This window comes from Pseudomonas sp. BE134 (assembly GCF_031456105.1).
Lineage (GTDB): Bacteria > Pseudomonadota > Gammaproteobacteria > Pseudomonadales > Pseudomonadaceae > Aquipseudomonas.
In genome coordinates, this window is record NZ_JAVDUA010000011.1 from 1 (window position 1) to 115,343 (window position 115,343).

A 115,343-nucleotide genomic window follows, 5' to 3' on the forward strand; every position below is an offset into this window, starting at 1 on the left:
ATCAATCACGCGAACGAGGTGATCCTCAGGGATTAAATCCTCCAGCGAAACCGGAAAAAGGCTGGTCTGATCGCGCGCTTGACCTTGGATGTAAGCCATAACAAAGAAAATGCCCCGTATCTTTCGATTACGGGGCATTTTCTTAAACCGCGATGCAGATTGCTAGGTTTTCACACAGTCTGTTTATGTGGGCTTTTTTTTTGGGCGACGACTCAGGGTTACGCCAGTTTCTGGCTGACTCGATGATCGGCAAAAAACGTTTTCCCCTTGCCGATACGGTCAGACGCCTTGGGCATGTTCGCCGCCATGTCCTGCCCCTCGACATACCAGTAGCAGTGACTCACTGCCCGGGTGATGCCGACGTAAGCCAAGCGCAGGATTTCGTCTTTTTGTGCGCTGTCGTACGGCTCGCTGTCGCCGGCCTTGCCGAGTCCCGCCATACGGTAAACCTGGTTCTTGTAGGGGGAACTGGTCAAATGCTGACAATCGCCGAGCAAAAACACTGCGTCAGCCTGCAAGCCTTTGGCGCTGTGGTAGGTCAGCTGTTTGAGACGTCGCGCTTCAAAAGGCAAGCTAGAATCTACATTAACTACAGCTTGAATATGCTGTTCAATCAATAGCTTATCGCTACTTTTTCGATACAGCATCAAGATTGAATCACCCTTTCGGTAATGCTCCATCAAGCGTTGGGCCATGCCCTGATCGTCTCGATCCAGAACGTTGACCGGCAACAACGCTTTAGGCTCGCCGCAGGCTTTGGCTTTCTTGCCCGCGATAGCCGGCGCTGCCCGGACGATATGCTCGGCGGCGTCGATAATGTGCTGATGACTGCGATAATTGTCACTGAGCATGACTTTGGTGGTGCTCGGCGACGGGAACTCCTTGTTGAAGTCCATGAAATACGTCGGCGAACTGCCGCGCCAGCCGTAAATGGACTGCCAGTCATCCCCCACGCAAAGCAAAGACGAGCGTTGCGCCCCCCGACCGACATGCATGGCGGGGCCTCGGCTGCGGATTTCGGCCAGACTGGCACGAATCCAGGAAACGATCTGTGGCGATACGTCCTGGAATTCGTCGATCATCAGGTGCGACAGTGGCCGCAGCAGTTCGTCGCTGAGTAGCTTCAAATTTTCCGGAGAATGCTCGCTGAACAAGGCGAACATCCGGTTGTAGGTCATCACCGGCGGTTTTTGATCCAGCAGATGATCTTCCAGCGCTCGCCAGAACAGGCTCAAGGCTTCGAAGAAGAACCTGTCAGGGTCGTCCTTGGCGAAAATCATCTGGCCAACGGCGTTCGGAACATCCAGCCCCAGATTTTCAATAAACCCGGCCGCCGCGACAAAACAGTCCAACAACGGTGCAGAAGCGAGCTCGCCTTTGACCTTGTAATCAAAACCCGGCCCCGCGCTGGCATCGCCTGCCAAAGAGGCCACAACGCGCCTCGATGATTCATAACTATCAAGCCATATCAATGGCTTACGACAGAAAGCTTGAAACAGGGTGCGTTTAACCGCCCACTCCGCCCGAACGGTCAGCTTGGCATTCGGGCGGCAGACTTGCGGGTTCTCCCGAGGATCGAAACCCAGTACGACCCACGCATCCAGGCTCGGGATGTAGCCGTGGCAACGGAACGTCGAGCCATTGATATCGAAAGATTGACGATTGGGTTCAATGCCTTTGATCGGCCAGGCGCCCGCGCGAAACCACAGATCTTCAATGGCGTCACAGAGCTCTTCGTCGCGCTTGGCCGCCAGTTCGGTCACGGCCACGCGTTTTTGCACATCGGGATGGTCGCGCTCCAGCTCCTTGAGCTGCAAGGCGTGGCGGGACAAAGGCTTGATCAACTCGCGAAAGCGCTCATCGCGAATATGAAGCTGGTGATAGCAGGCGTTGAGCTGCTGTCGCTGAGCGTCATTGATACGCAGGTCGAACGGATTGCTGTCGACCTCTTCCTCGCCAGTTTGCAGGCGGTTGCTGAGGTTTTCGAAGGCTTGCAGTCGTTCGAACCCTGGCAGGCTGCGAACCATTGGCAGAATGCGCGAGTGAAAGGTGCGCACCAGATCACGCGCTTCTTTTAAGCTAAGCGCCCGGCCCCACACCCCAAACAGCTCGATCAGTTTATTGATGAAGTCTTTGCGCGACTCGCGGGTAAAGGTCACCACCGTCATCGAGCTCAACTCGAAGCCCAAATAGTGGGTCAGCAATAGAATACGCAACACCAGTGTGGTCGATTTGCCGGCGCCCGCCCCGGCAATCACCGACGTCGAGGGTGTGTCACTGAAAATCATCTTCCACTGCGCAACGCTCGGCTGGGCATGGGGTGGCAACAGTCTGGCGACATCGGTCTTCATGCGCTTCTTCAGTTCAGCGCTCAGTGGCAGTCGCCAATCGTCAAACAGATTGTCATCAACGTTGGGTGGCCGATGCTCGGTGGAGCGCGAATCGCGGATCAACAGGACCTGCCGACCTTCTTCCAGCCCCTCAAGTTTTCCTTCCTTGAAGCCGTAATCAAACCCCGCGCTGTGACCGCTGCGAAAGCCGTCAGCCTGCCCGTGCAACCAGGAAGCGCGATGTTGCGCACGCAGGCGGGTCAAGCCATGACCGAAGAATCGGGCGGCGAGACGCTTGAGCAACGGCATCTCGGCCAGAGGACGAAGTTCAGGAGGAAGATCGGGGGTGTGTTGCGGCACGCGGGCTGACTCCAGGGTGTGAGGCTGTTGAGGGCTATGGTGTCTGCATTTGCCCTTGAGTTCTAGTGAAATGCTTTTAGGTCATTGGCTTATGCGATGAAGTGAAGGTTGGGCGAGAGAATTACGGGGTATTTCACATCAACTAATTCGATTGTAATGCGGCATTTTTTACGCTTTTTATCGATGCGTAGCTAATAGATGATGCTCGCCATTAACCCCCTTTCAGGAGATGACCATGCTCGAACTCAGACCCTTCAGCTCCCTGGGCGGCGCCCATCACGGCTGGTTGGATGCCCATCATCACTTTTCGTTCGCCGAGTACCATGATCCCAAGCGCATGAACTGGGGCAACCTGCGAGTGTGGAACGATGACGTGATTGCCTCCGGCACCGGGTTCCCAAAACACCCGCACCGGGACATGGAGATCATTACTTATGTGCGTGAAGGCGCGATTACTCACGAAGACAACCTGGGTAACAAGGGCCGCACCGAAGCCGGCGACGTTCAGGTCATGAGCGCTGGTACGGGCATCGCCCACAGCGAATACAACCTGGAAGCGACGCCGACCAAGATCTTCCAGATCTGGATTATCCCGAACGAATCCGGCCTGGCGCCGTCCTGGGGCGCCAAGCCGTTCCCGAAAGGTGAACGTGAAGGCTTCGTGACCTTGGCCAGTGGCAAATCCGGCGATGATCAGAGCCTGCGAATCCGTGCCGATGCACGCTTGGTGGCAGCGAACCTGAAGGCCGGTGAATCTGCTGAGTATCGCCTCGACAGTGGTCGCCGAGCTTACCTGGTTCCCGCCACTGGGGCGATTGAAGTCAATGGCTTACGTGCGCAAGCTCGAGACGGTGTTGCGGTGGCCGATGAGCAGCTGTTGCGGGTGACGGCTATTGAGGACAGCGAAATCGTCCTGGTTGACCTGGCTTGATTCGATAAACGCCAGGCAAAAAAAAGGGGCGACCGTGATGATCGCCCCTTTTTGCCGTCTGGATTACTTGGCTGCGATTGCGCCATCCACCAGCGTTTGAGCCTCTGCCACCAACTGCTTGAGGTGGTCATCACTCACAAAGCTTTCGGCGTAAATCTTGTAGATGTCTTCTGTGCCCGACGGACGTGCCGCGAACCAGCCATTTTCGGTCATGACTTTCAGGCCGCCAATGGCCTGATCGTTGCCTGGCGCATGACTGAGGATGCTCTGGATCGCTTCGCCCGCCAGTTGGGTCGAGGTGACCTGATCCGGTGACAGTTTGCTCAGCAAGGCTTTCTGTTCCGGGTTGGCCTTGGCATCCACGCGTACCGAGAACGGCTCGCCGAGTTCGTCAGTCAACGCGCGATAGGCCTGACTTGGATCGCGACCGGTGCGAGCAGTCATTTCGGCGGCCAGCAATGCCGGGATCAATCCATCCTTGTCGGTGCACCAGACGCTGCCGTCCTTGCGCAGGAACGAGGCGCCAGCACTTTCTTCACCGCCAAAGCCCAGCGAGCCGTCGAACAAACCGTCAGCGAACCATTTGAAACCGACCGGCACTTCATACAAACGGCGGCCCAGACGCTTGGCCACGCGATCAATCAAGCCGCTGCTGACCACGGTTTTGCCCACGGCAGCATCGGCGCGCCACTGAGGGCGGTTCTGGAACAGGTAGTCGATGGATACCGCGAGGTAATTGTTAGGCGCCAGCAAACCACCGGACGGCGTAACGATGCCATGGCGGTCGTGATCCGGGTCGCAGGCAAAGGCCACGTCAAAGCGTTCCTTCAGACCGATCAGGCCTTGCATCGCGTGGGTGGACGATGGGTCCATGCGAATCTGACCATCCCAGTCGACGGTCATGAAGCGGAACGTCGGGTCGACCTGTTTGTTGACTACGTCGAGGTCCAGACGGTAGTGCTCGGCAATCGCCGACCAGTAGCGCACCCCTGCTCCGCCCAGCGGATCAACGCCCAGACGCAGCTTGGCATCCCGGATGGCGTCGAAATCGATCACGTTGATCAGATCGGCGACGTAGGTGTTCAGGTAATCGTGACGATGGGTTGTGCTGGCTTTCAGCGCCTGCTCGTAGCTGATGCGTTTGACGCCAGCGAGTCTGGCTGCCAGCAGCTCGTTAGCCTTGGCTTCGATCCACTTGGTGATATGAGTATCGGCCGGGCCACCGTTGGTAGGGTTGTATTTGTAGCCCCCGCTTTGCGGCGGGTTGTGTGACGGCGTAATGACGATACCGTCCGCCAGTCCGGAAGTACGGCCACGGTTGTAGCAAAGAATCGCGTGAGAGATGGCCGGGGTCGGTGTGTATTCATCACCTTCGGCAATCATCACGGTGACGCCGTTGGCGGCCAATACTTCCAGGGCACTGGCACCCGCTGGCGTGGACAGTGCGTGGGTGTCGATCCCGACGAATAACGGGCCGTCGATGCCCTGGGCCTCGCGGTACAGGCAAATCGCCTGACTGATTGCCAGAACGTGCCATTCGTTGAAACTCAGGTCGAACGAACTGCCTCGGTGCCCGGAGGTGCCAAAGGCTACACGTTGGGTAGAGATGGCGGCGTCAGGCTGGCCAGTGTAGTAAGCCGTTACCAGTCGCGGGATGTCGACCAGCAATTCTGCCGGTGCCGTTTTGCCCGCAAAGGAACTGAGTGTCATGCAAAACCTCTGGAATAGACGGGTCAGGAATTGGAACGCAGTTTACTGGCAGTTTAACCGCAACGCGATGGGATCGATTCAAGATGATTCAGCATGTTTGACGGCCTCGCTCAATCGGTGGCCTCCAGACGCAGGGCATCCCCCAGCAGGCCCAGTGAAACGGCGAGGTCATGCTCACCGCCAAAGGTATGGCTCAGCCGCAAGTGTTGCCCATGCAGACCACGCAAACTAAACAATTCCCCCGGCGCCACCACTACCTGCTGCTTGAGCAGACGGTGGAACACGCCTCGCACATCCACTCGCCGCAACGAGCGTACCCAGATTGTTGAGCCGCCCAGGGGGTCGACGAAGTGCAAGGCGTCTGCCAGTCGCTCCTCCAGCAATTGGGTCATTTGCACTTTGCGCTCTTTGAGCAGCCGGCGCAGCATCAGCAAGTGCTGATCGATTCGTCCATTGTTGTACAGACGCGCGATGGCCTTCTGGCGGATCGGCGATAACCGGAACGATCTCAGCAGAAAGTGCCGCTGCAGTTCGCCTCGCAGTTGCCGCGACAGCAGATAACCATAAGGTGCTTCGGGCCCGATGACCTTCTCGAACGTGGAGAACACGATCAATCGCTCAGGGTCCAGCCAATCGCGAAACCGTGGCCGACCCGGTTCAAATTCGAGTTCTGCGTAACAATCATTCTCCAACACCCAACTGCCGTGCCGCTCCAGCAACTGCGCAGTCGATTGTCGATTGCTGTCGCAGGCCATACTGCCGCGTGGCATGTTCAGGCCGGACGACAACATCACCAGCCTCACCGGTTCGGTTTCCAGCAGCGTCTGCAAATGCTCAAGGTCGATACCGCCATCGGCTTGCAATGACAATTCGATGACCTGCACGTCGGCGTCCTGAAACAATCGCAGGATCGCCCAGTCGCAAGGCGACTCCACCACGACCGTGGAGTCTTTGAGGTGAAGCGCCGCGATCAATATTTCCAGGACGCCCCGCAGATCAGCACCGATGTAGACATCGTCGGCGTGCCAGCAGCGTGCCGGAGAAGAGGTATATCGTGCCGCCAGGGCCGCACGCAGTTCCCGCTCGCCACAGGGCTGAGAGGCCGGTTGCGGCTGGCGTGGATACTGGCGCAACAATTCTCTTTCAAGCAGCAACAGCGGGCTGTCCAACGGTTGCAGCAGTGCCGGTTCATCGGCGCTCAGAACCAGCATTCCCGGGCGTCTGGCATTGACATAGAGAGTCTCCAGCAGGTCATTGCCGCTGCACGCAGGCCGAATGAACGACACGGGCAGCGCGTAATAACCGGATTTGGCCACCGAATAGACCCGCCCTTCCTTTTCCAACAGCGAATACGCGTACTGAATGGTCGAGATCGATACACTCAGGCGTTCCGCCAACTGCCGTAACGAAGGAAGCCGCACACGCGTGTCGCTGACCGGCTCGCTGATCAAATGAGTCAGGTAGCGGTACACCGCCTGATAGGCGAAGTCGGTTTCTCGCGGTCCTTTCATGAGCAATGGTCGAGCATACAGAGCTCGTCCCGCTGGCGCTGAGTGCGTGCTATCAAGCCCGGCACTTTCAACGTCCCGTTGACCGTTCGCCCGTCATGGCATTAATCGCCATCACTTCTGCCTGGAGAAGCGTGTCCCCTGGTTCGGCGCTGACTACCGGCCCCATGCGATAAAGCGTACCGATCAGGCTGACGGGCAGCCCGCTGACGTCGACCATCCATTGCAGTACCTGCTCGGGCGCAGGCTTGCCCTGCATGGCCCGATGCAGTTCGGGCAACGCCACGAGCATGCCGGGATGACACTGGCGTAGAAAACGTTCAAGCGAGGCGCCGTTCTCGACAAAGGGCGCAAACAGTAAACACACCAGTTGAGCTTCGTTCAGGCCGAGGTTTCTTTGCGCCTCGACCGCCGCCAGTTCGCGCTGATCCGACAGGGCTGCCGGGTTGCCGTACGTCTGCAGTGCCTGGTCGCACACATGCTCTGAAAGTTGCTTGCGCTGCATCATGACCAATAGCCGCTGCAAATAATCGCTGATGCCGGCCTCGTACGTATGTCCCTGCACGAAGCAGGCTTGCAGCCCACGCAGGTGTGCGCAAATCGAAAGGCTGACGTATTCGTTATCACCAACCTGAGACGTCAGCCCGTCAGGTTGATACTTCAGAAACTCGGTCAGCAACGGCCAGCGCTCTTCCAGGTTGCTGACCAGCATGTCGTGAATGTCGATGAATGTCGCGCGGCGACACGCCTCAAAACTTTCTGCGGGGCGCCACACGGGCTGCTCATGCCCGGAATAAAACTCGCGATAGCAATCGCTGCCCAGCTCATCAAGCCGCGTGAACAGTTGCTCATAGCCGGATTCAGGTTGCTCCGGCATCGGGAAGCCGGCCTTTTCCGCAGCACGGTTCAATCCCTCCATAAACTGCTGTTGCTGGCGCGGTGAGTCGCTACTGACCAAGGCATCGACGCCCCGCTCCCAGCGGGCGATCTGGCCGTAGAACTCGCCCGTTGCCAGGTAGCCGTCATCCCACAGATCCAGGGGGCCGTTCCAGGTGCGGCGGTGACCGATCATCAACAGATTGAGGCGATTTGACTCGCGGCCGGCTTCAGAGACTCCAACCCCGTGATTGAACGGCAAGACTTCGCGGTTATCGACCATCAACACTTCAACCCGAGGATCATCATAAAGAAACAACGCACTGCAGCTGCGATGGATGTTTTCAAGGGCCGTCGAGGCTGTGCCGTTCAAGCGCAAGGTCGCCACCCGCAGCTGGAACGTCGCGGGTGCCCGGCCGGCTATGCTCAATTGCGCGGCGCGCAGCAGTGCAAGGGTGTAACAGCTGTCACGTGTCCCGGTCTGGATTGTCAGCACCTTGAACTCGCCAATACGTTCCATGCCACCCGCAGCAACCACCACGCGCTGAATCAACAGCTGCAATGCAGTGCGTTCGGCCCGTGAGAAGAAACTCAGCAATCGCTGCAGTACTTGCTGATAAACATAGTTCATTGCCTGATCATGGGTATTGGTCATCATTGTTTACCTGTTACTCATAGGTTCGATATCACGCAAACAACGCTTTGCATTGCGCAATCGGTTGCCCGTCATGATTAGAGTGCCGTGCTTGATATCAAATGCTAACACTTAGTTTTTAGTCATTATTTGAAACGATTAGAACTGGCAGACAAACCGCCAGGCGGCCGCAGGCCTCCAGGCCCGACAGAGCGGGCGCCTGGCGATGATGCGGGAGTTCCTAGGAAATATCCGACAGCGTCCCACAGAGAAGTAGCACGACAAATAAAGAAAGAAGTCACCCTAAGTTTTTCGGCAACTGTTCGACGACACTCTAATTGTTGAGTTTGTATTGCCGGGGCGCATTGAAAAGTATCTGCCCGATACCTGGCCATAGCTCATTCCTTGAGATGAAAGTAATCATTCAATTATCGGGGCTTATAGGGTGATTAGAAGATACAGATTGAGGGCAAAAACCAGTTCAGTTGCTGAACGGCCCCATCATGGGTTGACGGGACGCCTCATAATTTTGGAGGGAGAATAAAAACGTGTGGCGGGGGAACTTGCTCCCTCGCCACATTTTTCGGGGACGTGTTACGCAGGCTCGACCTTAAGGGCGACCCGCTCGCGGCATGGGCATTCGTCCATGTAGCGGTGTGCTTCGACAAACTCGGAAAACGGGAAGACCCGAGTCTTGAGCGGCAGTAGCACGTGGTCAGCGGTCAACTGGTTGATGTCACGCAATGCGCGCTGCAGTGCGGCCTGGTCCTGAGTGATGCCCAGCTCCGGCTTGCCCGTGAAGTTGCCGATACAGTGCACAAAGAACTGAATGTTCTTCTGGAACGCTGCACAGGCCGGGAACGGCGTCTGGTTACCGCCTTGCAGGCCGTATAACACCAGGCTGCCACGCGGCGCGAGCGCATCGCCCAGCAGCGACATCTGCGGACCACCCAACCCGTCGAACACCACATCCACACCGCGGTTGTCCGTGATTTTGTTAATCCGCATGAGCAGATCTTCATCTTCGGTGACGATGACTTTCTCGGCACCCAGCGTTAACAGGTATTCACGCTCTTGCGCCGTTTTGGTGGCGGCAATCACTCGAACGCCCAAGGCTTTGCCCAGTTGTACGAACGAAGGTCCGGCACAATGGCTGGCGTCGGTCACCAGGACAAATTGCCCCGGTTTGACGCGAGCCAGATCGACGAGCGCGAAGTAGGCAATCAGCAACGGTGTGTAATGCACGGCCGCTTCGATCGGACTCAGCACCTGCGGATAAAGGGTCAGTGACGAGCGCGGCAAAACAATTTGCTCGCCGTACACCGGATAGTCGTTCGGGCTTTGGGCCGGAAAGCTGGCGACCTTGTCACCGACTGCCAGGTCATCGACGCCCTCGCCGAGCGCCGTCACTACACCGGCCATTTCCTGACCAATACCGGCAGGCAGGCGAGCGTGAGACGGGGCCAGGTTCTGGCGCCAAAGTGTGTCGTACCAGCTGATGCCAATCGCCTCGACGCGCACCTGCACTTCGCCTGGAGCAGGAAGTACTGCCGCATGCTCTTCGCATTTGAGCACCTCGGCCGGACCAAACTTGTGAAAACGGATCGTGCGGGACATCGCAAACCTCGTCAAAGTAACCTCTAATGCCCTGAACTCTATCTGGGCTTTGTACCCAAGACTATCAGTGGCTATTAATAGTCGACATGCCTGTCATTGATTCCGCAGCACCGGCGACATTGTCAAAATGTCGTGAAAATCGAAGCGGTCCTTCAGGAAAAACTGAATTACACGGTGCAGAGTAGCAGCCTTTCCCCGTAAGATTCATGCCGGCCATTGTTCTTATATGGCCGCTCTCGTCAAGCTTGATGACTCTGCCAGGGACTCCAGATGAATCGTAATGACCTGCGTCGTGTCGACCTGAACCTGTTGATCGTTTTCGAAACATTGATGCACGAACGCAGCGTAACCCGCGCTGCAGAGAAACTGTTTCTCGGCCAGCCAGCCATCAGTGCGGCGCTCTCGCGCCTGCGCGGGCTGTTCGATGATCCGCTGTTCGTGCGCACCGGTCGCAGCATGGAGCCGTCTGCACGGGCGATAGAAATCTTCGCCCTGCTCTCCCCCGCGCTGGACTCGATTTCCACGGCCGTCAGCCGTGCGGCAGAGTTTGATCCGGCCACCAGCACCGCGGTGTTCCGCATTGGCCTGTCGGACGATGTCGAGTTCGCCCTGCTGCCGATGCTGCTCAAACGCCTGCGCGCCGAATCGCCTGGGATCGTGCTGGTGGTGCGTCGGGCCAACTACATTCTGATGCCGAGCCTGCTGGCTTCGGGCGAGATTTCCATCGGCGTCAGCTACACCGCCGATCTGCCGGCCAACGCCAAACGCAAGGTGCTGCGCCGCAGTATGCCGAAACTGTTGCGAGCCGACACCGTGCCCGGGCCATTGAGCCTGGATGACTTCTGTGCCCGGCCGCATGCGCTGGTGTCGTTCGCGGGTGACCTTAGCGGCTTTATCGATGACGAACTGGAAAAGCTCGGGCGCAAACGCCATGTCGTGCTCGCGGTACCGCAGTTCAACGGGCTGAGCACGCTGCTGAGCGGCACCGATATTGTGGCGACGGTGCCTGACTATACGGCCGATGCACTGACGGCGGCCGGTGGTGTCCGTGCTGAAGATCCGCCGCTGCCGGTGCGCAGTTTTGAATTGCACATGGCCTGGCGTGGGTCGCAGGATAATGATCCGGGAGAACGCTGGCTGCGTTCCCGGATACAGATGTTTTTTGGGGATCCGGACAGCCTTTAAAAAACCAACCGGACTACCGCGTCGACTGCGATTGCGTCACCGTCAAAGGCACAGCGGTAAACACCGTGGTATCCGTGAACTTTTCCACGTCGACGCGATGGGGAAAGATCTTCTTTTCCACGAACAGGTCATCGACTTGCTGCAAGGCCTGGACATCCCGTGGCTCGACCGGCAACAGCGATTCGTCGCCCCAGCTGCGCAGTCGTGTCGAGACGTCCAGCGGCACATCGTTGACCTTGGCGAAGACCCGCGCGTACTCCTCGGGGTTCTGCCGAGCCCATTCGAAGGCCTTGGCAAAGCGTTGCAACACGTCACTGAGTGCTTTGCGCTTAAGCGGGTCGGCGAGGACTTCATCAGAGGCGGTAATAAAGGTCAGTCCGGTATTGATGCCCTCCCCGGTGATCAACACCCGAGCGCCTTGCTGTTCTGCAAACGCCTGGTAGATACCAAAGGTGGCCCAGGCTTCGATTTTCCCGGCGCTGAATGCAGACAAGGCGTCGGTGGGCAAAACGAACCCGATGTTGACGTCCTTCTCATCAACCCCGGCATTGGCCAGTGCGCGAATCAACAGGTATTGGGAAATGCTGCCTCGGGCCGACGACACCACGACATTTCGACCTTTCAGATCCGCCACCTTAGTGATGGTCGAATCGGCTGGCACCAGGATCGCAATGCTCCTTGATTGACTGCGCCGTACCGCGACGATACGCAACGGCGTGCCCCCGGTAGCAGCGGCAAGGACCGGCGTATCACCGGCGGGCCCCAAATCGACGGCACCGGCGCGCAAAGCTTCAAACAACGGCGCGGCACCCTGGAAGTTCGCCCACTCGACCTTATAGTCGATGCCCTCCAGCGCATTCGCCGCCTCCACTACAGTGCGCAAGCCTTTGGCCTGATCACCCAGCACCAGCGTCACACCGGACAAGTCTGAACGGGTAGCGGAAGTCGTTTTGCTTTCGACCGACTCACCGCAACCGCCGAGCAGCAACGCGGCCGCCGATAACAACACAACTGCAGATTTCCTTACGCATATCGACATGGTGGAATCTCCCTGTATCAAAAAAAAACTGGAATTTGCATCAACCATGGGCGAAACGCCGGGCGGTACTGGTGGGTGCCTGCCGCTCGGCGACAGCAGCTGATTCCACTTCCACACCCAGCAAAGTCAGCAAACGCGCACGGATGGCCTGGAAACCGGATTGTCCGGTGTCGCGAGCCCGGGGCAGATCGATAGACACCTGTTCGGCGATCTTGCCGTTGGCCAGCACGATGACCCGATCGGCCAGCAGGATCGCTTCATCCACGTCATGGGTGACCAGCAACACCGCAGGGGTGTGTTTGCGCCACAATTCGATGATTAGCCGATGCATGCGAATCCGGGTCAGCGCGTCGAGTGCGGCAAACGGTTCATCGAGCAACAACAGCTTGGGTTCGCGCACCAGACCACGTGCCAGTGCCACACGTTGTGCTTCGCCGCCGGAAAGCGTGGCCGGGTAAGCGTCCAGCCGATGGGCCAGCCCCACTTCAGTCAGTGCCTGCACGGCGCGAGCTTTGGCGTCGGGGATGTGCAGCCCGAGAATCACGTTTTTCCAAGCACGTTTCCAGGGCATCAAACGAGGTTCCTGAAACACCGCCGCCCGCGCCTTTGGCACCAGTAACTGACCGCTGTCGATACTGTCGAGGCCGGCCAGGCTACGCAGCAAGGTGGTCTTGCCCGAGCCGCTGGCCCCCAATAACGCGACGAACTCACCCGGTGCGATGTCCAGGTCCAGACCATCAATGACCCGTTGCTCGCCGAACTGGCGCACCACATTGCGCAGTTGTACCGGTGCTGCCGAATGGGCAGATTTCGACGGGTCCAAAAGATCGATGCTCGACATATCAGTTCCTCACGAAAGTTGGGCGCCAGGCCAGGGCAAAACGCTCCAGCGTGCGGATCAGTCCGTCGATCAACAGGCCGAGGACGCTGTAGATAAGCAGGCAGATCACGATGACGTCAGTGCGCATGAAGTCCCGCGCGTCGCTGGCCAGAAAACCGATGCCGGCGGTGGTGTTGATTTGCTCGACGAACACCAGCGCCAGCCAGGAAATTCCCAGGGAGTAGCGCAAGCCGACAAAAAACGAGGGCAACGAGCCCGGCAGGATCACGTGCCAGATCAGTTCGCGACGACTCAGTCCAAGGGTGTTGGCGGCCTCGATCAACTTGGGGTCGATGCTGCGAATGCCGGCGAACAGATTCATGTACACCGGGAAGGTTGTACCAACGACGATCAGCGCAATCTTGGTAAATTCGCCAATGCCGAACCAGAGAATGAACAACGGCACCAGAGCCAGCGACGGGATGGTGCGCAACATCTGCAGCGGTGAATCGAGGACCACCTCGCCGCGCTTGGACAGGCCGCTGATCAGCGCAGCCACCACGCCGAGACTGACACCGATACTCAAACCCACCAGCGCCCGTTGCAGCGATACCAGCAAGTGTTTGCCCAGTTCCCCGGAAGCGATCATGGCCCAAAGCGTGCCGCCGATTTGCGAGGGCGCCGCGATGACCCGTTGTGGGATCAGACCCCATTGCGACGCCAATTCCCATAACAGCAGCAATCCGATGGGGCTGAGTAAACGCAGCAAGACTTCAGGTGTCTGCCAGTTGCGCAGCCAGTGCGGCAACAGCCTTGACGCACCCTGCAGCTCACCGCGATGGCGAACAGCCTTGTTGACGGAAAACGAGCCATTGGTGCTCTGTGTATCGAAGGTCTTTTCAGTCATCAGGCTTCCTTCCTCAAAAAACATGGCCAGAGGTGCCATGCGTCAGCTTCGGTTTTCATGCTATTCGCATAAAAAACCTCAGTGAAATTCTTTTTAGGAATAACCTAATATGCTTATAAATCAGATATAAAGTTCAGCTGATAAATTATTTGCATAATAAACACCTGCATCCCTGCCCCGCTGCGGCCTGCATGACTGACACCGATTAAAATGCACTTAACTGATATTGAAAAACAATCATCATTCTTTAAATTAATAATTAACTTAGAACCAAACGGCATTTCACAGCCGCGCCCTGCTACGCCTATTTTGCATTCCACAGACCGACCCCAACGCCAGGTGGAGGCTTGAATCACGCCTATTCAACGAAAAGGAGCTCCCATGAGTATTGAATTCATCGGCTACATCGGCGGTCACCATTCTTCGGAAATCCACCCTCGCAGCGGGCCTGTGCTGCAGCCCGACTACGTGGAAAAAGTGGCACGCGCCCATGAGGAAGCCGGATTTGACCGCGCCCTGGTTGCCTTCCATTCCAACAGCCCTGACAGCACCCTGATTGCCTCGCACGCTGCCAGCGTGACCAAAAGCCTCAAGTTCCTGATCGCCCATCGGCCCGGTTTTGTCGCGCCGACCCTGGCCGCGCGACAGTTCACTACCCTCGACGTATTCAATGGCGGACGCACCGCCGTGCACATCATTACCGGCGGCGATGATCGCGAACTGCGCGCCGACGGCAGCTACATCGGCAAGGACGAGCGCTATGCCCGCACGGACGAATACCTTCATGTGCTGCGCCAGGAATGGACCAGCGAAAAGCCTTTCGACTACGCAGGGCAGTATTACCAAGTGGAGGGTGCGCATTCGCTGGTGAAGTCGGCGCAACTGCCGCACATTCCACTGTATTTCGGTGGTTCTTCGACAGTGGCCATCGAAGTGGCGGGCAAGCATGCGGACGTGTACGCGTTGTGGGGTGAAACCTATGAACAAGTTCGCGAGGTGGTAAAGCAAGTACGCGCCGAGGCTGCCAGACATGGCCGCAGCATTCGCTTCAGTTTGTCATTGCGGCCGATTCTGGCGGACACCGAAGCCCTGGCATGGGAACGTGCCGAGCACATCCTGCAGCAAGCCACCGCGCTGGCCGAGCAAAACGGTTTTGTACGCAGGGAACCTCCGAACGAAGGCTCTCGCCGCCTGCTCGCCGCTGCCGCCCAGGGCTCACGTCTGGACAAGCGCCTGTGGACCGGCATCGCCGGCCTGCTGGGTGCACAAGGCAATTCAACCTCTCTGGTCGGCACTCCGGAACAAGTAGCCGAAGCGCTGCTTGATTACTACGACCTGGGCATCACCACTTTCCTGATCCGCGGCTTCGACCCGCTCGACGACGCCATCGACTACGGCAAGCGCCTGATCCCCCTGACCCGCAAACTGGTGGCCGAACGGGAGCGGCAAGCATCGGAAAAAGTTGCCTAGACACCGACATTCCAATGTGAGCGAGCCTGCTCACGATTGCGACAGCACATTCAAAAGAGATGTTGACTAACACACCGCAATCGCGAGCAGGCTCGCTCCCACATTTTGATCAGTGACAACCACACAATTCATGCCCAACACATAACCCTGTGGGAGCGAGCCTGCTCGCGATTACAACAGCACACTCAGCAAATAAGTTGGCTGGCAAACCGCAATCACGAGCAGGCTCGCTCCCACACTTTGATCGGTGGCAGCGGATTAATTCTTGTAATCGGTGTCACTGCGCTCCAACTGCCGAATCAGCGCGTTCCAGTGCCGCGCAACGCCCGGTCCGTCACCGCTTTTGAATACCTCAGCCTGTTTCTCGACCTTGGCCACCACCTCGGCTGGCGGGAAGATCAACTCGACATTGCCAGCGGCTTGCGCGGCAATCTGAATAGTGCAGGCCCGCTCCAGCACGTGCAGTTGCTGGAACGCATGTTCAACACTGATGCCAGCAGTGAGCAAGCCGTGGTTGCGCAGTATGAGCACGCTCTTGTCGCCCAGATCCTCCACCAGTCGCTCGCGCTCGTCGAGGTCCAGCGCCACCCCTTCGTAACCGTGATAAGCCACCCGCCCGGAAAAACCGATGGCATGCTGGGAAATCGGCAACAAGCCGTTGCGCTGAGCCGATACCGCGATGCCGTCGCGCGTATGGGTATGCAGCACCGCTTGCAGGTCAGGACGCGCAGCGTGGATCGCACTGTGGATCACGTAACCGGCCGGGTTGATACCCAGCCCTGTTGGGTCGTCGACGATGGTGCCATCAATGTCGACCTTGACCAGGCTGGAAGCGCTGATTTCGTCAAACAGCAGTCCGAAGGCATTGATCAGGAAATGCTCTTCTGGCCCCGGTACCCGCGCGGAAAAATGCGTGTAGATGTGGTCCGTCCACTTGAACAGGGCAGCCAGCCGATAGGCCGCGGCCAGTTTTACACGCACCTCCCATTCTTCGGGGCTGACACGCTGACGAACATTTTTCGAGAAGCTGGATAACGGACTGACGCTGCTCATGGCAAAACTTCCTGGATGGTCTTAAGGACTCCAGCAAGCCTATGGGATGGCAAAAAATAATAAAAAGCACATTTTAATCTAAGCTAATTATTATTATTTTTTATGATAACAACGCTTTCCCGCCTCACGCCGCGCTCTTGATCTTCTGCAGCGATGCAGCAACCAGATTGCCAAAGGTATCCACCGGTCCTTGGAGGTTGCCGAGAAAGTGCGGATAGATCAGCCACAGGTCCATCACCGGTTTGAAATCTTTCAGCGGCATGACCGCCAACTGATCGAAATGAGCGCTGCGCTCCAGCAACGGACGCGGCACCAATCCGAGCCCCTGACCATCGGCCACCAGGCCCAGTTGTAACTCGGTGCCGAAGGTTTCCAGATTGACCCTCAGGGCCAGGCCCTGGTCCGACAGGGTTCGCTGCAACCCGGCGCGGAACCCGCAACCATCGGGATTGAGAATCCAGCCATTCTGATAAACATCAGCCAGTTTGCACGGACGCTTGGGCAACTGGGTCTTGGCGCACACCACTACCAACTCCACCTTGCCGATCGACTCGCCGACAACGTTGTCCGGAAAAACCTTCCCCGCCGGGAACAATGCAGCTGCCGCGTCCAGCTCTCCGCGCTCGATCTTGCCGACCAATTGACTGCCCCAGCCCGTGGCCACCTGCGCGCGCAGTTCGGGGTACTCGATGCGCAGATGCTTGAGTGCGTCGAGCAACACCACATCGCCGATGGTTTGCGGAACGCCCAGGCGCAACAGCCCGGTGGGCGGCGCATCGGTAGCCACCAGTTCGCGCAGCGCATCCATCTCCCGCAGGATCACCCGGCACTGTTCGTACACCCGCGTGCCGATCAAGGTGGGCTTGAGCGGCTTGGTATTGCGGTCGAACAACTCCACGCCCAAGGCCTGCTCAAAGTTCTGCACGCGCCGCGTGATGGCCGGTTGGGTCAACTGGAGCGACTCGGCGGCATGGCTGATGGACTGGCAACGAATCACTTCGACAAAGGCGTCGATATCATCAATTTTCATTTGGCCCGCACATAGAGAACAGTCAATAAGATGTCTGAAAAGCATAGTTCTATTGTCGGTATCTGGATAGCCCGGCCCACCCCAGCTCACTAATCAATAGCGTCTGGTGCTATACCAACGGGTTATAAATTCCTTTCAGCTATATCCTAATCATCAAACAATCGCATATTGATCAAAAACATTATGTTTAAATCAAAAGGAAAACTTCACAACGAACGATGGAATCGCCATGACCCAGGCCCGACACCCGGAAAGACTCAGAGCATTCATAGGCGCCCTGGCGGAGCTGATCGACAGCAACCCTCGCGAGGGTGATCTGTTGCATCGTGGCGGCAAACTGCTCAGCCAATTGGTCAGCCATGACGATTGGCTGCCTGAGGATTTTGCCCGCCCAGACCCGGAGCGCTATCAGCAATACCTCCTGCATGCTGATTCTCGGCAGCGTTTCAGCATCGTCAGTTTTGTCTGGGGACCGGGGCAAAGCACACCGGTCCATGACCATCGGGTTTGGGGGCTGATCGGTATGTTGCGGGGGGCGGAGTACTCCCAGGGTTTCCAGCGCCACACCGACGGCTCCCTGATCGCCGAAAGTGAGCGGGTGCACTTGCGACCGGGCCAGGTTGAGGCCGTGTCGCCCAAAGTCGGTGACATTCATCAAGTCAGTAACGCGTTTGATGATCAGGTCTCGATCAGCATTCATGTTTATGGCGCCAACATCGGAGCCGTGCGCCGCGCGGTGTATCAGCCCGACGGCAGCGAGAAGCTGTTCATTTCCGGTTATTCCAACGCCTTTCTCCCCAATATCTGGGATTTGTCCAAAGAGAACCAAGCCCTATGAGCACCCTACCGACCCGCTCCTTCGCCAAGATTCGCCAAGCTCTGCTGAACCGTGAAGAATTGGCGCTGCTGGATGTGCGAGAAGAAGCACCCTTTGCCGAGTCGCATCCGCTGTTCGCCGCCAACATTCCATTGTCGAAACTTGAACTGGAGGTGTTCTCGCGAATTCCCCGGCGCGATACCCTCGTGACGGTCTACGACAATGGCGAAGGCCTGGCAAGCATCGCCGCTCAGCGTCTGCACGACCTCGGCTACATCAATGTCAGTCTGCTCGAAGGGGGCCTGGAGGGTTGGCGCCGCGCCGGTGGCGAATTGTTCATCGACGTCAATGTGCCGAGCAAAGCCTTTGGCGAACTGGTCGAAAGCCAGCGTCATACGCCATCACTGGCAGCCGAAGAAGTTCAGGCCCTGCTCGATAACGAGGCCGATGTGGTAGTGCTCGATGCCCGGCGTTTCGATGAATACCAGACCATGAGCATTCCCACCGGCATCAGCGTACCGGGGGCGGAATTGGTACTGCGCGCACGGGAGTTGGCACCGGACCCAGCAACGCGCATCATCGTCAACTGCGCCGGTCGCACCCGCAGCATCATCGGCACGCAGTCGTTGATTAACTCCGGCATCGCCAACCCCGTTTCAGCCCTGCGCAACGGCACCATTGGCTGGACCCTCGCCGGGCAAAAACTGCAGCACGGCCAGTCGCGCCGATTCGCCCCGACCAGCGAAGAGCATCGGCAAATTGCCGCCGGCGATGCCCGTCGCGTCGCCGATAAAGCCCGGGTGGGCCGAGCAAAAATTGCCGACCTGCAACGCTGGCAGCAGGAACCGACCCGCAGCACTTACCTGTTCGACGTGCGCACCCCGGAGGAATTCGAAGCCGGGCACCTGCCAACCGCCCGCTCGACCCCCGGCGGGCAACTGGTGCAGGAAACCGACCACTTCGCCAGCGTGCGTGGCGCGCGCCTGGTGCTGGTCGACGACGATGGCGTGCGCGCCAACATGTCCGCTTCCTGGCTCGCACAACTGGGTTGGGAAGTGCATGTGCTGGATGACCTGCAGCCTGCACACTTCAGCGAAAAAGGTGCGTGGCAGGCACCGGTCCCCGCGCCCCGCCAGGCCGAAGAAATCAGCGCCGAGACATTAGCGCAATGGCTGACCCACGATGACACTGCGGTGCTGGACTTCACCAGCAGCGCCAATTATGTCAAACGCCACATTCCAGGCGCCTGGTGGGCATTGCGCGGGCAACTGCGTGAAGCACTGGCCAAGGTGCCATCGGCCGAGCGCTATGTACTGACCTGCGGCAGCAGTCAGTTGGCGCGACTGGCAGTGGCCGAAGTCGAGGCATTGACTGGCAAAGCCGTGTTTCTGCTCAAGGGTGGCACGGCCAGCTGGATCGCCGCGCACCTGCCTCTGGAAGAAGGCGAAACCCGTCTGGCGTCCCCGCGCATTGATCGCTACCGCCGCCCTTATGAAGGCACCGATAGCCCGCGCGAAGCGATGCAGGCCTATCTGGACTGGGAGTTCGGATTGGTCGACCAATTGGCCCGCGACGGCACCCATGGATTTTTCGTGATCTAGCCATTTGCACCCCGGCACCCCGGCACCCCGGCACCTCGGTCAGTACCGGGGTGCCGCTCTTCTTGAGCATCCCCTCCTCTTCAGACCAACACCTTCTCTCGCGCCTGGTGCGTTCTGCGTTCGTGCTGCTGAGCTTCAGCACCACCTTAAATGCATTAATTTAATAATAATAAACGCAATAATCAGCTAACTTAATAATTAGCATATAACCATAAAGAATTTCACAGCCGTTTCTTATAGAGATAACGTCAACCCACACCGACCCCTTCTCCAGGCGGAGGTTAATCGAAGCGCAACACCTGCCTGGAGTTTCCCATGTCACCCAAATCCCTGTTGTTGAGCCTTTTTTGCACCTTGGGCTTCACTGCGTCATCCCACGCCGCAGACCTGCAACCGCTGCTGGTAGCCAATCAGAAATCCACGATCAAAGTGCTGCTGGAGGTGTCCGGCGAGCTGAAGAATGTGCCCTACGACATCCAGTTCTCCGAGTTCCCGGCCGCCGCGCCACTGGGCGAGGCGCTCAATGCCGGTGCGGTAGACATCGGCGCTTTGGGCGATGCGCCGTATGTGTTCGCCCTCGGGGCCGGCGCGCCGATCAAGGTCGTCAGCATCGTGCATGCCGAGGGTCGCTATACAACGGCCATTCTCGCGCCCAAGGATTCGTCGCTGAACAATGCCAGCGACCTGAAGGGCAAAAAGATCGTCACCACCCGTGGCTCCATCGGCCACTTCCTGGCGATCAAGGCCTTGCGCAGCGCCGGCCTGAGCACCCACGACGTGCAGTTCATTTACCTGCTGCCGAGCGAGTCGCGAATCCTGCTGGATAACGGTAGCGCCGACGCCTGGTCGACCTGGGACCCCTACACCACCATTTCCACCACCCAGAGCCAGGCCAAGGTTCTGGTCAGCGGCGAAACCTTGTTGACCAACCATTTGTACTTTGCCGCCACCAGCCAGGCCATCGCCAACAAACGTCAGCAACTGGAGGACTTTATCGCCCGGGTTGATCGTGCGTATCGCTGGACCAACGTCCACCCCGAGGAATTTGCCGCCGCCCAGGCGCGCGTCACCGGTCTGCCGCTGGCGGTGCATATCGCCGTGGACAAAGGCACGCACATGCAACCGGTGGAAATCGACGACAAGGTGATCGGCGGCCTGCAAACCACCGCCGACATCTATCAGGAAGAAGGGATTCTCGGCAAACACATCGACGTGTCCCAAGGCTTCGACAAGAGCTTCAACGCCAAGCGCGCCCAACTCAACCAGGCATCTCGATAACGATGCGACGGATTCAGGAGTAAGACCATGAGCAAACAACGCCAACTGAAATTCGGTGCGATGGTCCATGGCGTCGGCCACGGATGGGGCGAATGGCGCCACCCGCAGGCCCGGCCCAACGCCAGCGTGAGCTTCGACTTCTACAAGCAGCAGGCACAACTGGCCGAGGCGGCCAAGTTCGATTTCGTGTTCATTGCCGACAGCCTGCACATTCACGAGAAATCCAGCCCGCATTACCTCAACCGCTTCGAGCCGTTGACCATACTCTCGGCCCTGGCAGCCACGACGCACAACATCGGACTGGTCGCGACGGTCACGGTCAGCTACACCGAACCGTTCCAGGTTGCCCGCCAACTCGCCTCGCTGGATCACATCAGCGGTGGTCGCGCAGGGTGGAACGTGGTGACGTCCTGGCTCAGCGGCACCGCCGATAACTTCAGCAAGGCTGAACACCCGCCCCACGCCGTTCGCTACCGCATCGCCAAAGAGCACGTGAATGTGGTCAAGGGCTTGTGGGATTCCTGGGAAGACGATGCCTTCGCCTACGACAAGCAAAGCGGCGAGTTTTTCACCCCTGGCAAGTTGCATGCTTTGGAGCACAAGGGTGAGTTTTTCTCGGTGAAGGGTCCGCTCAACATCGCCCGTTCGAAACAAGGACAACCGCCGATTTTCCAGGCCGGCACCTCTGAGGCCGGACGCAATTTCGCCGCGCAGAACGCTGACGCGATTTTCGTCCTCCCCGAAGGCTTCGAGGACGCACATGCCTACTATCAGGACCTGAAAAAACGCGCCAGCGGCTTCGGTCGCGATTCAGAGATACTGTCGATCCTGCCGGGCATTCGTCCGATCGTAGGGCACGATGAAGCCGAAGTGGAAAGCCGCTATCAACAAGCCGTGGAACTGGTGACCATCGAAGACGCCATCGTCGCCCTCGGCCGGCCATTCAATGATCATGATTTCAGCCAGTACCCGCTGGATGCACCGTTCCCCGAGCTGGGCGATCTGGGGTCCAACAGCCAGAAAGGCGGATCAGACCGGATCAAGCAGTTGGCCAAGGACGAAGGCCTGACCTTGCGTGAAGTCGCCCTGCGCTTCTCAAGGCCGCGCCGGGATTTCGTCGGCACACCCGAGCACGTCGCCGACGCGATTCAAAAGTGGTTCGAAGAAGGTGCGGCGGACGGTTTCATCATCAACTCGTTGTTGCCCGACGGCCTGCAATATTTCACCGAACTGGTCGTGCCGGTCCTGCAACAGCGCGGCCTGTTCCGCGACGAGTACAGCGGCAGCACCCTGCGCGACAATCTTGGCCTGCAAGTCCCGATAAACCGTCACGCGCGCACCGCCCTCAAGGCTGAGGAAAAAAGCGAGGCGCTGGCATGAGCGAATCCCTCCTGCTGCAGTTGTGCACCGAATCTCGCCACAGTTGATCACAATAAAAAATAACGACACTCACCCTTTTCGATCGAGTGAATTCACCATGAGCCTTTCCTCTAAACATTCGCCAGCACTGCGTTCAATCGAAGCGGCCAATTTCGAGACATTACTTGAACGCATCAGCGCACAACTGGGCGCCAGTGCCCACGTCCATGACGAAAACGGCACCTTCCCCCACGACAACTTCAAGCTATTGCATGAGCACGGCCTCCTCGCGCTGACCATACCCAAAGCCCTGGGTGGCGGTGGCGCGAACCTCGCACAGGCACGCAAGGTCATCCGTGCTATCGCCAAAGGCGAGCCGTCGACGGCGCTGATTCTGGTGATGCAGTACATCCAGCATGCGCGTTTGCAAGACAATCAAAACTGGCCCGAAGCGTTGCGCTTGCAGGTGGCCCAAGACGCCGTGCGGGAGGGCGCGCTGATCAATGCCCTACGGGTCGAACCTGACCTGGGAACCCCGGCACGCGGCGGTTTGCCCGCCACCATCGCAAGGCGTACCGCGGCAGGCTGGCGAATCAGCGGGCGGAAAATCTACTCCACCGGCAGCCATGGCCTGACCTGGTTCAGCCTCTGGGCGCGCAGCAATGATGAAGATCCGCTGGTCGGTGCCTGGCTGGTGCACAAAGACACACCGGGCATCAGCATCATCGAAGATTGGGATCACTTGGGCATGCGCGCCACGTGCAGCCATGAAGTGGTGTTCGACAATGTGCTGGTGCCGCTGGATCACGCGGTCAGCGTCAGCCGCTGGAGCTCGCCGCAGCCTGAACTGGACGGCGAGGGTTTGCTGTGGATGTCGGTGTTGCTGTCATCCGTCTATGACGGGGTCGCTCAAGCCGCCCGCGACTGGCTGGTGGGCTGGCTGGAAACACGCAAGCCGTCCAACCTCGGTGCATCGCTGTCGACCCTGCCGCGCTTTCAGGAAACCGTCGGCCACATCGACACCTTGCTGTTCGCCAACCGTAGCCTGCTCGACGCCGCCGCAGAGGGCCACACTCCGACCAGTAATGCGGCGCAACTGAAATACCTGGTGACTGGCAACGCGATTCGTGCGGTTGAGCTGGCCATCGAGGCGTCGGGCAATCCGGGTCTGTCACGCAGCAACCCGCTGCAACGGCACTACCGCGATGTGCTGTGCAGCCGCGTCCATACGCCGCAAAACGACGCCATCCTGCAAGGGGTCGGTAAAGCCGTCTTCGCCCAGCGCCAGCCAAAGGAGCGCCCATGAGCCAGCTTGTCATCGCCAGCCAACTGGACGAAGATTTCAACGAAGTGATCCGCCAGCGCCTCGCACAAACCCACCCCGAGGCCCGCGTCATCGGTGTGCCCACGGGCGTACCCAGCGATTTGCCGGCCGAGGTCAGCATTCTGCTGGCACGGCCGATCAATGTGCGCGGCTATCAGGCGCCGGACACACCGCCGCCGGGTTGGCCCTATGGCCTGCAATGGATACAAGTGGTGTCGTCGGGCATCGATTTCTACCCGCCTTGGCTGTTCAACGGCCCGCCAGTCAGCACCTCGCGCGGCAGCGCCGCCGAGAACATCGCCGAATTCGCCCTGGCCGCGATCTTCGCTGCCGCCAAACGGCTACCAGATATTTGGGTACATGACGCGCAATGGAGTTTCACTGCGCTGACGCCGCTCAAGGGCACCACGCTGGGGATTCTCGGCTTTGGTGCCATCGGCCGCAGCCTGGCCACCAAGGCCCACGCCCTGGGCATCAAGGTGCTGGCGTTGCGTCAGAGTCAGACAACCTTCGAGGTAGAAGGCGTCGAAGCGGCGCGGGATATCCATGATCTGTTTTCCCGCTCTCATCATCTGGTGCTGGCCGCGCCCTTGACCGATGCGACCCGGCACATCGTCGACAGCGCTGTACTCGACAGCGCGAAACCAGGCCTGCACCTGATCAACATTGCCCGGGGTGGTTTGCTCGACCACGAGGCGTTGCTCGAAGCACTGGAGAACGGACGCATCGGCCTGGCCTCGCTGGACGTAACCGAACCGGAACCGTTGCCGGACGGTCATCCGCTCTATGCCCATCCGCGGGTGCGTCTGTCACCCCACACCTCGGCCATTTCCAGCAACAGCCGCTATGAAATCGCCGACAGCTTCCTGGCCAATCTCGAACGTTTTCTCAATGGCCTGCCCCTGGAAAATCAGGCAAACATGCAACGCGGGTATTGAGTTCAGTCGATCTACCTTCATTGAACGCTGACCAGGTGGAGGCCCACGAAGAGCGCAACCCTAAACCCACTAAGCTAATGCTTATAAATTATTTATAAATAGATTTTTATAACCATATTCTTCAACACAGAAAACCCTTATTTCTTACTGAATGTCGAGCGTGCCATGTCGAAATCTACTGCAAATAGTCATGCGAAACTCCGTCAACCCCTACTCATCAGTCTGGTCGCTGCACTGGCCGCCCTGTCCTTTGCGCTGCCGTCCCAGGCCCGCGAAACGCTGCGGATCGGCTACCAGAAATCATCGACACTGATCACGCTGTTGAAGACTCAAGGCTCTTTGGAAACAGCCCTTGCGCAACAGAACATTGATGTCAGCTGGCATGAGTTTCCCAGTGGACTGCCACTGCTGGAAGCACTGAATGTCGGCAATGTCGACATCAGTGCGGATGTGGCAGACACCGTGCCGATTTTCGCCCAGGCTGCACAAGCCAAACTGACCTACTTCGCCCAGGAAGCACCCTCGCCATCAGCCCAGGCGATCGTCGTGCACAAAGACTCGTCGCTGCAACAATTGTCTGATTTGAAGGGCAAGAAAGTTGCGGTGACCAAAGCTGCCGGTGCCCACTATTTGCTCATCGCCGCCCTGAACAAGGCCGGTCTCGCGTTCTCCGATATCCAACCCGCCTATCTGTCACCCGCTGATGGTCGCGCGGCCTTCGAGAATAACAAGGTCGACGCCTGGGTCACCTGGGAACCCTTCCTGACCAGCGCCCAACGGCAACTGCCGACCCGCACCCTGGCTGACGGCACAGGCCTGGCCAGCTACAAGCGCTACTACCTGACCAGCACAAGCTACGCCAACACACACCCCGACGTACTCAAGGTGGTTTATGAGCAATTGGACAAAACCGGTCGGTGGGTAAAGACCAATCCCCTTGAAGCGGCCCAAGTGCTCAGCCCCCTCTGGGGCAACCTTGGCGTAGAAACCGTCGAGAGCGCCAACACCCATCGCAGCTATCAGGTACAACCGGTAAAAAACGGCGAGTTGGGTGAACAACAGAAAATCGCCGATGCGTTTTTTGCCGCTGGCTTGTTGCCCAAGGCGGTGGATACGAAGGATGTCGGGATTTGGCGGCCATGAGGTGTGGCTGATATCGAATCCAGGCATTCAAAGAGAGCCCGGCCAGACACCGCAATACTATTCAATAAAGCGTGACACTGAACCTGTGAGGTGCACGCTTAAACCATCAATGGCGGCTCGAAAGCGGTGACGGCTGGCAACGCCTGATCCCACCTCACGATCTCCACCGAAGCGGTTTGCGCCGAGCAGCCTTGAGACAAACTCGACGAGCCGATATCAGCCGTGATCATGTTCGGGTTGCCATGTTTGTCCAGGCTGTTTCTTTCGCCATGAACCAGCGGATCGAACCAGGCCCCAGTGGCGATTTGCACCACCCCAGGACGGATTCCGTCCGAGACAATCACCCCGGCCAGAAAGGCGCCGCGCTCGTTGAACACCTTGACTACGTCACCATCGACAACGCCTCGGGCGCGTGCGTCCTCGGTGTTGAGCGTCAGCGGTTCACGCTGGCGGATTTTCGAAGAACGGCTGTAGGCACCGTGATCGTACTGACTGTGCAAACGGGTTTTCGGTTGGTTCGATAACAACTGCAGCGGGAACGGCGTCGGCGGCTTGTCCAGCCACACCGGGTGACCGGGGCAGTCGGCATAGTCAAAACTCGCGATGCGTTCGGAAAAGATTTCGATCCGCCCCGATGGGGTAGGCAATGGATTCGCGTCCGGATCTTCACGGAAGGACTTGAGCAGGACGGTATCGGTGTCGGGGTAGGCAATTTCGAACAGTCCATCTCGCCAGAAAGCGTCGTAGTCTGGCAGCTCAATCCCCTGTGCCTGCGCCCTGCCCCGGGACTCGTCATAGGTAAATCGCAACCATGCCTCGGCGTCGCGACCTTCGGTGAAGGCGTCGGCGAAACCCAGGCGCGCGGAGATATCGGCCAGAATCGAATAGTCATCCCTGGACTCGCCCACCGGCGCGATTGCCTGGCGCATCGCGATCATGAAGCGGTCCGACGCGGAGCTGCCGATGTCGTTGCGCTCCAGGGCCGTCGTCGCCGGTAACACGATATCCGAATACTTGGCCTGGGCGGTCCAGTACTGCTCATGAACAACGATGGTTTCCGGACGCTTCCAGGCCTCCAGCAAACGATTGAGGTCCTGATGGTGATGGAAAATGTTACCCCCCGCCCAATAGACCAGACGGATGTCCGGGTACTGCAACTGTTTGCCGTTGTAGTCGAACGGCGCGCCCGGATTGAGCAGCATGTCGCTGACCCGTGCCACCGGAATGAGATCCTTGACCGGATTGGCCCCTTGGGAAAAGCGCGGCCCGGAAAACGCTTTGCGACCACTACCAGTGTTGTTCATGCAGCCATAACCCAAGCCGAAACCACCCCCCGGCAAGCCGATTTGCCCGAGCAGCGCGGCCAGGGTCACGGTCATCCAGAACGGCTGTTCGCCATGCACAGAACGCTGCAGGGAATAGGCGATGTTGATCATGGTCCGCTGGCTGGCCATGCGCCGTGCCAGCGCGGTGATTTGCGCTGCTGGAATGTCCGTTAGCGCCTGTGCCCACAGTGGGTCTTTGGGTTGGCCATCGACATGGCCGAGCAGATAAGCGCGAAACTGCTCATAGCCGACCGTGTAGCGCTGAATGAAGTCCTCGTTGTGCAAACCTTCACTGACCAGCACGTAGGACAACGCCATCATCAGCGCGGTGTCACTGCCGGGGCGAACCGGCAACCATTGAATTTTTTTCGGTCCGCTCAGATCGTCGCGCAAGGGACTGACGTTGAGGAACTGCACGCCGGCCTCAGACATGTCTTCCAGCGCGCGGGACAACAGGTGCTCACTCGCTCCACCGGGACTGGTCTGCGCGTTTTTCGCCGGCAGGCCGCCGAAGGCGACGAACAACTCGCAATGCTGCGCCAGATTTTTCCACGAGGTATGCGCAGCCAGCAATCCATCCATGTTGCCGACAATGTGCGGCATCAGCACCCGTCCGGCGCCAAGGCTATAGCTGTCTGCGCTAAAAACGTAGCCGCCGAACAGATTGAGAAATCGGTGCAACTGGCTTTGCGCATGATGGAAACGCCCGGCGCTGCCCCAGCCGTAACTGCCGCCAAAAATAGCCTGGTTACCTTGCTCGGTCTTGACCCGTTTCAGTTCCCTGGCGACCAGGTCCAACGCGACGTCCCACGACACTTCGACAAAGGGTTCCTGACCCCGCCGTTCGGGATGGGCGCCGGGATTCTCCAGATAGCTGCGGCGCACCGCCGGCCGCAGGATCCGTGTCGGCGACGTAATGGCCTCCGGTACCGAGGCACCGATGGGCGACGGATCCGGGTCCCACTCCACTGGAACCATCGCCTCCAATTTCCCGTGGACGACCTGCGGGCAGTACGCGCCCCAATGCAATGAAGTGAAACTCATGGTGCGATGTATTCCCTATGAAATGTGGCCCCCGTTGTGGTAGCGAACATACTGGGGTTTCGTTGTCTCGAAACCAGGGATTACCAGCTCTCCCCCAACCCAAGCAAACCCATGATCTGGCGCCGCAGGTCCACCAGATAAGGATCGTCGCGATGACGCGGATACGTCCGCTCGATGGTCAGTTGTGCCTTGATCGCGGCCGGGCGATCACTGAATACAATCACCCGATTGGCCAGCAGCAAGGCTTCTTCGACATCGTGGGTCACCAGCAGCGCGGTGTAGCCCTGGCGTTGCCAAAGATCGATCAGTTCTTTCTGCATCGTGATACGGGTCAGCGAATCAAGCTTGCCCAGCGGCTCGTCGAGAATCAGCAGACGCGGTTCGTTGACCAGTGCCCGGGCCAAGGCAACGCGCTGGGCCATGCCCCCGGATAGCTGCCGTGGATACGCCCGCGCGAATTGACTGAGGCCGACTTTTTCCAGGGCGGCATCGACCTTGGCGGAATGGGTCTTGAGCAGGCCTTGGGCTTCCAGGCCAAGGGCGACGTTGTCCCACACGCGCCGCCATGGGTACAGGGTCGGGTCCTGGAACACCACGACCCGGCTCGGGTCCGGGCCGGTAATCGGTGCGCCATCGGCCAGCACCGTACCGGAATCGGCCGGTTCCAGCCCAGCCACCAGTCGCAACAGGGTGGACTTACCGCAACCTGAAGGCCCAAGCAAGGCGACGAACTCACCGGGGGCCACGTCGAGGGAAACCTGCTCCAGTACCGGCAAGCGCTGACCGTCCAGGGCAAAGCCGTGACTCAACTTGTTAATGCGCAACGCCAGCCCAGGCAAAACCGGGGCGGCCGATGTGTGTGCCAGCGCTACCATTTCACCGCTCCTTTTTGCCAGGCCAACAGTCGGTCACGGATCAGAAACAGCCCGGAGATCAACCCCGAGCAGGCAAGCGCCATGATCAACAGCGCCGCGTACATATTGGCGTAGGCCGCCCAGCCTTGGGCCCATTGCAAGTACCAGCCGATGCCGGATTTGACGCCCATCATTTCCGCGACCACCAAGGTCGAGAACGACGCACCGAGCCCCATGAACACACCGACGAACACATGGGGCAATGCCGCCGGGATCGCCACTTTGAAAATCAGAAAGCCCTGCTTCGCGCCCAGGGTCCGTGCGACGTCGTAATAGGCTTTGTCGACGCTGGCCACGCCGGACCAGGTCAGCACCGTCACCGGAAACCAGGTCGCCAGGGCGATCAGGAAAACACTGGCACTCCAACTGGTGGGAAACAGAAAAAAGCACAGCGGCAACAATGCCGTCGAAGGCACTGGACCGAGAATGCGCAAGACCGGATGCAGCCAGTAGCCGATGCTGCTCGACCAGCCGATGGCGACCCCGGCAACAAACCCGGTCGCGCCGCCCAGCGCCACACCACTGCCCAGTAACAGCGCCGAGTGCAGCAAGCTATCAGCCAGACGCGGCCAATCTTCCACGTACACCGCGAGCAACGCCTGCGGCGGTGCAAAGAACGGCACCGGCAGCAGGCCCAGCTTGGCGGTCAGCAGTTCCCAGATACCCAACAGAATCGGCAGCGCAATCAACCAGGCACCCGCGGCACTCATACGCGTGGCTACCTTCGCAGACCAGTGACCGACGAGGCCCAACAGTCCGATCAATGCCGCCACTGCCAGACTCAGATTCGCCAGGCCCTGGGTCATTGGCCAAACCCGCGTGGCATTCGGCCAATAGCTGATCAACAACGCGACCGCCACCCACGTCGCCACCGCAATCGCGCCTTGGCGCCACACCTTGAAAGCCCGCTGCGTGGCGGGAGCGGCCAGTGTCGAAAATTCAGCTGAAGACATCGACAGTGATCTCCTTGGCGAACTCGCCGGCGTTAGTGCTCTGGCGAATCACTTCCACGGTTTGCAGGTCAGTGACGTAGGTGATGATTTCTTTGGTCAGCAGCGCGCCCACGGCATGGTGGCCGTGGGTGTGGTCATGCAGGATCGCTTTGACTTCTTCGACCGAAGTATTCAACGCATGGGCCTGGAAACCCTTGGCCACCGCCTCGGGATTTTTCACCGAAAAATCGTGGGCCTCGAGAATCGCTTGGGTCAGCGCCGCGGCCACGCGTTTTTCTTCGCGTACCAATTTGCCGGTGACGCCGACGACGCAGCAACTGAGGTTGGCGTACTCTTCGACCAGGTTGGTGGACAGCTCCTGAGCCTTGCCGGAATTGATCAAGCGGTACATGAACGGGTCACTGCCGCTGACCGCCTGGACTTCACCACGCTCCAGCGCAGTGCCCAACAGGTCGGCCGGGAACAGTCGCCAGTCCACATCGCGCACCGGATCGACGCCGTGTTTTTTCAACAGGATCGAGAAGAAGTTGCGGTCCGGACTGGCCATGTCAGTGACGCCGATGGTTTTGCCCTTGAGGTCTTCGAGCTTATGAACATTGCCGTTGACCGCACTGAGCAAACGCAGGCAACCACCGTGTGTACCCGCGGTCAGCTTGACGTCGAAGCCCTGCTCCAGCGCCTTGAGCCAACGCAACGCCATGCCGACACCCGCATCGGCCTTACCGGTGGCGATCGCTTCGAGCAGCACTTCGGTGGAGTTGCCGAAGTTGACCAGTTCGACATCAAGGTTGTGCTTCTTGAAGAAGCCTTGTCCGTGCGCGATGACCACCGGCGCCAGACATACCGCATTCAGATTCACCGCCAGTTTCAGCGCACGCGGGGTGTCCAGCCGGATGAACTCACCAGTGCCGGTGGGCTCGGCGCCGGTATCGACGGCGTGTCCATCGTGTCCAGCGTGTTCATCGGCCGCCCAACTGGGGCGCGGCAGCGACATCAGCAGTGGACTCGCCAGGGCGACGCTGGCCAGACCCAGCAAGTGACGACGGGTCAATCGATCGAAAACAGCCATTCAAATATCCCTTTGGTTGGTAGAGGTGGTTAGTCTTTCAAATCGCCGAGTTGCAGATGCTCACGCAGGGTCGAGCCTTCGTAAGCGCGGCGGAATAGCCCTTTGCGTTGCAGATGTGGAATCACGCTTTCGACGAATTCGCTGAACGAGCCCGGCAGGTAACCCGGCGAGATCACGAAACCGTCGCAGCCTTCGCCCAGAAACAGCTCGGCCAATTGATCGGCGATTTGTGCGCCGGTGCCCACGAGTTGCGGCACGCGTACGCTGCTGGAGAAAATCCGTCCCAGTTGCTCCAGGGTCGTTTCCGCGCCTTGCATCAGCAGTTTTTCGGCGGCAGCAGGATGAATCAATGGCGATTGCGCAACCTCGGCCAGAGTCGCAGATAACGGAAACGGCGACAGATCGACATTGAGCTGTGACGCCAGCGTGACCAGCCCCAACTCCGGACGTGCCAGCGCGTTGTGCCGATCACGCTTGGCCCGCGCTTCGGCTTCAGTGCCACCAATAAACGGCATGATCGCCGTCAGCACTTTGCAGCTGTCAGCCTCCCGCCCCTGTTGCACGACCTGCGCACGCACGTCGTCACGGAAGGCGCGCATGGCGGCCAAATGTGGATGAATAGTGAAGATCGCCTCGGCCCAACGCGCGCCGAAACGTCGACCACGACCAGACGAGCCGGCCTGGATCAGCACCGGACGACCTTGGGGAGTACGCGGAATATTCAGCGGGCCTTCGACCTTGAACCACTCGCCGTGGTGCTGCACCGAGTGGATCTTCGATGGATCGGCCAGCACCCCACTTTCGCGGTCGAGCTTGAGCGCGTCTGCTCCCCAACTACGCCACAGCTTCAACGCCACTTCGACAAATTCGTCGGCGCGGTCGTAACGCAGGTCATGTTCCAGGTGCTTGTCCTTGCCGAACAGACGCCCTTCACTGTCGTTCATCGAAGTGACGATGTTCCACGCGGCACGGCCTTTGGACAGGTGGTCCAGGGTGGCGAATTCCCGGGCGATATGCGCCGGTTCGTAATAAGTGGTGGAACGGGTTGCCCCCAGACCCAGCTTGCTGGTTTGCCCGACCAGGTAAGACAGGATTGGCAACGGGTCCAGGCGCGTCGCGTCCTGAGCGCCATAACGCAAGGCCAGGTCCCGGGTGCCACCCATCTGGTCACCCACCGCGAGGCGATCGGCGAAGAACAAAAAGTCGAACAACCCCTCCTCCACGACTTTCGCAACGCGCGTGTAGTATTCGGGCTCAAGGTAATTGCCGACGGTTTCCGGGTGACGCCACGCCGCGTGGCTGTGGATGACCGGCCCGGTCAGCAAGAAGGCTGACAGGTGAATTTGGCGACTCATGGCAACGCTCCCTTACTGCGCCTTCGGCGTCCAGACAGCGATGTCGGACACCTTCAACGGCTTGGGTGTGAGCTTTGCCGCGTAATAGGTGTCGGCGATGCGTTGCTGCTCGGCCAGTTCATCGACCTTGACCGGGACGATGTCGTAGCTGCGGCGAGTGTTCGCCAACTCGACCGTGGCGGGCGGAATGTTGCCCCACAGCGGCCCGAGGATTTGCGCGGCTTCTTGCGGGTGCTCTTTGACCCATCGCCCGGTCTCGCGCAGGGTATCGAAGGTGACTTGCAGCACGTCCGGATGGGCATTGGCGAATTTAGACGTCGCCAGGTAGAAGCGGTTGTAATTTGCGACACCGTCCTTGCCATCAGCCAGCACACGCACCTGATGTTCCCGTTGTTGGGTCGCCAGGAACGGATCCCAGATAGCCCATGCATCGACACTGCCGTTGGCAAATGCTGCCCCGCCATCCGGCGCTTCCAGGTAACGCGGAGTGATATCGGCGAGGGTCAATCCGGCTTTCTTCAGCGCCGCAATCAACAAAAAGTTGCTGCCAGATCCTTTGGAAACCGCGACGGTTTTGCCTTTCAGATCTGCGACGCTATGGATCGGTGAATTGTCCTGAACGATGATCGCCTGAGCACTGGACGACGGATTTTCCCGCGCGTAGTAGGTCAGCGGCGCGTCTGCTGCCTGAGTGAACAACGCAAAGGCGTCCGCTACGTCTGCATGCAAGTCGACACTCCCCGCGTTCAACGAGCTGAGCAGGCCAGTGCTGAACTCATGCCAGTTGACGGTGAAGCCCAAGGGTTTCAAACGCTCCTCCAGCTGGCCGCTTTGCTTTAGCAAAATCCATAACGTCGAGGAGCGCTGGTAGCTGATATCGATGGCTTGCTCCGCATGAACCCCTGCTGCGGCGAACAACAGACTGGCGGCGACGATGAGTTTTTTCAACTTCATGAAAGGCCCTGGCATGGGTGAATTCGAGGAGGCTGGGCAAAAATTGGCCCAGCAAAGTGACGTCCCGGCGAGGTTCTCAGGCTAAGCCAGAAAACAGATTTGATTATATTAATGACCGTTAATTATGAAAGGAACATATAATCATATCGTTATTCCGGATGCGTCAGCGGTCATGAACGCTAGGTGTTCAGCAGACAGTCAAACGGAAAGGGCAGCATTGCCAAGAAAGCGCGGATGACGTTCGTCCAACACACCTATGTTCTGCTGCGCTGTCTTCAGGCAACTCCGGACGCACAGCACCGGGCTTTCTTCACCGGCCAGACGGAAAGCCCCACGCACACGTGAAGGAATGTTTCGGCGGATTCCAGCTGGTAAGGTCCTGTAGCTTCAACACACTATCAAGAGTGGTTGACCTGGAGTTCATGCAGAAGAAACTCAAGTGAGTCCGGGGCTGCGTGATGACTGTTCGCCGAGCGTTGTTCATCCCATGACATTGCGTCATCGGTGCAGAAGTCTCCAACACACTCCATGCTCAGTTCGACATCGAGAAGACCCAGCGGAATCCAGAAGTAGTGGGTCTCGCGAAGCGCATTAACCGAACGTGGGGCGATGAGGCGAGCCAGGTGCCTGAACGACATCAGGCTAGCGATTTTGGTTGAACGCCCGATTCTCGATTGCAGGATCCGGATAGTCTGTCCTGATCCTGATCCTGATCCTGATTTTGTGTTGGGGCTATTGGTCTCTTCGCGGGCAAGTCGAATCGTCGCACCGCCGCTCCCACAGTGAATCTGTGATGCTCCCACTGTGGGACAGTGGCTTTCCCGAGATGGGCCCCAACTCAGTTTCATGCACGACCTTTGCGGTCACCGCAACTGTGAATTGCCATCAATCCAATTGATCCCTGACCAGCCAAAGGTGCATGCTAGAGAGCTTTTCCTGCTCTCATATCATTCCGAATGATAGTTACCTTCGCTTCATTCGATTCGTGACATACACCCTCGCCGCTCATCATCCGTCCATTCTCAATACATTGGCGGATGCATCCATGGAACAATCACTTAAACATTTGCGCTTCCCGTTGGCCCTGTTGGCCGTGCTGATGATGAGCGCCTGCGGCAAGGCTCCAGAGTCCGCCGCGACGATGCCTGCGGCCAAAGTCAGCGTCGCCAAGGTGCTGGAACAACCGGTCAACGAGTGGGACGAATTCACCGGGCGCCTGGAAGCCCCGGAAACGGTAGCCATTCGTCCACGGGTCTCCGGGCAGATTGATGAAGTGGCGTTCACTGAAGGCGCACTGGTCAAGAAAGGTGATTTGCTGTTCCAGATCGACCCGCGTCCCTTCCAGGCCGAGGTCCGCCGCCTCGAAGCCCTGGTTGCCCAGTCCCGCGCCAACGCCACCCGCAGTGAAAACGAAGCCCAGCGCGGTGAACGCCTGCGCACCAGCAACGCGATCTCCGCCGAACTGGCTGATTCGCGTACGAGTGCGGCTCAAGAAGCCCGCGCCGCCGTCGGTGCCCTTCAGGCGCAGCTGGACCTGGCCAAATTGAACCTGAGCTTCACCCGCGTCACCGCGCCGATCAGTGGTCGCGTCAGCCGCGCCGAAATCACCGCCGGCAACCTGGTGACCGCCGATACCACGCCGCTGACCAGCGTCGTGTCCACCGAGAAGGTCTACGCCTACTTCGACGCTGACGAGCGTGTATTCCTCAAGTACACCCAACTCGCCCGCCAGGGCAAACGCGGCGCCACCACCCCGGTTTATATGGGCCTGTCCAACGAGGACGGCAACCCGCACCAGGGTGTGATGAATTTCATCGACAACCAGGTCAACCCGAAAACCGGCACCATTCGCGGTCGCGCAGTGTTCGACAACACCGACGGCAGCTACACCCCGGGCCTTTATGCACGCCTGAAACTGGTGGGCAGCGGCACTTATTCCGCCGTGCTGATCAATGACGAAGCGGTAGGCACCGATCTGGGCAAAAAATTCGTACTGGTCATGGATGCCGACAACAACACGGCCTACCGCGCCGTCGAACTGGGGCCGAAGATCGAAGGTTTGCGCATCGTGCGCAGCGGCCTGAACAAGGATGACACCGTCATCGTCAAGGGCCTGCAACGGGTACGCCCTGGCTCGCCGGTCACCCCTGAAGTGATCCCGATGGCCAGCGAACAGACCCTCGCGGCACTCGCTCAACAACGACAAGCGCTAGAAGCCAGCAACCTGCCCCAAGTCGCACCTGCCAAGGTTGCGCCGGGAACGGTGGTGAAATTGGCTGACGCGACTCCACGCGGTTAAGGGATAACGACTTCGATGAATTTTTCCCAATTCTTCATTTCACGGCCGATCTTTGCAGCGGTGCTGTCGCTGCTGATCCTGATTGCCGGCGCGATCTCGCTGTTCCAGTTGCCGATCAGCGAATACCCGGAAGTCGTGCCGCCGACCGTTGTGGTCCGCGCCAACTTCCCGGGTGCCAACCCTAAAGTCATCGGTGAAACCGTGGCCGCTCCGTTGGAGCAAGCCATCACCGGCGTCGAGAACATGCTGTACATGTCCTCGCAGTCTACCGCTGACGGCAAGATCACCCTGACCATCACCTTCGCGCTGGGCACCGACCTGGACAACGCACAGGTGCAGGTGCAGAACCGCGTGACCCGCACCGAGCCCAAGCTTCCAGAAGAAGTGACGCGCATCGGGATCACCGTCGACAAGGCTTCGCCCGACCTGACCATGGTCGTGCACTTGACCTCGCCGGACAAACGCTACGACATGCTGTACCTGTCCAACTACGCCCTGCTCAACATCAAGGATGAGCTGGCGCGCCTGGGCGGTGTCGGTGACGTGCAATTGTTCGGCATGGGCGATTACTCGCTGCGGGTGTGGCTCGATCCGAACAAGACCGCTTCACGCAACCTGACCGCCACCGATGTGGTGAGCGCGATTCGTGAGCAAAACCGTCAAGTGGCTGCCGGTGCACTGGGCGCGCCGCCTGCGCCAAATGCCACCGCGTTCCAGCTGTCGGTCAACACCCAGGGTCGTCTGGTTTCTGAAGAAGAGTTCGAGAACATCATCATTCGCTCCGGCGATAACGGTGAAATCACACGCCTCAAAGACATTGCCCGCGTCGAACTGGGTTCCAGCCAATACGCCCTGCGTTCCCTGCTCAATAACCAACCGGCGGTGGCGATCCCGATCTTCCAGCGTCCTGGCTCTAACGCCATCGAAATCTCCAATGAAGTGCGCGGCAAGATGGCCGAGCTGAAGAAGAACTTCCCTGAAGGCATGGACTTCAGCATCGTCTATGACCCGACGATCTTCGTGCGCGGCTCCATCGAGGCAGTGGTTCACACGCTTTTTGAAGCACTGATTCTCGTGGTGCTGGTGGTGATCCTGTTCCTGCAAACCTGGCGTGCCTCGATCATTCCGTTGGTAGCGGTGCCGGTTTCGCTGATCGGTACGTTTGCGGTGATGCACCTGTTCGGTTTCTCGCTGAACGCCTTGTCACTGTTTGGCCTGGTACTCGCCATCGGTATCGTGGTGGATGACGCCATCGTGGTGGTGGAGAACGTCGAGCGAAATATTGGACTGGGGCTGACGCCGGTCGAAGCGACCAAGCGGGCCATGCGTGAAGTGACCGGCCCGATCATCGCCACAGCGCTGGTGCTGTGTGCGGTGTTTATCCCGGCGGCGTTCATTTCGGGTCTGACTGGCCAGTTCTACAAGCAATTTGCGTTGACCATTGCCATCTCGACAGTGATCTCGGCGTTCAACTCGCTGACCCTGTCGCCGGCACTGGCTGCCGTATTGCTGAAAAGCCATGACGCACCGAAAGACCGTTTCTCCAAGGTCCTCGACAAGATTTTCGGTGGCTGGTTGTTCCGTCCGTTCAACCGCTTCTTTGACAAGGCCAGCCATGGTTATGTCGGCACCGTGGGCCGGGTTATCCGCAGCAGCGGGATCGCCTTGCTGCTGTACGCAGGCCTGATGGTGCTGACCTTCTTCGGTTTTTCCAATACCCCGACCGGTTTCGTCCCCGGCCAGGACAAGCAATACCTGGTGGCCTTCGCTCAATTGCCGGATGCGGCGAGCCTGGACCGTACCGAAGACGTGATCAAACGCATGTCCGACCTGGCGCTGAAACAGCCAGGCGTGGAAAGTGCGGTGGCCTTCCCCGGCCTGTCGATCAACGGCTTCACCAACAGTCCTAACGCCGGCATCGTGTTCGTGACGTTGAAACCGTTCGACGAGCGCAAAGACCCGAGCATGTCCGCCGGTGCAATTGCCGGCGCCCTGAACGGTCAGTTCGCCGGGATTCAAGAAGCCTACATGGCGATCTTCCCGCCGCCGCCAGTACAAGGTCTGGGCACCATTGGTGGTTTCCGCCTGCAAATCGAAGACCGGGGCAACCTGGGTTACGACGAGCTGTACAAAGAAACCATGAACATCATCAACAAAAGTCACAACGTGCCGGAACTGGCCGGCCTGTTCACCAGCTACACCGTGAACGTGCCACAGGTCGATGCCGCCATCGACCGGGAAAAAGCCAAGACCCACGGCGTGGCCGTCAGTGACATCTTCGACACCCTGCAGATCTACCTGGGTTCGCTGTATGCCAACGACTTCAACCGCTTCGGTCGTACCTACCAGGTCAACGTTCAGGCTGAACAACAGTTCCGTCTTGAACCGGACCAGATCGGTCAGCTGAAAGTGCGCAACAACAAAGGCGAAATGATCCCGCTGGCGACCTTCATCAAGGTCAGTGACACCTCGGGGCCGGACCGCGTGATGCACTACAACGGCTTTATCACGGCTGAAATCAACGGTGCGGCAGCGCCGGGCTACAGCTCTGGCCAGGCCGAAAAAGCCATCGAGAAACTGCTCAAGGAAGAACTCCCGAACGGCATGACCTACGAATGGACGGACCTGACCTACCAACAGATTCTGTCCGGCAACACCGCCCTGTTCGTGTTCCCGCTCTGCGTATTGCTGGCGTTCCTGGTACTCGCGGCCCAGTACGAAAGCTGGAGCCTGCCACTGGCGGTGATCCTGATCGTACCGATGACCTTGCTGTCGGCCATTACCGGTGTGATTGCTTCGGGGGGTGACAACAACATCTTCACCCAGATCGGCTTGATCGTACTGGTGGGACTGGCCTGTAAGAACGCGATTCTGATCGTCGAGTTTGCCAAGGACAAACAGCAGGACGAAGGCATGAGCCCGCTGGCTGCGGTCCTCGAAGCGTGCCGCCTGCGACTGCGCCCGATCCTGATGACCTCCTTCGCGTTCATCATGGGTGTTGTGCCACTGGTGTTCTCCAGCGGTGCCGGTGCCGAGATGCGTCACGCCATGGGTGTGGCGGTGTTCTCCGGGATGCTCGGGGTGACCTTCTTCGGTCTGTTGCTGACACCGGTGTTCTACGTATTGATTCGCAACTTTGTCGAGCGCGCAGAGGCGCGCAAAGCCGCCAAGGCCCTCAAACTGGAGTCGCAGCAATGAGTTTGAAAGCGTTCCTGCCGAGCTTGCTGGTACTAGCCCTAAGTGCCTGTGCCGTCGGCCCGGACTACAAGACCCCAGCGACTGCACCGGCCCACATCACGGCGGCTACCGATGGCGCTGCCGGTCAGAAAAACTTCGACCGCTCGCACTTCGAGGGCATCTGGTGGCAGCAATTCGAGGACCCGACCCTTAACCAGCTGGTGACTCGATCGCTGCAAGGCAACCGTGATTTGCGTGTGGCCTTCGCGCGCTGGAAAGCTGCTCGGGCGATCCGTGATGACGTCAGCAACGACGCCATGCCGACCATCACCAGCCGGGTCAGCGGTGATTTTGGCGATGGGCAAGTCCCGGGGCAGACTACCGACAAGGTCAATAGCGAACGCTACGACCTTGGCCTGGACATGGCGTGGGAAATAGACTTGTTTGGCCGCATCCAGCGCAACCTGGAATCAGCCAACGCTGAACAGCAGGCACTCGAGGCGGACTTGTACCAACTGCAAGTCAGCATGATTGCCGAACTGGTGGATTCCTACGGTCAACTCCGTGGTGCGCAACTGCGTGAAAAAATCGCCTTGGCCAACCTGAGCAACCAGCAGGAATCGCGCAAAATCACCATCAGTCTGCGTGATGCCGGCGTCGGCGATCAGTTGGATGTCGAGCGTGCCGATGCACGTCTGGCGTCCGTCGAAGCCAGCGTGCCGCAATTGCAGGCCGAGCAGGTACGGCAGAAAAACCGCATCGCGACCCTGTTGGGTGAGCGCCCGGAGAAACTGACCGTCGATCTGAGTCCCAAGAACTTGCCGGCAATCGCTAAAGCGCTGCCGATTGGCGATCCGGGTGAACTGCTGCAACGTCGCCCGGACATTCTCAGCGCCGAACGCAAACTGGCGTCTGCCACCGCCCGTATCGGCGTGGCCACGGCTGATTTGTTCCCTCGGGTCAGCCTCAGCGGCTTCCTGGGTTTCACCGCCGGTCGCGGTTCGCAAATCGGTTCCTCGGCGGCCAACGCTTGGGCACTGAGCCCCGCCATCACTTGGGCGGCGTTTGACCTGGGCAGCGTCAAGGCCCGTATACGCGCTGCCGATGCGGATGCCGAAGGCGCACTCGCGACTTACGAGCAGCAAGTGCTGTTGGCGCTCGAGGAATCGGAAAACGCGTTCAGCGACTACGGCAAACGGCAGCAACGGTTGATCTCACTGATTCGTCAGAGCGAATCGAGCCGCGCCGCCGCCAACCTGGCCGAAGTTCGTTACCGCGAAGGCACGGCGGACTTCCTCGTCCTGCTCGACGCTCAACGTGAGCGACTGGCCGCCGAAGATACCCAGGCCCAGGCCGAAACCGAACTGTATAGCGGCATTGTCGCAATTTACAAAGCTCTGGGCGGTGGCTGGCAACCCGAGACAGTCGCCAGCAAGTAAGCTTCTTAAAGAGCTCCTTTGGTTGGTCGCAACCAGCCAATTTTTTAGCCCTGCGCCTCATTCGGTCGCGGGGCTTTTTTTTCGTCTGCTGATTCTCCAACCGACTGCAATCCCCTGTGGGAGCGAGCCTGCTCGCGATAGCGATATACCATTCAGCATTGATGTTGGCTGACACACCGCTATCGCGAGCAGGCTCGCCCACAGGGGTTAGTGGGTTGTCCTGTCATTGCTGTTTTCCAGAACAGTCACCGTCGCCGTTGTCCCCGCGCGCAGGATGTTGTTGCTGACGTAGTCGGCGTCAATCTGAATCCGTACAGGCACCCGTTGCGCCAGTTTGACCCAGGTATAGCTGGGGTTGATGCTGGCCAGCAAGCGCCCACCGGGCAGGTTTTCGCGGTCGGCAATAGCAACAGCGATGCTTTGCACGGTGCCACCGAAGGCTTCGCCGCTCATCAATTCGATGTTGACCCGGTCGCCCTCTGCGATGCGGGGCAACTTGGTCTCTTCAAAGTAGCCGCTGACATAAAACGACTGGCTGTCCACCAGTGCCAACAAAGGGCCACCGACAGTGGCATAGTCGCCCTGACGGGTCAGCAGGTTGGTGACATACCCGGTAACGGGAGACTCGACCCGAGTGCGTTGCAAGTTGAGTTCAGACTGGGTCAATGCCGCGATGGCCAGGTCCACATTGGCCTGGGCCAATATCAGATTGGCCTGGTTACGCAGCAGATCGGCTTCAGCCACGGTCACCTCCGTGTTGGCTTTTTCCCACTCTTCACCCGAGATCGCCGAGCGCTCCTTAAGCGTACGCCTGCGGTGCTCTTCGCTCCTTCGCTGTCTAAGCAGTGATTCGCTGGCGGCAATCGCCGCCTGGGATTGCCCCAGCGAAGCTTTCGCCACTTCCACTGAACGTTTGGAGTGTTCCACTGCCAGGGTGTAACGAGCCGGGTCGATTTCCAGCAATAGCTGACCTTTCTCAACATGCTGGTTGTCTCGAACGCCGAGCCTGACGATACGTCCCGAAACGTCGGCAGATAACGTCACCACATCAGCGCGCACCCGCGCATCCCGCGTCCAGGGGGCTCGGGTGTAATGTTCCCAGGCAAACCAGCCAAGAACCAAGGCCAGTACTACAACGCCCAGTGTGACGAGTCGGGGAAGGATGTTCTTCAAGGCATCAGGCTCCCATTACCAGAATCAAAGTTGCGCACACGCAGGCATACAGCGCGCCCTCGAATAACGCTTCATGCCAGACAAAACGCAGCACGCCGAGGCGGCGCAAGCCCCAGTCCAGCGCCAGAAAAATCGGCAGCGCCAATAGCAGTGCTTGTGCGATTGGCGGCAGGTACACGCCACCCAGTTCAAAATCAATGGGCAAGGGCCGGCACTCCCGCGACGTCTACAGGTTGGAAAAACTCGCGGTAGCGCTGTATGAACGACTCCACGATCAGCAACGCTACGCGCATCCGGAACACCGACCACAGATGTTCGTGAACCTCCAGATGCAGATCGTCCAGCTCATCGCCCAAGGCGTGCAAATCCCCCAGCAGCTGGTTGAGGTCTGCCCCGGGTCGCCCGGCAACCCATCTTCCACAGTCCCGGACCGTCGCCATTAACCGGCGTTGTTGCTCTGAACTCAAGAGCGCGTTGCCCTGGCCCTGCTGCCTGAGCTGGTTCAACGCAACGCCCAAGGCCATGCACCCGAGGCTGACCTGAAACAATTCGCCGGAGGATTTGTCGCTGGTCGCCGGCAACAAGCCCAACATCATGGTCAGTCGATCGACCATGCGGCTTTCAAAGGCAAATTGCTGTTCGTCGGTGGCTGGCGCCTTCATCAAGGCACGGACCTGCTCAGCGTTTTCCTTGAACAGCCGGCGAATCCGCAAAACGGGCCTGAACGGGAAGATCAAGGCGAAGACGCTCAATGCCAGCACCGTTGCGCTGACATAGGCGCCGGCGAACTCGAACCACTGCATCGCACTGTTCTGGCCGATACCGACGTTTTGCGGCCCCAACAATAGAAAGGTCGACAACCCAAGACCGATGCCCGTACCGGTGGTCGCCGGCGTGGCGAGCCCTACCGCGACCGCGTACAGCAACGGCGCCAACAGCAATGCCATCAGCTCGAAATTACTGATCATTGGCATCAGCATGAATTGGTAAAGCGCCGACACCAGCAACGCCAGGCCCAGGCCCCTTGCATAGCTTTGCGCAGCCAGTAGCGGTCTCGGAAAAGTCGCCATCAGCGAACAGAGAATCCCGACCAGAACCATTCCGCCGCGCGCGCCATCCCAGCCTGTCTCGATCCAGATCAGACCCGCAACCACAAACGCGGTAAAAGCCCGAATGGCGTTCATCGCGGCCAGGGTGAAATCCAGATGCAGCGGATTCTCCTGTCCCCGAAAGACGCTGCTGGCCTGACGCCCTTCCTGAATCGCGTCGCTCAATTCCAGAATCTGCTCCAGTTGCTGTAATAAACGCGCTTGCTCCCAGCGCAGGGCCCAGGCCAGCGAACGCAGTGTGGCTGGCATGGCTTCGGTCAGCTGTTCAGCCTTGTACGCCTGATCATCGAAACGCTGTTGCAATGTCGCAAAATGCTGACGCGCATCGGCCGATAGCGAGCGGCCCTTTTGCGCCAGCTCATCGAGAAACGTCAGCTCTTCGTCGCGCAAACGCTGTATTTCCACAGGTAAATCACCTTTCCAGCGCTCGGTCAGCAGTTCCCGCTGATGGCGCAGCGCCATCAACCGCGATGTCAGCAACACCAATTGGTTTCCCAGCAACTGGACCAGGCTATTGGCACTGCGTAATCGAGGCGCATCAAAGTAAAGATGCCGGCGCAATCCTTCCAGGGCGCTGATTTCACCTAGCAGTTGCATTTGCCTGCGTTGAAAATCGGCATCGCTTTCTTCCGTGCGTATGACGGCGCCGGCGTGTGTCGCCAGTAACTTGATCACTTGATCAATCTTGGTGAAGTAGCTTCGGGCCACGGCTTCCGGACGCGCCGTCAGCAGGCTGACAACGCAGACGCATGCCACCGCCAGAAGCGTCTCGGTCAGGCGCGTAACGGCCAGCAGGAAAGTGCCGTCTTGATCAGGCACGGCCAACAACGCCACCACCACCGCCGTGTAGCCGCTGAGCACGAACGCCTGGGAACTGGTGTAGCGCAACAACGTCCCACCAGCGGTGCACAGGGCCAGCCACAGGGCCAGGGTGACGATGAACGGCAGCGGCGCCTGGGGAAAGATCGCCATGATCACCACCGCCGCGGCAGCCCCCAGGGTGGTGCCGATGACCTGGCCGAAACTGCGGGCCAGTGCCATGCCAGCCAATGGCTGACTGACGATAACCACCGCCATGATTGACCACTTGGGTTGATCGAGGTCGAACAGGAACGCCAGGTACAGCGTCAGCAATCCGGCCACAATGGTTCTAAAGGCAAACAGCAGCACCCCTTGCCCGGGATTGAGTATGGCTTTGAAGTATTGAAGCAGCGGTTGCATGGGAACACTCTTGGAGTCAACTCTAGCAAGCGTAGTCACTGCTTCAAGGCCTCGACAGGTTTCAATGTCGACGCAACCTGTAGGCAAAATCCACGACATTGAGCCATGTCAGGGTTTGACTCACAGCCCGGGCTGACCGAAGCTGACGACCTTTGCAAAAGCTTGCCAGCTCCTGGATTCCTGCATGCCCCAGTCCCGCCGCTACTTGCTCGTCAGTCTCTGTGTACTGGTTGCCATCACTATCGTCTGGCTATTGCTGCGCAGCACAACGCCTGAAGTGCCCGAAGCCATCAAGCGCGGTTACAGCGAAGCGTTGACTCAGGCGCGTGCCGGTCAACCGGGGGCTGCACGGGTGCTTTACCAGCAAATGGGCCGCCCTGATCTCTCGACCAAGCGGCGAATCTGGCTGCATGCGGAGTTGCCCAATTACCCAAGCCCGCAGGCCCTGAAACTGGCGAGCGCGGACCTGCAGCATCCCAATGAAGACGTGCGGATCGCCGCGATTAAAAGCATTAGTGGTCTGGTCTCCTCGGGGCAACGCAGCCTCTTGATTGGCCCAATGCTCGATGACGACGTAGAAAAGGTACGATTTGCCGCCGTCAACGCACTGCTAGGGCTGTCGCCGGATGATCTGGGATTGTATTTCGGGCCTTTGGAGCAAGCCATCGATGCTTGGGAACTGGCCCTTAAAAGTCAACCGCCCAGCGCCCAAAACCAATACCAGTTGGCGCGCCTGCACCTGCACAATGCCGAATTGAAAGAGGCGCAGGAGGCGCTTGAGCGCACATTACAGCTGGACCCAGGCAATCTGCCGGCCCTGGTGATGCAAATTGATGTCCTCGACCGGCAAGGCCAGAGCGATGCCGCGCGCCAATTGCTGGCGAAACAGTTGAAAACGCAGCCCGACTCGGCCTATCTGCAACATGCCTTGGGGCTTTGGTTGTTACACCACGGGCAAAGTGAATTTGCCTTGCTCGGTCTTTCCAAAGCCGTGGAACTGGAGCCAGACAACAAGGACTATCGCTACGACCTGGCGACCACCTTGCACCTTGAGCAAGAACTGGAAGCTGCGCAAAAGCAATTACAGGAGATCGTCCAGCGCCACCCGGCCGACCGCAAGGCGCGGGTGCTGCTGATCAACTACTGGAAGGAAAGCGGACAGCTACAGAACGTGCAGATTCTGCTGGCGCAGCTGGAACAGCTCAACCCGGATGACCCCGCCTTGCAGCAAGGTTTGTAACACCACCCTCTGTAGCAGCCGCCGAAGGCTGCGTCCTTGTGCGTAGCAACCTCCCACCGTCCGACAACGAGCGCTACGCACTCGAACGCAGCCTTCGGCAGTTGCTACACGTCAGGTCAGCAAAAAGGTTGAACCGTCATCACCGCCAGAGGTCAAGTGAACAGGCAGTCCCTACAGGCCCCTCAAGCCTGCAGCCTCACTTCCCCTAGTCATGAGAGGGCATTTTTTGTCTACATCAAACGAGTTGTTCAGTGCAAAAGCCGCCACCGGCATCGAAGGTCTGGATGACATCCTGGCCGGTGGATTGTCCCGTGGACACGTTTTTTTGCTGGAGGGCGAACCCGGAACCGGCAAAACCACCGTCGCGTTGCATTTTCTGTTGGCTGGCGCCCGCGCTGGCGAACGCTCGTTGTACATCACGCTGTCAGAAACAGAGCGTGAGCTGCGTCAAGGCGCACTGTCCCACGGCTGGGAGCTGGATGAGAACATCCACATCTTCGAGTTGACCCCTCCGGAAAGCCTGCTCAATGCCGAGCATCAGCAAAGCCTGTTGTACTCCTCGGACCTTGAGCTGGGCGAAGCCACCAAGCAGATTTTCGAAGTGGTCGAGCGGGTCAAACCCACTCGCGTGGTACTCGACAGCCTCTCTGAAATCCGCCTCCTGGCCCAGAGCTCACTGCGTTATCGTCGGCAGATTCTGGCCATCAAACACTACTTTGTGCGTTACGACGCCACCGTGCTGTTGCTGGATGACCTGACCACCGAATCCCTGGATAAAACCGTACACAGCGTCGCGCACGGCGTGATTCGCCTTGAAGAACTGACGCCCAACTATGGCGCCGAACGTCGTCGCATCCGCGTGGTGAAGTACCGCGGCCAGAAATACCGCGGCGGTTATCATGACTTCACCATCATGGGCGACGGCGTGCATGTGTTCCCGCGCCTGGTGGCTGCCGAACACCGTGGCGGCTATGTCCGCCAACAGTTGACCAGCAGCATCAACGAAATGGACGCCCTGCTCGGCGGCGGTATCGAAACGGGTTCCAGCACGTTGATCCTCGGTCCGGCCGGTACCGGTAAATCGCTGATCTCGATGATATTCGCCGCTGCCGCCGTGGCGCGTGGTGAAAAAGCCGCGCTGTTCATCTTCGATGAAGAACTGGGGCTGTTGTTTGAGCGCATGAAGAACATGGGCATCGACCTGCAGGCGCTGCAAGACACCGGCAACCTGCTGATCGAACAAGTGGACGCCGCCGAACTGTCCCCCGGCGAGTTCTCCCACCGGGTGCGTCGTTGTGTCGATGAGCGTGAAATCAAAACCGTGGTGATCGACAGCATCAACGGTTATCAGGCCGCGATGCCCGAGGAGAACGCACTGGTGCTGCATATGCACGAGTTGCTGCTGTACCTCAACCGGCGAGGCGCTGCGACGTTCATGACGGTCGCCCAACACGGGCTGGTCGGTGACATGCAGGCGCCGGTCGACATTACCTATCTGGCTGACACAGTGATTCTGTTGCGCTACTTCGAAGCCGTGGGCAAGGTTCGCCGGGCAATCTCGATCATCAAGAAGCGCACCGGCAGCCATGAATCGACCATCCGCGAATACCGCATCGGCAGCCGGGGCATGACGATTGGTGAACCACTGGATGCATTCCAGGGCGTATTACGTGGCGTGCCAACGTATCTGGGCGCGAGCCAGCCGCTGCTTCAGGACGATATCCGGTGAGTATCATTGAGGCGATGTCCGAGCGCGCGATCATTCTCGCGCCGCTGGGACGCGACAGCCAGATTGCGCTGATGATGCTCAATGAAGCGGGTTTCGAAGGCATTGTGGCCCGCGATCTGTCGACGTTGTGCAGCGAGCTGGTGCATGGTGCCGGATTGCTGGTGATCGCTTCGGAAGCGCTGATCGGTTGTGCTCTCGACCCTCTTCTGCATCTGATCGAGCAACAACCGGCGTGGTCCGACCTGCCGATCGTACTGCTGACCCATCATGGAGGTCCCGAGCAGAACCCGGCTTCGCGACTCGGACCGCAGCTGGGTAATGTGACCTTCCTTGAGCGCCCGTTTCATCCGGTGACCTTGATCAGCCTCGTCACCACCGCACTGCGCGGACGGCGACGACAATATGAGGCCCGGGACCGGTTGATCGATTTGAGCCAAAGTGAGCTCCGTCTGCAAAATACCCTGGAAACCCTCGAACAACAGGTCGAGGAGCGCACCGCGCAACTGAGGCACAACGAAGAAGCCCTGAGGCAGTCGCAGAAAATGGAAGCGGTGGGCCAACTTACCGGCGGTATCGCCCATGACTTCAACAACATGCTGACCGGCATTATCGGCAGCCTGGAGCTGCTGCGCCGGCGCTTGGCTCGCGGCCGCACCGAGGACCTGGACGGGTTGATTGATCTGGGCGTGACTTCGGCGAACCGCGCAGCGGGCCTGACCCATCGTCTATTGGCGTTCTCGCGGCGCCAATCGCTGGATTCCAAACCGGTGGAGATGAACACGCTGGTGGTGTCCATGGGCGAACTGCTGCAACGCAGCATCAACGAAAGTATTCAGCTGGACATGCAGTTGAGTGACGATCTTTGGGTCGCCGAGGCTGATCCCAACCAACTGGAAAGCGCCCTGCTCAACCTTGTGCTTAACGCTCGCGATGCGATGCCCGAAGGCGGCACGCTGGTCGTCAACACCTCCAATCAGCAGCTGGATTCGGCATTCGTTGCGGACCACGGCAATTTGCTGCCTGGTGATTACGTCGTGCTGCGAGTGACCGACACCGGCTGTGGCATGGCCGAAAGCACGATCAACCGGGCCTTTGACCCCTTCTTTACAACCAAACCGATCGGCCAGGGCACTGGGTTGGGGTTGTCGATGATTTACGGCTTTAGCAAGCAGTCTCATGGTCACGTCACGATTGACAGCGAAGTGGGCCACGGCACATCGGTGAGTCTGTTTCTGCCGCGTTACAGCGGGGATCTGGCCGAGGAAAGCCTGAGCGACATCCAGCTTGCCCCACACGCTCTGGACGGTGAAACCGTACTGATTGTCGAAGACGACCCGGCGGTACGCGTACTGGTCAGCGCGGTATTGAGTGAATTGGGCTACGCCTTCGTTGAAGCGGGCGATGCTGACAGCGCGGTGCCGATTCTCGACTCCGACCAACGTATTGATCTGTTGATCAGTGATGTGGGATTGCCGGGAATGAATGGCCGGCAATTGGCGGAAATCGGTCGGCAGTATCGGCCTGACCTGAAGGTGTTGTTCATCACCGGCTATGCCGAACACGCGGCCGTTCGTGGAGGGTTTCTGGACCCCGGCATGCAAATGATCACCAAACCCTTCACCTTCGACCTGCTGACGGCCAAGGTGCGAGAGATGATCAGAATCTAAGCGCCCCCCCGACAACCGATTGCAACGAGCTCAGGACAGCATTTGCTGCATGAGCTCTTGCAGTTCATCCAGATCGAACGGCTTGGCCAGGATCGGCGCGGTTTTGGTGATGGGGCTGTCGGTCTCGCGGATTTCCTGCGGATAACCGCTGATAAAAATCACTTTGAGTTCCGGTCGCAGCTTCACCGCAGGCTCGGCGATCTGTACGCCGGAAATCCCGCCGGGCAAGCGAAAATCAGTGATCATCATGTCCAGGTGCGGTTTGCTCGCCAGTATTTCAAAGGCCTGCTCGCCGTTTTCGGCCTGCAGCACCCGGTAACCTTCACCCGACAAATAAGCGGACAACACCATCAGAATCGAGGGGTCATCCTCGACAATGAGTACTACATCTTGCGCATCTTCACTCATGGGAAGCCTTTGTTCGGTCAATAGCTGCTGATACGACCGTAGGGTCGATCAGAGGTTGCGTTTATCTGGCTGTTTTCCTACAGCGGCAGACAAACGCGAAATAAGGCGCCTTCGTTGATTTTGCTCTCGACGGCGATGGAACCGCCATGGGCGGCAACAATTTGTTCTGAAATAAACAGCCCCAAGCCCAGCCCCGCAACCACGGTTTTGGCTGAAACACGCTCGAACTGTTGAAAAATACGCTTCTGGTTTTCTTCGCTGATGCCGATCCCGCGATCCTGCACCTCAACCCGGGCCTGACCTTCATGTGCGTAAACCCGTACGTCTATCTGGCTCTTGCCACCATAACGCAAGGCGTTGGTCAGTAGATTTGAAATGACTTGCTCAATGCGGAATTCGTCCCAGTTGCCGACTACTGGGTGCTCAGCAACAAAGTGTGTGGAACACTCGGCGGTATCGACCTGGGGCGCAAAGTTTTGCAGCAGGTTGCTGACCAATTGCACCAGATCAAATCGGCTCGGCCGGATCGACAGCTTGCCGGTGCGGATGCGCGACACGTCCAGCATGTCTTCGATCAGGCGGATCAGGCTTTTGATCTGGCGCTCATCGCGGTCGACCATGGCGTGCATCTTGTCCAGCGTGAACGCCGAAGCGTTGTCCCGGGCCAGGTGCATCTTGCGCAACTGGGTTTCAAGGATCAGGCCATTGAGCGGCGTGCGCACTTCGTGGGCGACGATCGACATGAAGTCATCGCGCATACGCACCGCCTGCTCCAGTTCCAGCTGAGTGCGCTGCAACTGCTTGAGCAGCTCTTCTTGCTCGCGACGGCTCTGTTCCAGCGCTTCAACCTGCTGCTTCATCGCCTTGCTCTGGCGATACAGGTCCACGAACACGTTGACCTTGCTCTTGACCGCATGGATATCCAGCGGCTTGTGCAAGAAATCCACCGCCCCGCTTTCATAGCCTTTGAACGCGTAGTTCAACTCGCGACCGGCCGCACTGACAAACACGATCGGGATGTTTTTGGTTTTTTCCGTGCCGCGCATCAATTCGGCGAGTTCAAAGCCATTCATGCCCGGCATCTGTACATCGAGAATGGCCATGGCGAATTCGTGCTGCAACAACAGCGACAAGGCTTCATCGGCGGACAAGGCTTTGTAGACCATACGGTCTTCACGCTTGATCAGCGCTTCGAGCGCCAGCAGGTTCTCCGGCAGATCGTCGACGATCAGCAATTTGGCTTGAATGTTACTTAACATGCTATTCGTTCCAGCTCGACAAGCAGACGGCCGATGCCGCGGACAGTGAGAATATGGTCAGGCTGCTGAATATCCAGCGCTGCCTGGGGCATGGTCGCGACCTGCGCCTCAGTCGGGTCTTGCACAACCGTCAGGCCACCGCGACGTTTAACGTGCGAAAGGCCACGGGCCCCATCGCGATTGGCCCCGGTCAGCAGCACGGCGGCCAAGGCTGAACCGTAGGCATCGGCTGCGGATTCGAAGAGGTAATCGATGGCGGGACGCGAATGATGCACGCGATCTTCCAGGCTCAACGAGAAGCTGTGGTCCTGTTCCACCGACAAGTGATAACCGGGTGTGGCGAAATACAGCGTCCCCGCTTCGACCCGGGTTTTATCGGTCGCTTCCATTACAGGCATCGATACCCTGCGTGCAAACACCTCGGCCAACAGGCTGCGGCGCTCGTCAGGAAGGTGCAGCACCACAATGATCGGCAGTGTGAAGCCTTCACGCAGCGGGCCAAGAATCGTGAGCAACGCCTCGACTCCGCCGGCCGAAGCGCCGATCACGATAGCCTTTATTGAAGGAACATCTGCTGCGTCGCTCATGATTTTCGGTAGATCCGTTCTTGTTTGACCAGCGGCTCAAACCGGTTGCCAAAGGCGGAAAAATCCGGTGTTTCCTTGCTGCCCAGCACCAGGAACCCACGGTGACACAGGGACTCATGGAACAACCCGAACGCACGATCCTGAAGTTTTTTATTAAAATAAATCAATACATTACGGCACGAAATCAATTGAGTTTCTGAAAAGACACTGTCGGTCGCGAGGCTGTGATCGGCGAACGTCACGTTCTCACACAGGCTCTTGTCGAAAATAGCGTAACCATAAGCCGCGGTGTAGTAGTCGGCGAATGAACACTGGCCACCTGCCTGCTGATAGTTAGAAGTGTAGGCCCGGACATTTTCCATGGAGAAAATCCCCTGCTTGGCCTTTTCCAGTGAGTGTGGGTTGATGTCAGTGGCATAAATGATGGTGCGGTCGAGCAAGCCTTCTTCACGCAGCAGAATCGCCATCGAATAGACCTCTTCACCCGTGCTGCAACCGGCGATCCAGATCTTGATCGATGGATAGGTCTTGAGCAGAGGCACTACTTCCTTGCGGATCGCGAGGAAGTGCGAAGGGTCGCGAAACATTTCGCTGACCGGGATCGTCAACAGTTGCAGCAATTGCATGAAAGCGGTCGGGTCGTGCAGCACCTTTTCTTGCAGGGCCGAGATGGTGTTGCACTCGAATTGAACCAGCGCATGATTCACCCGGCGCTTGATTGAAGCGCCGGAATAATCGCGAAAGTCGTAGCTGTACTTGAGGTAAATGGCCTCAATCAACAAACGCAATTCGATTTCGCTATTTCGCTCCACTGAACAAATGCCTTCCACTAGATGCGTTCCATCTTCGGTAACCACACGCGAATCAGCGAGAACAGTCGGTCCAGGTCGATGGGCTTGGCCAGGTAATCGTTGGAGCCGGCTTGCAGACAGCGCTCCTGATCGTCCTTCATGGCCTTGGCCGTCACCGCAATGATCGGCAGCTTGCGCCAGCGCGGGTCCTTGCGGATCTCGATAGTGGCTTCGAAGCCATCCATCTCCGGCATCATCACGTCCATCAACACCAGATCGATGTCCTCGACTTCATTGAGTCTTTCAATCGCTTCACGACCGTTTCGGCCAATGACCACGACTGCACCCTTTTGCTCCAGCGCACTGGTGAGGGCGAAGATATTGCGAACATCGTCGTCCACCAGCAGCACCTTGCGACCCTCGAAGACCTTGTCGCGGCTGCGCGCGGTCTTGAGCATCCTCTGCCGTTCATGGGACAACTTCGATTCGACTTTGTGCAGAAAGAGTGTGACCTCATCCAGCAATCGCTCAGGCGAGCGAGCGCCCTTGATGATGATCGAACGCGAATACTTGCGCAGCTCGGCCTCTTCATCGCGAGTCAGGTTGCGTCCGGTGTAGACAATCACCGGCGGGAACGAGCAGATGTCTTCGGTGGACATGCGCTTGAGCAAGTCGTTGCCGAGCATGTCCGGCAGCTTCAGGTCGATGATCATGCAATCGAAAATCGTCGTGCGCAGCAGGTCCAGAGCGTCCTGAGCCAGGCCAACGGCCGTGATTTCGATGTCTTCGTCGCCAATCAGGCGGGCAATGCTGTCGCGCTGCAGGTCGTCGTCCTCCACCAGCAGCACCCGTTTGACCTTCTGGGTCAGCTTGGCTTCGAGGCGGGCGAACACGTCCTTGAGTTCTTCGCGGGTGGTTGGCTTGACCGCGTAACCGATGGCGCCCATGTGCATTGCGGCTTCAACCCGGTCTTCAACCGAAATCACGTGCACCGGAATGTGCCGGGTTTCGGCGTGTTCCTTCAGGCGCTGCAATACGGTCAGACCGGAGTGATCGGGCAGGCGCATGTCCAGCAAAATGGCGTCGGGAATAAACTCCTTGGCCAGGTCATAACCTTCGTCGGCACCGTGGGCGACCAGGCATTGATAGCCCAGTTCATGGGCGAGATCGTAGAGGATGTGCGCAAAGTTGGGCTCATCTTCCACCACCAGAATACAACGCGTCTTGAACGGCGCTTGAGCGCGGTCATCATTGAAGCGCGGAATATCCACCTCGGCAATCAGCGGCACCAGCGCTGCCGCTGCCACGCGGTGGGTGATTGCCATGGGGGACGCCTTCATCGGTTCGACAGGCGTGTCGCCCGGCTCGACATATTGCTGAGGCAAGACCAGGGTGAACACACTGCCCTGCCCCGGCTCACTGGTTACGCTGATCGAACCACCGAGCAGCGCGGCCAGGTCCCGGGAAATCGACAAGCCCAGACCGGTGCCGCCATAGCGCCGATTAGTGGTGCCATCGGCCTGGCGAAACGCTTCGAAAATACCGTCCTGCTGGTCCTCGGCAATACCGATACCGGAGTCGCGGATGATAAAGGCGACGCCGTTATTGGGCTGCGACGCCACGGCCAGGCTGACCGAGCCCCTCTCGGTGAACTTCACTGCGTTCGACAGCAGATTTTTGATCACTTGTTCCAGACGCTGGCGATCGGTGAAGAGCATCTTCGGCGAACCGGGTTGCGACTCGACATGAAACGCGAGGTTCTTGTCCGCCGCCATCGGTTCGAACATCCCGCGCAAACCGTCTACCAGACGCTCGACGCTGACGTTCTCGGGATGCATCTCCAGTTTGCCGGCCTCGACCTTGGAAATATCGAGGATGTCGTTGATCAGATTGAGCAAGTCATTACCGGCGGAATAGATCGACTCGGCGAATTTCACCTGCTCGGCCGTGAGGTTTTCCTGCGGGTTTTCAGCGAGCAATTTGGCCAGGATCAACGAACTGTTCAGCGGCGTGCGCAATTCGTGGGACATGTTGGCGAGAAACTCGGACTTGTACTTGCTGGAGCGCTGCAACTCCAGTGCGCGATCTTCAAGCTGCACCTGAGCCTGATTGAGCTCGGTGTTTTTCAGGTCCATGGCATCGCGTTGATCCGCCAGGATCTGCGCTTGCTCAGCGAGCTGCTCGTTGGTCTGTTCCAGTTCGACCTGCTGGGTTTCCAGGTGCGCCTGGGACTCCTTGAGAATTCGCGACTGTTCTTCCAGCTCTTCGTTGGCAGTCTTGAGCTCTTCTTGCTGCACTTGCAGTTCTTCATTGAGCTGCTGGGTTTCGCCCAACACTTCCTGCAACCGTTGGCGATAGCGAGCGGCCTCGATGGAAGTGCCGATGTTGCCGGCAATCAACTCCAGCAACTCGATGTCACGATCATTCAACGGCCGCAGGAAACCAAGTTCGATCACGCCGTTGATCCGCTCGTCATCACTGGTCGGCACCACGAGCACGCTATGCGGCAGGCCTTCGCCCAACCCGGAACTGACCTTGAAGTAATCGCGGGGAACGTCATCTAGACGGATCAGGCGAGCCTGGTTCGCGACCTGACCGACAATCCCTTCATCGCTGTAGATGTGCTGGTCACGTTCTTCCTGCTCACGGGAGAAACCGTAAGAAGCAATACGCTTGAGGCCGCCGTGCTCTTCGCGAACATAAATGGCGGCGACAGCGGTGCCCAGGTACTGCGCGCAAAACTGCAAAATGTTGCGGCCCAATACATTGAGGCTCAGTTGCCCCAACACTTGTTCGGCCAGCTCGGTCTGGCCATTGCGCAGCCAGGCCTGTTGTTCCAGACGCCGGGCGCTGACTTGTTGTGCCGCCAGGTTGGCACTGTAGACTTGCGAAAGATTGAGCAGGTCGCGACGGCCAATGTAGGCCAGCAAGGCGCTGATACTGGCGACGAACAGCAGGTACAGGCCGATGCTCCAGATCGTGGTTCGGCGCACTTCGTCGTTACGCGTGGCGCGCAACTGCTGCTCCATATCGATCACTTCTTCGAACTGCTTGCGAATTTCATCCGTCAGCCGCTTGCCGCGCCCGGTCTTTACCGCGGCGCGGTAATCCCCGCTGGTACGCTGCAAATCGATCATCGATTGCGCGTAGGTGGTCCAGTCCGTCTGCAAAGCTTGCAGACGACGCACACGATCGGTCTGCGCCGGGTTGTCAGCGGTGAGTTCCAGCAAAGTGTTAAGGGCGACCGTGATTCTGGGTTTGGCGGTTTCGTAGGGATCAAGAAAGCGTTCATCGCCGGTCAGCAGGTAACCGCGCATGCCGGTTTCCAGATCAACCGTCAGCTTGGAAGCTTCATTGGCGTTATTGATCACCCGGTCGGTGTGCTCGACCCACTGGATCACCGACAACAGATAAGTGATCAGCGAGACAAAAAACACCGCACTGATGACGCCGACCCCCAATGGCAGGCTGACGTTGCGGCTCAGGAGTTTGCGGAATCGTTGCTCATCAACCGAAGACGCAGTGGTCATGGGGAGGCCTTGTCGAACTGTTCAAAACGAAGGAGTTTGCCCCAAAAAAGGGGATGTGATCCAATTTTCTACCGCGTATCAAGGTAAATACCCGCATTTAGCTGCGCGGGCGCAAAGGGAGCGGTTATCCTTGCTGTTTCTTGTACCGTGATTCTTTTTTGCGCAGCGTTGGGAACTTGTCGGGATCCGCCACTTACTCATGCAAGAGGCCGGCGATTTTTAATGACCGGCACCCTGAATTCATTCTTTGAGAGCTCCCACTATGTCCGCCGACGCATCCATCATATTAGTAGTCGAAGACGATGCCATTGTGCGCATGCTGATCGTTGACGTGCTGGAGGAGCTGGAGTTCAAAGTACTTGAGGCGGATGGCAGCGAACAGGCGCTGGAATTTCTCAACGACGAAGACCAGTACATCGATTTGATGATGACCGATGTCGGCTTGCCCGTGATGGACGGACGAGAACTGGCCGTTCAGGCAAGGATGCTGCGCCCTGAACTGCCCATCCTGTTCGCCAGCGGTTACGCCGAAAGTATTGATGTGCCTGATGGCATGCACGTCATCGGCAAGCCGTTCTCCATTGACCAGTTGCGCGACAAGGTCAAATCCATGCTTGTCAGTCAGGCCTGAGTTCCTCGTATCACCCACTCCTCTACCCGCACCAAGGAATACCCGTTAATGAGTCAGCCCCACGCAACCAAAGTCCTGGTCATTGGTTACGTCTGGCCCGAGCCGCGCTCTTCAGCGGCTAGCGGGCATGTGATGCAAATTCTCGATACGTTCTTGCAACAAGGCTGGGACATTACCTTCAGCAGCCCGGCCGGCACCGGCGAACACCGGGCAGACCTGACGGCGCTGGGTATTCGTGAAGTGGCAATCGAGTTGAACAACAGTAGCTTCGACGTGTTTATCAGTGAACTGGCGCCGGATATCGTGCTGTTCGATCAGTTCATGATGGAAGAACAATTCGGCTGGCGCGTTGAAAAACACTGCCCAAACGCCTTGCGTGTGCTTGAGACGTCGGATTTGCAAAGCCTGCGCCATGCCCGGCATCAACGGCTTAAAGAGCGATTGAAAGACCGCGATGACGCCAATGACTTCAGCGAGTTGTTTGCCCCGGCCTTGCGTGAGGAGTTCGAATTGATGGCTGATACGGACTTGGCCAAACGCGAGATTGCCGCGCTGTACCGCTGCGATTTGAACCTGATGATCTCCGAAGTGGAAATCGAGTTGCTGGTCGAGCAGTTCAAACTGCCGCGCAACTTGCTGCACTGGTGTCCGCTGATGGTCGATCTGCCGAGTGCCCCGCCAACCGCGTTTGCAGACCGGGCGCATTTTTTGAGTATCGGCAACTTTCGTCATGCTCCGAATTGGGACGCGGTGCTTTGGATGAAAGCGGCAATCTGGCCGCTGATCCGCGAGCAACTGCCCACGGCGCAGTTGCATATCTACGGCGCTTACACACCACCCAAGGCCACTGCCCTGCACAACCCGTCGCAGGGCTTTCATGTGATGAACTGGGCTGAAGACGCCTTGCAAGTGATGTCGGCTGCACGGGTATGTCTGGCGCCGTTGCGGTTTGGGGCGGGAATCAAAGGCAAAATCGTCGACGCGATGATCTGTGGCACACCGAATATCACAACGCCGATTGGCGCAGAGGCCATGCATGGCGTAGAAGCTTGGCCGGGCGCGATAACCAGGACGGCCCAGGCGTTTGCCGATAACGCCGTACAACTCTATAAAGATGAAACCCGGTGGTTACAGGCACAAGCGTCCGGGTTTGAATTATTGAGCACTCGTTACCCGTCAGCTATTCACGGTCCAGCATTGATCGCCAAACTCAACGATTGTCGGCAGCAACTCTGCGCTATCCGACGAAACAACTTCATCGGCAGTATGCTGCGTCATCATCAGCATAAAAGCACTCAATATATGTCACAGTGGATTGAAGCCAAGAACAGACATAAAGAAGATGCCTGAGCCTTAATTAAACCCTCTAAACACTTACACTTTTTGATTCACGCCTTGTTTGGCTTTCACCTTGCATAAGGTTATAAGTATTAGCCTTCGCTCAGAACGTTACGAGCGATCAACCCCGCAAATTACTTATTACCCATGCAAGGAAGCTGTATGAGCAATACCCATCTAGACACCCTGTCAAATTCCATCCATGACAGTGTGGATTTCACACTGAACCGTTGGATGAGCGACACCCCGGTTATTGACAACCTGTCGTTTGCCGACTTGGTATTACCCGGCGCTCACAATGCCGGCGTAGATAAAAAAGCAACTTATGCAGCACCGGGCGTAAGTCACTGGGCGTCCTGTCAAAGCAATAGCTTTTACTTTCAATTGACCCAAGGTGCGCGTGCACTCGACCTGAGGCTGGAGTACGAGGTTTCCCAAAAAGGTGTCGCCACGTTCTGGTTCCATCACGACGGGTTTCGCTCGTCCCGTTCGCTGGAAAACCTGGTGACGGGCGTGATCCGTTTTCTTCAAGAGAACCCCGACGAATTTATCTTGCTGGACTTTCACGAATTGACGTCCGACAAACTGCCTTTCAATTTCAAGGAGTTGAACAGGTTTCTATTGACACATTTGGGAGACCGGATGATCCCCTCCAGCAATGCTTTCCTGACGCTTGGACAACTTAAGCAAGTCAGCTACGCACAACGAGTGCTGGTAGCAACCGAGCGTCATCCGGACTTGGACTCGACGTGGTTTTGTCGAAAAATCGAGCACAAATGGAGTGGCATTGCGACCACCAGCATTAGTGAGTTAACCACGCATATCACGCAGGTCATGAAGTACCCGCCTCGCGGGTTGCCATGGTCGCTCTCTGCCACCAGTTACAGTGCCTTGGGGGGGCCGGTGAATATCAGGCAGCAGCTGGACGACTGGTTTGATCCCGCTGGCCGTGACTGGGTTCTGAAAAGCAGCATTATTAATGCAGATTTTTTTGAAACATCGAAACTGGCGCAACATTGTCGGACGGCAAATATGATCAAAGCGAACAACGACGTTTGACGCATACCAATCAGGCATGTATTGAACGCGCCATACATTCGCTATATTTATAAATTTGTTTCAGCCGCTGGCAACCACGCGTTTATCTTCTATTGTTGTTTTACCGACGGTACTCCCCCACGGACGGGGCAAAATCACAAACAGGATTGGAAATGACAAGACATACAAAAGGGAATTTGGATAAACACAAATGGATGAGCAACACTCTTGACATCGACCGCCTGAAACTGACCGATATCGTCTGGCCCTGCGCTCATAACGCCGGCATGGATAAACAGGCACCCAACTATGACGTGCTTATTGGTAACTGGACCACCTGCCAGAATGACTCGTTCACGTGGCAACTTGCGAATGGTGCAAGAGCGTTTGATATCCGACTTGGCTATACCCAGGGTCACGATCAATCTATTTTCTATTTCCATCATAACGGCTACCAATCGCACCGCGTCCTCGAGCAATTGATCAGTGCCGTAACAAGGTTTCTCGATCAATATCCGGATGAGTTCATCGTCTTCGACTTCCACCAGCTCGGAGACGGGACCAAACCCTTCGACTATCAAAAACTGAATCATCTGCTGGTCAGTCGACTGGGAGACCGGATTATTGCACCTGCCCATGCCACGAAGACGCTAGGTGAACTGAAGCGCCTTGGCTCGCGCCGCAGGATAGTGCTGGCAGCACCGCTGATTCCAGAGCTGAACGCGGACTACTTCTGGCCGCGCATCCCGCACAAATGGAGCGCTATCACTTTCGCTGACACCGATGACCTGAAGCGTCATATCACCAGCACACTTCAGGATGCGCCTTACGAAACGTTCCTATGGTCGCTGTCAGCCACTAGCTACGCGTTTCTGGGCGGCCCTCAGGACATCAAGACCCATATCAACGACTGGTTCCACCCGACCCGGGACTGGGTCACACGTTGCAGCATTATCAATATCGACTTCTTCGACGAGTCAGAGATCGTTCGATACTGCTGGATGGCCACGAGCATGAAAGCCGTTTACGGTCGTGCCTTGCATGATCGGGTGGCGACTTCCTGACGCCAGTGCGCGCACTGCACGCTGGCAATGCAAACCTGGATAGAGGCATGATCGCGCCCCTGACAGTAAGCCGATGAGTGCTAACAACAGCATGTCGCAACCCTTTAAAGAGCGAGCAACTATGTATCTGGTGTGTGGCGAAGCGCTGTTCGATTTCTTCAGTGAGGATGATGCCAGCGGTCTGGCTTCGAAAGTGAATTTCAAGGCGATTGCCGGTGGTTCTCCGTTCAATGTCGCGGTCGGATTACGCCGCTTGGGCGTGAACTCGGCGTTGTTTGCCGGGTTGTCCACCGACTACCTCGGTCGGCGTTTGCAACAAGTGCTGAACGATGAAGGCGTGCGCCCGGACTTCCTGGTGGACTTCGCCGCACCCACCACCCTGGCGATGGTTGCACTAAGCGCCAATGGCTCGCCGCATTACAGTTTTCGCGGTGAAGGCTGCGCGGATCGCCAGTTGAAACCGGAACACTTGCCAGCCCTGGGTCCTGAAGTGCGCGGCCTGCATATCGGCTCGTACTCATTGGTGGTCCAACCGATTGCCGATACGTTATTGGCGCTGGTGCAACGGGAAAGTGGTAAACGCCTAATCAGTCTTGATCCGAACGTGCGGCTCAACCCTGAACCGAATATCGACCTGTGGCGTTCACGGATCGCGACACTGGTGGCATATGCCGACCTGATCAAAGTCAGCGACGAGGATTTGAACCTGTTGTATCCCGAGGAAGACCCGCAGCGGGTCATTGAAGGCTGGCTGCAGCATCGCTGTCAGCTGGTGTTCATGACCCGGGGTGGCGAAGGCGCGATGGTGTTTAGCCGGGTTCATGGTTCTTGGTCAGTGCCGGCCAGTTCGGTGAAGATCGCCGACACGGTGGGGGCCGGCGATACGTTCCAGGCGGCGTTGATTACGTGGTTGACCGAGCAGCAGAGGGACTCGGTGGAAGGTGTACATTCGCTGAGCCGCGAGCACATCGACGGGATGCTGAATTTTGCAGTACGGGCGGCAGCGTTGACGTGCAGCAAGACCGGGCCGGATTTGCCTTATCGGCATCAACTGGCCCTTCACTGAAGCTAATGGCCCCTTCGCGAGCAAGCCCGCTCCCACATTAGATCGTCGCCGAACACAAAAGCTGTGTTCACTGGAGATCCAGTGTGGGAGCAACTGTCTTGATCACTTTATTTTTAAGGCTTATCGGAAGACAGCTGAACTCCCACAGCTCCAAGCATTTGCGCCTTGAACGAGGCGATCTAATCCTGCACCATCCGCCCCAGCTTATCCAAAGGACGGAATTCAAAGCATGCTGGACGCAAATGCACCCCATATTTCCCTCACGCTCGAAGGCGTCTCCGCTGATCTGCAAGTGCTCAGTTTTGTCGGCCGTGAAGCCCTCAACCAGCCATTCTGTTTCGACATCGAACTGGTCAGCACCCGCCCCGATCTGAAACTCGAAGAGATTCTGCACAAACCCGGTAGCCTGACTTTTGGTGCGACCGGCAAAGGCCTCATCCATGGCATGGTCTATCGCATCGAACAAGGTGATTCGGGTAAAAAACTGACCCGCTACAGCATCAGCCTGTGCCCGCAACTGGCCTACCTGCGCCACAACCACGACCAGCAAATCTTCCAGCACCTGAGCGTGCCGAACATTATCTCCCACGTCCTGGAAGCGCGCGGCATTCTGGCTGACGCTTACAGTTTCCAGCTCGGCGCGGTCTACCCGGATCGCGACTACTGCGTGCAGTACGACGAATCCGACCTGCATTTCATCCAGCGCCTGTGCGAAGAAGAAGGCATTCACTTCCACTTCCAGCACAGCGCCAGCGGACACAAAATTGTCTTCGGTGATGACCAGACCGTGTTTCGCAAACTCTCGCCCGTGGCCTACCAGCAAGACTCCGGCATGGCTGCCGAGAAACCGGTGCTCAAGCGCTTCAACCTGCGTCTGGAAACCCGCACCAGCCGCGTCAGCCGCCGCGACTACGACTTCGAAAAACCACGCCTCCTGCCCGAAGGCGCCGCCAAAAGCGCCTTCGCCCCGGAACTCGAAGACTACGATTACCCCGGCCACTTCCTCACCCGCGAACGCGGCAAACAGTTGGCGACCCGCGCACTGGAACGCCATCGCTGCGACTACAAACTCGCCGAAGGCAAAGGTGACGAACCGACCTTGGTCAGCGGCCACTTCATGGCCCTCAGCGAACACCCGCGCGCCGAATGGAACGACCTCTGGCTGCTGCTGGAAGTGGTCCACGAAGGCAAACAGCCGCAAGTGCTCGGCGAGCACATCACCAGCGACGTCACCCACAACAAAGACGATTTCCACCAGGGCTACCGCAACCGCTTCCTCGCCACGCCGTGGGACGCGCACTACCGCCCTGCCCTCGAACACCCGAAACCCAAAATCCTCGGCAGCCAGACCGCCATCGTCACCGGCCCACCGGGCGAAGAGATCCATTGCGACGAATACGGTCGCGTCAAAGTGCAATTCTTCTGGGACCGCGACGGCCAGGCCAACGACAAAACCAGCTGCTGGCTGCGCGTCGCCACCGGCTGGGCCGGCAGTGCCTACGGCGCCATCGCCATCCCGCGCATCGGCATGGAAGTGCTCGTCACCTTCCTCGAAGGCGACCCCGACCAGCCGCTGGTCACCGGTTGCCTGTACCACAAGGAAAACCTCGTCCCTTACGACCTGCCGACGCACAAAACCCGTAGCACCTTCAAGACCCTCAGCTCACCGGGCGGCAAGGGCTACAACGAATTGCGCATCGAAGACAAAAAAGGCGCCGAACAGATCTACCTCCACGCCCAGCGCGACTGGGATGAAAACATCCAGCACGACCAGAAAATCCGCATCGGCAACGAGCGCCACGACACCGTCGAGGCCAACGCCTTCAGCGAGTTCAAGGTTGAAGAGCACCGCATCACCCACCTGGATCGCAAGACTGAAGCACGGGCCGATGATCATCTGACCGTGGCGATGACCCGGCATGTGAAGGTCGGCACGGCCCAGTTTGTCGAGGCGGGTGAGGAGATTCATTACAACGCTGGTGACAAGGTGGTGGTTGAAGGCGGGATGGAGGTGACGGCCAAGGCTGGCGGGAGTTTCGTCAAGGTGGATGCCGGGGGTGTGACGATTAGTGGGGCTGAGGTCAAGAGCAATTCGGGTGGTGCGCCGGGTTCGGGGAGCGGGATTCGGATTCTCGCACCGATTATCCCCGGTATGGCCGCCGCAGCCGCTGCGGGGAAATTGTTGAGTGCGCCTCCCGTGAAGGAACTGAGCTCTCCTCCTCTGGAGGAAGAAGAGCTTGAGGAAGAGGAAGAAGAGGTCGAGCTGGAAGACATCACCTTACGGGTTGGGGTGTTCTTCGATGGGACGGGCAACAACCGCAACAACAGTGAGCGGGTGTTTGGCTGCTTTGCGCCAGACGTGAACCTGGAGGAAGCGGCTGAAGATATTCGTCAGTTCTGTGCGGCTCATGGTTATGACGGCAAGGGAAGTAGCCCGGATAACAGTTATGGCAATGATGTCAGCAACGTCGCCCGGCTCTATGACCTTTATGAAAGCCAAGTGGATGAAACATTGCCCATCGATGCCAAGACGGCCAGCCTGCGCGTTTATGTGGATGGCATCGGTACCAGCAGTACCGCAGAGGACTCCACCTTTTCGCAAGGCACCGGTATAGGCGTGCAGGGCGTCAGGGCACGGGTTGAAGAGACTCCAAAGCTGATTATTGAGCAAATCCGACGCTTTCAAGAGAACAACCCCGATAAGCGCGTGGCTAAAATCGAGTTCGATATCTTCGGCTTCAGCCGTGGCTCCGCAGCGGCAAGGGATTTTGCCAATGAGGTATTGAAGGGTAACCAAAGTATCCTCGCTAAAGCATTACCGGTTGGGGGGGGCGGTATTATCTGACAGCTTTGCTTGGACACCGCACTCTAATGTTTCCATAAATTACATTGGCGTTTACGATACCGTCGCGGCCATTGCCAATCCCCTGGTAGGCGACTGGACTGGTAATAATGCTTATAACCCAGGGATCAATATCCATCTGGCGCCAGACGTGGCTAAGAAAGTCGTCCAGTTGGTCGCTCGAAATGAACGTCGTTATAACTTTGCCCTCAACAGTCTTGGGGCGGCTGATATTATCTTGCCGGGCGTTCACTCGGACCTCGGTGGCGGCTATTTACCCAAGGCGATGGAACGGATACTGCTCAGCAAACCGCGTAAAAGCCCGGTCGACGAAAGGACATCTTTTATTGAAGCTAACAGTTACAAGGTTGCCCAAGAGGACTTGAAGCGGCTTCAGGATCAATTGGCCCAATATAACCTTCCGTTGGAGATCCGTACGTGGGAGGTGCCGTTTCGTACCACCGGCAAAGAAAATCGCAAAGATATGAAATACGTTTATGCCGCAGTTAGCAGCCAGCGCGAAGTCCGCAGTGATTTATCCTTGATTTACTTTCGGATCATGCGCGAACTGGCCGTAGAAAATGGAGTACCGTTTGGCGAGATTGACGAAGGCGAACCACGACTTTCCTTACCCGCGGAACTCGTTCCCATCTCCGAAAAATTGATGGCCTACGCTCAGGGGAAAAGAAAAACAATCGGGCTAACCTCGCAGGAGGAGGAACTGCTATTCCAGCACTATGTTCATATCTCCGATAACTGGAACGCCGCTAAAAATCGAAACAATAGCGACCTAAATATCGTGTTCATTAATCGACCAGACGAAAACTCTATGCGCACGGTGCATCCAAATGAGTAATTTTATTCGTGTTGCCTTTGCCACCTTTCTACTCAGTGGCTGCACATTTGCGAATAGCCAGTCAATGCCTTACAAATCCTGGTACTTGGGGTTCTCAGCCCCCGCTTACATGGAGGTTTGGATCGAAACCGCCGATGTCGTCGATATTCAGGATCATGTATACCCACATGCGATGAGTGGACTTGCCTCCATGTTAAAGCCTCCAAACAATTCTGGCGATCCGCGAGGTTGGCCGAAAAGAGCTAGCATCGGTAGCGGCAAGCATGTAACAGGGGCCGACTTGCCCAAACAAATTTATGTCCGCTGGCAGTCGCAAGTCGAACCACAAACCTATCTGATGGTGATTAAAATCCCTGAGGCTACTCGGGAGATCATGCTTAAGGGTGAAAAGGTTTTCTGCGCTGCTGATGGGAAATGGATCACTGGTTATCGTGATTCAATCGGCATAAGGCTGGTCCCCGGAGGTATCGCCAGAGTCTGGGTAGGCGGCCCTTGCATGACACCGATCGAGGTGACTACGGTAAAAGCCGTAATTGATCCTCGTGGTCCGTATGAAGGTAAGTCTGGAGGTCACTACCGTCCCCTTTCAGCTGTTTCCAAAGCCTACGTCGAAAAGTTTGGTGTGCCCTATGAATCTTGGAAGTGAAAGAACGATGACAGACTAATGAACGCTTTCACGAACCACTTCAGGCCATTGATGCTTCGTTCGGGCGACCTCAAGTGTTAACGGTGAGAGTCCATCCGCAACAAAAAATCCAGCGCTTTCGAGCGCTGGATTTTTTTGTAAAGATCAGCCGTCAGACCGGCGCCTTCCACCCCATCATCCGTTGCTGAGCAACCGCCAACAGGTCATACCCATCCTGCGCCAGCAAATAAAGCGCGTGAGTAATGTGCGGAATATCCTGAACATCACCGTGCTTGAAGCATTGGCAATGAAGCGTTTCAAGTAATTGGCTGGACGCGCGTACTCGCTGTAATGCGGCTTCGAGAATGTCTTGGGGGTTGGCTTCGGTGTCGATCACCAAGGGACTTGAGTCGGTAACGCCGCTGTTGAGTGAACGATAGCGATCTGAAAACGGTTTAAACGCTGGCATTGTGATTACTCGATGGTTAATAAATAACGCCAGCACCGTGACCAAACGATGGGAGGCGGCTGTGTACAGGCTTGGTCAACCGATGCCATCAAATCGGTTCGCCCGAAGGCGTCCAGCACACAGCCGCCATTGAAACGCACTATGAGGACTTGGATGTCCGCAGCGCGAATGATGGCACAGATATGTGAGATGGCATCAGGTGACCAAACCCGATCGCTGATTTTGCAGCGAGCCCCAACAGTAATCCCCACTACCCTACAGGCGAAAGTCGACAAGTCACCGGCCCCTGTAGGACCCAGCCGAAGATGCCGTACAGGCTTTCCTAACGAAACATCCGACAGACGTTCATCCTATCGCGACAGGCGGCGTTCACCCGGGTTAACCCTCACTTAACGTTGAGGTCCAAAATTCTACTGGACCGCACGCCCTCAGACGCTTCTGACGCCCAGTGCGGCAGGTTCGACGTTAATCGTCGAGCAGATTTTCCGCCTGCACTGGAGATCGCCACATGAACACTCGAATGCTGCTTCTTGCCTCCACCCTCGCCTGCACCGCGTTTACCGGACTTGCCCAGGCCTACGACACGACCTCTTCCACGTCCACTTCCAACGCCACGCCTTACCACTACGGCATGACGCTAAACGTGGGCAAAGTCGTGTCTCTGACAGAACCGATAACCGATGAATGCAAAGTGGTTATCGCCGACATGAAGTACATCGACAAATCCGGCAAGCCTCAAGAACTCAGCTACAGGAAGCTTTCGGACGCGTGCAATTTTTATTACAACTGACTGAAACGTCTGATTCGAAACCGGGCGGTTTTACTGTGAGGGTTCTGGCGTTATGCTGAGCGCCTCCCTCACTGCCGCAAGGATTCGCTATGCAGTTGTCGTTTCGTATGTTGTCGATGTTCACCGCCGCCCTGTGTTTGGTACTGGCACTGGTCTGGGGCGTGATGCCGGACAGGATGCTGGCCATTTGGGGGATTGAGTTTTCGTCTTCGGCAGGCTTTGTTGCGCGGCGCAGCGCGGTGCTGTTCGCAGCGCTGGGGTTGATCTTCTATTGGATTCGAAACGAGCCGCCGTCCGTGACTCGCAGTGCGTTGTGCAGCGGTTTTATGGTCGGATGCTTTGGTCTGGCCGCACTGGGTTTCGGCGAATGGCTCAATGGCCATACCGGACCGGGCATTTTGCTGGCGGTGCTGGTTGAATTGGCGCTGGGCCTGGGGTTTCACCAGACCCGGCGCGTGTCGATAGAACTCGAAACCGCGGGCTAAAGCGCTTTACTCATCCAAGGGTGGGAAATGACGACAGGTCGATGTTGGGTGCGCAGCCCGGCGATCAACTCGTTGATTTCCCGACAGCCATTCAGTGTCGATGCATCGATGCCGGTCACATTCAGTTCCAGCAAATCGGTTTGACTGTCTGCATACACTTTTACTGACATCAATAAATCCGGAGACAGTGTGCACTGGCAGCGTTTGGGCAAAAAACTGCTTTCGATGATGTTGCGAAGCTCTAAGGCAGAAAGAAACATGGCGACCCTCTCCTTTGTGAGATTGCCAAACAATGATCAATGCTGGCTCTATGCAGTCCGGCCAGCTTAAGAACAGCTAAAGCATAAAACATGCCTGAGTTTTCGCTGTGCAGTTCATCGGCAAATCAATGGTTTAGCGCCAAAACTGAGAAAAACCGCCGTGCAATCTGCAAGAAGGGGCGACGGCGCTGCTGCATTTTGCATACTGATCGCAGCGGGTTTGCATTGGCGCCACAGCACAGTAAGAATGGCGCCACAAATTGATTACAAGCAAGGAGGCATCATGGGTTCCTGGACCTTTACCACAACTGTCGGACTAATGGTTACCGGGCTGTCGAGCATCGCTCATGCCGCAACGCTTGAATCCATCGCTCCCTTCCCCAAACCTGAAAGCGGCTTTTCCCGCCAAGTCATTCACCTTGCCCCGCAAACCAAAGAAGACGACTTCCAGGTCGAGATCCTTGCTGGTAAGACGCTGACCGTGGACTGCAATCGCCAACGCCTGGGTGGGATGCTTGACGAGAAAAACCTCGAAGGCTGGGGCTACCCGTTCTACCGACTGGAAAAAGTCATCGGCCCGATGAGCACACTCATGGCCTGCCCCGACGGCAAGAGCAAACAAGACTTCGTCTCCGTGTCCGGAGACGGTTTCTTGCTGCGCTACAACAGCAAGTTGCCGATCGTGCTTTACGTGCCAAAAGATATCGAAGTCCGCTATCGGATCTGGTCAGCGTCGAGCAAGGTCGAGAAGGCCGTTCAGGAATAACCTCACCCAGCCTCACACCGTCGCGCAGCCTGATGCTGCGCGTTCGGCTACGTGGCGCAAGCTGTCGAAATTGATGTTTGCCCCCGAGTCGATGGCCACCAGCGTCTGGCCACGGGCGCCGGTTTGCGCCACGTATTTTTTGATGCCCGCTACCGCCAGCGCGCCGGACGGTTCGGTGATCGAGCGAGTATCGTCGTAAATGTTCTTGATGGCGGCGCACAGTTCGTCGTTACTGACCGTCAACACTTCATCAACGCAAAACCGACAGACTTCGAAGCCATAAGCACCGATCTGCGCCACCGCCACCCCATCGGCGAAAGTGCCGACGCTTGGCAGGACAACTCGTTCGTGCGCTTGGCGCGCTGCCGCCAAACACGCCGAATGTTCTGACTCGACGCCGATGATGCGCACTTCGGGTCGCAGGTATTTGACGTACGCGGCGATGCCGGCGATCAAACCTCCACCGCCCACCGGCACAAAGATCGCGTCGAGCGGGCCTTGATGCTGGCGCAGGATCTCCATCGCCACGGTGCCCTGCCCGGCGATCACGTCCGGGTCGTCGAAAGGCGAAACAAAGGAGCGACCGGTTTGTTCGGCCAGGCTCAATGCATAGTCGAGAGCGAACGGAAAACTTTCGCCGTGCAGCACCGCCTGCGCCCCGCGACTTCGAACCCCGAGCACTTTCAGTTCCGGCGTGGTAAGCGGCATGACGATGGTCGCGACAATCCCCAACGTTTTCGCTGCCAGTGCTACGCCCTGGGCATGATTGCCCGCCGACGCGGTGATCACGCCATGCGCCTTTTGTTCATCACTGAGCTGCACCAGCTTGTTGTAGGCGCCGCGAATCTTGAAGGAGAACGTTGGCTGCAAGTCTTCGCGCTTGAGCAGGATCTGATTGCCCAAAGCCTCGGAGAGCGCGGGCGCCGATTGCAACGGTGTACGTACCGCCAGGTCATACACCGGCGCGGCGAGGATCTTTTTTACGTAATGTTCAAGCAAGTTTTGCTGGGCGAGAGTGCTGCTCATCGTCGTCTCCTGGCTGTATTCGGAGCCCTGGAGACAGATAGTAAAAACCCGCCTCTAGGGCGGGTTGGGTGCTGCAGTCGTGAGCTAGCCCGCCAAATAAGGAATGGCGGTAATAATGCTTGGCTGGCAGCGCAATACGGTGGAAGTCATGGCTGGAAATTAGCCTCGGGCGGGCAGCAAGTCAATGGCCAATTTTCAATTAACGAATGCTGCGCAGCCGGATGCAGGCTGCGGTCAGGGTTATTTCAAACCTACCTTGTGCAACGCTCCATCGTCCTCATCGGTCAAAACATACAAATACCCGTCCGGACCTTGCCGCACATCCCGAATCCGCGCCTTGAGCTCACCGAGCAAGCGTTCTTCGTGAACGACTTTATCGCCATCGAACTGCAAGCGAATCAGCTCCTGGCTAACCAGAGCACCAATGAACACGTTGTGCTGCCAGGGCTTGAATCGATCACCGTCGTAGAATGCCATCCCGCTAAGGCCCGGGGACTTTTCCCAGACATGGCGCGGCCCCACGGTGCCTTCGGCGGCCTTGCCCTTGGCTTCCGGGATCGGGTTGCCGGAATAGTTGATGCCGTGGGTTGCCAGCGGCCAGCCGTAGTTTTTGCCGCGCTCGATGATGTTCAGCTCGTCGCCGCCTTGAGGCCCATGCTCGTTCTCCCAGAGCACGCCGGTCCACGGATTGAGCGCGGCGCCCTGCGGGTTACGCAGGCCGTAGGACCAGATTTCCGGGCGCACGCCGGCTTGACCGACAAAGGGGTTGTCGTCCGGCACGTTGCCGTCCGGGTAGATCCGCACGACTTTGCCTTGTAGCTTGTCGAGGTCCTGGGCCGTTGGCCGGTCATTGTTTTCGCCGAGCGTGATGAACAGATAACCGTCGCGATCAAACACCAATCGCGAACCGAAGTGGTTACCGACTGAGAGCTTCGGCTCTTGGCGGAAAATCACTTTGAAGTCCTTGAGGGTTTTCAAGTCTTCGGACAGTTGCCCTCGGCCGACCGCCGTGCCCGCCTTGTCGCCCACTCCGCCGCCTTCGGCGTACGACAGATAAACCGTGCGGTCCTGCCTGAAGTCGGGGGACAGCATCACATCCAGCAAGCCCCCTTGCCCCTTGGCCCAGACCTTCGGCACGCCATCAATGGGGCCGGAGAGTTTGCCGTCAACGCTGACGACACGCAGGTTGCCGGGCCGCTCAGTGACCAACATACCCTTGCGATCCGGCAGGAACGCGAGCGACCACGGATGCTCCAGCCCCTTGGTGATCGTGGTGACCTCAAGGGTGCCCTGTTCGCTTTCCAGTTCCTGAACCGGTGCCGCGAAAACGGGCGTTGCAGCGGTGATCAGTGCGCTGGCGCACAGAGTGGCCAGGAAGGTTTCACGTAACATGCACGATTCCTTTTGTCGTTCCGGCTCAACGGTTGCTGCTGCCTGGATCTCGCGGAGGTGGATTGGGAATGAATATCGGTGGGCTGGCGGGGGCCGGTTGGCCTTGGGGGTAACGGTTGCCGATGCCGCCGTTTTCCAGGGTCGGTGGACGCGGCACCGGCACGGTATTTGGCCCGCGCAGGGCCGGGGCGCTGGATCGCGAACCTTGCATGCTGTTCGGGTTGGCCCGGCGAATCGGGCTGTTGTAAGGATTACTCGAAGCCCCCGTCGGGCTTTGGGCCAGCAGTAATAATGGCGATGCGTACGCCAGGCTGCTCAGCAACCCACCCAGAGCCAACGCGGTGCAGCTGAGCACATATCTATTCATCGGGGAGCCTCTCTACGTGTATAGAGTCTTCGATAGCACGCTACGCCGAGGGTTCGGATTTGTTAACTAAAACCTCCTTCATAAGATGTAACACGAAACGACCATCCCACCCGGCCCGGGTCCGCAACCGGGGGAAACTTTTGCGCAACGCCGCAGGTCACCTGAACATCACTTGCGAGAAGACAACCATGGCACGGGCAATCTGGAAAGGCGCAATCAGTTTCGGGCTGGTGCATATCCCTGTGGCGCTGGTGTCGGCTACGTCTTCCCAGGGGGTGGATTTCGACTGGCTCGACAGCCGCAGCATGGAACCGGTGGGGTACAAACGCGTGAACAAGGTCACCGGCAAGGAAGTCACCAAGGAACACATCGTCAAAGGCGTGCAGTACGAAAAGGGTCGATACGTGGTTCTCAGCGAAGAGGAAATCAAGTCGGCGCATCCGTTATCCACGCAAACCATCGACATCTTTTCCTTTGTCGACAGTGAGCAGATCCCCTTGCAAAACATCGATACGCCCTACTACCTCGCCCCGGATAAACGCGGCGGCAAGGTGTACGCGCTGTTGCGCGAAACGTTGAGTAAAACCAATAAAGTTGCCCTCGCCCACGTCGTGTTGCACACACGCCAGCACCTGGCAGCGTTGATGCCGCTGGAGTCTGCAATGGTGTTGGTGATGTTGCGCTGGCCGGCAGAAGTGCGCAGCCTCGATACGCTTGAGTTGGGCAGCGAAGTGACCAAACCCGAACTGGCCAAGGGCGAACTCGATATGGCCAAGCGTTTGGTACAAGACATGAGCGCAGACTGGAAACCGGACGACTACCGCGACAGTTTTGAAGACAAAATCATGGCACTGGTCGAGAAAAAGGCCAATGAAGGCAAGATTGAGGACGTCGAGACCGCAACGGGTGAAGAAGAGCGTAAGACAGCGGATGTGATCGACTTGACCGAGTTGCTCAAACGCAGCCTGGGTAACAAGGGCGCCGGGAAAGCCAAACCGGCGGCACAGAAAAAAACCACTAAGACTTCTCGGGGCTGATGGGTGGATTTGTGGTGACTGTTATGGCCTCATCGCGGGCAAGCCCGCTCCCACATTTGATCTTCGTACGCTGAAGATCCCCTGTGGGAGCGAGCTTGCTCGCGATAACTTAATCCGCAGCAACACATAATTCAGATCAGGACAAACACCGCCAGCAACCCACCAAAAATCCCCCACTTTCCAACGTAGTAAAGATTGCGATTGGTTTTCTTCAGCGCTTTGGCCCGCAGGCGAAATTTGTAGACTTTGGTGAATAAAAGATTGATGCCACCCGTCCTGTCACCCTCTTCATTCGGCGCGCCTGCCGCAGACATGACGTTACGACTGAACCAGCGATTGAACGCCGCGGCCCAGCGGTATTTCATGGGACGCTCGACGTCACAGAACAGAATGATTCGGTTCTGTTGCGTGGTGTTTTCCGCGTAATGAATGAACGTTTCGTCGAACATCACCGCTTCACCATCGCGCCAGTGGTAGTTCTCACCGTCGACATTGATGTAGCAACCGGCATCGTTCGGCGTTTCCAGGCCCAAGTGATAACGGTAGGAACCGGCATAAGGATCGCGGTGCCGGACCAGTCTGGAACCTGGTGGCAATTCGGCGAACATTGCCGCCTTGATCGACCCGATGCCCTGCACCAATTCAGTGGTGCGCGGGCACAGCTTCATGGCCGAAGGATGGTTATCGCCGTACCACTTCAGATAAAACCGCTTCCAACCCGTCTTGAAGAACGAGTTGAAGCCAACGTCGTCGTATTGATCCGAGCGCTTGATGTCCCCCGCCCTCAGCAAGTTCTGGCCTTCGGCGCGGATTTCTTCCCAATGTGTCTGCAAGGGGCTCAGATCAGGGAAATCCGCCGGATTGAGATAAGGCTTGTTGGGGATCTTCGAAAACAGGTAAAGGAAGCAATTGAGCGGCGCCAAAAATGTAGAGTGGTCACTCAGTTGGCGCCCCAGTTTGTGGCGTACGCGACCGCGAAGGTGGACGTACGCAATGGAGATAACGTAGATGCAGGCAATGATCAGTTTCACAGATATCGTCACACGTCAGAAGTGAACAAACTGCCATCCCCGGCCAACCCACTGGCCAAGGGGCTCGTGCAGTGTCTGAAAACAAAACAGCGGTCCCGATAGCGCGTCCTTGAGCCTGTGCGGGCGGACCGCATCGGGTAAAAGTGGCATTTTAGCCACTACTGGTAACAAATAGTTAGCATCCAGATGTAAAAAACTGTCCGCTGATACCTTCAAGCCATCTTACCGATTGGTAATCGAGTGGTTCTCCCCCGATTTTCCATCCTGCCTGCTCAGCCAGAGCTGAAAAACTATTCAGCACATTGGGGGTTTTGTAAAAACACTCTTTGAAAGAGCGTTTTATAAAAGCGTGCCCCCGACACGTCACCAAAACTCCACTTTACCTTTCATCACCAATGGTAAGCACAGCATGCCTAAAATACACATTCATCACCCTACTAGAAACCAGATAGCACACGAACCAAAAACGGTATTAACTGATCTGAGCAACCGTTTAAAAAGCATGCAACACACCAGTGACACGTTAAAACTAAAAGGAAATGACTTAACCACAACTCCCGGTGGAGTGAAAAATCTAGTCAACCAGAATCGATACCGAGCAGAGCAATCAGAGGCGAGTCACTATTTCGGCGGCACCGGTGAAAAAATTTCAATTCGTGAAGCATTACAATGTGTAGAAAATGCAATAAGGAGTCAAAACGAGCGACCTCGTCTTTTACAAGACGCTTCCACGCGACCTGTAGCGAACCATGAAACCACGCCTGCTGTGCGCCTGGCACCACTCGATTTCGACGAAAAAATCACCCGGAAATTTTTAGCTAATAATCATAAAAACCCAACCTCTGAGCAACTACGCGTACTTAATGATTTGTACACCGGCCTCTCCATCCTGAGGGAGCGGGGTATTTCAGCAGTTCTTCCTTCCGTCGGTCGTACGCCAAATGGTACTGTGGTACTCTCAAATGTTTTTCTAGGCGCGGCGCTGGAAAAATCCGAATCTTTCAAACATCTTCCAAAACCGTTCAATGCAGATCTTATAAAACTTGTCAAATCAACACTCTCCAAATGCCCCCCACCTGAAGGACCAGCTGCCACCACAGCTCTCAATACAATCCCATCCACTACCAAAGCGATAGCGCTTGAGTTATGCACTTTCAAGTCCCTAGATTTTAGATCGACAAACTTAAATAACGCAAATCTAGATGGCATAAACTTGTCCGGCACCACACTTCAAGGCGGCGCAAGTATTCCACAGCACGATCTGCAATGCAGTGGAGCCACGTGGTCGCACTCCAAATTAACAGACATGGTGATTAACAACAGCAATTTTTCCAACGCCACGCTGATAGGCACCAAACTGAGCCGAGTTGAGTCCCAGGGAGTAAATTACGCAGGAGCCAAGTTAGCCGGTGCATACCTGAGCGAGGCCAATTTCTCCGGCAGCAATTTTGCCAGAGCAGGCCTGACTGGAGTTCATATTGATCGCGTAAATTTTTCCAATGCCAACCTGACCGATGCAAAGTTCTCGTTAAATCCGATTTTTTTGGACGAAGTTGTAAAAGACATTGATCTTCATATCAATCACCTTAACAACGAGCATGAAGGTCTATTGGTCTCGATCAACAGTATTGATCTCAAACACGAAGAGCAAAGAAATTTTTTAATGAGACAGGTCATTGAGAAGCTGGACTCACTGAAAAATAGCGCACTTGCCGAGAGTTGGGGCTCACTGGCGGATGTATTACTTAAAGAGCCCTCCTATGCCAAGGACCCCGCCATCGCCCGGTTTATTCAAACTCGACTGCTGCCGCATTGGATGGAAAGCAAAAACCAGGGACTCCTTCGTCCGGACGAAGTAAATCTGGCCCTTGTGCTTGACCAGCTCAACGCCAGTGCGTCGGCCGCTGATTGGTCAGCATCCCGCTATCAGGGAGCGGTCAATCAATTGCTCTATGCTGCGACCCTGGCGCCGAACCAGGCAGAGCTGAGTCAATCCGCCGAACAACTACGCACCACCTATCTGAACATTCCGGCGATCAAGGAGGCCACCTCAGTATTTGACGCAATAGAAGACGATTTGTCCAAAGCGACCTATATCTTTACTTCCCGCAATGGTCAAAAAGTGCTTGCCCTGGAACCCGAGCTATTTGAAAACCTTGTTTGCGCCAATCCCAAGACCATTCCCTGGAATAGCGCATACCTCGTTACGCGTGACGCTCGGACCGCCCCCTTTGAAACAGCTGATCTCGGTAATCTGAAGGAAGTCTATGCCATACAGCCGTTCTTGAAGGCGCGATATGCAGCGCTCATGCAGGGTGAAATCGGGAGAAATATGGTCCGTGGCGTTCTGGGCAATTCCCCCCATTCAACCACCTTCCTCGAAGCACTTAACCGCAACACTGTCCACAGCAAGCTAGTGGCTAGCGCACAACAGGACGAACTCTACGATGCCTTTTCCCGGCACTGGCAAGTAGCCAAAGGCGATGTTCATGATCGACAGAATACGTCCCGGCGTTTGCAACCTGAGCACCAGGAACAGCTCTGGCAATCCATCAACGGTCTCGGCCTTCAAGATACCCGCCCCAATCGCGCCGCCGTGATGCTGTGCCTGTCGAGTATGTTTACACGCTACAGCTCCAGCGCTTTATTTGGTACAGAAACTGAATCCCCTCCTGCCGTGCGACTCTACGCGGCTGCGCTGTTGAACGAGGCTCGCGCTCTGGACCCTTCACTGATCGATAGTGCCACGGCGACCGACTGGCAAGCCCGCCTTTTGGGAATAGGAAATGCCTTCACCTGTACGGCAATACTGAGCAGTATGATGAACGGTTACCTACAAGATAAAGCTCAGCCAAACAGCCTGCTGGAAACCGTATCATTGGGACTCTATCCGGCTGCGTGGCGCTGATCGACGCGCTTTGATGCCAAAAAGACAAGGTCGCTACGCAGGGATGCTGTCGACCTTGCTGCACCAAAACCGCCAAGGTTCACCTTGTGCTGCACCGGCGCTGCGTGTGCGCTTGAATTCGCTGGCAACACAGCCGAACAGCGCTCAAAACGTATTGGCAAGATCAGAATGACTCCTTAGCATCCAGATGTAAAAAACTGTTTGCGGATACCGTCAATCCATCTGCCAATTGGTAATCGAGTGGTTTTCCCCCGATTTTCCATCCTGGCTGCCAAGCCTGACCGAGGAACTACTTCAGTACATTGGAGGTGTTGGCAAAAACCCACCTTGAAGAGCGCTTTATAGAAGCGTGCTGCGCGACACGTCACCAAAAATCCACTACCCCCTTCATCATCAGTGGTAAACACAGCAGCATGCCTAAAATACACATTCATCACGCTACTACAAACCACATAGCACACGAACCGATAGCGGTATTAACTGAGCTGAACAACAGCTTAAAAAGCATACAACACACAGGTGATACGCTAAAACTGAAAAGAAATGATTTAACCACGACTCCTGGGGGAGTGAAAAATCTAGTCAATCATGGCCGATACCGAGCAGAGCAGTCAGATGCCAGTGACTATTTCGGCAGCACCAGTGAAAAAATTTCAATTCGTGAAGCATTAAGACATGTGGAAAATGCAATAAGGAGTAAAAACGAGCGACCTCGCCTTATACAAGACGCTTCTTCACCACCCGTCACTGCTCATGAAACCACGCCTTCTTTACGCTTGGCCCCAACTAGTTTCGACGAAACAATCACCAGGGAATTTTTAGCTCATACAAATAAAAACCCAACCGCAGAGCAACTACGTGTACTTAATGATTTGTGCACCGGCCTCTCCATCCTGAAGGCACGAGGTATTTCGGCAATTCTTCCCTCCGCCGGTATTACGCAAAACGGATTTGCGGTAAGCGCAAATGTCCTTCGAGTTTCTACTTTGGCAAAATCTGAATTTTTCAAAGATTTTCCAAAGTCGTTCAATTCAGAACTTTTGAAACTAGTGAACTCAACAACCCCTGAATGTTCTCGACCTGAAGGACCCGCTGCAGCCACATTTTTCGACACAGTCCCATCCACTACCAAAGCGATAATGCTTGAGTTATGCCTTTTCGCACAAACAGATCTGAGATCGATAGATTTAAATAACGTGAATCTTGACGGCATTAGATTATGGGGCAAAAATCTTCGAACTCGGGTGGAAGAACCTCAGCACCGCCTGCAATGCAGTGGATCCACATGGTCGCACTCCCAGCTAAGAGACATGGAAATCAATAACAGCAACTTCTCCCGCACCACACTTACAGGCGCCAAGTTGGTTAAAATTCAATCTGAGGGGGTTAATTACACCGGCGCCACGCTAGCCGGAGCAAAGCTCATTGAGGTCAACTTCTCCGGTAGCAATTTTACAGCAGCCGACCTGACCGGAGTTTATATTGATCGCGTAAATTTTTCTAACGCAAACCTGACCGACGCCAAGATCTCGTTAAATCCGGATCTTTTAGACGATATCGCCAGAAATATTGATACTCATATCAATCACCTCAACAACGAGCATGAAGGTCTATTGGTCTCGATCAACAGCATTGATCCTAAGTACGAGGAACAAAGAAATGTCTTGATGAGATCAGTCATTGAGAGGTTGGACTCACTGGGCGATCATAGACTTGCCGGGAGTTGGGACTCCCTGGCGAATGTATTACTGAACGACCCCTCCTATACCAAAGACTCTGTCATCGCCCAGTTTATTCAAACTCGATTGCTGTCTAAGTGGATGGAAAGCAAAAACCAGGGGCTGCTTCGTCCCGACGAAATAAATCTGGTCGTTGTACTTGACCTGCTCAACGCCAGTTCGTCGACGGTTGATTGGTCAGCGCCCCGCTATCAGGGAGCGGTCAATCAATTGCTCCATGCCGCGACCTTGGCGCCGAACCAGAAAAACCTGAGTCCGTCCGCTGAGCAACTACGCACCACCTTTCTGAACAATCCGACGATCAAGGAAGCCAGCTCAGTATTTGACGCAATTGAAGACGATCTGTCTAAATTGACCTACATCTTTGCTGCCGGTAATGGTCAAAAAGTGCTGGCCCTGGAACCCGAGCTATTCGAAAACCTCGTTTGCGCCAATCCCAAGGCCACCCCTTGGAAGAGCGCATACCTCCTGACGCGTAATGCTCGGACCGCCCACTTTGAAACGGCTGATCTCGGGAACCTGAAGGAAGTCTACGCCATACAACCGTTCTTGAAGACGCGTTATGCGGCGCTTATGCAGAGTGAAATCGGTACAAATCTGATCCGTGGCGTTCTGGGCAACTCCCCCCATTCAACCGCCTTCCTCGAAGCACTTAACCGCAACACTAGCCCAAGCAAGCTGGTGGCCAACGCACAACAAGACGAACTCTACGATGCCTTTTCCGGGCGCTGGCAAGTAGTCAAAGGCGATGTTGATGATCCACAGAATACCACCCGGGCCTTGCAACCTGAGCACCAGGAGCAACGCTGGCAAGCCGTCAACGGTCTAGGTCTTCAAGATACCCGCCCCAATCGCGCAGCCGTGATGCTGTGCCTTTCGAGTATATTTACACGCTACAGCTCCAGCGCTTTGTTCGGCACAGAAACTGAATCCCCTCCAGCCGTGCGACTCTACGCGTCTGCGTTGTTAAACGAAGCTCGTGCTCTGAACCCTTCACTGATCGATAATGCTACGGCGACTGACTGGCAAGCGCGCCTTTTAGGCATCGAAAACGCCTTCACCTGTACAGCCATACTGAGCAGCATGATGAACAGTTACCTGCAAGATAAAGCTGAGCTTAATAGCGTGCTGGAAACCGTCTTGTTGGGGCTCTATCCGGCTGTGTGGCGCTGATCTACGCGCTGTCATGAATAAAGGGCAAGGTCGCTACGCAGGGATGCTGTCGACCTTGCTGCACCAAAACCGCCAAGGTTCACCTTGTGCTGCACCGGCGCTGCGTGTGCGCTTGAATTCGCCAGCAACACAGCCGAACAGCGCTCAAAACGCATTGGCAAGATCAAAATGACGCCTTAGGTGTTACCGCCAGCGAAGAACAGCGAGTGCATCAGACAGACGTCCGCGACCTGAATAAGTATGGGGCCCAACCCTGAAGGCCTGACGTTGTCTCATCAGCCCCCGTACAACTGCCTTCATACTTATGCGACAATATGCTCAATGTCCAACATGAACCCCGCCTTCATCGCTCAGCAACTTGGCCACAGCGTCCAAATGTTGCTGACGGCGTATGCGCGTTGGCTCAACTCAAGCTCAGACTGGGCGGAGCTGGAAAAGCTCCAGATTGGTATCAAATCGGTACCAGGCAAAAACGACCAGCTCTAACCCATTGATAGGTAAGGTAATTGATTTCCACAGCTAACATCACGATGCAGTTCGGCGCCAAGCCGCTATTCGAAAACGTTTCGGTGAAATTCGGCGCGGGCAACCGCTACGGCCTGATCGGCGCCAACGGTTGCGGCAAGTCGACTTTCATGAAAATCCTCGGTGGCGACCTTGAGCCTTCCGGTGGCCAGGTCATGCTCGAGCCGAACGTGCGTCTGGGTAAATTGCGCCAGGACCAGTTCGCCTACGAAGAATTCACCGTGATCGACACCGTGATCATGGGTCACGAAGAGCTGTGGAAGGTCAAGGCCGAGCGCGACCGCATCTACTCGCTGCCGGAAATGACCGAAGAAGACGGCATGGCCGTGGCCGAACTGGAAACCGAATTCGCCGAAATGGACGGCTACACCGCCGAATCCCGTGCCGGTGAACTGTTGCTGGGCCTGGGTATCGGCATCGAGCAACACTTCGGCCCGATGAGCGAAGTGTCTCCAGGCTGGAAACTGCGCGTATTGCTGGCGCAGGCACTGTTCTCCGATCCGGAAGTGCTGTTGCTCGACGAACCGACCAACCACCTGGACATCAACACCATCCGCTGGCTGGAAAACATTCTGACCCAGCGCTCCAGCCTGATGATCATCATCTCTCACGACCGTCACTTCCTGAACAGCGTGTGCACCCACATGGCTGACCTGGATTACGGTGAACTGCGTCTGTTCCCGGGCAACTACGACGAGTATATGACCGTGGCGACCCAGTCCCGCGAGCAATTGCTGTCGGACAACGCCAAGAAGAAAGCACAGATCTCTGAACTGCAATCGTTTGTCAGCCGATTCTCGGCCAACGCCTCGAAAGCCAAGCAAGCGACCTCCCGCGCCAAGGCGATCGACAAGATCCAGCTGGCCGAGGTCAAGCCTTCGAGCCGTGTAAGCCCGTTCATCCGTTTCGAACAAACCAAGAAGCTGCACCGTCAGGCGGTCATCGTCGAGCGCATGGCCAAAGGCTTCGACGGCAAGACCCTGTTCAAAGACTTCAGCTTCCAGGTTGAAGCTGGCGAGCGTGTAGCGATCATCGGCCCGAACGGTATCGGTAAAACCACCCTGCTGCGCACCCTGGTCAACGAACTGACCCCGGATGCCGGCACCGTGAAGTGGACCGACGCCGCGGAACTGGGCTACTACGCCCAGGACCACGCGCATGACTTCGAAGACGACTGCAACCTGTTCGACTGGATGGGTCAATGGACCCAGGGCGGCGAGCAAATCGTTCGCGGTACCCTCGGCCGTATGCTGTTCTCCAACGACGAGATCCTCAAGTCGGTCAAGGTCATCTCCGGTGGTGAGCAAGGCCGCATGCTGTTCGGCAAGCTGATCCTGCAAAAGCCGAACGTGCTGATCATGGACGAACCGACCAACCACTTGGACATGGAATCTATCGAAGCGCTGAACCTTGCGCTGGAAAACTACCCGGGCACGCTGATCTTCGTCAGCCACGACCGTGAGTTCGTATCGTCGTTGGCCACCCGCATTATCGAGTTGAGCGCCAGTGGCGTGATCGACTTCAGCGGGACATATGACGATTACCTGCGTAGTCAGGGTGTTGTGTTTTAAGAGCAGCGATTAGTTTCAAGCTGCAAGCGGCAAGTAAAAAAGCCCTGTCCTGGTGACAGGGCTTTTTGCATTTCATGGCCGAGGATTTTTCTGGTGCTGATACCATAGCGGGCTTGCCCGCTATGAGGCCCTGAAAGCCAACGAATATAGTTAGCCAGCTTTCTTTTATTTCACGCCCACGCCATGATGCAGCTCTCCCTCCGCCGCCAGCGAATGAGCCCACATGTCAGCGCAGCAACAGCCCCCGCAAAGCTCCCTGGCGATTACCCTGCAAATCGTCTCCATCGTTTTTTATACCTTTATTGCCTTCCTCTGCATCGGCTTGCCGATTGCCGTGATACCGGGCTATGTGCATGAGCAACTGGGTTTCAGCGCGATCATCGCGGGGCTGACCATCGGCTCGCAATACTTGGCCACCCTGCTCAGCCGACCCATGGCCGGGCGCATGTCGGACAGCATCGGCACCAAACGGGCGATTATTTACGGGTTGGCGGGGATTGTGTTGAGCGGCGTGTTGACGTTGCTTTCGACGATGCTGCAAAGCCTGCCGCTGCTGAGCCTGTTGATCCTGATCGCCGGTCGCTTGTTGCTCGGGATCGCCCAGGGACTGATCGGCGTCGGCACTATCAGTTGGTGCATGGGTCAGGTCGGCGCGGAACACACCGCCCGTTCAATCTCCTGGAACGGCATCGCATCTTACGGAGCCATCGCCATCGGTGCGCCACTGGGTGTGGTGATGGTCGCCGAGTATGGTTTTGCCAGTTTGGGCATTGCGCTGTCGCTGTTGGCGCTGGTCGCGCTGCTACTGATCCGCAATAAACCTTCGGTGCCGGTAGTTCGCGGCGAGCGGCTGCCATTTTGGGCTGTGTTCGGGCGTATAGCACCGTTTGGAGCAAGCCTGAGTCTGGCGTCCATCGGCTATGGCACGCTGACCACCTTTATTACGCTGTACTACGTCAGCCGTGGCTGGGCCGGCGCCGCGTATTGCCTCACGGTATTCGGCGTCTGCTTTATTTTGGCGCGACTGCTGTTCATCTCCTGTATCAGCCGCTTCGGCGGATTCACCTCGGCCATTGCCTGCATGAGCATTGAAACCGTGGGTCTGGCGCTGCTGTGGCTGGCGCCTTCGACCGGTTATGCGTTGATCGGCGCGGGGCTGACCGGTTTTGGCTTGTCGCTCGTCTATCCGGCGTTGGGTGTTGAGGCGATCAAGCAAGTGCCCAATTCCAGTCGCGGCGCCGGTTTGAGTGCTTACGCAGTGTTTTTTGATCTGGCACTCGCCATCGCCGGACCGTTGATGGGCGCGGTGGCGTTGAACCTGGGGTATACGTGGATTTTCTTCAGCGCAGCGTTGTTGTCGGTGGCCGGGCTGGCGCTGACCCTTCTACTCAAACGCCGCGCAATGGCCTGACACCACACGCCCCTGTGGGTTATTGATCTGCGGTTTGCAGGCCCGCCCGGGTCGCGATACCCAGCGAGCGAGTGAAGAAACGCCCGGCCTCGGAAATCATGTCGCGATGAATGACTGCGCGGTCGACACCATCGGCGTCGGTGCACAACCCCGGGGTGTTGACGATCTGCTCGTCATTGCACGGCGCCATGAACACGAAATGCCCCGCGCCAGCCAACAATTTGAAGTCCGGTGCAATCGGCAGTTTGCGCGCAAGCGCCGCAGCGTTTTTGTCGAACGCCACCAGCTGGTCGCCGTCGCCACTGTAAAGCAGCACCGGTACATGCACGTCGGCCAGGGTGTGACGGCCGAATTTCAAACTCAACGGCGCCATCAACATCAATGCATGCACACGTGGGTCGGCCACGGGTTGCAGGTCATCGCGGTCGACGATCAGTTCGCCTTGGGTGTTGCAGGCATCACGGTCGTCCGGACGCTCCTGGCAATAGCGGCGCAGGCGATCCAGATCAGGCGTGGCACCGGACAGGATCAACGCCGTCTCACCGCCCGCCGAATAGCCGATCACCCCGACCTGATTGGCATTGACGAACGGCGCGAGCATGCGATCGCCCAACGTGGCGGTAATGGCTTCGGAAATCTGGATGGGACGGCCGTAAAGGTTGCTCAACGTACCGAGGCGGCTGTGGTCTTTGGAGTTGTCACCGGGATGAATCACCGCGACTACCACAAAGCCTTTGCGTGCCAGCGATGTGGCGAGGTCATGCAGGGCCAGGGGGGTTCCGGTGTTGCCGTGGGACAGCATCAGCATCGGGAAGCGCCCGATAGCCACAGGAATGTCTTCACCGGCTTCGACGGTGTAACCCTCGATTTTGCTAGTGTGTTCCCGGTCGCTGGAGGGGTAGAACGCGATGGCGCGCATCGGCTGCAAATCGAGGGGGTCGAGAAAACTCATCTCATGGAAGCCGACGCTCCAGTGAGGATGCGGCGCAGGCGCGGCGTGCACTGCATTCAGGCTGCTGAGCAGGCAAAACAGTAACGCTGCACAAAGACGCACCATAAGGATGCCCCCACCTTTGTTACTTGACCGGAAAGCCCGTTCTCCTCGGTTTAGCGAGGCAGCGGCCTTGTACCAGCAATGTGCGGCTACCAAGGTCAGCGCAGAACGGGGACGTTAACCCGCTGCTGCATAACCTGGGCCACAACCTGAAACGACCAGAAACAAAAAACTCCGTATCTGGCACTTGCGTGATCAGAATACAGAGTTTTTTGGGGCATTGCCTGAGCAGTTTGACGTCTTTTACGCAGCCTTATGCAGCGGCGAACAATTGCTCGCTGATTTGCGCTTGAGCGTCGCTCATGGCTTTGGTACGCACTTCGTCACCGTAGGCCAGGCCATGGGCACGGACGAATTCGATGTCGGTGATACCAATGAAGCCGAACAGCACTTTCAAGTACTCTTCGTGAGCCACGCCCGTGGCCTGGCCGGCATGCAGGCCACCGGAAGTCGACACGATCACGACTTTCTTGCCACCGCACAGGCCTTCGGGACCGGCTTCGGTGTAACGGAAGGTCTGACCCGCAACAGCGATGCGATCGATCCAGGCCTTGAGTTGGGTCGGGATGGTGAAGTTGTACATTGGTGCGGCAATCACGACGGCATCGGCGGCGAGGAACTCAGCCAGGGTGGTGGCGCTCAACTCGGCTTCGTGCTGTTGGGCGGCATTGCGCAGTTCGGCGGTAGTACCGGCGGCGACCAGTGTCGTGGCGGAGAAATGGCTGATGGCATCGGCAGCCAGATCGCGGTACGTGACCACGGCGTTCGGCTCTGCGGTTTGCCAGGCTTTAACGACTTCGCTGCTCAGCAGGCGGGAAGCCGAGTTATCACCAAGAATGCTCGAATCGATATGCAACAGTTTCATGTGGGATCTCCAGGTGAGGACCGCCACGGGGCGATCTGATGGAAAGAATCCTACAGACGAAACCAATAGATGATTAGACCGCAACAATGCGATAGTTCGTCCCACTGATAGGACAATCGGACTGCCGCCATGCAAGACCTCAATGATCTCTACTACTTCGCCAAAGTCGTTGAAGCCGGCGGCTTCGCGGCTGCCGGGCGTTTGCTGGGGATTCCCAAGTCGCGCTTGTCGCGGCGTATTGCCGAACTGGAAGAGCGCCTCGGCGCACGCCTGCTGCAACGCACCACCCGCCAACTCAAGCTGACGGCCGTGGGCGAGCGCTACCTGCGGCACTGTCAGGCGATGCTGCTGGAAGCGGAAATGGCTGATGAGGCGGTGGCCAGCATGTCCAGCGAACCGCGCGGGCGACTGCGGGTGTCCTGCCCCGTCGGCCTGGCGCATGAGAGGTTGCCGACGGTCATCGCTCGGTTTCTTGAAAAATACCCCCAGGTACAACTGGAAGTCATGTTGGTCAACCGCCGGGTCGACCTGGTGACCGAAGGCGTCGACGTCGCCCTGCGGGTGCGTGAGCTGGGCGACGAAGATCCGCTGTTGGTCACCCGACGTTTGCGTCAGGCGCAAATGGTCATGGTCGCCACCCCCGAATTTTTGCACGGACGGGACATCAACCACCCCGAAGCGCTGAAGAGCCTGCCGATACTCGGCGCCCTCGAAGCCGACCGCATGGTGCATATCCGGCTGCTGGATCAACAGGGTAAAAGTGTTGAGCTGAGCCTGGAAGCGCGGCTGGGTATCGACGACTTCATCGTGCGCAAGGCTTGTACGCTCGCCGGCCAGGGTTTTACCTTGCTACCCATGATGTATTGCGAGCAGGAGCTTGAAGCGGGCTCGCTGCTACAACTGCTGCCCGATTGGTCATTGCCTGGCGGCTGGCTGCAGGCGGTCTACCCTCACCGGCGCGGGGTGATGCCAGCGGTTCGTGCCTGGCTCGACCATTTGATCGAATCATTCAACGCCGGTGGGGACCGATTGATATGAAAGCGGCACGCATGAGCGAAGAGGATGTCGCGCGTTTCTGTCTCGCGCTGCCGGGTGCCAGGGAAGATTACAAATGGGGCGGTGTGCGGGTGTTTTCGATTGCCGGCAACAAGATGTTCGCGCTGCAAAACCTGCGCGGCGATTCCCTCGCCTTCAAAGTCGACAAAGACCTGTTTCTGGGACATTGCGACCGGCCGGGCATCCACCCGGCTCCCTATTTGGCGAGAGCCCAGTGGATCATCATGCAAACGCCCTACCCGCTGGGCGCCGAAGAGCTGCAAGGCTTGTTGCAACGGTCCCACCAACTGGTAGTGAGCAAGTTGCCCAAGCGCACCCAGGTGGGACTGCTGCTTTAAAACAATGCCAGCAGGTTCGCACCGAGGAACAACTGATCGATCCAGAACACCTCGTGCAGCAACACAATCAGCCAGAACAGCAGCTGATAGGAGACTTTGCGGGTCTTGTGTCGAAACAGCTGCTGGGCCAGCAAGGCACCGGGCCAGCCGCCAGCCAGCTCAACCGCGTGCAAGACGTTTTCCGGTGTGCGCCAGCTGTCGGCGCGGGCCTTGCGCTTGTCGCTCCAGTACAGGAAAAACGCCAGCACACTGACGATTGCGTACGCCGCCAGTGGAATCAACGACACCCCACGCAGCCAGAGCGACACCGAACCAAACAGCGGCAGTGCGCAAAGCACTGCAAAAACCAGCAGTTTAAGCCGTGGATTCTGAATGTTCTCTCCCCCGGGCTTGCGTCCGGGGTTGCGGCGCGCGCCGGCGTCACTCATGGCTTGACCGCAGCCCAGTCGACCCAGCCAAACTGCCAGGTGGCCAAAATCACCAGGCCAAATACAATGCGATACCAGGCGAATGCCACGTAGGTGTGGCTGGCGATGAACTTAAGCAAGCCACGGACCGCAATCATCGCGAAGATGAAGGCCGTCACGAAACCAATCGCGAACACTGGAAAGTCCGCTGGTACGAACAGGTGACGATATTTGAAACCCGAATAAACTGCCGCTGCGACCATGGTCGGCATCGCCAGGAAGAACGAGAATTCAGTCGCGGTCTTGCGTGACAGACCGAACAACAACCCGCCAATGATGGTTGATCCGGAACGCGATGTACCAGGAATCATCGCCAGACACTGGGCGAAACCGACTTTCAGCGCATCCTGCCAAGTGATCTCGTCGACGGTTTCGGCATGCACTTCATGTTGGCGCTTTTCGGCCCACAACATAATCACCCCGCCCACCACCAGCGCTGAGGCGACGGTAATCGGGTTGAACAGGTAGTGGTGAATCAAGTCGGAGAAAATCACTCCTAGTACCACAGCCGGCATAAAGGCAATCAACAGGTTGGCAGTAAAGCGCCTGGCGCCTGGTTGCGTCGGCAACCCGGTGACCACATCAAGAATTTTACGGCGAAACTCCCATACCACCGCGAGGATCGCACCCAACTGGATAATGATGTTGAACGCGATAGCGCGTTCACCACCGAAATCGAGCAAGTCGGCCACGATGATTTGGTGTCCGGTACTGGAAATGGGCAGAAACTCCGTCAGCCCTTCCACTACGCCAAGTATCAATGCCTGAAAGGCGGTCCAAAGATCCATCAATCCCCCAAGAAGCGATGCCCCCAAGCATGCCCCGTTAGTTTTCCTAAACGTTTATCGCGCTGAGCTTAGCTGAAGTTCCCCGCGAACAGGATCCAGACAGAGCCGTAAAAATCCCGTGAAAATCCATTGAGGACTCAGGTTTTTCCGCGCGGGGCCGAGATCCTATCAGACAAGCCTTTATAGCGCTGCCGCGTAGTAGGACTTGGGTCGCATAAACCTGCCCCAAGGCTCAGAAACCCAGCACGTGGCGCAGACCGCCAGTGGCATTTTGAACGACTACCACGACTTGGAAACGGCAAGCTACCCGGACCGGTGAGCTGGGTCGAGGATTTGCGGTGGTGGCCGATGAAGTGCACCTGCTGGCCCGGGGCACGCAGAAGTCCACGGCCGAAATCCAGTCGATAATCGAACGCTTGCAGAGTCATTCGGAAGCGGCGGTCAAAGTCATCGACGACAGCAGCTGTGCATCACGATTGACAATCGAACAGGCCGACCTGGCCGGTGCAAGTCTGAATGCGATTAGCCAGGCGTTGCGCAACCTCAACGGTTTGAACGCCTATATCGCCAGCGCGACATTGCAGCAAGCCCATGTGGTGGTGGACATCAATACAAACGATGAACCCGGTGGCGCCGGGCTTCCCTCGCCACAATTGTGCTTCTGCATTTCTGCCTACTAAAAATGTAAATACTCCCCGAACAAGATCAGCGTGTGGTCACTACGCGAAGTGCCTCGGATAAAGTGCACAACTATCTACCTCGTAACTGGGGCCGAAGTGAGCGTTTTATAGAAGCCGGATTTTTATTGCTCGATAACAATACTGCTAAAAATATTCAAGCAGTCTATTTTCGGCCGAAATCAAGAACGTCGCAGTCACAATGGTATAAACCCATAAAAAAGCGATTTAACTTAAGACTCTAAGCCTATAGAAGGAGCATCAATATGCTAGCAGGACTAACAGGAAATCCATTATCAACCACCTACTCCACAGGAAGTGATGCTGCACAATTAGACCCGGTGAGCCATTGGGAAAAGAACGCCCCTAAAAATGAAGATCGGAGTTATATCGCAAGTCAAATACGAGATGCATGCTCAACCGGAACTTTGGAGATATGCGCTTATGATATCTCTTCACTACCTCCACTTCCGAAAGAGTTGTCATCACTGACAATTCATTGTATCGGCGACAAACTAAGTTCGCTCCCACCCCTACCAAACGATTTAAAACAGCTAAAACTAATCAATATTCCAAACCTAGAAATACCATGTTTTCCAGAGAATCTAGAAGACATCACACTCATAAACTGCAAGAACATTGAATGTTTTCCTAAATTGCCTACTGGGCTATTGCACCTATCAGTCGATAGCAATTTTGTGGTTCCTCTTCCAGAAGGATTGTTGACGCTAAAACTTGATGACTGCAATGGACTCTCAGCCATACCAAAACTACCTGACAGTTTGAAAAAACTTCAGATATATAAGTGTAAAGACCTTGAGATATCAAGCCTTCCAAATAACTTAGAAGAAATCACTCTAGAAAAATTCAGTAATATTAAGCAACTAAAACTACCTGATGGATTATTGCGTTTTTCAGTCAATAGCTATTTTGTGCCTGCGCTTCCAGAAGGATTGTTATCGCTTTCACTTGAGATTTGCGATGGACTTTCAGCTTTACCTGAACTACCTGGCAGTTTGAAGACGCTGGAAATAAAATACTGCGACGAAGTAAAACTCCCTACAGAGCTGCCGAGCGATCTCTCACAGATACTATTGTATTCAAGCAGTAGAACAGACTGGGACATACAACCACAAAACATTCCACCCAATGTCAATATTGCCACTAATGGCAAAGTCAAAATTAACCCGGAGTGCCTTAAAGTTCCGGGTGTAACTTACGATAATACCTCTATCGATGCAACCATGCATTTTCGCCCTGGAGATATAGTGTATGGCACAGCGCATGGAAGGGGGCCAGTATTTCGCGCCATCAATATTTTAAATGATTTCTCAGATAAAGACATAGTAATGCAAAACACACTAACCAACGCAATTTGGGATAGCAAGTCTTTTTCGAAGTTTCGTTCAGACGAAGAAATCAAACAGACCTTAAATGACTATGATAGAGCGATGGATTTTAAAAGCTTCCTGGAAAACCACGAAAGATACAACGTTACAAACATACAAAAGTTTAACACCCTTACCATCACAGAACGACTTTCAAAAACAAGTAAGGCGGGGCTTGAGTTCCAAACCAGCGTGCGAGAAAAATCGGTGATTTTTTGTGTGGACCATCTTGTAGACTCCATCCCAGATATTGCAAGTAAAAGCGGCCCTCATGGTCAGGCTATAACCGCACATGAATTGCGCTGGATTTATCGACACCGCGACGATGATAATGTGAAAGAAAATGTTAAGTTTTTTTTACGCGGCGCTCCTGTTTCGCATGAGTCGGTTTTTTCATTGACTGGGTGGGATAAATATCAACCTAAATACACGACAAAAATACCAACTGATCACGTCGCTCTGTAGGGATCACCCCCAGAGGTGAAAAACGCAACCCTCTGTCAAACACACCTTGCGACTCCAACTATTTAAGGGCGATTGTGTCCGCGTATTTTTACTCGAACACAATCACCCTTGACGCTAGCAGCCAGAATAATTAATACATCTTTGTATTTTTATCATGCTCAGCTTCGCCTGTTGACCAAACTGATAACTGACTCCGCCACCAAGCTAGTTGCGCACAACACGCAATGCTTTGCGTACGTATTCAAACATTGCCCACAACAGGCTTTTGCCTAATATCCAATGTTTTGTTTTTAATAAGTTATTTCCAGTATATTTAGTAAAGCCAAGTCCTGCCTACTGATTTTGCCTGACTAACACTTTTTGTTGTCGTCTAGGTACAATCCGCCCCCCTACTTCGCTTTCCCAAGGATCCTCCATGTCCGGGCTTGAACTGTTTGCCGCCGCCCTCGGTGTCATCGCCGTCTGGTTGACGGTCAAACAGAACCCTTGGTGCTGGCCGATCGGTCTGGTCATGGTGCTGCTTTATAGCTGGATCTTTTTTGAGGTGAAGCTGTATTCGGACATGCTCCTGCAAGTGATCTACGCCGCGCTGCAGCTCTACGGCTGGCGGCAATGGACTCGCGCAGGCGAGGCGAATACCGGCCGGCAGGTCAGCCGGCTCGACGCAAAGTCGGTGGCCCTGTGCCTTGCTGTGGGCGCGCTGGGCAGTGTGCTGCTGGGCGCCGCCATGGCGCACTGGACCGATGCCGCCCAGCCATGGCTGGACGCCGCACTGACCGGCTTCAGCCTGGTCGCACAGATGTGGATGGCGCAAAAACGCGTGCAATGTTGGCCACTGTGGATCGCCGTTGACGTGATTTTTGTCGGGCTGTTCATCTATAAAGGCATGTACCTCACCTCTGCCCTCTATGCCTTGTTCCTTCTGCTGGCCGTGCTAGGCTGGCGTGAATGGCGTGCCGACCCGGCATTACGCGCATGAAGGTGCTGGTGCTCACGGGGCCTGAATCCAGTGGCAAAAGCTGGCTTTCGGGCGAGATTCACGCCAATTTCGGCGGCATTTTGGTCAATGAGTACGTTCGGCATTTCATCGACAGTAATGTGCGCAATACCTGCTACGATGATATTACGTCGATAGCACATGGCCAGTTGGCTTGGGAAGATGAAGCACGAGCCCAACAGCCGTCACTGCTGATCCTCGATACACATCTCTTAAGCAATATCCTTTGGAGTCACACGTTGTTTGGCGGTTGCCCGACATGGATCGAGCAAGCACTGCTGGAGCGTCACTACGACTTGCATTTGCTGCTGAGCCCTGAGACCGTGGCTTGGCATGACGACGGCCAGCGTTGCCAACCGCAACTGGCAGAACGCCAGGCGTTTTTCCAGGCAAGCCGCCAATGGCTTGACCTGCACCGCCAGCCTTGTCAGGTACTGCAAGGTGATTGGAAACAGCGCAAGGATGAGGCATTTGAGGCTGTGTCACGCTTGCTCACGGTGTGACGAGGCGCGCCCTAGCGAAAATGTCCATCCCTGAAACACCCAGCACCGCGCAGAACCGCGAGCTAAAGCGGTCCGGGCACTATAACCAGAAAATGTTAAATCACTGATACAACCTGCCTTCACCGACTTTGGCGAGCAATCGCGCGAACATGGCCGGCGCGCTTGCGTGGGCGCTGTTTCAGTGGCGATACAGGAATGTTTTTATCACCTCAACATTCAAAGGCAAGTGACTGTTTTTATAGGAAGATCCAAAACCGGCACACCTTCTGCTCTATATATGGCAGCGCTGATAGGGCCAGCGCTCCACTTACAGAAGGAATTGCCGCTGTGGGGAAATTTGATAAAGGTATCTATAACTTCCTTATTATCGGATGTGCACTGGCCTCAAGTGTCAGCCTGACCGTACTGGCTGACTCTTTACCGGGTACCAACGGGATCATAATCATCAAACGTGATGTTCAGACGCGAAACGCGACGATCCCTCCGTTGGTTCCGGACCCTGACCCCACAACCGTCAATGCCAATCCGTCCCAACATATCCTCAAACAAACGAACGAGTTGAGCGATGGTGACTTCGCCAACGTGGCCAGTGGTGCAGGCATCAATCGCCTGGTTGCTCAAGGCACCAACAACCTGGGCGGCAATATCACCAACCAGACCCAGCTGACCAACCTCCCCGGTGGACGTTCGGGAAATGGCGGCAACGGCATTGCCAACATGGTCAATTCAAGCGTCGCCAAAGGCCTGAGCCCAATGATGAACATATTGGGAGGCCAAAAATGACTCGTACGCTGCTGACTATCGCCATGTTCTGCAGTGCATCGACCTTCGCCCAATCCCCCGTCGTCAACAACGCCAACATCGACGGTTCAGGTATGCAGTACCAGGGCAACCTCTCGGTCAACCAGGCAGCCGGTGATCAACAACAACAGGCTAACGCCCGCGCCATCGCGGCTGGCCATGGAGCCAGCGCGACCACCCAGATTCGCCAACGGTTGCGCTCCCCTGTCGACCCCGAGATGGATGCCCGGTCCAGCATCCAGGGCGACTCCTTCAGTCATGGCAACGGCATCCTGGGTGTCAACCAAAGCACCGGTGCCAGTAACCAGCAAGCCAACGCACTGCGTATCAGTATCGGTACGCAGCCGGAAAGTATCGACGACAGCGTCCTCATGCAACAGAACGTGGCGCTGTTCAACAACTTTGATCCAACTGACCCTGCAGCAGGCTATCGCCAAGTCACTACTAGTGACCAGGCCTTCACTGGTAGTCGTGGGGTAATTCAGTTGAATCAGAGCGCCGGGGTGGGAAACCGAATGGCAAACACTCTGAGCGTACGGGTCGCGGATTGACCCTAGTAGGTAAGAACAACACTTAACCTAAAACAAGTACGGAGAATCACCATGAAACCTTCAATGGCAATAAGGCCTCTGGTTTTCGCAATTGCTGCGGTCATGGCTGTTGCTGTACAAGCTGCCCCGCGTCACCATAATCATGACAACGATGATGACAACAACGGTGGCCAACAAAACAACCAACCTCCTCGTCCAACAATGATCCCTATCAGCGCGACGGCCAATGCGAACGATAGGCAACGCAGTACTGGCAACACCATCCGTAACGAAGGGACTATCAACTCAGCCGAGATGAGCAGTTCTGGCGATGGCACAAGCGGCAACGTTGGCGTCAACGTGGCTGCAGGCTCTGGCAACCAGCAAGACAACGCAGCCGCCATCGCAAACGCTGCCTCCGACTCGAGTCTGGATAACAGCTTCGTGTTCGGTACTTCCGTTGCCACGGCTAGCGTTATTCAATCCAGCAACAATAACAGGGTCAACAACTACGGAAGCACCAACACTGCCACGATGAGCGGATCGGGCAATAGCGGCAGCGGCAATATGGGTATCAACATTGCTGGTGGCGACCTTAACCAGCAGAAAAATACCATGGCAATTGCCAACTCCAATGCTCCATTGGGTAACGCAAGAGCTACCGCTTCTGCCGATCAAAACGGTCCTGGCCTGACAGTCAACAACAACGCCGATCGCACCTACCGCGTAGATACGATCACCGTTACCAACACCGCCAGCGGTAGTTTCTCTCGAGAAAATGCGTTCGAGCTCAGCGGCAGTCAAAGCGCTTCTTCGGGCTGGAACGCCGCCGGTGCAAAAAGCAACAGTGCCAGCGGCTCCCTTAACGTGGCTGTAAGCGGCGCCAAGAGCAGCAGTGCCAGCGGTTCCAACAACAGTGCTTCGAGCAGCACCCACAGCAGCAGTGCCAGCGGTACCAACAGCAGCGCTTCGAGCGGCACCAACAGCAGCAATGCCAGCGGTACCAACAGCAGCAATGCCAGCGGTTCTAATAATGCTGCTTTGAGCGCTTCGTTGAACGCTAGCCTGGACGCGGCGGCGGCAGCTTCCAACTCCACTACCTTCGGCAATCGCACCCGCAGCAGCAGTTCCGAGGCATCGTTAAACGCTTCGCTGGGTGCAAATGTTGACGCATCGCTAAACACTTCGTTCGACCGTTCGCGCGACTCCTCGTTCGACAGGTCGCGTGATTCCTCGTTCGACAGATCGCGCGAATCCTCGTTCGACAGAACCCGCGACTCCGCGTCCAGCAGTTCGCACGAATCTTCGTACGACAAATCGAAAGACTCGTCTTTCAGTAAATCGCTCGATGCATCGTATGAAAAAGCCAGCGCCTCGGCGTACGAAAAATCGGGCAGTAAATCGTCCGAGTCTGAGTTCGCCAAACAGGGAGGCTTCAGTGAAAGCAGCTCCTATGATTTGAGCAACACCTACTCTTATCAAGTGCTGACTCCAACTGGCTGGGCAAACCCTGTGACCAACACTGCAACCCTGAGCGGTTCGGTGAATGGCGGCAGTGGCAACCTGGGTGTCAACGTAGCTGCTGGTGTGGGTAACCAACAAAGCAACTCGCTGGCCATTTCCAACCAATCGTTCTAAATGCTAGCTCTGGAGGCCCCCTTATGGGGGCCTTTTTAAAACAACCAGAAGGCGTTCAACCATGCGTATCATCGCCTTGGCATTTTTGCTTTGCGTGGCCAGCGTGAGCGAGGCTGCACAAATGCCGTTATCCGTCCTGCCTGGCGGCGCGGTGGTGTACAAGCCGATCCAAAGCATCCGCGAGCGTAAATTTGCCGACCTGGTCCAACAGAAAACCGACTTCAGTTGCGGCGCAGCTGCGCTGGCGACCATTTTGCGCCAGGCCTACTGGCTGGACGTGAATGAAGAACAAGTCATCGAAGGCATGCTGGCTCAATCCGATCATGATCTTGTCCGCGTTCAGGGCTTCTCGATGCTCGACATGAAGCGTTACGTGGAAAGTATCGGCATGCGGGCCCGTGGTTATCGGGTATCGACGGAGACGTTGAACGAAATCAAAATTCCGGTTGTGGTCCTCTTGGATATCCGTGGCTACAAACATTTTGTGGTCATGCAAAGAGTGCATCAGGGCTGGGTCTATATCGGAGATCCGGTACTTGGCCATAAACGCTACAAAGTCGACGACTTTGTCAAAGGCTGGAACGGCATCATCTTTGCCGTCATTGGCCAGGGCTACGACAAGACCAATGCGCTGCTCGACCCGCCCCTGCCACTAACCGCCAGGAATCGCGTCAACACCTTCAACCCGGTGCAAGACGCAGAATTGATGGATTTCGGATTCATTCAAAGCGACTTCTTCTAATAACAAGGAGCACGATGCTCCGGGAGCACCCATGAAGACTCCAATGTGGCTGGTCGTGGTCTGCCTGACCGCCAGCCTGCCAATCCAGGCTCAGACATTCAAACCCATTGAACTGAGCGATCAGGAACTGTCGGTTTTGCGAGGTCGCTATGTCATGCCGGGACGGATCATCAGTTTCGGCATTGCCATGACCAGTACCTGGCAAAATGCCAACGGTGAAGTGATCGGGGCAACTTCCTCGATGCAAATTCAACAATCGACCATCACGCCGCAGTTTTACGTGTCGATGATCGACGAAAAAGGAAATGGCTCGGCGCGTTCGCCAAACATCGGAACCGGTACCGTCACTGGCGGCAGCGGCCTCAACAGCACCGAAGGGGTCACTCAAGTCGTGCGTGCTGCCGGCGACAATAACATTGCCTACAACAACGTTGACATCAACGTCACAAAGGCTAACCAGGCACCGGCATTGCAACAGCAGGGCCAGGCACTGGCCGCAGGCTCGACGTTGATCGGCGCCAATGGTGCGGGCTCCCTGAGCGTGTCCTCGACCGGTACCGGTGTACAACTCAACATCGTGGCCAACAACAACCAAGGCAGTACCGTACAACGTCTGGCCCAGGGTGGGCTGATGCAGAACGCGACGTTACTCGGCGGTGGCAACCAGGTCCGCAACCTCACGTCCCTCAATGTCGTACTGCGGGACAACGTGCCGACAGCCGGTTCGCTTAACGGCAATCTGGACCAGCTCAAAGGTCTTCGCGCTCTCGGATTCTGATCTACGCTGAGTTTCACCAGATGGAGTGTCAGAAGGGACGGCTAACCCATGCAACGATCGTTAACGTTCAGAGTTGTTGTTTGTTTGAGTAGCCTGGCACCGGCCACTCTGCTTTACGCAGCATCGGACCCTCAAGTCGAAGCGCTGAAACAACAACTCATGGAGTTGAAACAGCGTTACGAAGCACAACAGCAAGCGCTGATGGTACTCGAACAGCGCGTTCGTCAAGTCGAAGAAGCTCCTGCTACCCCTGTTCCCCAACGCCTGACCAAATCCCCTGCTGAAACAGTCAAGGGTGGCCAGACAGTGGCCGCCGGAGCGCCGGGAACCACTGGCAGTTCATACGGCCAATCGCTCCAGGATGACTCGCAACCGGCACAAAGCGTTTCCAACCTGTACGACGAGGCCAGTGGCTTCTTCGGCGGCGGCAAGTTCAGCGTCGAAACCGGCCTGACCTACACCCACTTCGATACCCGTGCACTGACGCTCAACGGCTTCCTCGCACTGGACTCGATTTTCCTCGGCAACATCAACCTCGACCGCATCAAGGCGGATAACTGGACCCTGGACCTCACCGCCCGCTACAACGTGGCGCAACGTTGGCAGTTCGACATTAACGTCCCCGTGATCTATCGCGAATCAACGTACTCCTCCGGTGGCGCTGGTGGTGCAGGTCCGGTGACGTCGGACGCAACCGTTACACGCGACCCGACTATCGGCGATGTGAACGTTGGCGTTGCTTACAAGTTTCTGGATGAGACCGCCAATCTGCCCGACTCGGTCTTTACCCTGCGCCTCAAGGCGCCGACCGGTGATGATCCTTACGGCATCAAGCTGGTCAATGACCCCAACAACGATAACCTCTCGGTACCCGAGGACTTGCCTACCGGCAATGGTGTCTGGTCGATCACCCCGGGTATCTCGCTGGTCAAGACCTTCGACCCGGCCGTGCTGTTCGGCAGCCTGGCCTACACCTACAACATGGAAGAATCTTTCAGTGACATCAGTCCTCAGGTCAATTCCAAGGTGCCTGGGGACGTGAAACTGGGCGATTCCTGGCAGGTCGGCGCCGGTATTGCATTCGCCTTGAACGAAAAAATGAGTATGTCGTTTTCGTTCACTGATCAGTTCGCCAGAAAGAGCAAGATCAAGCCGGACGGTGGCGATTGGCAATCAATCACCAACAGCGATTACAACTCGGCCAACTTCAACATCGGCATGACCCTGGCAGCCTCCGAAAACCTGACGATCGTTCCCAACCTGGCCATCGGCGTCACCGAAGATGCGCCAGACTTTTCCTTCAGCCTGAAATTCCCGTACTACTTCTAACTAGCGCACACAAAAAACCCGCTTTTTTCGGCGGGTTTTTTCGTTTTACTTGCGGCTTGCGGCTTGCGGCTTGCGGCTTCCAGCTACAAATCAGCGTATCTGATGCTTGTGCAATAAACGGTAGAAGGTAGGTCTGGATATCCCCAGTACCTTGGCGGCGATGCTCAAATTATCGCTGTGGCGGTTAAGTACATCGCATAAGGCCTGGCGCTCTGCCCGGTCCTTATAGTTTTCCAGCGTGCCCATCGGCACCGCGATCGTATGGTGACTGATCAACCCCAAGTCTCGCGCCTCGATCTGCCGACCTTCAGCCAACACCAGCCCGCGTCGTACCCGGTTGGCCAGCTCGCGCACATTGCCTGGCCAGTCATGCTTGCCCATGGCAATCAGCGCGTCATCGCTGAAACTGCGAGGACGGCGGCCGGTTTCATGGCTGTAGAAGTGGGAAAAGTGGTTGGCCAGCATCGATAAATCAGCAAGGCGCTCACGCAGTGGGGCGGTATCGACTTGCAGTACGTTCAGGCGGTAGTACAAATCTTCGCGGAAGCGATTTTTCTCGATCATGTCCTCAAGGTCTACGTGAGTCGCCGCCAACACCCGCACATCCACTGGAATCGGCTGACCGCCACCGACACGCTCGATGTGTTTTTCCTGCAGGAAGCGCAACAGATGGGCTTGCAGCTCCAAGGGCAAGTCACCGATCTCATCCAGAAACAGCGTGCCGCCATTGGCCGCTTCGATTCGTCCGACCTTGCGTTGATGAGCGCCGGTAAAGGCCCCCTTCTCGTGCCCAAACAATTCGGACTGGATCAAGTGTTCAGGAATTGCGCCGCAATTAATCGCGACAAAGGGTTTGTTGTGACGCTGGGATTGTTTATGGAGTGTGCGGGCGACCAGTTCTTTACCAGTACCGCTTTCACCACGAATCAATACCGGAGACTCGGTGGGCGCCAGCTTGCTCAGCAATTTACGCAGTTCACGAACCGGCTTGCTATCGCCCAGTAGCTCGTGTTCATTCTGTTGGACGTGAATCGTGCCCTTCCCGCGCAGGCGCGCCATGCCGAACGCCCGCCCCAGCGTGACTTGAACCCGGGACACGTCAAACGGCAAGGTATGGAAGTCGAAAAACCATTCACAAACGAAATCCCCGACATTCTGCAAGCGCAGAATTTCCTGATCGAGCACGGCGATCCACTCAGTGCCACTGCGACTGATCAACTCTTTGACGGGCTCGGGGCGTTCCAGATGAAAAGGTTGTAAGCGCAACAGGCCAACGTCGCAGGTTAGATCGGTGGCGTTCTCCAAAGAACTGCTGTCGACATCCCAGCCCACAGAGCGCAAACCCGGTAACAGACGATGACAGTCATCGCAGGGGTCTACTACTAACAGACGTCGTAACGCAGGCGTTTCGATCATGACTGTTCCTTGACGCCAAATTTTAGGAATTATTCGAAAAAACAGTCATTTGGCGGACCTGGCTGTAACATTAGCAAGAATTTGACAGGCCCTTGTATCGATTGATTATAGAAGCACTACTTAGTTAGTTATAAGAAGGTTTTTTTGTGAGTTACCTGACGAGTCAAATCTTTCGGTCAGCTTTCAAAAGATGCGTTTGCGTTGCGCATTTGAAAGAAACTTGAAATTTCTTTTGATTGTGTGTGACCTGACCCGCTGTTGGGGGCATCAGTACAAGTAACCAGCCGCACGGTAAGCCCAACCGACGGCACATCACTTGATTGGGCATACAGAGAGAAGACCCCATGACCGCCCCGCTCCGTATCAACGAAGCTCTTTTGATTGCCGACCGCGCGTTCCAGCCTTTCCACTGCGTCGCCTGGGCTCAACAAGATGGCAATGGCGAGCTTTGCATCACGGTCATTGACCGCACCAATACCCATATCGGTCACACCCAGATCCCCAGCAGCGCCTATTGCGACCCGGTAAAACTCGAACACCTGCTTCAGCAGGCCCGAGCCGAGCTGAGCCAGGAAGGTTATCAATTACAGTCATGGTCCATGCCGCACTAAGGGCGATTGCGGATTACTACAACGTAGTCCGCCCCTTCGCCTGTTATCAAGTTGGCTGTTTTCAACAGTAACAGCGCGCCCCCACTGCAACTTCGCCGTATCGAATTACTTGGCAGACTTGTCAGTGGTACGAAAAGACACTGTTCTGGCACACAGTGACCCTCCGCCTGTTAGTTATGACAGTTGTGCGATCGATCATTCAGGGATTGAATGTTTAGCAGACAGTTGCCCTCCCGCCCCTCGGGTTTCGGTCAGCTCGCAAGGAGATGCGTGCATGCCACACCAAACGGCTTTTGCCCTACCTGCATCACGGAACATCGCTGGCGACCTGGATCACAGTTTCGCCTCCAGTGGCAAAACTCAAGTGTATTTCGCCGGTAGCCTTTCAAGTATCGCCAACGGCGTGGAGATTGACGCCAATGGTCGCCTGCTGGTGGCGGCGACCGTCGGTATGCCGAATGGCAGCTGCTTTGGCCTCGCTCGATTACTTGAGGATGGCTCGGCGGACCTCGCATTTGGCACCAATGGCAGCGTTATCGGGCAGTTCCAGCACGGTCACGAGGCAATGGCGGGCAAAGTCCACGTCCTCGCCAATGGGCATATTCTGGTGGCCGGCCTGCACTATGAAAACGCTCATCGAACGTTGCCCGCATTGGCGCTGTTCGATTCGCAGGGCCATCCCGTCGAACACTTTGCCGACAACGGGCTTTGCGTCGTACGCCTGCCGGGGAACCTGTCCCTGGGCATGCGCGATCTCTGGCTCCCCCCTGGCGTCCCGGGCGCCGAAGGCTGCGACGTACAGGTCCAGGCTGACGGCCGAATCCTGCTGCTGGCCAATCATCATTTCGAACTGGCTGATCATGTCGGCCTGCTGATCTGCCTCACCCGCCAGGGCGCGTTGGACACGTCCTTCAACGGCCGCGGGTTTGTCATCGTCAGGCACTTGCTGATGAACTCCTGGCTCAGCAGCCTGATGGTGCAACGCGATGGCCGGATAATGGTCGGCGGATCGGTCAATTTCCCCGAAGAAGGTTTGCTGGCCCGCTATCTTCCTGACGGTCATCTGGATGAATCCTTCGCGGCGGATGGTTTTATGACGTTCAGGGCTGCGGAGCGCGGCGCTCAGGTCAGCCAGATCATTGAACAAGACAATGGCGACTTGCTGTGTCTTGGCAGCAGTCGCGACCCCATGAACTGCCTCGCCTTGAAAGTACACAGTAATGGTCACCCGGATGTTCATTGCAACGGCGGTAAGCCTCAGCTACTGAGCATTGGACGCAACAGCTGCCAGTGGACTGCCGCCCGGCGCCAGTCAGATGGCCGTGTAGTGGCGGTCGGCGCCACCCTCGGCGGGATTGAAGCCGATTTCCTCCTGGCCCGCTATTTACCCAGCGGGCAACCAGACCCTGGCTTTGCCGAAGGCACTTGCTGGGTTCGCACGCGTCTGGGCCGCTGCCTGGACACCGCGACGTCGGTGGCCATTCAGGCTGACGGTAAAGTTGTCGTGGGCGGTTATTCATTGGATGGCAACTACAAGGCCGTTGTAGTGCGATACCTAAGTTAGACCGGACTGCTTCCCCGAGCTTGATATTCCCATCTTGTTACGGCAAGTTGCGCGCTACTTTAAACAAGGAGTAGCCGATGTCCGGTTCAATGACCCAGGCGTTCACGCATAACTTTCTCGGCAACTCACCTCGCTGGTACAAGGCAAGCATTCTCGGTTTCCTGATAATCAACGCTCTGGTGCTATGGACGGTCGGTCCGGTCGCAGCCGGTTGGTTGCTGGTGCTGGAATTCATCTTCACCCTGGCGATGGCGCTCAAGTGTTATCCGCTGATGCCCGGCGGACTGCTGCTGATCGAAGCACTGCTGCTGAAAATGACCACGCCACAGGCGCTGTATGACGAACTGCTGCACAACTTTCCGGTCATCCTGCTGCTGATGTTCATGGTGGCCGGTATCTATTTCATGAAAGACCTGCTGCTGTTTCTGTTCTCGCGCTTACTGCTGGGGGTTCGCTCCAAGGCACTTCTGGCGTTGATGTTCTGCTTCCTTTCGGCATTCCTGTCGGCCTTCCTGGATGCCTTGACCGTGACGGCAGTGATTATCAGTGCGGCCATGGGGTTTTATTCGGTCTATCACCGAGTCGCTTCGGGCAATGATCCACGCCAGGACAGCGAGTTCACCGATGACCAGCACTTACCCGCACTTCACCATGCAGACCTCGAACAGTTCCGCTCCTTCTTGCGTAGCTTGTTGATGCACGGTGCCGTGGGCACGGCATTAGGCGGCGTGTGCACGCTGGTGGGTGAACCACAGAACCTGCTGATCGGCCATGAAATGGGTTGGCATTTCGCCGAATTCTTTTTGAAGGTGGCCCCGGTTTCGCTGCCGGTGCTGGTCGTCGGCCTGGTGACCTGCGTGTTACTGGAGAAACTGCGCTGGTTCGGTTACGGCACCCTGCTGCCGGACAACGTGCGCGCGGTGCTGGCCAACTATGCTGACGAAGACAACGCCGAACGAACCTCACGCCAACGCGCCGCCTTGTTGGTGCAAGGCACCGCTGCGCTGATCCTGATTGCAGGGTTGGCGTTCCACATCGCGGAAGTCGGCCTGATCGGGTTGATGGTGATCGTCCTGATCACTGCGTTCACCGGCATCACTGACGAGCATCGTATCGGCAATGCGTTCAAGGACGCTATGCCGTTCACTGCGTTGCTGGTGGTGTTTTTTGCGGTGGTGGCGGTGATTCACGACCAGCAATTGTTCACTCCGCTGATTCATTGGGTATTGACGCTGCCAACCCATCAGCAACCGGGCATGCTGTTTATTGCCAACGGCTTGTTGTCCGCCATCAGCGACAACGTATTTGTGGCGACCATTTACATTACTGAAGTTAAACATGCGTTTATCACCGGCCAAATGACCCGTGATCACTTCGAGACGCTGGCCATTGCAATCAACACCGGGACAAACCTGCCCAGCGTAGCGACACCCAATGGCCAGGCCGCGTTCCTGTTTCTGCTGACCTCGGCGATTGCACCGCTGATTCGCCTGTCATACGGGAGGATGGTGTGGATGGCGTTGCCGTATACGGTGGTGATGGGCGGATTGGGCTGGTATGCGGTGAGTTTCTGGCTGTAACACAGACTTAAACTGCACCCCGCCCCTCATCCAACGCTATGCCAGACGCGACCGTCACGGGCCAGCAGCTCATCGGCATCGGCAGGGCCGTCCTCACCGGCCGCGTAATGCTGAACCGTCGCGTCCTGCTGCCAGGCATCGAGGAACGGCTGTACGGCGCGCCAGCCGTTCTCAATGTTGTCGGCGCGCTGGAACAGCGTCTGATCGCCGGTCAGGCAATCATATATAAGGGTTTCGTAGCCGGTGGACGGCTGCATTTCGAAGAAGTCCTTGTACGCAAAGCCCAGTTCGATATTGGCCATCTTCAACGCCGGGCCAGGCCGCTTGGCCAACAGGTCGAACCACATACCTTCGTTAGGCTGGATCTGGATCCGCAGGTAGGTCGGTTGCAGCTCATCGACTTCGGTATCACGGAACTGCGCATACGGCGCCGGTTTGAAGCAGATAACGATCTCGGTATCGCGCACGCTCATGCGTTTACCGGTGCGCAAGTAGAACGGCACACCGACCCAACGCCAGTTGTCGATCATGACTTTGAGCGCCACGTAGGTTTCGGTGGTGCTGTCGGGCGCCACGTTGTTTTCCTGGCGATACCCCGGCAATGGCTTGCCGTCGACTTCGCCAGCGGCGTATTGCCCGCGGACCGAATTGGCCCGTGCCTCCTCGGTAGACCAAGGGCGAATGGCCCCCACGACTTTGGCTTTTTCACCACGGACCGCATCGGCGCCAAACGCGGCCGGCGGCTCCATTGCCACCATCGCCAATAACTGAAACAGGTGATTGGGCACCATGTCCCGCAAGGCGCCGGTGTGTTCATAAAAACTGCCACGGGTTTCCACGCCGACGGTTTCGGCGGCGGTTATCTGCACGTGGTCGATGTAATGGTTGTTCCAGAACGCTTCGAACAGGCTGTTGGAAAACCGGCTGATCAGAATGTTCTGCACGGTTTCCTTGCCCAGGTAGTGATCGATCCGGTAGATCTGGTTTTCCGTCATCACCTTGAGCAAGCACGCATTCAAGGCTTCGGCGGTTTGCAGATCGGAGCCGAACGGTTTTTCAATGACCACCCTTCTGAATGCTTGCGGCGTCTCTTGCAGCAAACCCGCCGCGCCGAGCCGACGCACTACTTCGCTGAAAAAACGTGGCGCGGTCGCCAGGTAAAAGACCGCATTGCCGGTGCCGCTGGCGGCGATTTTCGCCGCCAGCGCTTGATAAGTGCTGTCGTCCAGGAAGTCGCCCTGGACGTAGCTGATACCTTGGGCCAGTTTGGCCCACGCCTGCGGATCAAGGGCTTGATCGCCCTTTCCGACCTTGGCCGCCACTTCGCTTCGAATAAAGTCTTCGAGCTTGCGGGCAAAGGCGTCGTCAGTGATGGCGTTGTGGTCAACGCCGATGATCCGCAATCCATCCCCCAGCAGACCGTCGCGACTCAGGTTGTACAGCGCCGGCATCAGCAGGCGCTTGACCAGGTCACCGTGGGCACCGAACAGGAACAGCGTGGTCGGTGGTGCGGGTTCTGCCTTGGATTTATTGCGGATCAGACGGGGCATTTTTTCGAAGTCTCCACATGGCCGCCGAAGCCGAAGCGCTGGGCCGATAGAATCTTGTCGCCAAAGGTGCCCTGGCCGCGCGAACGGTAGCGGGAGAACAACGAGTTCGACAGCACCGGCACAGGCACCGATTGCTCCATGGCGGCCTCGATGGTCCAGCGACCTTCACCGCTGTCAGCCACCGAACCGGAGAAACCGTCGAGTTTCGGGTCGCTGGCCAGCGCGTCGGCCGTCAGGTCGAGCAGCCAGGACGAAACTACACTGCCACGGCGCCAGACTTCGGCGATGTCGGCGACGTTCAGGTCAAAACGCTGGTCTTCCGGCAGGTTGGTGCTGGCTTTGGTTTTGAGAATGTCAAAACCTTCGGCGAAGGCCTGCATCATTCCGTATTCGATGCCGTTGTGGATCATCTTCACGAAATGCCCGGAACCTGCTGGGCCGGCGTGTATGTAGCCACGTTCCGCGCGATCGTCATCGGACTTGCGGTCCTTGGTGCGCGGAATATCACCCATGCCCGGTGCCAGACTATCGAACAGCGGGTCCAGGCGTTTCACCACGTCGGCGTCGCCGCCGATCATCATGCAATAGCCGCGTTCCAGACCCCAGACGCCGCCGGAGGTGCCAACGTCGATGTAGTGCAGGCCTTTTTCCGCCAAGGCTTTGGCCCGGCGAATGTCGTCTTTATAGAAGGTGTTACCGCCGTCGATGATGGTATCGCCGGCTTCGAGCAAGGTGCTCAGGGTGTCGATGGTGTCTTCGGTCGGTGCGCCAGCAGGCAGCATGACCCAGACCGCTCGCGGCTTCTCCAGGCCAGCAACCAGGGCCGGCAGGTCAGCGGCGCCCGTAGCGCCCTCGGCCGTCAAGGTTTCGATGAAGGCGGTATTGCGGTCGTAAACGACAGTGGTATGCCCATTGAGCATCAGGCGCCGCGCAATATTGCCGCCCATGCGGCCCAGTCCAATGATCCCGAGTTGCATGTGCTGATGCTCCCTACTACAAATAATGTGTGTCAAAGGTTATAGCCCAACGTGACTCATGGGGTTAGTCCAGAGCGTTGGCACATAGTTTCCGGGCATTGTGCCCGATCCTGATGGATAACGTCGGTAATCACACCGAAGACACAACGACCATGAAAAATAAAAAAGTTCCCTTGGCGATAAAAAGAATTCAAAATCAGCGCCGATAGTGGATCAGCACCCTCTCACAGGGCAGGTCTACAGTTGAGTCAGCCATTTGCGAGGTGAGCAATGGGCACAGTACACGCAGCACGACCCGCACAAACTCTTTACGTCACGATCCATCGCGAGGAATTGCGCCAGTTGAAAGAAGAGCGCGACCTCTTGAAACAGGAACTCGCGCAACTGCGTCAGCTGACTCAAGGCACTCAGACGACACCCCTGCCCATTAAACAGCGCGCCCCCCACGCCTGATTTTTCAAGTCATTCGGAGACAGCCTTCCGCTGTTTCCGCCCCCGCCTTTCCCCTGCGACACACGCTTTCACAATTTCTTCACATTTGCTTATTGATACTGCCAATCATTATGGCCGCTCGGTTCTCGTGCGGTTTTCTTTCGTCGGCAATGGATGGCTCGACGTCGTAGTGATTTCTGGCTGGAGCGTTGCATGGCTTTGTTTAAACGCAGCAATACGTCTGCGGAAGGTTTCGATTGGGCAGGTTTACTCTGGTTATTTCTGTTCTTCTGGTATTTCTCCGGCATCACCCAATTACTTATCCAACTGACCGGTACTTCGGGCTTCACCGGGTTCCGTCAGGCCTTTGTCATGAGCGCCATCTGGCTTGCGCCGATGCTGTTGTTCCCTAAACAGACGCGCGTAATGGCGGCAGTGATCGGCGTCGTGCTCTGGGCCTGCTCGATGGCCAGCCTGGGTTACTTCTTTATTTATCAGCAGGAATTTTCCCAGAGCGTCATCTTCATCATGTTCGAGTCGAACATCTCTGAAGCTGGCGAATACATGACCCAGTACTTCGCCTGGTGGATGGTCGCAGCGTTCCTCGCCCACACGCTGTTCGCTTATTTCCTGTGGACTCGCTTGCGCCCGATTTATCTGCCGCGCTGGAAAGCGCTAGTGGCGGCGACAGCCGTTGTGATTGCCGTGGTTGGTTACCCGCTGGTCAAGCAGACCGCGCGTACCGGCAGTTTCGCTGAAGGCTTCGATAAGTTCGAAACCCGCATCGAGCCTGCCGTGCCATGGCAGATGGTTGTGGCTTACCACCGTTATCTCCAGACCCTGGCGGGCATGCAGGACATGTTGCACAGCACGAGCAAGATTGCTCCGCTGAAAAACCTGACGGATACGATGGCCAACCAGCCCGCCACCCTGGTGCTGGTGATCGGCGAGTCCACCAACCGTCAGCGTATGAGCCTCTACGGTTACCCGCGTCAAACCACGCCGGAACTGGACAAGCTAAAGGATCAATTGGCGGTCTTCGACAACGTTATCACCCCGCGCCCTTACACCATTGAGGCGTTGCAGCAGGTGCTGACCTTCGCTGACGAAGAAAACCCGGACCTTTACCTGTCCACGCCGTCGCTGGTCAGCATGATGAAACAGGCGGGTTACAAGACGTTCTGGATCACCAACCAGCAGACCATGACCAAGCGCAACACCATGTTGACGACCTTCTCTGAGCAGGCCGACGAGCAGGTGTACCTGAACAACAACCGTAACCAGAATGCCGCCCAGTACGATGGCGACGTGATCGAGCCGTTCAACAAGGCCCTGGCCGATGCGGCGCCGCGCAAACTGATCGTTGTGCATTTGCTCGGCACACACATGAGCTACCAGTACCGCTACCCTCCGGCGTTCGACAAGTTCACCGACCGCAAAGGTGTGCCGGCCGGCGTGCGCGACGATCAGGTGCCGACGTACAACAGCTATGACAATGCCGTGCTGTACAACGATTTCGTGGTGTCCAGCCTGATCAAGGACTACGCCAAGTCCGATGCGAATGGCTTCCTGCTGTACCTCTCCGACCACGGCGAGGATGTGTTCGACTCCGTCGGTCACACGACCCTGGGGCGTAACGAGAACAAGCCGACCGCACCGATGTACACCATTCCCTTCATGGCCTGGGCTTCGCCAAAATGGCGCGAAAACCATGACTGGAACTTTGCTGCCGACTTGAGCCGGCCTTACAGCAGCTCGCAGCTGATTCACACCTGGGCGGATCTGGCCGGTTTGAATGCTGATGAACTGGACCGCAGCAAGAGCCTGGTCAGTGACAGCTTCAAGCCGCGCCCGTTGATGATCGGTAACCCTTATGAGCGTGAAGCGCGTCCACTGATCGACTTCAGCCTGATGAAGCCGAAAACCGAACCGGCAGTCGTTCAAAAGTAGATGTATTCAGGGGCCGTTTTCGGCCCCTTTTGCTGTGTCCCTGCGCAACGCCTTTTTGCTACATACCGTCACATGAAGCCTGGACGGGAGGCTCGAACGTGCTCATTCCCATTTGAGCAAATCGGCGGATAATGTCATTTCGATATTGGTTCACGGACGAAAGGCCCCCGCTACACGTAATGGGAGATACCCATGAAACGTACACCCCTGATCCTCGCCAGCCTGTTGATCTTCAGTTCAGCCACAGCCTTTGCAGAACACGGTGGCGAACGCATGCGCTTCTACTACGAGCGTTTGCATCTCGCCCAACAGAAGGCTAATGGCTTCGAGATCAAAAACATCGAGCTGCCAGTACCTACCGATCCAACCGCGCAAATGACCGAGTCGTACAAACCGAAGTAATTCAAGCCCGCCGGGCGTCCCGAGGGGCGCCCTTTTTCATGCCTGCTCAAAACATTCGTGCGCGCTTAAAGACTCTTGGTCCAGAACAGCATGCGACCATGGGCCGGGTCGAACATGCCAGCGGCAAAACCGAACTTGCCGTAGGACGCTTGCGCAACCGTATTGCCTTCGAGGACTTCCAGGGTGATCTTGCAGCAGCCACGCTGGCGGGCAATGTCCTCAACCTTTTGCAGCATCTTCTGACTCAGCCCCAGGCCGCGAAACTGCGGCACTACTGACACGTCGTGCACGTTGACCAGCGGCCGGCAAGCGAAGGTCGAAAAACCTTCGAAACAGTTGACCAGCCCGGCCGGCGCGCCGTCGACAAAGGCCAGCACACTGAAGGCATGGGGACGCTTGGCCAGCTCCCCGGGCAATTGCAGCAGAATATCCTCGGGCAACGCCTGTCCGCCGCCCATAGGGTCTTGCGCATAGGCATTGAGCACCACACCGATCGCCTCGGCGTGTACCGGGTTGGTGTAGCTGGCCTGTAGTACAAGAATGTCTGCGGATTCCCTTTCCATCGTTGCTATCCCGTCGAGTGGTCCCGGCGCGTCACTCGCGCCGCAAAGTCGAAGGACATTATCGCGAGTCGCCATCGCCCACAACCTGATCCTGCCTCAAACGCCCCAGATCAGCGTCTCGGTCCAGCCCAGCTCGGCAAAATCCGCCGCCCTCAGACCCCACTCGCCCGCGCAGAAAAACTCGTCCAGTTGTGGTGGTGCGACCGAGGTCCCACTGAGCATGGCATGCACCTGCCCGCGATGATGAAGCTGGTGTTCGAACAGATGGGACAGCAGGCGCAAACGACTGTCATGTTGCGGCGTGTCCCGGGCGATGGTCACGATTCGCCCCAGGTCTGCGTCGCGCAATTGCTCGCAGTAAGCGATCAATCGATTGTCGACGAGGGATTGCTCGCGCCTCAGATCAGCGCCGACGGTGAACGGAACGTCTTCTTTGAAAAAAACGTAACAATCATGATGCGGATCGTCCCCGCGCAACTCGCGCTCCAGCGCATCCACGTAGAACCAGTCGCAGGTCAGGATGTGATTGAGGGTGGCGATGAGGCTGGGAAAGAAGCTCACGCGAGGCGCTGACAGTTCAGGCGGACTCAACTGGTGCCAAGCCTTGGCCAGTCGATAATTGGCCCAGGCGTTCTGATAAGCCATGGTCAGCAAGTGATGAGACAGGGGCTGATTCATGTTCGCGGCTCCCGGAAATTAGGCTTCAGCGAAACGTTGCAGCTGCATTTCCTGTAAACGGCTTAAGGTGCGACGGAACGGAAATTCCAGATAACCCTCGGTGTACAAGGCCTCCATCGGCACCTGTGCTTCGAGGTACAGCGGCACTTTGCGGTCGTAGCACTCGTCCACCAGCGCGATGAAACGCCGCACGCCATCGTCGTGAACCGACAGTTGCGGCAGTTCGCGGTCCCCCGCAACCACGTGTTCGGCAGCGTCTTCAGTGCCTCGGGCGATGCGCCCTTCACGTTTTTGCGCGCTGAGGTTGGGCACCTCACTCAAAAGAATAGCGCTGTGGGTGTCGCACAGGGTCATGAAGTCCATGGCCGAAAAAGGTTGCTCGCACAGGTCGGCATAACGACACCAAAGTACGCTGGCGCTGGCCCGCACGGTATTGACCTGACGGTAGCCGACCGTGACCGGCTCGCTGGACACGGACTGGCCGATGGTCAGCGCCTTGAACACGTCGCCGAGCGCGTCGGGATGCGCGGCATCGCTCACCCAATATCGCTGCAACGCAGCGCCGGGGTGCAGACGATGGTCTACACTGCCCTCCACGGCAATCACCTGCATGTGTTGCTTGATCGCCTCAATGGCGGGCACAAAGCGGTCGCGGTTGAAGCCATCGGCGTAGAGCTGATCCGGCGGCTGGTTGGAAGTACACACCATCACCACGCCTTGCTCGAACATCACCTGAAACAAGCGCCCGAGAATGATCGCGTCACCGATGTCGTTGACGAACAACTCGTCAAAACACAGGACCCGCACTTCCTCGCTCAACTCGCGCGCCAACGCCTTCAACGGGTCGGCGGTGCCGGTCAGTTGAAACGAACGCTGGTGCACCCAGCCCATGAAATGGTGGAAATGTTGACGTCGGGCCGGCACACGCAGGGTTTGGTAGAACTGATCCATCAACCAGGTCTTGCCCCGCCCGACCGGCCCCCACAGGTAAACGCCCATGATCGGCGCTCGCCCTTCATGCAAGGCTTCGTGGCATTTTTGCATCGCCCACACAGCGTGCTCCTGGGCTTCGTCCTGGACAAAACCCTTGTGCTCGATGGCGTGCTGCCAGGCGCTTAACGGAGAGTCGACATTCATGGGCGGGAGTATACGTCCCTTATGCGTACGGACTGTAGCAGCTGCCAAGCCTGCGAGGCTGCGTTCGGCGACGAAGTCGTCGTAGATCCTGCGAATGCGGTTTTTCCGTTACACCGCAGTGCCTGGTTTTACGGCGACTGCGTCGCCGGACGCAGCCTCGCAGGCTCGGCAGCTGCTACGGGCTGCGCTCCAGCCAGGAGCTTCCCTGTTCGTTGCGGGGCCGGCCGTCGCCTCGTTTGACCAGCAAGGGCAAAGCGTCTTGACGGCTAATATTATTGGCATCATATTTAATACATGTCGCCAGACATTTATATTCAATCCCGGCGTCTTTCCTCAGGAGTCACCCCATGCATTACAAAGTATTTGGCCGCAAAACCGGCTTGCGGGTTTCGGAACTGGCGCTAGGCGCCGGCAATTTCGGCACTGGCTGGGGTCATGGTGCCGAACGCGACGAAGCCAAGCGTATTTTCGATGGCTACCTGGAGGCCGGCGGAAACTTCATCGACACCGCCAACGGTTATCAGGCGGGTCAGTCGGAAGTCATGCTCAGTGAATTTATCGCGGCAGAGCGCGATCGTCTGGTTATCGCCAGCAAGTACACCGTGGGGACGACGCCGTCCGCGAGCATTTCCCACACCGGTAACAACCGCAAAAACATGGTTCGCGCCGTGGAAGAAAGCCTGACCCGGCTCAAAACCGATCACCTGGACCTGTTCTGGGCGCACATGAGCGATGGCGTGACGCCAATGGAGGAAATCTTGCGCGGCTTCGATGATCTTGTGCGCGCCGGCAAGATCCATTACGCGGGGCTGTCGAACTTCCCAGCATGGCGAATCGCCCGCGCCGACTTGTTGGCCGAAGTGCGTGGTTTTTCGCCGATTGCAGCGATTCAGGTGGAATATAGCCTGGCAGAACGCACTGCCGAACGTGAACAACTGCCGATGGCCGAAGCCTTGGGCCTGGCCGCGACATTGTGGTCGCCATTGGGTGGCGGCTTTCTTACCGGCAAGTACCGCTCCAACGATAGCGACAATCGCGCGTCCAAACTCGGCATGTTGATCCATGCGGAAAAAGGCGCCCGGGAAACCGCCATCCTTGACACGTTGCTCGCCGTTGCAGCCGAACTGGAGGCGAGCGCCACGCACGTGGCCATTGCCTGGTTGCGGGCAAAAGCCCAGCGCTCGACCACCGCGCTGATTCCGATTCTGGGTTCGCGCACCCGTGAGCAATTGGATGCGACGCTGGGGGCGCTGAACGTGCAACTGAACGCGGATCAGTTGTCGCGACTCGATGACGCCAGCGATGTGGCGAAAGGTGTGCCGCACGAAACGCTTGCCGGCTCTTTTTCACGGTTTAGCGGTGACCATACCCTCGACCTGCCCATCATCCCAGTGGCCTGACACACATCAAAAATGTGGGAGCCGGCAAGCCCGCTCCCACATTTTGACCGCGTGTTAGCGGTCGACCTTGTGCCTGGCCGCATACAAACACAGCATCTCCATCGCCAATGTCGCTGCTGCCAGTGAGGTAATGTCCGCGTGATCATAGGCCGGCGCAACTTCGACCACGTCCATGCCCACCAGATTGATCCCGCGTAATCCGCCCAGAATCTCCAGCGCCTGCACGGTGCTCAAGCCACCGCACACCGGCGTCCCCGTGCCTGGGGCGAACGCCGGGTCGAGGCAATCGATATCGAACGTCAGGTACACCGGGTTATCCCCTACCCTCGCCCGGATCGCTTCGACAATCGCCTCGCAGCCCTGGCGATGCACCAGACGCGCATCCAGCACCTGAAAACCCTGGTGATCGTCATTGGTGGTGCGCAAGCCGATTTGCACCGAACGCGACGGATCCACCAGCCCTTCCCTGGCCGCATGCCAGAACATGGTGCCGTGGTCGACCCGCTTGCCGTCCTCGTCCGGCCAAGTATCGCTGTGGGCGTCGAAGTGGATCAGCGACAACGGGCCATGTTTGCGCGCATGGGCCTTGAGCAGCGGGTAAGTAATAAAGTGATCGCCGCCGAACGTCAGCATGGCGCTGCCGCTGCTCAGGATGTGTTCGGCGTGGGCCTCAATGCTTTCTGGAATCGTGTGCGGTGAACCGTAATCGAAGTCGCAATCGCCATAGTCGATGACCGCCAAGTGATCGAACGGATCAAAGGTCCACGGCCAGTGGCGCTCCCAGGCAATTCCTGTGGACGCTGCGCGAATGCCGCGTGGCCCAAAACGTGCGCCGGGGCGGTTGCTGGTGGCAGTGTCGAACGGGACACCGCTGACCGCGACCTCGACACCGCGCAAGTCGCGGCTGTAGCGACGGCGCATGAAGCTGGTGATCCCGGCGTAGGTGCTTTCGGCGGCAGTTCCATAGAGGCTGTCGCGGGTCATGGCCTGATCGTTTTGCGTCGGGGCGTCCATGGAGATCTCCTTTTTGTTATTGGCGGCTATGGAAGGTGCTCCACAAGCGAGTGCGCGGAGGAAGTGGTGCCAGCGTGCGCGCTCGGATACATTGGGAAAATATCAAGTTTGTTAACCTGACTTTATGGCGGAGTAATGTTTGATGCTCGGGCAACTTCACGACCTCGACCTGCAACTGCTGCGCCTGTTTGTGCGCGTGGTCGAGTGCGGCGGTTTCAGCGCAGCCCAAGGCGAGCTGGGTTTGAGCCAGTCGAGCATCAGCCAGCAAATGGCCAGGCTCGAAACCCGCCTCGGTTATCGCTTGTGCAGTCGCGGCAAGGGCGGGTTCAAGGTCACGCCCAAGGGCGAACAGCTGTTAACCGCCACACGTGGGCTGTTCGAATCAATCGAAGCCTTTCGTCATCAATCCAACGGCGTGGCGGGCAGATTGATTGGCGAAGTGCGCTTGGGGTTGTCCGAAGCCCTTGATCAATCGGTGCTGCAACGGGTAGCGGATGCGATACGGCGCTTTCGTGAGCGGGATGAATCGGTGCGCATCGAACTGATCAGTGCCATGCCCGGCGAAATGGAACGCTTGCTGCTGCAACAACGGCTGGACCTGGCCATCGGCTATTTCTCCCGGATCCAGAGCGCATTTGACTACCGCCAATTGTTCACCGAAACCCAGCACCTGTATTGCGCTCCCGGCCATCCTTTATTCACCAATGACGCGCCGAACGACGAAGCGCTGCAAGCCTGCGACCCGGTCGATCATCCCTATCGGTTTCTGCGCGCCGACGAACCGTTTCAAGGAAAACTGTGTTCAGCACGCTCCGAGCAAGTCGAAGGCACCCTCGCCTTTATTCTGTCCGGCAAACACGTGGGGTATTTGCCCAATCACTTTGCCCGCAGTTGGGAAGACAAGGGGTTGTTGCATGCCGTGCGCCAGGGCGAGATGAGTTTTGAGGTCGAATTTCATCTGGCACGGCATCGCGCACAAGTACCGGGGGATGCGCAGAAGGCATTTGAGCAGGATTTGCTTGCTGCCTTCAGAAAAACCTGACCTTTCAGGCAGTGATCGTTCCCCACGCTCTGCGTGGGAATGCCGCCAGGGACGCTCCGCGTTCCGCTTCTGAATGTGACGCAGAGCGTCACGGGTTGCATTCCCACGCGGAGCATGGGAACGATCGATGTGGGGCGGCAGATCTTGTTCGTTGCCCTTGATGCCCGCTGCTGGCATCCTGCGCCTCCATTTCTGACCCAGCCCGCCTTTTGGCACGCAATCAACCATGACCGCCTCTGAAAAAGCCCCCGCTGCACGCAACAACGACCTGATTTACGGCCTCAACGACCGCCCGCACCTGACCGCCACCGTCTTCGCCGCCCTGCAACATGTGTTGGCGAGTTTTGTCGGCATCATCACGCCGACCCTGATCATGGGTGGTGCCCTCGGCCTGCAAAGTGAAATACCGTACCTGATCAGCATGGCGCTGTTCGTCTCGGGGCTGGGCACCTTTGTTCAAGCCCGACGGTTCGGCCCGGTCGGCTCCGGCTTGCTGTGTCTGCAAGGCACCAGTTTCTCATTCATCAGTGTGATTCTCAGTGCCGGGTTCATGGTCAAGGCACGAGGCGGCGGCACCGATGAAATACTCTCGACGATCTTCGGCGTGTGCTTCTTTGCTGCGTTCATTGAAGTGGCGCTGAGCCAGTTCATCGGCAAACTGCGGATGCTGATCACCCCGGTGGTGACTGGCACGATCATTACGCTGATGGGCTTGTCGCTGATCAAAGTGGCCATGACCGACATCGCCGGCGGCTTCGGAGCGCCGGACCTCGGCGCAGCCAGTCATCTGGCCCTGGCAGCCTTGGTGCTCGGCACCATTGTGTTGTTGAACCGGGTCGATGTGCCCTTTCTGCGCCTCGGAGCCATCGTCATCGGCCTGACCCTGGGCTATGTCGTGGCCTGGTTGATGGGCGACGTCAATTTCGCCAGCCTGCCCGAGGTACCGCTGATGAGCGTGCCCGTGCCGTTCAAATACGGTTTCAACTTCGACTGGGTCGCCTTTGTGCCAATTGCGGTGATTTTCCTCGTGTCGCCGCTGGAAGCTGCCGGTGACCTGACCGCCAACTCGATGATTTCCCGGCAACCGGTCAAAGGCCCTATCTACATTCGCCGGATCAAATCCGGCCTGCTCGCCGACGGCCTTAACTCGGCGATGGCTGCCGTGTTCAACAGCATGCCAATGGTCACGTTTGCCCAGAACAACGGCGTGATCCAGCTCACCGGTGTCGCCAGTCGCTACGTGGCATTCTTCATCGCCGGTTTGCTGGTGCTGCTGGGGTTGTTCCCGATGATCGGCGCGGTGCTGCAACTGATGCCGAAGCCCGTGCTTGGCGGCGCCGAATTGGTAATGTTCGGCACCGTGGCGGTGGCCGGGATCAAGATCCTCGCCGAAGCCGGCCTGCACCGACGCAACATGCTGATCGTGGCGATTTCCCTCGGCATGGGCCTGGGCGTGGCGGCAGTACCGGAGGTGTTGCGCGAGTTGCCGCTGGCGCTGCACAACATCTTTGAATCGCCGATTACCGTCGGGGCGTTGTGCGCTATCGTGCTGAATATCTTCCTGCCCGAGGAATTCATCGAGCTGGAAGAAGACGATTTTGATCCGGAAGCCTCGATCCTTCAGGTCATGGAAAACCCCGATCTGCCGGCCAAGGCCGAACCCGCAACGCCTGGGGCGGTTCAGTGCAAGTAACTGGTAAATCCGATTAAAGGTACGCTGAAGAGCCAATGTGGGAGCGGGCTTGCCCGCGATAGCAATGGATCAGGCAACAATGATGTCGACTGATACTCCCGCATCGCGGGCAAGCCCGCTCCCACAAGGGGGGTCAGGTGTTGAAGCGGACGCCGGGTTTGGCGCGCTCATCCACCGTCAACTCAAACACATCCGGCCGCGCATAGTGCCCGACCACATCGTAGTCATATCGGGCGCGAACCAGGTCATCCGTATCGATTTCAGCCGTGAGCAATCCAGATCCATCGCGCAACGGCCCGGCCAGAACGTCGCCCATCGGCCCGACTATCACACTGCCGCCAGCAATCAGCGGCCGGTCCGCCGGCCAGTTGGCAATGTCCACACCCAAGGCCTGCGGTGAATCCTGAACCTGGCAGGCACTGACCACAAAGCAGCGCCCTTCATGGGCGATGTGGCGCATGCTGACTTGCCACATCTCGCGCTCGTCCACCGTCGGCGCACACCACACCTCAATGCCTTTGGCGTACATTGCGGTGCGCAGCAGCGGCATCATGTTTTCCCAGCAAATCACCGCGCCGACTCGTCCGACCTGGCTGTCGAGCACCGGCAACGTCGAACCATCGCCCTTGCCCCAGATCAGCCGTTCGGTGCCGGTGGGCATCAGCTTGCGGTGCTTGGCGATCAACCCCGCCTGCGGGTCGAAATACAGCGCCGTGCAATGCAGCGTACTGCCCGCGCGTTCAATCACACCGATCACCAGATTGGCCCCGGTGCGCGCCGACAACCCGGCCAGGGCTTCCGTCTCGGCGCCTGGCACGTCAATGGCGTTGGCGAAATACCGGGCAAACGCTTCCCGTCCCTCCGGAAGTCGATAACCCAGTTGGGTGCCAAACCCTTCACCCTTGGGGTAACCGCCGAGCAACGCTTCGGGCATCACCACCAATTTCGCCCCGGATTCCGTAATGGCGTTTTCCCAGGCAAGAATCTGCTCCAGGGTCTCGGCCTTGCCACCGGGCAAGGCCCCGATTTGCAGGGCGGCAACGATTGACTTGGGCATCGCAGTAGCTCCATTGGCATCAGGTATTGCCCATTCTCCGGCGTCACGGGATCATGAATAAAGCCCGATCCGCTGCTGAATGATATGAACGTTATGAATATCGCCACTGTCGACCTCAATTTGCTCAAAGTCTTCGAAGCGCTGCATGAAGAGTCCAGCGCCAGCCGTGCGGCCCTGCGCCTGGGCGTAACGCAATCGGCGGTCAGTGCCGCGCTGCGCAGGCTGCGCGAGGTGTATGGCGATCAGCTGTTTGTACGCACCGGCCGTGGAATGGCGCC

General features: G+C 57.2%; 94 protein-coding genes and 4 pseudogenes (1 of these 98 running past the window's edge). 54 read left to right on the forward strand and 44 right to left on the reverse strand.

Annotation, left to right across the window (positions count from 1 at the left end):
* Positions 1-218: 218 nt before the first annotated feature.
* Entirely contained in the window at positions 219-2,690 is a 2,472-nt protein-coding gene (locus J2Y56_RS11190) for a UvrD-helicase domain-containing protein (protein ID WP_310350149.1), read from the reverse strand.
* A 235-nt stretch (positions 2,691-2,925) separates the two neighbouring features.
* Here J2Y56_RS11190 and J2Y56_RS11195 point away from each other — a divergent pair, with 235 nt between their 5' ends.
* Positions 2,926-3,621, forward strand: a complete 696-nt coding sequence (locus tag J2Y56_RS11195; RefSeq protein WP_310350151.1) for a pirin family protein — start codon at positions 2,926-2,928, stop codon at positions 3,619-3,621.
* A gap of 63 nt (positions 3,622-3,684) precedes the next feature.
* Here the strand turns inward: J2Y56_RS11195 and pgm are convergent, their stop codons facing one another.
* From pgm to J2Y56_RS11215, 4 genes are all read right to left on the reverse strand, one after another.
* Positions 3,685-5,331, reverse strand: a complete 1,647-nt coding sequence (pgm, locus tag J2Y56_RS11200; protein ID WP_007946067.1) for a phosphoglucomutase (alpha-D-glucose-1,6-bisphosphate-dependent) — start codon at positions 5,329-5,331, stop codon at positions 3,685-3,687.
* A 110-nt stretch (positions 5,332-5,441) separates the two neighbouring features.
* On the reverse strand, positions 5,442-6,842 hold the full coding sequence (locus J2Y56_RS11205) for a PLP-dependent aminotransferase family protein (RefSeq protein ID WP_007946066.1): 1,401 nt from the start codon (positions 6,840-6,842) through the stop codon (positions 5,442-5,444).
* Positions 6,843-6,909: 67 nt separating this feature from the next.
* Entirely contained in the window at positions 6,910-8,370 is a 1,461-nt protein-coding gene (locus tag J2Y56_RS11210; protein ID WP_310334547.1) for a hypothetical protein, read from the reverse strand.
* A 573-nt stretch (positions 8,371-8,943) separates the two neighbouring features.
* Entirely contained in the window at positions 8,944-9,966 is a 1,023-nt protein-coding gene (locus J2Y56_RS11215; protein ID WP_310334545.1) for a zinc-dependent alcohol dehydrogenase family protein, read from the reverse strand.
* Positions 9,967-10,236: 270 nt separating this feature from the next.
* Between J2Y56_RS11215 and J2Y56_RS11220 the strand changes: the two genes are divergently transcribed.
* Positions 10,237-11,151: a LysR family transcriptional regulator gene (locus J2Y56_RS11220; protein WP_007946063.1), complete on the forward strand. Its 915-nt coding sequence runs from the start codon at positions 10,237-10,239 to the stop codon at positions 11,149-11,151.
* Between the two features lie 13 nt (positions 11,152-11,164).
* On the opposite strand, the gene J2Y56_RS11225 is transcribed toward J2Y56_RS11220, so the two are convergent.
* The 4 genes from J2Y56_RS11225 to J2Y56_RS11240 form a co-directional block, all read right to left on the reverse strand.
* Positions 11,165-12,190: an ABC transporter substrate-binding protein gene (locus J2Y56_RS11225; protein ID WP_007946062.1), complete on the reverse strand. Its 1,026-nt coding sequence runs from the start codon at positions 12,188-12,190 to the stop codon at positions 11,165-11,167.
* Positions 12,191-12,230: 40 nt separating this feature from the next.
* Complete coding sequence (locus tag J2Y56_RS11230) at positions 12,231-13,031, reverse strand: ABC transporter ATP-binding protein (RefSeq protein ID WP_007946061.1); 801 nt, start codon at positions 13,029-13,031, stop codon at positions 12,231-12,233.
* Position 13,032: 1 nt separating this feature from the next.
* Complete coding sequence (locus tag J2Y56_RS11235; protein WP_007946060.1) at positions 13,033-13,917, reverse strand: ABC transporter permease; 885 nt, start codon at positions 13,915-13,917, stop codon at positions 13,033-13,035.
* A 113-nt stretch (positions 13,918-14,030) separates the two neighbouring features.
* Positions 14,031-14,273: a hypothetical protein gene (locus J2Y56_RS11240; RefSeq protein ID WP_310334536.1), complete on the reverse strand. Its 243-nt coding sequence runs from the start codon at positions 14,271-14,273 to the stop codon at positions 14,031-14,033.
* Between the two features lie 25 nt (positions 14,274-14,298).
* Between J2Y56_RS11240 and J2Y56_RS11245 the strand changes: the two genes are divergently transcribed.
* Complete coding sequence (locus J2Y56_RS11245) at positions 14,299-15,387, forward strand: LLM class flavin-dependent oxidoreductase (protein WP_310350155.1); 1,089 nt, start codon at positions 14,299-14,301, stop codon at positions 15,385-15,387.
* 258 nt (positions 15,388-15,645) lie between these two features.
* Here the strand turns inward: J2Y56_RS11245 and J2Y56_RS11250 are convergent, their stop codons facing one another.
* Together J2Y56_RS11250 and J2Y56_RS11255 are read right to left on the reverse strand one after the other, a co-directional pair.
* Positions 15,646-16,440 (reverse strand): class II aldolase/adducin family protein, encoded by a 795-nt coding sequence (locus J2Y56_RS11250; RefSeq protein WP_310350157.1) that lies wholly within the window; start codon positions 16,438-16,440, stop codon positions 15,646-15,648.
* 124 nt (positions 16,441-16,564) lie between these two features.
* Complete coding sequence (locus J2Y56_RS11255) at positions 16,565-17,470, reverse strand: LysR family transcriptional regulator (protein ID WP_007949294.1); 906 nt, start codon at positions 17,468-17,470, stop codon at positions 16,565-16,567.
* Between the two features lie 229 nt (positions 17,471-17,699).
* Here J2Y56_RS11255 and J2Y56_RS11260 point away from each other — a divergent pair, with 229 nt between their 5' ends.
* From J2Y56_RS11260 to J2Y56_RS11290, 7 genes are all read left to right on the forward strand, one after another.
* Positions 17,700-18,308, forward strand: coding sequence for a cysteine dioxygenase (locus J2Y56_RS11260; protein WP_007949293.1), 609 nt, complete (start codon positions 17,700-17,702; stop codon positions 18,306-18,308).
* Positions 18,305-19,888, forward strand: coding sequence for a rhodanese-related sulfurtransferase (locus J2Y56_RS11265; RefSeq protein WP_310334528.1), 1,584 nt, complete (start codon positions 18,305-18,307; stop codon positions 19,886-19,888). The genes J2Y56_RS11260 and J2Y56_RS11265 overlap by 4 nt, the downstream gene beginning before the upstream one ends.
* A 315-nt stretch (positions 19,889-20,203) precedes the next feature.
* Positions 20,204-21,166, forward strand: coding sequence for an ABC transporter substrate-binding protein (locus J2Y56_RS11270; protein ID WP_310350159.1), 963 nt, complete (start codon positions 20,204-20,206; stop codon positions 21,164-21,166).
* A gap of 27 nt (positions 21,167-21,193) precedes the next feature.
* Positions 21,194-22,546 carry an LLM class flavin-dependent oxidoreductase gene (locus J2Y56_RS11275; protein ID WP_310350161.1) on the forward strand — a complete coding sequence of 451 codons (1,353 nt, stop codon included), beginning with the start codon at positions 21,194-21,196 and terminating at the stop codon, positions 22,544-22,546.
* 97 nt (positions 22,547-22,643) lie between these two features.
* Positions 22,644-23,831, forward strand: a complete 1,188-nt coding sequence (locus J2Y56_RS11280; RefSeq protein ID WP_007949288.1) for an acyl-CoA dehydrogenase family protein — start codon at positions 22,644-22,646, stop codon at positions 23,829-23,831.
* Positions 23,828-24,787: a D-isomer specific 2-hydroxyacid dehydrogenase family protein gene (locus tag J2Y56_RS11285; RefSeq protein WP_310350163.1), complete on the forward strand. Its 960-nt coding sequence runs from the start codon at positions 23,828-23,830 to the stop codon at positions 24,785-24,787. Before J2Y56_RS11280 ends, J2Y56_RS11285 begins: the two co-directional genes overlap by 4 nt.
* Positions 24,788-24,952: 165 nt before the next feature.
* Positions 24,953-25,930 (forward strand): aliphatic sulfonate ABC transporter substrate-binding protein, encoded by a 978-nt coding sequence (locus J2Y56_RS11290; protein ID WP_310350165.1) that lies wholly within the window; start codon positions 24,953-24,955, stop codon positions 25,928-25,930.
* Positions 25,931-26,028: 98 nt separating this feature from the next.
* On the opposite strand, the gene J2Y56_RS11295 is transcribed toward J2Y56_RS11290, so the two are convergent.
* The 7 genes and pseudogenes from J2Y56_RS11295 to J2Y56_RS28445 form a co-directional block, all read right to left on the reverse strand.
* Positions 26,029-28,299 carry a molybdopterin guanine dinucleotide-containing S/N-oxide reductase gene (locus tag J2Y56_RS11295; protein WP_310350167.1) on the reverse strand — a complete coding sequence of 757 codons (2,271 nt, stop codon included), beginning with the start codon at positions 28,297-28,299 and terminating at the stop codon, positions 26,029-26,031.
* A gap of 80 nt (positions 28,300-28,379) precedes the next feature.
* Positions 28,380-29,174, reverse strand: a complete 795-nt coding sequence (locus tag J2Y56_RS11300; protein WP_007949284.1) for an ABC transporter ATP-binding protein — start codon at positions 29,172-29,174, stop codon at positions 28,380-28,382.
* A complete protein-coding gene (locus tag J2Y56_RS11305) occupies positions 29,168-30,166 on the reverse strand; it encodes an ABC transporter permease subunit (RefSeq protein WP_310350168.1) in 999 nt (332 codons plus the stop codon). The genes J2Y56_RS11300 and J2Y56_RS11305 overlap by 7 nt, the downstream gene beginning before the upstream one ends.
* Positions 30,153-31,235, reverse strand: coding sequence for an ABC transporter substrate-binding protein (locus J2Y56_RS11310; RefSeq protein WP_310350170.1), 1,083 nt, complete (start codon positions 31,233-31,235; stop codon positions 30,153-30,155). Before J2Y56_RS11310 ends, J2Y56_RS11305 begins: the two co-directional genes overlap by 14 nt.
* A 29-nt stretch (positions 31,236-31,264) precedes the next feature.
* A complete protein-coding gene (locus tag J2Y56_RS11315) occupies positions 31,265-32,590 on the reverse strand; it encodes an LLM class flavin-dependent oxidoreductase (RefSeq protein WP_310350171.1) in 1,326 nt (441 codons plus the stop codon).
* Between the two features lie 12 nt (positions 32,591-32,602).
* Positions 32,603-33,544: an aliphatic sulfonate ABC transporter substrate-binding protein gene (locus J2Y56_RS11320; protein ID WP_310350172.1), complete on the reverse strand. Its 942-nt coding sequence runs from the start codon at positions 33,542-33,544 to the stop codon at positions 32,603-32,605.
* Positions 33,545-33,803: 259 nt separating this feature from the next.
* A pseudogene (locus tag J2Y56_RS28445) lies at positions 33,804-33,898 on the reverse strand (hypothetical protein); the annotation flags it as partial.
* A gap of 691 nt (positions 33,899-34,589) precedes the next feature.
* Between J2Y56_RS28445 and mexE the strand changes: the two are divergent.
* From mexE to J2Y56_RS11335, 3 genes are read left to right on the forward strand one after another with little or no spacing between them, the layout of a single operon-like run.
* Positions 34,590-35,843, forward strand: coding sequence for a multidrug efflux RND transporter periplasmic adaptor subunit MexE (mexE, locus tag J2Y56_RS11325; protein WP_310350174.1), 1,254 nt, complete (start codon positions 34,590-34,592; stop codon positions 35,841-35,843).
* Positions 35,844-35,858: 15 nt separating this feature from the next.
* Entirely contained in the window at positions 35,859-39,041 is a 3,183-nt protein-coding gene (locus J2Y56_RS11330) for an efflux RND transporter permease subunit (protein WP_310350175.1), read from the forward strand.
* Positions 39,038-40,459: a TolC family protein gene (locus J2Y56_RS11335; RefSeq protein WP_310350177.1), complete on the forward strand. Its 1,422-nt coding sequence runs from the start codon at positions 39,038-39,040 to the stop codon at positions 40,457-40,459. Before J2Y56_RS11330 ends, J2Y56_RS11335 begins: the two co-directional genes overlap by 4 nt.
* A 207-nt stretch (positions 40,460-40,666) precedes the next feature.
* On the opposite strand, the gene J2Y56_RS11340 is transcribed toward J2Y56_RS11335, so the two are convergent.
* The 3 genes from J2Y56_RS11340 to J2Y56_RS11350 are packed head-to-tail and all read right to left on the reverse strand — an operon-like array spanning position 40,667 to position 43,962.
* Positions 40,667-41,632, reverse strand: coding sequence for an HlyD family secretion protein (locus tag J2Y56_RS11340; protein ID WP_007949275.1), 966 nt, complete (start codon positions 41,630-41,632; stop codon positions 40,667-40,669).
* A gap of 4 nt (positions 41,633-41,636) precedes the next feature.
* Positions 41,637-41,837 (reverse strand): DUF1656 domain-containing protein, encoded by a 201-nt coding sequence (locus J2Y56_RS11345; protein ID WP_007949274.1) that lies wholly within the window; start codon positions 41,835-41,837, stop codon positions 41,637-41,639.
* The gene (locus J2Y56_RS11350; protein WP_310334507.1) at positions 41,827-43,962 is read right to left on the reverse strand and encodes an FUSC family protein; all 2,136 of its coding nucleotides are present in this window, start codon (positions 43,960-43,962) and stop codon (positions 41,827-41,829) included. The genes J2Y56_RS11345 and J2Y56_RS11350 overlap by 11 nt, the downstream gene beginning before the upstream one ends.
* A 184-nt stretch (positions 43,963-44,146) precedes the next feature.
* On the opposite strand from J2Y56_RS11350, the gene J2Y56_RS11355 reads away from it, so the two are divergent.
* From J2Y56_RS11355 to J2Y56_RS11365, 3 genes are all read left to right on the forward strand, one after another.
* A complete protein-coding gene (locus J2Y56_RS11355; protein WP_310350179.1) occupies positions 44,147-45,202 on the forward strand; it encodes a tetratricopeptide repeat protein in 1,056 nt (351 codons plus the stop codon).
* A 226-nt stretch (positions 45,203-45,428) separates the two neighbouring features.
* Positions 45,429-46,931 (forward strand): ATPase domain-containing protein, encoded by a 1,503-nt coding sequence (locus J2Y56_RS11360; RefSeq protein WP_007949271.1) that lies wholly within the window; start codon positions 45,429-45,431, stop codon positions 46,929-46,931.
* Positions 46,932-46,945: 14 nt separating this feature from the next.
* Positions 46,946-48,598, forward strand: a complete 1,653-nt coding sequence (locus J2Y56_RS11365) for an ATP-binding protein (protein ID WP_405046852.1) — start codon at positions 46,946-46,948, stop codon at positions 48,596-48,598.
* A gap of 30 nt (positions 48,599-48,628) precedes the next feature.
* On the opposite strand, the gene J2Y56_RS11370 is transcribed toward J2Y56_RS11365, so the two are convergent.
* The 5 genes from J2Y56_RS11370 to J2Y56_RS11390 form a co-directional block, all read right to left on the reverse strand.
* Complete coding sequence (locus J2Y56_RS11370) at positions 48,629-49,006, reverse strand: response regulator (protein ID WP_007949268.1); 378 nt, start codon at positions 49,004-49,006, stop codon at positions 48,629-48,631.
* A gap of 77 nt (positions 49,007-49,083) precedes the next feature.
* Positions 49,084-50,265 (reverse strand): hybrid sensor histidine kinase/response regulator, encoded by a 1,182-nt coding sequence (locus tag J2Y56_RS11375; RefSeq protein ID WP_007949267.1) that lies wholly within the window; start codon positions 50,263-50,265, stop codon positions 49,084-49,086.
* A complete protein-coding gene (locus J2Y56_RS11380; protein WP_007949266.1) occupies positions 50,259-50,852 on the reverse strand; it encodes a chemotaxis protein CheB in 594 nt (197 codons plus the stop codon). The genes J2Y56_RS11375 and J2Y56_RS11380 overlap by 7 nt, the downstream gene beginning before the upstream one ends.
* Positions 50,849-51,682, reverse strand: a complete 834-nt coding sequence (locus tag J2Y56_RS11385) for a protein-glutamate O-methyltransferase CheR (protein WP_033049786.1) — start codon at positions 51,680-51,682, stop codon at positions 50,849-50,851. The genes J2Y56_RS11380 and J2Y56_RS11385 overlap by 4 nt, the downstream gene beginning before the upstream one ends.
* A complete protein-coding gene (locus J2Y56_RS11390; RefSeq protein ID WP_007949264.1) occupies positions 51,682-55,173 on the reverse strand; it encodes a response regulator in 3,492 nt (1,163 codons plus the stop codon). Before J2Y56_RS11390 ends, J2Y56_RS11385 begins: the two co-directional genes overlap by 1 nt.
* Before the next feature lie 262 nt (positions 55,174-55,435).
* Between J2Y56_RS11390 and J2Y56_RS11395 the strand changes: the two genes are divergently transcribed.
* The 8 genes and pseudogenes from J2Y56_RS11395 to J2Y56_RS11435 all read left to right on the forward strand — a co-directional run bounded on the left by J2Y56_RS11395 (position 55,436) and on the right by J2Y56_RS11435 (position 64,654).
* Complete coding sequence (locus tag J2Y56_RS11395; RefSeq protein ID WP_310350182.1) at positions 55,436-55,804, forward strand: response regulator; 369 nt, start codon at positions 55,436-55,438, stop codon at positions 55,802-55,804.
* A gap of 48 nt (positions 55,805-55,852) precedes the next feature.
* Positions 55,853-57,154: a glycosyltransferase gene (locus J2Y56_RS11400; RefSeq protein WP_310350184.1), complete on the forward strand. Its 1,302-nt coding sequence runs from the start codon at positions 55,853-55,855 to the stop codon at positions 57,152-57,154.
* Positions 57,155-57,304: 150 nt separating this feature from the next.
* The gene (locus tag J2Y56_RS11405; protein WP_310350186.1) at positions 57,305-58,201 is read left to right on the forward strand and encodes a phospholipase; all 897 of its coding nucleotides are present in this window, start codon (positions 57,305-57,307) and stop codon (positions 58,199-58,201) included.
* Positions 58,202-58,353: 152 nt separating this feature from the next.
* Positions 58,354-59,244 (forward strand): phospholipase, encoded by an 891-nt coding sequence (locus J2Y56_RS11410; protein ID WP_310350188.1) that lies wholly within the window; start codon positions 58,354-58,356, stop codon positions 59,242-59,244.
* Between the two features lie 121 nt (positions 59,245-59,365).
* A complete protein-coding gene (locus tag J2Y56_RS11415; protein WP_310334491.1) occupies positions 59,366-60,310 on the forward strand; it encodes a carbohydrate kinase in 945 nt (314 codons plus the stop codon).
* Positions 60,311-60,539: 229 nt separating this feature from the next.
* A pseudogene (locus tag J2Y56_RS11420) lies at positions 60,540-62,504 on the forward strand (type VI secretion system tip protein VgrG); the annotation flags it as partial.
* Positions 62,505-63,132: 628 nt separating this feature from the next.
* Complete coding sequence (locus J2Y56_RS11430) at positions 63,133-64,008, forward strand: phospholipase effector Tle1 domain-containing protein (protein ID WP_310350190.1); 876 nt, start codon at positions 63,133-63,135, stop codon at positions 64,006-64,008.
* Positions 64,001-64,654: a DUF2931 family protein gene (locus tag J2Y56_RS11435; RefSeq protein WP_007949256.1), complete on the forward strand. Its 654-nt coding sequence runs from the start codon at positions 64,001-64,003 to the stop codon at positions 64,652-64,654. Before J2Y56_RS11430 ends, J2Y56_RS11435 begins: the two co-directional genes overlap by 8 nt.
* A gap of 151 nt (positions 64,655-64,805) precedes the next feature.
* On the opposite strand, the gene J2Y56_RS11440 is transcribed toward J2Y56_RS11435, so the two are convergent.
* Positions 64,806-65,102, reverse strand: coding sequence for a hypothetical protein (locus J2Y56_RS11440; RefSeq protein WP_007949255.1), 297 nt, complete (start codon positions 65,100-65,102; stop codon positions 64,806-64,808).
* Between the two features lie 508 nt (positions 65,103-65,610).
* On the opposite strand from J2Y56_RS11440, the gene J2Y56_RS11445 reads away from it, so the two are divergent.
* Together J2Y56_RS11445 and J2Y56_RS11450 are read left to right on the forward strand one after the other, a co-directional pair.
* Entirely contained in the window at positions 65,611-65,892 is a 282-nt protein-coding gene (locus J2Y56_RS11445) for a DUF2790 domain-containing protein (protein ID WP_007949254.1), read from the forward strand.
* 89 nt (positions 65,893-65,981) lie between these two features.
* Positions 65,982-66,377: a hypothetical protein gene (locus J2Y56_RS11450; protein ID WP_310350193.1), complete on the forward strand. Its 396-nt coding sequence runs from the start codon at positions 65,982-65,984 to the stop codon at positions 66,375-66,377.
* On the opposite strand, the gene J2Y56_RS11455 is transcribed toward J2Y56_RS11450, so the two are convergent.
* A complete protein-coding gene (locus J2Y56_RS11455; RefSeq protein WP_007949252.1) occupies positions 66,374-66,637 on the reverse strand; it encodes a DUF1652 domain-containing protein in 264 nt (87 codons plus the stop codon). The genes J2Y56_RS11450 and J2Y56_RS11455 overlap by 4 nt on opposite strands.
* A 283-nt stretch (positions 66,638-66,920) precedes the next feature.
* Between J2Y56_RS11455 and eco the strand changes: the two genes are divergently transcribed.
* Positions 66,921-67,403: a serine protease inhibitor ecotin gene (gene eco / locus J2Y56_RS11460; protein ID WP_007949250.1), complete on the forward strand. Its 483-nt coding sequence runs from the start codon at positions 66,921-66,923 to the stop codon at positions 67,401-67,403.
* Between the two features lie 27 nt (positions 67,404-67,430).
* On the opposite strand, the pseudogene ilvA reads toward eco, so the two are convergent.
* From ilvA to J2Y56_RS11475, 3 genes and pseudogenes are all read right to left on the reverse strand, one after another.
* Positions 67,431-68,429, reverse strand: a pseudogene (gene ilvA / locus J2Y56_RS11465) (threonine ammonia-lyase, biosynthetic); the annotation flags it as partial.
* Positions 68,430-68,669: 240 nt separating this feature from the next.
* Positions 68,670-69,821 (reverse strand): PQQ-dependent sugar dehydrogenase, encoded by a 1,152-nt coding sequence (locus tag J2Y56_RS11470; protein ID WP_310350194.1) that lies wholly within the window; start codon positions 69,819-69,821, stop codon positions 68,670-68,672.
* A gap of 25 nt (positions 69,822-69,846) precedes the next feature.
* Complete coding sequence (locus J2Y56_RS11475; protein WP_007949245.1) at positions 69,847-70,188, reverse strand: hypothetical protein; 342 nt, start codon at positions 70,186-70,188, stop codon at positions 69,847-69,849.
* 188 nt (positions 70,189-70,376) lie between these two features.
* On the opposite strand from J2Y56_RS11475, the gene J2Y56_RS11480 reads away from it, so the two are divergent.
* A complete protein-coding gene (locus J2Y56_RS11480) occupies positions 70,377-71,225 on the forward strand; it encodes a Ku protein (RefSeq protein ID WP_007949244.1) in 849 nt (282 codons plus the stop codon).
* A 131-nt stretch (positions 71,226-71,356) separates the two neighbouring features.
* Here J2Y56_RS11480 and lpxO read toward each other — a convergent pair whose 3' ends face one another.
* Positions 71,357-72,256 carry a lipid A hydroxylase LpxO gene (lpxO, locus tag J2Y56_RS11485; RefSeq protein ID WP_007949243.1) on the reverse strand — a complete coding sequence of 300 codons (900 nt, stop codon included), beginning with the start codon at positions 72,254-72,256 and terminating at the stop codon, positions 71,357-71,359.
* 409 nt (positions 72,257-72,665) lie between these two features.
* Between lpxO and J2Y56_RS11490 the strand changes: the two genes are divergently transcribed.
* From J2Y56_RS11490 to J2Y56_RS11505, 4 genes are all read left to right on the forward strand, one after another.
* Positions 72,666-75,164: a pentapeptide repeat-containing protein gene (locus J2Y56_RS11490; RefSeq protein WP_310350197.1), complete on the forward strand. Its 2,499-nt coding sequence runs from the start codon at positions 72,666-72,668 to the stop codon at positions 75,162-75,164.
* 308 nt (positions 75,165-75,472) lie between these two features.
* Positions 75,473-78,076, forward strand: a complete 2,604-nt coding sequence (locus J2Y56_RS11495; RefSeq protein WP_310350198.1) for a pentapeptide repeat-containing protein — start codon at positions 75,473-75,475, stop codon at positions 78,074-78,076.
* A 506-nt stretch (positions 78,077-78,582) separates the two neighbouring features.
* Positions 78,583-80,172, forward strand: coding sequence for an ABC-F family ATPase (locus J2Y56_RS11500; protein ID WP_007949368.1), 1,590 nt, complete (start codon positions 78,583-78,585; stop codon positions 80,170-80,172).
* A gap of 223 nt (positions 80,173-80,395) precedes the next feature.
* Complete coding sequence (locus J2Y56_RS11505; protein ID WP_007949370.1) at positions 80,396-81,583, forward strand: MFS transporter; 1,188 nt, start codon at positions 80,396-80,398, stop codon at positions 81,581-81,583.
* Positions 81,584-81,602: 19 nt separating this feature from the next.
* Here J2Y56_RS11505 and J2Y56_RS11510 read toward each other — a convergent pair whose 3' ends face one another.
* Positions 81,603-82,640, reverse strand: coding sequence for a dienelactone hydrolase (locus tag J2Y56_RS11510; protein ID WP_310350200.1), 1,038 nt, complete (start codon positions 82,638-82,640; stop codon positions 81,603-81,605).
* 250 nt (positions 82,641-82,890) lie between these two features.
* On the reverse strand, positions 82,891-83,502 hold the full coding sequence (locus J2Y56_RS11515) for an FMN-dependent NADH-azoreductase (RefSeq protein WP_007949372.1): 612 nt from the start codon (positions 83,500-83,502) through the stop codon (positions 82,891-82,893).
* Between the two features lie 129 nt (positions 83,503-83,631).
* Between J2Y56_RS11515 and J2Y56_RS11520 the strand changes: the two genes are divergently transcribed.
* Together J2Y56_RS11520 and J2Y56_RS11525 are read left to right on the forward strand one after the other, a co-directional pair.
* On the forward strand, positions 83,632-84,540 hold the full coding sequence (locus J2Y56_RS11520; RefSeq protein ID WP_007949373.1) for a LysR substrate-binding domain-containing protein: 909 nt from the start codon (positions 83,632-83,634) through the stop codon (positions 84,538-84,540).
* Positions 84,537-84,896: an MmcQ/YjbR family DNA-binding protein gene (locus J2Y56_RS11525; RefSeq protein ID WP_310334477.1), complete on the forward strand. Its 360-nt coding sequence runs from the start codon at positions 84,537-84,539 to the stop codon at positions 84,894-84,896. Before J2Y56_RS11520 ends, J2Y56_RS11525 begins: the two co-directional genes overlap by 4 nt.
* On the opposite strand, the gene J2Y56_RS11530 is transcribed toward J2Y56_RS11525, so the two are convergent.
* Positions 84,893-85,324 (reverse strand): DUF1294 domain-containing protein, encoded by a 432-nt coding sequence (locus J2Y56_RS11530; RefSeq protein ID WP_007949375.1) that lies wholly within the window; start codon positions 85,322-85,324, stop codon positions 84,893-84,895. The two genes, J2Y56_RS11525 and J2Y56_RS11530, sit on opposite strands and share 4 nt — an antisense overlap.
* The gene (locus J2Y56_RS11535) at positions 85,321-86,151 is read right to left on the reverse strand and encodes an undecaprenyl-diphosphate phosphatase (protein ID WP_150778475.1); all 831 of its coding nucleotides are present in this window, start codon (positions 86,149-86,151) and stop codon (positions 85,321-85,323) included. The genes J2Y56_RS11530 and J2Y56_RS11535 overlap by 4 nt, the downstream gene beginning before the upstream one ends.
* Positions 86,152-86,450: 299 nt before the next feature.
* On the opposite strand from J2Y56_RS11535, the pseudogene J2Y56_RS11540 reads away from it, so the two are divergent.
* From J2Y56_RS11540 to J2Y56_RS11585, 10 genes and pseudogenes are all read left to right on the forward strand, one after another.
* Positions 86,451-86,768: pseudogene (locus tag J2Y56_RS11540) on the forward strand (methyl-accepting chemotaxis protein); the annotation flags it as partial.
* Between the two features lie 326 nt (positions 86,769-87,094).
* Positions 87,095-88,681, forward strand: coding sequence for a hypothetical protein (locus J2Y56_RS11545; RefSeq protein ID WP_310350203.1), 1,587 nt, complete (start codon positions 87,095-87,097; stop codon positions 88,679-88,681).
* A 415-nt stretch (positions 88,682-89,096) separates the two neighbouring features.
* Positions 89,097-89,660 (forward strand): nicotinamide riboside transporter PnuC, encoded by a 564-nt coding sequence (pnuC, locus tag J2Y56_RS11550; protein ID WP_310350205.1) that lies wholly within the window; start codon positions 89,097-89,099, stop codon positions 89,658-89,660.
* Complete coding sequence (locus tag J2Y56_RS11555; protein WP_007949381.1) at positions 89,657-90,181, forward strand: AAA family ATPase; 525 nt, start codon at positions 89,657-89,659, stop codon at positions 90,179-90,181. Before pnuC ends, J2Y56_RS11555 begins: the two co-directional genes overlap by 4 nt.
* A 327-nt stretch (positions 90,182-90,508) precedes the next feature.
* Positions 90,509-90,964: a hypothetical protein gene (locus tag J2Y56_RS11560; RefSeq protein WP_007949382.1), complete on the forward strand. Its 456-nt coding sequence runs from the start codon at positions 90,509-90,511 to the stop codon at positions 90,962-90,964.
* Positions 90,961-91,533 (forward strand): hypothetical protein, encoded by a 573-nt coding sequence (locus J2Y56_RS11565; RefSeq protein ID WP_007949383.1) that lies wholly within the window; start codon positions 90,961-90,963, stop codon positions 91,531-91,533. The genes J2Y56_RS11560 and J2Y56_RS11565 overlap by 4 nt, the downstream gene beginning before the upstream one ends.
* A gap of 51 nt (positions 91,534-91,584) precedes the next feature.
* Positions 91,585-93,150 (forward strand): hypothetical protein, encoded by a 1,566-nt coding sequence (locus J2Y56_RS11570; protein ID WP_007949384.1) that lies wholly within the window; start codon positions 91,585-91,587, stop codon positions 93,148-93,150.
* Positions 93,151-93,211: 61 nt separating this feature from the next.
* A complete protein-coding gene (locus tag J2Y56_RS11575; protein ID WP_007949385.1) occupies positions 93,212-93,892 on the forward strand; it encodes a C39 family peptidase in 681 nt (226 codons plus the stop codon).
* Between the two features lie 31 nt (positions 93,893-93,923).
* Entirely contained in the window at positions 93,924-94,670 is a 747-nt protein-coding gene (locus J2Y56_RS11580; RefSeq protein WP_310350207.1) for a hypothetical protein, read from the forward strand.
* A 48-nt stretch (positions 94,671-94,718) separates the two neighbouring features.
* Positions 94,719-95,999 carry a hypothetical protein gene (locus J2Y56_RS11585; RefSeq protein ID WP_310350209.1) on the forward strand — a complete coding sequence of 427 codons (1,281 nt, stop codon included), beginning with the start codon at positions 94,719-94,721 and terminating at the stop codon, positions 95,997-95,999.
* 90 nt (positions 96,000-96,089) lie between these two features.
* Here the strand turns inward: J2Y56_RS11585 and J2Y56_RS11590 are convergent, their stop codons facing one another.
* Positions 96,090-97,415, reverse strand: coding sequence for a sigma-54 dependent transcriptional regulator (locus tag J2Y56_RS11590; RefSeq protein ID WP_007949390.1), 1,326 nt, complete (start codon positions 97,413-97,415; stop codon positions 96,090-96,092).
* Positions 97,416-97,759: 344 nt separating this feature from the next.
* Here J2Y56_RS11590 and J2Y56_RS11595 point away from each other — a divergent pair, with 344 nt between their 5' ends.
* The 3 genes from J2Y56_RS11595 to nhaB all read left to right on the forward strand — a co-directional run bounded on the left by J2Y56_RS11595 (position 97,760) and on the right by nhaB (position 101,170).
* Entirely contained in the window at positions 97,760-98,026 is a 267-nt protein-coding gene (locus tag J2Y56_RS11595; protein WP_310334470.1) for a hypothetical protein, read from the forward strand.
* 274 nt (positions 98,027-98,300) lie between these two features.
* Positions 98,301-99,590 carry a hypothetical protein gene (locus J2Y56_RS11600; protein ID WP_007949392.1) on the forward strand — a complete coding sequence of 430 codons (1,290 nt, stop codon included), beginning with the start codon at positions 98,301-98,303 and terminating at the stop codon, positions 99,588-99,590.
* A 77-nt stretch (positions 99,591-99,667) separates the two neighbouring features.
* Complete coding sequence (gene nhaB / locus J2Y56_RS11605) at positions 99,668-101,170, forward strand: sodium/proton antiporter NhaB (protein WP_310350214.1); 1,503 nt, start codon at positions 99,668-99,670, stop codon at positions 101,168-101,170.
* 26 nt (positions 101,171-101,196) lie between these two features.
* Here the strand turns inward: nhaB and zwf are convergent, their stop codons facing one another.
* Together zwf and gnd are read right to left on the reverse strand one after the other, a co-directional pair.
* Positions 101,197-102,720, reverse strand: a complete 1,524-nt coding sequence (gene zwf / locus J2Y56_RS11610) for a glucose-6-phosphate dehydrogenase (protein ID WP_310350217.1) — start codon at positions 102,718-102,720, stop codon at positions 101,197-101,199.
* Positions 102,708-103,697 carry a phosphogluconate dehydrogenase (NAD(+)-dependent, decarboxylating) gene (gene gnd / locus J2Y56_RS11615; protein ID WP_310350219.1) on the reverse strand — a complete coding sequence of 330 codons (990 nt, stop codon included), beginning with the start codon at positions 103,695-103,697 and terminating at the stop codon, positions 102,708-102,710. Before gnd ends, zwf begins: the two co-directional genes overlap by 13 nt.
* Before the next feature lie 270 nt (positions 103,698-103,967).
* Here gnd and J2Y56_RS11620 point away from each other — a divergent pair, with 270 nt between their 5' ends.
* The 3 genes from J2Y56_RS11620 to J2Y56_RS11630 all read left to right on the forward strand — a co-directional run bounded on the left by J2Y56_RS11620 (position 103,968) and on the right by J2Y56_RS11630 (position 106,481).
* A complete protein-coding gene (locus tag J2Y56_RS11620; protein WP_007949399.1) occupies positions 103,968-104,150 on the forward strand; it encodes a DUF6026 family protein in 183 nt (60 codons plus the stop codon).
* A gap of 192 nt (positions 104,151-104,342) precedes the next feature.
* A complete protein-coding gene (locus J2Y56_RS11625; RefSeq protein WP_007949400.1) occupies positions 104,343-106,079 on the forward strand; it encodes a phosphoethanolamine transferase CptA in 1,737 nt (578 codons plus the stop codon).
* A 192-nt stretch (positions 106,080-106,271) separates the two neighbouring features.
* The gene (locus J2Y56_RS11630; RefSeq protein ID WP_007949401.1) at positions 106,272-106,481 is read left to right on the forward strand and encodes a hypothetical protein; all 210 of its coding nucleotides are present in this window, start codon (positions 106,272-106,274) and stop codon (positions 106,479-106,481) included.
* Between the two features lie 65 nt (positions 106,482-106,546).
* Here the strand turns inward: J2Y56_RS11630 and J2Y56_RS11635 are convergent, their stop codons facing one another.
* The 3 genes from J2Y56_RS11635 to zapE form a co-directional block, all read right to left on the reverse strand.
* On the reverse strand, positions 106,547-107,044 hold the full coding sequence (locus tag J2Y56_RS11635; RefSeq protein WP_310334466.1) for a GNAT family N-acetyltransferase: 498 nt from the start codon (positions 107,042-107,044) through the stop codon (positions 106,547-106,549).
* Between the two features lie 96 nt (positions 107,045-107,140).
* The gene (locus tag J2Y56_RS11640) at positions 107,141-107,722 is read right to left on the reverse strand and encodes a DinB family protein (RefSeq protein ID WP_310350222.1); all 582 of its coding nucleotides are present in this window, start codon (positions 107,720-107,722) and stop codon (positions 107,141-107,143) included.
* Positions 107,723-107,740: 18 nt separating this feature from the next.
* Positions 107,741-108,859, reverse strand: a complete 1,119-nt coding sequence (zapE, locus tag J2Y56_RS11645; protein WP_310350224.1) for a cell division protein ZapE — start codon at positions 108,857-108,859, stop codon at positions 107,741-107,743.
* A gap of 347 nt (positions 108,860-109,206) precedes the next feature.
* Here zapE and J2Y56_RS11650 point away from each other — a divergent pair, with 347 nt between their 5' ends.
* Positions 109,207-110,259 (forward strand): aldo/keto reductase, encoded by a 1,053-nt coding sequence (locus J2Y56_RS11650; protein ID WP_007949405.1) that lies wholly within the window; start codon positions 109,207-109,209, stop codon positions 110,257-110,259.
* Positions 110,260-110,313: 54 nt separating this feature from the next.
* Here the strand turns inward: J2Y56_RS11650 and speB are convergent, their stop codons facing one another.
* Positions 110,314-111,273, reverse strand: a complete 960-nt coding sequence (speB, locus tag J2Y56_RS11655) for an agmatinase (RefSeq protein WP_310350226.1) — start codon at positions 111,271-111,273, stop codon at positions 110,314-110,316.
* 142 nt (positions 111,274-111,415) lie between these two features.
* Here speB and J2Y56_RS11660 point away from each other — a divergent pair, with 142 nt between their 5' ends.
* Both J2Y56_RS11660 and J2Y56_RS11665 read left to right on the forward strand, forming a co-directional pair.
* Positions 111,416-112,315 (forward strand): LysR family transcriptional regulator, encoded by a 900-nt coding sequence (locus J2Y56_RS11660; protein WP_310350229.1) that lies wholly within the window; start codon positions 111,416-111,418, stop codon positions 112,313-112,315.
* A gap of 226 nt (positions 112,316-112,541) precedes the next feature.
* Positions 112,542-114,008: a nucleobase:cation symporter-2 family protein gene (locus tag J2Y56_RS11665; protein WP_310350233.1), complete on the forward strand. Its 1,467-nt coding sequence runs from the start codon at positions 112,542-112,544 to the stop codon at positions 114,006-114,008.
* A gap of 133 nt (positions 114,009-114,141) precedes the next feature.
* Here the strand turns inward: J2Y56_RS11665 and J2Y56_RS11670 are convergent, their stop codons facing one another.
* Entirely contained in the window at positions 114,142-115,065 is a 924-nt protein-coding gene (locus tag J2Y56_RS11670; RefSeq protein WP_310350235.1) for a carbon-nitrogen hydrolase family protein, read from the reverse strand.
* 84 nt (positions 115,066-115,149) lie between these two features.
* Between J2Y56_RS11670 and J2Y56_RS11675 the strand changes: the two genes are divergently transcribed.
* Positions 115,150-115,343, forward strand: partial view of a LysR family transcriptional regulator gene (locus J2Y56_RS11675; protein ID WP_007947644.1) — the start only. It continues 715 nt past the right edge of the window; 194 of the gene's 909 nt are visible here — the first part of the coding sequence; the start codon lies at positions 115,150-115,152; its stop codon lies off the right edge, out of view.

Coding starts and splice junctions, on each gene's coding strand:
- J2Y56_RS11195 (WP_310350151.1), top strand. CDS start 2,926: ATGCTCGAACTCAGACCCTTCAGCTCCCTGGGCGGCGCCCATCACGGC.
- pgm (WP_007946067.1), bottom strand. CDS start 5,331: ATGACACTCAGTTCCTTTGCGGGCAAAACGGCACCGGCAGAATTGCTG.
- J2Y56_RS11205 (WP_007946066.1), bottom strand. CDS start 6,842: ATGAAAGGACCGCGAGAAACCGACTTCGCCTATCAGGCGGTGTACCGC.
- J2Y56_RS11210 (WP_310334547.1), bottom strand. CDS start 8,370: ATGACCAATACCCATGATCAGGCAATGAACTATGTTTATCAGCAAGTA.
- J2Y56_RS11215 (WP_310334545.1), bottom strand. CDS start 9,966: ATGTCCCGCACGATCCGTTTTCACAAGTTTGGTCCGGCCGAGGTGCTC.
- J2Y56_RS11220 (WP_007946063.1), top strand. CDS start 10,237: ATGAATCGTAATGACCTGCGTCGTGTCGACCTGAACCTGTTGATCGTT.
- J2Y56_RS11225 (WP_007946062.1), bottom strand. CDS start 12,190: ATGTCGATATGCGTAAGGAAATCTGCAGTTGTGTTGTTATCGGCGGCC.
- J2Y56_RS11230 (WP_007946061.1), bottom strand. CDS start 13,031: ATGTCGAGCATCGATCTTTTGGACCCGTCGAAATCTGCCCATTCGGCA.
- J2Y56_RS11235 (WP_007946060.1), bottom strand. CDS start 13,917: ATGACTGAAAAGACCTTCGATACACAGAGCACCAATGGCTCGTTTTCC.
- J2Y56_RS11245 (WP_310350155.1), top strand. CDS start 14,299: ATGAGTATTGAATTCATCGGCTACATCGGCGGTCACCATTCTTCGGAA.
- J2Y56_RS11250 (WP_310350157.1), bottom strand. CDS start 16,440: ATGAGCAGCGTCAGTCCGTTATCCAGCTTCTCGAAAAATGTTCGTCAG.
- J2Y56_RS11255 (WP_007949294.1), bottom strand. CDS start 17,470: ATGAAAATTGATGATATCGACGCCTTTGTCGAAGTGATTCGTTGCCAG.
- J2Y56_RS11260 (WP_007949293.1), top strand. CDS start 17,700: ATGACCCAGGCCCGACACCCGGAAAGACTCAGAGCATTCATAGGCGCC.
- J2Y56_RS11265 (WP_310334528.1), top strand. CDS start 18,305: ATGAGCACCCTACCGACCCGCTCCTTCGCCAAGATTCGCCAAGCTCTG.
- J2Y56_RS11270 (WP_310350159.1), top strand. CDS start 20,204: ATGTCACCCAAATCCCTGTTGTTGAGCCTTTTTTGCACCTTGGGCTTC.
- J2Y56_RS11275 (WP_310350161.1), top strand. CDS start 21,194: ATGAGCAAACAACGCCAACTGAAATTCGGTGCGATGGTCCATGGCGTC.
- J2Y56_RS11280 (WP_007949288.1), top strand. CDS start 22,644: ATGAGCCTTTCCTCTAAACATTCGCCAGCACTGCGTTCAATCGAAGCG.
- J2Y56_RS11285 (WP_310350163.1), top strand. CDS start 23,828: ATGAGCCAGCTTGTCATCGCCAGCCAACTGGACGAAGATTTCAACGAA.
- J2Y56_RS11290 (WP_310350165.1), top strand. CDS start 24,953: ATGTCGAAATCTACTGCAAATAGTCATGCGAAACTCCGTCAACCCCTA.
- J2Y56_RS11295 (WP_310350167.1), bottom strand. CDS start 28,299: ATGAGTTTCACTTCATTGCATTGGGGCGCGTACTGCCCGCAGGTCGTC.
- J2Y56_RS11300 (WP_007949284.1), bottom strand. CDS start 29,174: ATGGTAGCGCTGGCACACACATCGGCCGCCCCGGTTTTGCCTGGGCTG.
- J2Y56_RS11305 (WP_310350168.1), bottom strand. CDS start 30,166: ATGTCTTCAGCTGAATTTTCGACACTGGCCGCTCCCGCCACGCAGCGG.
- J2Y56_RS11310 (WP_310350170.1), bottom strand. CDS start 31,235: ATGGCTGTTTTCGATCGATTGACCCGTCGTCACTTGCTGGGTCTGGCC.
- J2Y56_RS11315 (WP_310350171.1), bottom strand. CDS start 32,590: ATGAGTCGCCAAATTCACCTGTCAGCCTTCTTGCTGACCGGGCCGGTC.
- J2Y56_RS11320 (WP_310350172.1), bottom strand. CDS start 33,544: ATGAAGTTGAAAAAACTCATCGTCGCCGCCAGTCTGTTGTTCGCCGCA.
- mexE (WP_310350174.1), top strand. CDS start 34,590: ATGGAACAATCACTTAAACATTTGCGCTTCCCGTTGGCCCTGTTGGCC.
- J2Y56_RS11330 (WP_310350175.1), top strand. CDS start 35,859: ATGAATTTTTCCCAATTCTTCATTTCACGGCCGATCTTTGCAGCGGTG.
- J2Y56_RS11335 (WP_310350177.1), top strand. CDS start 39,038: ATGAGTTTGAAAGCGTTCCTGCCGAGCTTGCTGGTACTAGCCCTAAGT.
- J2Y56_RS11350 (WP_310334507.1), bottom strand. CDS start 43,962: ATGCAACCGCTGCTTCAATACTTCAAAGCCATACTCAATCCCGGGCAA.
- J2Y56_RS11355 (WP_310350179.1), top strand. CDS start 44,147: ATGCCCCAGTCCCGCCGCTACTTGCTCGTCAGTCTCTGTGTACTGGTT.
- J2Y56_RS11365 (WP_405046852.1), top strand. CDS start 46,946: ATGTCCGAGCGCGCGATCATTCTCGCGCCGCTGGGACGCGACAGCCAG.
- J2Y56_RS11370 (WP_007949268.1), bottom strand. CDS start 49,006: ATGAGTGAAGATGCGCAAGATGTAGTACTCATTGTCGAGGATGACCCC.
- J2Y56_RS11375 (WP_007949267.1), bottom strand. CDS start 50,265: ATGTTAAGTAACATTCAAGCCAAATTGCTGATCGTCGACGATCTGCCG.
- J2Y56_RS11380 (WP_007949266.1), bottom strand. CDS start 50,852: ATGAGCGACGCAGCAGATGTTCCTTCAATAAAGGCTATCGTGATCGGC.
- J2Y56_RS11390 (WP_007949264.1), bottom strand. CDS start 55,173: ATGACCACTGCGTCTTCGGTTGATGAGCAACGATTCCGCAAACTCCTG.
- J2Y56_RS11395 (WP_310350182.1), top strand. CDS start 55,436: ATGTCCGCCGACGCATCCATCATATTAGTAGTCGAAGACGATGCCATT.
- J2Y56_RS11400 (WP_310350184.1), top strand. CDS start 55,853: ATGAGTCAGCCCCACGCAACCAAAGTCCTGGTCATTGGTTACGTCTGG.
- J2Y56_RS11405 (WP_310350186.1), top strand. CDS start 57,305: ATGAGCAATACCCATCTAGACACCCTGTCAAATTCCATCCATGACAGT.
- J2Y56_RS11410 (WP_310350188.1), top strand. CDS start 58,354: ATGACAAGACATACAAAAGGGAATTTGGATAAACACAAATGGATGAGC.
- J2Y56_RS11415 (WP_310334491.1), top strand. CDS start 59,366: ATGTATCTGGTGTGTGGCGAAGCGCTGTTCGATTTCTTCAGTGAGGAT.
- J2Y56_RS11435 (WP_007949256.1), top strand. CDS start 64,001: ATGAGTAATTTTATTCGTGTTGCCTTTGCCACCTTTCTACTCAGTGGC.
- J2Y56_RS11440 (WP_007949255.1), bottom strand. CDS start 65,102: ATGCCAGCGTTTAAACCGTTTTCAGATCGCTATCGTTCACTCAACAGC.
- J2Y56_RS11445 (WP_007949254.1), top strand. CDS start 65,611: ATGAACACTCGAATGCTGCTTCTTGCCTCCACCCTCGCCTGCACCGCG.
- J2Y56_RS11450 (WP_310350193.1), top strand. CDS start 65,982: ATGCAGTTGTCGTTTCGTATGTTGTCGATGTTCACCGCCGCCCTGTGT.
- J2Y56_RS11455 (WP_007949252.1), bottom strand. CDS start 66,637: ATGTTTCTTTCTGCCTTAGAGCTTCGCAACATCATCGAAAGCAGTTTT.
- eco (WP_007949250.1), top strand. CDS start 66,921: ATGGGTTCCTGGACCTTTACCACAACTGTCGGACTAATGGTTACCGGG.
- J2Y56_RS11470 (WP_310350194.1), bottom strand. CDS start 69,821: ATGTTACGTGAAACCTTCCTGGCCACTCTGTGCGCCAGCGCACTGATC.
- J2Y56_RS11475 (WP_007949245.1), bottom strand. CDS start 70,188: ATGAATAGATATGTGCTCAGCTGCACCGCGTTGGCTCTGGGTGGGTTG.
- J2Y56_RS11480 (WP_007949244.1), top strand. CDS start 70,377: ATGGCACGGGCAATCTGGAAAGGCGCAATCAGTTTCGGGCTGGTGCAT.
- J2Y56_RS11490 (WP_310350197.1), top strand. CDS start 72,666: ATGCCTAAAATACACATTCATCACCCTACTAGAAACCAGATAGCACAC.
- J2Y56_RS11505 (WP_007949370.1), top strand. CDS start 80,396: ATGTCAGCGCAGCAACAGCCCCCGCAAAGCTCCCTGGCGATTACCCTG.
- J2Y56_RS11510 (WP_310350200.1), bottom strand. CDS start 82,640: ATGGTGCGTCTTTGTGCAGCGTTACTGTTTTGCCTGCTCAGCAGCCTG.
- J2Y56_RS11515 (WP_007949372.1), bottom strand. CDS start 83,502: ATGAAACTGTTGCATATCGATTCGAGCATTCTTGGTGATAACTCGGCT.
- J2Y56_RS11520 (WP_007949373.1), top strand. CDS start 83,632: ATGCAAGACCTCAATGATCTCTACTACTTCGCCAAAGTCGTTGAAGCC.
- J2Y56_RS11525 (WP_310334477.1), top strand. CDS start 84,537: ATGAAAGCGGCACGCATGAGCGAAGAGGATGTCGCGCGTTTCTGTCTC.
- J2Y56_RS11530 (WP_007949375.1), bottom strand. CDS start 85,324: ATGAGTGACGCCGGCGCGCGCCGCAACCCCGGACGCAAGCCCGGGGGA.
- J2Y56_RS11535 (WP_150778475.1), bottom strand. CDS start 86,151: ATGGATCTTTGGACCGCCTTTCAGGCATTGATACTTGGCGTAGTGGAA.
- J2Y56_RS11545 (WP_310350203.1), top strand. CDS start 87,095: ATGCTAGCAGGACTAACAGGAAATCCATTATCAACCACCTACTCCACA.
- pnuC (WP_310350205.1), top strand. CDS start 89,097: ATGTCCGGGCTTGAACTGTTTGCCGCCGCCCTCGGTGTCATCGCCGTC.
- J2Y56_RS11555 (WP_007949381.1), top strand. CDS start 89,657: ATGAAGGTGCTGGTGCTCACGGGGCCTGAATCCAGTGGCAAAAGCTGG.
- J2Y56_RS11565 (WP_007949383.1), top strand. CDS start 90,961: ATGACTCGTACGCTGCTGACTATCGCCATGTTCTGCAGTGCATCGACC.
- J2Y56_RS11570 (WP_007949384.1), top strand. CDS start 91,585: ATGAAACCTTCAATGGCAATAAGGCCTCTGGTTTTCGCAATTGCTGCG.
- J2Y56_RS11575 (WP_007949385.1), top strand. CDS start 93,212: ATGCGTATCATCGCCTTGGCATTTTTGCTTTGCGTGGCCAGCGTGAGC.
- J2Y56_RS11580 (WP_310350207.1), top strand. CDS start 93,924: ATGAAGACTCCAATGTGGCTGGTCGTGGTCTGCCTGACCGCCAGCCTG.
- J2Y56_RS11585 (WP_310350209.1), top strand. CDS start 94,719: ATGCAACGATCGTTAACGTTCAGAGTTGTTGTTTGTTTGAGTAGCCTG.
- J2Y56_RS11590 (WP_007949390.1), bottom strand. CDS start 97,415: ATGATCGAAACGCCTGCGTTACGACGTCTGTTAGTAGTAGACCCCTGC.
- J2Y56_RS11595 (WP_310334470.1), top strand. CDS start 97,760: ATGACCGCCCCGCTCCGTATCAACGAAGCTCTTTTGATTGCCGACCGC.
- J2Y56_RS11600 (WP_007949392.1), top strand. CDS start 98,301: ATGCCACACCAAACGGCTTTTGCCCTACCTGCATCACGGAACATCGCT.
- nhaB (WP_310350214.1), top strand. CDS start 99,668: ATGTCCGGTTCAATGACCCAGGCGTTCACGCATAACTTTCTCGGCAAC.
- zwf (WP_310350217.1), bottom strand. CDS start 102,720: ATGCCCCGTCTGATCCGCAATAAATCCAAGGCAGAACCCGCACCACCG.
- gnd (WP_310350219.1), bottom strand. CDS start 103,697: ATGCAACTCGGGATCATTGGACTGGGCCGCATGGGCGGCAATATTGCG.
- J2Y56_RS11620 (WP_007949399.1), top strand. CDS start 103,968: ATGGGCACAGTACACGCAGCACGACCCGCACAAACTCTTTACGTCACG.
- J2Y56_RS11625 (WP_007949400.1), top strand. CDS start 104,343: ATGGCTTTGTTTAAACGCAGCAATACGTCTGCGGAAGGTTTCGATTGG.
- J2Y56_RS11630 (WP_007949401.1), top strand. CDS start 106,272: ATGAAACGTACACCCCTGATCCTCGCCAGCCTGTTGATCTTCAGTTCA.
- J2Y56_RS11635 (WP_310334466.1), bottom strand. CDS start 107,044: ATGGAAAGGGAATCCGCAGACATTCTTGTACTACAGGCCAGCTACACC.
- J2Y56_RS11640 (WP_310350222.1), bottom strand. CDS start 107,722: ATGAATCAGCCCCTGTCTCATCACTTGCTGACCATGGCTTATCAGAAC.
- zapE (WP_310350224.1), bottom strand. CDS start 108,859: ATGAATGTCGACTCTCCGTTAAGCGCCTGGCAGCACGCCATCGAGCAC.
- J2Y56_RS11650 (WP_007949405.1), top strand. CDS start 109,207: ATGCATTACAAAGTATTTGGCCGCAAAACCGGCTTGCGGGTTTCGGAA.
- speB (WP_310350226.1), bottom strand. CDS start 111,273: ATGGACGCCCCGACGCAAAACGATCAGGCCATGACCCGCGACAGCCTC.
- J2Y56_RS11660 (WP_310350229.1), top strand. CDS start 111,416: ATGCTCGGGCAACTTCACGACCTCGACCTGCAACTGCTGCGCCTGTTT.
- J2Y56_RS11665 (WP_310350233.1), top strand. CDS start 112,542: ATGACCGCCTCTGAAAAAGCCCCCGCTGCACGCAACAACGACCTGATT.
- J2Y56_RS11670 (WP_310350235.1), bottom strand. CDS start 115,065: ATGCCCAAGTCAATCGTTGCCGCCCTGCAAATCGGGGCCTTGCCCGGT.